This window comes from Kineosporia sp. NBRC 101731 (genome assembly GCF_030269305.1).
In the GTDB taxonomy this organism is placed as follows: Bacteria; Actinomycetota; Actinomycetes; order Actinomycetales; family Kineosporiaceae; genus Kineosporia.
The window spans coordinates 572852-688194 of sequence record NZ_BSTC01000002.1; the positions used below are offsets into that span (position 1 = coordinate 572852).

The following is a 115343-nucleotide window of genomic DNA, read 5'->3' on the forward strand; positions in this document are numbered from 1 at the left end:
GCCGTGCCGGCTGCCGCGCGGCTGGGTGTGGAGGTGCTGTCGGTGCACTGGAAGTCGCTGGGCCCGAACGGCACCGACTCGGCCCCGCACCACCGCCCGGCCGGCTACGCGATCGACATCGCGCACCGGGCCGGGGTGCAGGTGCTGGCCTGGTCACCGCCCATGGGACCGGCCGCTGAACTGGCCGCGGCCGGGGCCGACGCGCTGGTCGTCGACGACGTGGTGGGCGGGCTAGCCCTGGCTCGCAGTCTCGGTGGGAGTGCCGGCCGGGGCTGAGCCCGGCCCGGCCGGGGCGCCGGAGGTGATAACGGTCCCGGCGGCCTCGGCCTCGGTGCGCTCTACCTGGTCGGCCATGAACTTCACCTTGCGCATGTGCTTGGTCATGCTGCGGATCAGCAGCACGGTGGCCACCGCGATGAAGAACACGGCCAGGAAGCCGGCGAAACCCGGCGAGACGGTGTCCGCGTCGGGGGTGCGGATCGCGTCGGGCTGGGTCGAACTCGCCAGGCCCGAGACCGCCATCACGGCCGAAGAAAACACCGTCGCCACATCAGTTCCCTAGCTCGTCAGACCTTCGCACGATCGCGGATGCCGGCGAACAGGTCGTCCTCCGGCAGCTCCGTGTCAACCAGACTACGCGCAAGCTCGAAGTCGTCCGTCGGCCACACGTTGGCCTGCACATCGTTCGGGATGGCGAAGAACCAGCCGTCGGGGTCGATCTGCGTCGCGTGCGCCCGCAGGGCGGCGTCGCGGCGGTCCATCCAGCCGACGATGTTGACCCGGCTGGTGATCTTGCGCTCCGGAGGGCTGTCGGGGCTCTCGCGGCGCTTCATCCAGTCCAGGAACGGCGATTCCTTGCCCATCGCGATCAGCGCCTCGTGGAACGCCATCATCCGGGCGATGGAGAAGCCCACGTCGTAGTAGAGCTTCAGCGGGGTCCAGGGCTCGCCGCCGGCCTCGTAGCGGGTCGGGTCACCGGCCGCCTCGAAGGCCTCGACCGACACCTTGTGGGTCATGATGTGGTCGGGGTGCGGGTAACCACCCAGCTCGTTGTACGTGGTCATCACGTGCGGGCGGAACTCGCGCACCAGGCGCACCAGCGGGGCCGAGGCCACCTCCAGCGGCTGCAGCGCGAAGCAGCCCTCGGGCAGCGGTGGCAGCGGATCGCCCTCGGGCAGGCCCGAGTCGACGAAGCCGAGCCAGTGGTGCTTCACGCCGAGCGCGGCCGCGGCGGTCGCCATCTCCTTGCGGCGCAGCTCCGGCAGATCACGCTCCACCTCGGGGCTGCCCTGCAGTTTGGGGTTGAGCACGTCGCCGCGTTCGCCGCCGGTACAACTGACCACCAGGACGTCGACGCCCTCGTCCACGTAGCGGGCGAGCGTCGCCGCCCCCTTGCTGGACTCGTCGTCGGGATGCGCGTGCACCGCCATGAGCCTGAGCTGCTCGGCCATGCCGGGTCCTCCTGATAGTGAGTGTCGGTCGGTGCTCGGTCGATGTCGATCTGGATGCGGGCGCGTGTCGGTGACTCCCCCGCCGACACGGGCAACCCGATCGACGAGGACAATCATGTCGGACGCCGGGACATTCCCGGACCGCACCCCGGACGGCCCCGACCGCTGCGACCCAGCAGCGTGAAGTCGGCATGACGGCGGCGTGACGGCTCATGACGACCAGAGGAAGACCGTGACATCACCGGCCACCGACCCCTCCCCCGACGACGCCCTGGCCGAGCGGTACGGGCGACGCCGCACCCCCCGCCGGGGACTGGCGTCCGGGCTGCTGGCGGCGGCCGCCGTGCTCGCGGTCGCCTTCGTCTTCTGGTCCACGGTGCTCGACCGCGACCAGGTGACCTGGCAGGACCACAGCTTCTCGGTGACGTCGGCCTCCGAGGTAGTGATCACGTTCGACGTACAGCTGCACCGCGGCGCCGACCAGGCCGTCTGCACCCTGCACGCCCTGAACGCGCTGAAGTCCGAGGTCGGCCTGCGCGACATCGAGGTGCAGGGCGACGACGACAACCGGGTCCGGATGACCGTGACGGTTCCCACGAGCGAGGAGGCGACGGCCGGCGAGGTCGTCAGCTGCATCGCCCGGTGAACAGCCCGGTGAACAGCCCGGCGGCAGCCCGCTGACGACCCGACGGGGTCGCGGTTCCGCTGGGATCTGTGGGGATTCGGACCCTGTTCATCGCGCTGTTCCGTGAGACGGTACCGGTGACGGCGCAACGGACGAGGAACCGGTCGTCACCCTCCGCCGTTGCACCCTGCACTAATCGTCCGGGCTTTCTTGTTAAGCTCAAGGTTTCGTCCCGGACGCCGTCGCCGCAGAATGTGCGACCTCAATGCGACCAGATTTGGAGATGCCCCGTGAGCGAGACCGGTGCTGTTGTCGCATGGCTGACACAAGAAGCCTATGACCGGTTGAAGAACGAGCTCGAATATCTTTCGGGCGAGGGACGGGTCGACATCGCGAAGACGATCGAAGCCGCCCGGGCCGAGGGCGATCTGAAGGAGAACGGCGGCTACCACGCGGCCAAGGACCAGCAGGGCAAGATGGAGGCCCGCATCCGCCAGCTGCGCCAGCTGCTCGAGACCGCGCAGGTCGGCGAGGCCAAGGCAGGCAATGGCTCCGTGGCCTCCGGCAGCGTGGTCACGGTCGACCTGGCCGGTGAGGAGATGACCTTCCTGCTCGGCAGCCGCGAGGTCGCCGGCGACACCGACCTCGAGGTGTACAGCGAGAAGAGCCCGCTGGGAGCTGCGATCGCGGGTCACAAGGTCGGCGACACCGTCTCGTACAAGGCGCCGAACGGCCGCGATGTCGCGGTGAAGATTCTCGAGGCAAAGCCTTTCACCGGCTGACCTCGATCCCCGATTTCGCCAGGTACGACGGACGGCCGGTCTCTCGAAAGACCGGCCGTCCGGTATTGGGGCACCGAAAATCCCTCGGCGGAAAACTCACAGGTAGCCAAAGCGGGGATGGCGCGTTTTCCGGCGACCCGCCGATGACGGCACGGACGATGGCGACCCCCTGACCGGACGACCTGACCGCCGGACCGAGCCGGGCCCTCATCGTCCGGAACTGACCTTTCCGGGGCCGATGCCCCCTGGCCCCTCCCGACCCGAGGCTCAGGGCGTCCGTTCGCCGGGTATCTCGTCGGCATTGTTCCCGGTCTCCCGGTCCGGCACCTTGACGTCGTCCGCATCATCGTTCCTCGACCCGTCCGCCAGGGGCCCGACCTCGTCCTCACTCGGCTGGTCGTTCGGCTCGTCCGGATCACGCCCCGCCAGGTACTCGCCGATCACGTTCACCACGGCCACGAACGGCACGGCGAAGAGCGCACCGATGATGCCCGCCAGGAGCACCCCGGCCGCGATCGCGATGATCACGGCCAGCGGATGCACACGCACCGCCCGCCCGAGCAGGAACGGCTGCAGCACATGCGCTTCCAGCTGCTGCACGGCAATGACGATCACCAGCATGATCACGGCCTTCACGAAGCCGACCGCGACCAGGGCGACGAGCACCGCCGCCGCTCCTGACACCAGCGCGCCGACGATCGGTACGAAGGCGCCGATGAAGACCACCATGCCCAGGGGAATCGCCAGCGGCACGCCCAGGACGGCAGCACCGATACCCACCCCGGCGCCGTCGACGATCGCGACGATCACCGTCGCCCGCACGTAGGCCGTGAGCGTGGCCCAGGCCCGCACGCCCGAACCCCGCACCCGGTCGCGCGTGGTGGCGGGGAAGAGACCCACCACCCACGCCCACATGCGGTCACCTCCGGAGAGGAAGAAGTAGGTGGCGAACAGCACGATGAAGATGCCGGTGAACACGTGGCCCGCGGTGTTGGTGACTTCCAGGGCCCCGGACACGATGTCGCTGCCGCCGTTGCCCCGGATGCTCTGCTGCAACGACTTCACGTAGTGGTCGAGCTGGTCGTTGGTCAGGTTCAGCGGGCTGGAGGCCAGCTGATCCTGGAGCTCGGTCAGACCGTCGGCGGCGTCGTCCCGCAGATCGTCGAAACCGCTGACCGCCTGCTGGCCGATCAGGGTCATCAGGCCGGAGACGAACACGATGGCCAGGAGCACCGTCATCAGGGCCGCCGCCGGGTTGGGCAGCCCGACCTTGTCCTCGTCGCGGGACAGTGCCCGGTGCACCGGCTTGAGCAGCGCCGACAGCATCAGGGCCAGCAGCAGCGGCACGAAGATCACCTGGTACTGCGAGAAAATGCGCCAGAGCAGGTAGACCGTGCCCGCGATGAGCAACACCCGCCACGCCCAGGCCGCGCTCACCCGCAGGCCGTGCGGGAGTTCGTCCGGGCGCACCCGGGTCGGGTCGTCGTGCTCGATACTCACCCGTCCAATACTGCCCCGTGTGGGTGATTCGGCACCGCGACGCACCACGCGCCGTCGAGCGGCAGATGCGCTCCGTTCCTCAGGTCTGGTCGGCGTTGATCGGCGTTGGTCGGCATCGATCTGGTCGGCATCGATCTGGTCGGCGTTGATCGGACTGCCGGGGGCAGGTCAGCGTTGCCCGGATAGCGGTTCGAGCCCCGCCGCGGCCAGCCGTCGCACCGCCTCGGGCGTGGCCCGCCCGTGCAGCAGTCCGGCCGCGAAGAGCGCGTACCGTGCGTCGACCGCCAGTCCCGCCTTCTCGGGGACGGCCCACCCACCGGAGTGGTCGGCAACGATCGGTTGGAGGACGCCTGCCAGCTCGCCTGCGTTTGCGTGCCGCAGCACTCCCCCGCTGCCCACCACGAGCCCCACGTCGCGCAAGGGCCGCGGATCACCACCCGGCCGAGTCGCCCGGCCGTGACGGCGCACCGCCACCAGGACGGCGAGCCGGGCGAGCGTCACGTCCAGCTCGTGGGCGGGAGCTGATGCACCGCGGGGTCCTCCCTCCGCGGCCGGCCCAGATTCCCCTGCCGGTCCCGCCTCCCCAGCCAGGCCTGTCTCCCCGACCAGTCCCCTCCCCTCGACCAGTCCCACTTCCTGAGCCAGTCCCATCTCGTCGGCCGGCACTGCCCCCAAGGCCGGCCTCGCCTCGCCGACCACTTGCACCGCCCCAGTCGGTCCTGGCCCACCAGTCGGCGCTGACTCACCTTGCCGTCCCGACCCGCCGGCCGTGACGAGACCCGAGGCGTAATCCCCCAGCCGCTGGGCCTCTTCGTCATCGATCAGGCCTTCGGCGAGCGCCGCCCGGACCACGCCGAGCGCCCCCGAACGCACCCCCAGATCACCTTCGACGGTGCGCGCGGACAGCCAGTCGCCCGCGGCAGCCGTTCCGGAACCGGCCTGGTCCGCCGGGAGCACCGAGTAGACGTCGGTCGTGGCCCCGCCGACGTCTACCAACAGCAGGCCACGACCGTCCGCGAGCGCCTCTACACCGGTGAGCACAGCGTCGGGGGTCGGGGACCGCACCAACTGGCGGAAGGATCGTCCGTTAATTCGGGAGCCGTTACGCGACAATCCTTTCCCGCCGATCACATGATCGAGGAAGGCTTCCCGGATCGCCTCGCGGGCGGGGCCGGGGTCGAAGGTGCCGATGCTGGGCAGCACATTGGCCGTGACGGTCACCGAACGCCCACGGCGGCGCAGCTCGCCGGCTGCTTCCTCGGCGGCGTCGCGGTTGCACGCCAGCACCACGGGCACCGGAATCCGCGCGATGCCGATACGACGGGCGTTGTGCAGGACCACGTCGGCGTTGCCGCCGTCCGTGCCACCGGTGAGCACGATCAGGTCGGGCCGGGCCTGCCGCAACTCCCGCACGGTGTCGGGCGTGAGCCGGCCCGAACTCAGGTGCACGACCCGACCTCCGGCCGAGAGCGCCACCCGCTGACCGGCTTCCGCCGTGACCAGGCGCTCGTGCCCGACTACGGCCAACCGCAGCCCACCTCCGGCGCTGGAACAGGCGAGCAGGTCTGCCGCCCGCACATCATCCGCGCTGAACGACCCTTGAGAGGGCTCCACGCGCGCCGGGCCCTGCGGGCGCGCCACGTCTTGTAGGCGCGCCACGCCCTGCGCGCCCGCTACGCCTCGGGGGCCCGGCACACCTCGCGGGCCAGCCACGTCTTGCGGGCCAGCCACACCTCGCGGGTTCACCGGACCATCCGGAATGCTTTCCCCGACAGCACTTTGCGGGAACCATGCGGAACCCACACCAGCTTCCACGACGGCAGCGAGCTCGTCACGGGCCGCGGTAATGCCCGTCATCACGTCGGGCCGGGTGGTCGGATGCTGGGCTGTAGCCAGCAACCGCCCGGCGTCGACGTCGACCAGCACCGCCTTGGTGAACGTCGATCCGACGTCCACGCAGACCACCAGTTCCGGCATCGGCCTCCTGCCCGGTGCGGTGTCCACCAGCTGCTGGCGCGGGTGGACGACCACTCTCGTCCGTGATCATGCAGAATCTCGCTGGGGAGATATTGCCTGATCACGGACGAAAACGGGGTCGATCCCGGTCATCCCCGCGCCAGGCGTCATGACCGGCCGAACCTGCCTCAGCCCAGTGCCTGCTCCAGGTCGGCCACCAGGTCGGCCGCGTCTTCCAGGCCGACCGAGACGCGGATCAGGTCGTCGGGCACCTCGAGGGCAGACCCAGCGACCGAGGCGTGGGTCATCTGGCCGGGGTGCTCGATCAGCGACTCGACGCCGCCGAGCGACTCGGCCAGGGTGAACACCTCCGTCTTGCGGCAGACCTCGAGCGCGGCCTCCTTGCCGCCGGCAACCTGGAACGACACCATCCCGCCGTAACGGCGCATCTGCTCGGTGGCGGCTTTGTGGCCGGGGTGGTCGTTCAGCGCCGGGTAGAGCACGCGGGTGACCTTCGGGTGCTGGAGCAGCATCTCGACGATCTTCTCGGCATTGTCGCAATGCCGCTCCATGCGCACGGCGAGGGTCTTGAGGCCTCGCTGCACGAGCCAGGCGTCGAACGGGCCGGCTACGGCGCCCATCGAGTTCTGGTTGAAACCGATGCGCTCGGCGGCGTTGTCGCCCAGACCCGCGATGCCGGCCATCCACGGGGCGGACGCCCTCTCGGACACGATCGCCGCGCCACCCACGACGTCGGAGTGCCCGCCGCAGTACTTGGTGGTGGAGTGCACCACGATGTCGGCGCCCAGGCTCAGCGGCTGCTGCAGGTACGGCGTGGCGAAGGTGTTGTCGACGACCAGCAGGGCCCCCACTTCGTGCGCGACCTCGGCCAGGGCGGCGATGTCGGCGACGGACAGCAGCGGATTGGTCGGCGTCTCGACCCAGACCAGGCGGGTCTGACCCGGCTCGATGGCCGCGCGGACGGCGTCGACGTCGACCAGGGAGGCGGGCGTGTGCCGCACCCCCCACGGCTCGGCGACCCGGGCCACCAGGCGGTAGGTGCCGCCGTAGGCATCGTCGGGGATCACCAGATGGTCGCCCGGGCGCAGCAGCGAACGGAGCACCGCGTCTTCCGCGGCGAGGCCGGACGCGAAGGCAAAACCACGGGCCGAACCGTCCGGCGCCTCGAGTGCGGCCAGACAGTCTTCGAGGGCCGTGCGGGTGGGATTACCGGAGCGGGAGTACTCGTACCCCTGGCCCAGGCCCTGCCGTAGGCCGCCGACGCCGTCCTGGGCGTAGGTGGAGGTCTGGTAGATCGGGGTGACCACCGCACCGGTGGCCGGGTCCGCCTCGGAGCCCACGTGGATGGCACGGGTCGAGAACCCGGCCTCTGACCAGCGGGAATTTCCGGACGTCAGGTTCGGCTCGTTCACGTCGACCAAGCTACTACCGAGCGCCGACAGTTCCGTCCCTGAGCACACCCGGTGCCGGGAACGGATCGGGGCCGGACGTGGTTGAGGCATGAGGGTGCGGGACCGATCGTTCCGCCCGGAGCAAGCAGGAGGAGTTCGGCGATGATTTTCGGCAGCAGGCTGAAGAGCACGATGGTCGAGCGGGACAAGGCGCTGCCGGGCCGTGAGAGCCGCCCGTTCACCGTGCCTACCGCCCACGCTGTGCTCGGTACCCCGCTCGAGGGCCCGTGGCCCGAGGGCACACAGGTGGTCTACCTGGCCATGGGCTGTTTCTGGGGTGCGGAGAAGACGTTCTGGCAGACGCCGGGCGTCGTCACCACCGCCGTCGGCTATCAGGGTGGCTACACCAAGAACCCGACGTACGAAGAGACCTGCAGCAGCCAGACCGGGCACACCGAGGCCGTGCTGGTCGCCTACGACCCGGCCAAGGTGAGCCTGACCGACCTGCTCAAGACGTTCTGGGAGTCGCACGACCCGACCCAGGGCTTCCGTCAGGGCAACGACCTGGGCACGCAGTACCGCTCGGCGTTCTACTGGACCACCGACGAGCAGCGTGAGGCCTTCGAGTCGACCCGGGCGACGTACCAGGCCGCCCTCGACAAGGCCGGTTTCGGCGCCATCACCACCGAGGGCCGCTCGGCGCAGGACGCCGGCACCTTCTGGTACGCCGAGGACTACCACCAGCAGTACCTCTACAAGAACCCGAACGGGTACTGCCCCGACCACGGCACCGGCGTGGCCTGCCCGATCGGCGTGGGCGTGCTCTACGGCACCGGGGTCAAGGCCGAGTAATGATCCTGGCCGTGCCCGCTACGAAGCGGGCACGGCTGCGGGTCAGGCAGCTACGAAACTCTTGAGCCGACCGGCGATCACAGCCAGATCGTCGAGTTCGCCAGAAGCGATGGCCATGACCAGGTCGAAAGCATCGTCGTCGGTCGGCACGAGCTCCACACCGTTCTTGGCACAGAACACGTAGGTTCCCAGCCACGCCAGCCGCTTGTTGCCATCGACCAGCGGATGGTTGGACACCAGCGAGTGCAGGAGCGCCGCCGCCTTGGTCAGCAAGTCCGGATAGGCTTCCTGACCGAACATCCCGGCCCGGGGCCGGTTCACCGCAGCGTCCAACAGACCGATGTCCCGTACCTGAACCGGTCCGCCGACGGCGTACCGGGAGATCAGCAGGGCCTGCTCGACGCTCAGGTAGCGGATCATTCGCCGAGGCGGCGCAGCAGATCGGCGAACTTCGTCGCACCCGCAGCCGCAAGCTCTTCGGTCTGCGCGTCGTCGTCGGCCCGGAGCAGGTAGTCGCTGATGGCCGCCTGAGCCACCTGCTGCATGCTCCGGCCCTCTCGCTCAGCCCGACGCCGAAGGGCCTCGGACTGCACATCATCAAGACGCAGGGTCATTGCCATGCCTGACATGATACCAACCTGATACCACTCGCTCCGCTTCAATGACCGATGGAGCACGAGGCTTACCACCAGCCGTACCTCTACAAGAACCCGAACGGGTACTGCCCCGACCACGGCACCGGCGTGGCCTGCCCGATCGGCGTGGGCGTGCTCTACGGCACCGGGGTCAAGGCCGAGTAGCCGTCACGTGCGGGCGCCCTCCTGAGCGAACCAGCTCGGGAGGGCCTTCATGTCCTGGGCGACTCAACCAAAGGCGTGACGGGACAGGACGACGCCCAGCCGCCTGGAGCGACGACTCCGTCAGAATGCCGCAATGACCGAGACCGTGTTGCCCAGTTGGCTCCCCGACCTCGACGGAACGATCACCGGCGGTGAGTTGTTGCGCAAATGGCCGCTCTCGGAGGTCTGGCGGATCCGCCTGAACGGTGCAACTCAGCGCTCGGTCATAGCCAAGCGAGGCGCCGGTGAAGAAGCCGCCGAAGTGGCACGCTACCTCGATCTGGTCATTCCCCTTGGCCTTCCCGCGCCCCGGCTCCTGGCTCAAGGCGGGCCCGGCGTCTTCGTGCTGGAAGACCTCGGCGGCAACAATCTCGAAGACCGGCCGATCACGGAGGGCTTCGAGCAGGCTGTACGGGTTCTGGCCCGGATGCGGGCGACATCGGCTCGCCAGCTGGCCGAAGACCTCGATCTGGGTGCCGGGCTACGCCGGTCCACCGCCGATTTCCTGGCGTCGGCGGCCCGGGCCGACGCGGCGGTGCGCGCTCTGCGCCCCGACTTGGCCGGCGCGCTCGATGAGCCGGTCGAAGCCCTGCGCGATCGCTTGGAGCAACTGTCCGGCGCTCCGGAAACTCTGGTGCACGGAGACTTTCAGGCCAAGAACCTCCTGCGTACGTCGGGCAACGAGATCGTCCCCATCGACTGGTCCCATGCCTATGTGCATCCGCACCTCGGTGATCTCTACCTTCTGATCCGAGAAGGTCTCCAGCAGGACCGCGTCGACAGCACTCTGATGAGGGCTCTACCCGAACTCTTTGCCCGCGAGGCCGGCATCGACCTGCCCACGGTCAACGATCAGCTGATCACCGGCGGCCTGTGCTGGACCATGGACGCCCTGCGCTGGGTCGTGGAAACCGGTGTCCCGGAAGTCTCCGTGCCCCTCGAATGGATGGACGAGCTGGTGATCGATCTACGGGAGCTGGCCGGACGCCACCGAATGACCGCCACGTGAAGAGACTCAGGCTGCTCAAGCAGTCGTCCGAACGTCGCGTCAGCCTCAACTAGCTCCGGGCCCCACCGGAGACCGCGTCGATCTTGTCGGGCAGCTTGCGCTCGGGCTGAGTCCCGCCGAACGGAATCCAGGTCCAGGACAGCTTTCTGCGTCTGGCCCGGCCGTCGGCAGGCCGCATAGGTTCCTCGTATGTCCGCCGAGCGATTCATGCGCATCCGCAGCGCGCAGTTCCAGGCCATGTCCGAGCGGGTGCTGCAGGTCACCGCGCTCACCTCGCGCCTGAACGGGCTGCCCTTCGACGACGAGGCGGGCAAGGCTGCGCTCTTCGAGCAGATCCTGGGCCGGCCGCTGCCCGACCAGGTGACGATCTACCCGCCCTTCTTCACCGACCACGGCCTGCGCCTGGACCTGGCCGAACGCGTGTTCATCAACCAGAACTGCACGTTCCTCGACTATGCCGGTATCCGCCTGGCCGAGCGCGTCATGGTCGGACCCAAGGTCACCTTCATCACCGGTGGGCATCCGGTCGATCCGGTCGAGCGGCGCGAGTGGCTGACCGGCGCCCCCATCGACGTGGCGGAGAACGTCTGGATCGGAGCCGGGGCGACGATCCTGCCCGGTGTCAGCATCGGCCGCGACGCGGTGATCGCGGCCGGGGCGATCGTGGCCGACAACGTTCCGGCGGCGAGCCTGGTGGCCGGGCCCAAGGCCACCGAACTCCGCCGCTGGTCATAGCGACCGTCGGCTACGCCCGAAATGCGACGCCCTGAGGCCCATGCGATCTTGACGCCGTGTCTGACTGGCGATCACCCAAGGCCCGGCTGGAACTGACCTCACTTGGTGCCGGGGTCCTCGGCATCATCTCGGTCGTGGCGCTGCCACTCGGGCTCGTTGCGGCCTTTTCGCTGTGGCCCTCGACGTCGGACACCCTGGTCGGCCGGATCTTCGTCGCCGTCTGGATGATCGCCTGGGTGGGGTGCTGCCTCAACACCATCCGGATCGCGGTGCGACGCCGGGCCAGGGTCCGGATCTCTCCCTGGATCAACCCGAACCTGAGCACGCCCCTGTTCAGCATCCGTCCCATCGAAGACCGCGGGTAGCCTCCGGAGCATGTTCGCCCTGCGCCCCGACTTCGCCCGGACCCTCACCGACGCCGAGAACTCGTCCCCCGACGAGTCCGCCGGCTGGCTCGACCACCCGCCCGCGACGGCGGACCGGGTGAGCCACAGCATCCGGCTCCCCGGCGCCCTCGCGGACTACGGTCAGGCCCTTCTCGACTGGGAGGTCCACCGCGGCGCCGGTCTTCGGGTCACGGCGAGCGGCCCCGCGGCAGTCGGCGCGACCGTTGTGCTCGGCTACCGCATCGGCCCGGTGTGGGCCCTCATCCCCTGCCGGGTGACTGCCCTCGAGCAGACCGAGCAGGTCGTCGCCTTCACCTACGCCACGCTGCCCGGCCACCCCGAATCAGGGGCCGAGCGCTTCGGCTTCGTCGCGGACGACGACGGGGTCCGGTTCGAGGTGAGTGCGGTGAGCAGGCCCGCGTTCTGGGGCAGCCGCCTGGTTCCGGCCGTCTCCCGGCGGGTTCAGCGTCAGGTCACCGACCAGTACCTCGAGGCCGCACGCCGTCTCGCCCGCCCTTGACCTCAACCCCGCTTCAGCGCCCAGCCTGGAGCCATGACTCATCGCGAAGATCTGGACGCCATCACCCGCGTCGTCGCCACCGTCGAGCACGCCCAGCAGAACGAGCTTCCGGACGAGTTCGTCGGCCTGTTCCGGGATGATGCGATCTGGACCACCGGGCACGGTCGGCGATTGTTCGGACGGGACGAGATCGCCGACCTGACCCGTCGCTTCCTGCCCGGCTCGATGACGGAGACCACCCAGACCTACACCGTCGAGCACATCCTCTTCATCCGGCCCGACGTGGCCGCGGTGAAGGTGCGCCAGCAGTACGTGACGCTCCACGGCGAGCCGCTCGAGAACGAGCCGCTGGGCAGCCCGCTCTACGTGATGAGCAGGGAGAACGGCGAGTGGTGCATCGTCGCCGGGCAGAACACCCTGGTGGTGAAGGGCTGACCGCCCCACAACCCGGTAGGGGCCGTCCGGCGTACCGGACAGCCCCTACGACGACGAACCAGGATCAGGTCGCGGAGATCCAGCCCAGGCTCAGGGCACCGAGCAGGGCCAGGCCCAGCACGATGCGGTACCAGACGAAGACGTAGACGCTGTGCCGCTCCACGAACTTGAGCAGCCAGGCGATGATCGCGTACCCGACCACGAAGGCGATCAGCGTGGCGACGGTCATCTGGGCCGTGCTCACGCCGCTGTCCCCGGCGGTCACGTCCTTGAGGCTGAACAGGCCCGAGGCGACGACGGCGGGGATCGCCAGCAGGAACGAGTAGCGCACGGCGACGGACCGTTTGAGGCCGATGGCCAGACCGGCCGTGATCGTGCCGCCGGAGCGGGAGACGCCCGGGATCAGGGCCATGGCCTGGGCGAAGCCGAGGATGATGCCGTCCTTGATGGTCAGGCTCTCCTCGTCACGCACCTGCGGGCCGAACTTCTCGGCCAGGCCGAGCACGATGCCGAAGATCACCAGCATGCTGGAGACCAGCCAGAGGTTGCGCGCAGGCTCCTTGATCGCGTCCTCGAACAGGAGGCCGAGCACACCGATCGGGATGGTGCCGAGGATGACCAGCCAGGCCATGCGGTAGTCGAAGGTCTGCCGCACCTGGGCATCCACGAAACCACGGCACCAGGTGATGAACAGGTTCCAGAGGTCCTTGGCGAAGTAGATGACGACGGCCGCCTCGGTACCCAGCTGGGTAACTGCGGTGAAGGCCGCGCCGGCGTCCTTGTCGAAGAACACCTCGGCGACGATCCGCAGATGCCCCGAGGACGAGATCGGGAGGAACTCGGTCAGCCCCTGCACCAGACCGAGAACGATGACCTCAAGCCAGCTCACGGCGGTCAAAACCCCTTCGTTGCGGCGCCCGGCGGCCCGGCTTCGAGCCGGCTGCCACGGTCTGCCTACGCGAGACCCCCGGCGGCGGCGCCAGAGGACGATGTTTGCGCACCGCGTAACCGTCGAGGAACAAATCCCACGAGGGGCGGTGGCCAGGTGACCCTACACGGCTTGATACGCCGTGAGGCAATCTCGTCAATTCCCTGAAAATGCCCGCGAGACGGCGGGCATCGTGCAACGAATGCGACCTCTGAAGGGTTCCGGGACAGCTGGTACCGAACTGCACGCGCCCTCAGCGCTGTGGCCTACAAGGGGAATCACCTATCGAGCCGGGCAAAACGGATGAGCCGCCCAGGTTTCCCCGAACGGCCGTCCGCCGAATCTGTTGCTCAGCCGAACAACTCCGCGCGGCGGCGTTATCCGATCGGTGCCGGATCGTCATCCGCCCCGTCGGGGTTCGGGGAGCTTTTGCATGATCACGAACGAGGTGGAGGCCTACGGGGCCAGCTCCCCCAGGAGGCGCTGCACGTCCGCCTCGAGCTTTTCGGTGGCGACCCCGAGCTGCCCGAGCAGGCCTGTCCCGTTTTCGTGCTCGGCGAGGGCCAGCAGGATGTGCTCGGTGCCGACGTAGTTGTGCCCGAGTCGCAGGGCCGTGCGCAGGGTCAGCTCGAGCACCTTCTTCGCGGCCGCGTCGTAGGGAATGAGCGCCGGCACGTCGGCCGCCGGCTCCGGCAGAACGGCAGTGGCGGCCTCGATCAGCTGCGCACTCGTGACACCCTGCGCATCGAGGGCCTTCAGCGCCAGCGTGTCCGGAACAGCGGCCAGCCCCAGAAACAGATGGGCGAGCCCGATGTGATCACTGCTCGCGTCCCGGGCCGCGGTCTGTGACTGCACGACGGCGTCGCGGGCGCGCGGGGTGAACCGCTTGAACCCGGCGCTCATGTCCAGCGGCTCGACATCGGCCTTGACCACGAACCGTTTCTGGACGGCCTGTTTGCTCACGCCCATGCTCGTACCGATCTCGGTCCACGACGCCCCCGAGCGCCGGGCCTGGTCGACGAAGTGGCCGATCAGATGATCGGCCACCTCACCGAGGTAGTCGCCCACGACCACGGCGCCGGACAACTGCTCCAGCGGTTCGGTGTGGGCGCTCTTGATGGCCCGGATCAGATCATCCAGGCGCACGCTGTCGGTGGTCGTACGGGAATCCGTCATGCGTCAACCATAGGTTGACGATTCGAGGGCGTCAACCAATGGTTGACGCGCGTCAGGCCGCCCGGGAGAAGTTCGGCCGACCGTCGCGCTCCAGCAGTTCGTCGAGCTCGGCGTCGATCGGGTCAAGCTCGTCGAGACCCAGAAAATGAGGGACGAGGTGGATACCCGGAGCGGGCACGGCCACCCGGCGTCGGGGAATCGAGAGAGGCGTCACCGGCGCCGTCCGGTCCGACCCGACCGCAGGTCCCGGCATCACGGCCCCTGCCCCCTGGCCCCCGACCACGACGTCCACCCGCGGGCGTTCGGTGGTGACCGGCGTCCTCAATGCGTCGTTCGCCGTCGCCGTGGACCGCGACTGATGGATCGTGCCGATGTAGATGCCGGCCAGCAGCGCCACCCCGCCACCGATCTGGCCGGGGCCCGCCGGGTCACCCAGGATCGTGATGGCGATGACGGTCGCGACCAGGGTCTCCAAGTTGAGGAAGACACCGGCGATCTCGGGCGCCACCCCGGTCTGGCCGTAGGCGAAGAGGGTGAAGGGCATGACCGTGCCGACCACCGCGAGCGCGACCGCGGCGAGCAGTGCGCCACCGCCGAGCCCGTTCTGCCCGGGCACCGGGAGGTCTTCGGTGAACAGGGCGAAGGGCAGCACCGCGACGGCCGAGGCGAAGAACTGCGCGGTGGTGACGGCGAGAACGTCCTGCCCGGACAGCAGACGGGCCTGCAGGATGGTGAACACCGCGCCGATGGCCACCGAGCCCAGCACGATGGCGTCCCCTCCGAGCGAGGCACCTCCGCCACCCGCGCCGGCCACCACGACGATGCCGGTCAGCGACAGCGCGAAGCCGCCCCAGGCGACCGCACCCAGCTTGGCGCCGTTGAAGACCACCGCGAGCACGGCGACCAGGATCGGCACCGAGCCGAGCAGCAGCGCCGCGTGGGTGACGCTGGTGCGGTCGAGGCCCAGGTTCTGCAGCAGCACGCACGCGCCGTAGCCGAAGGCACCGTAGAGCCACAGCATGGGGCGCACCTGGCGCAGGCGGGGCCGGGCGATCACCACGATCAGCAGGCCGGCCAGCGCGAACCGGAACACGGTGAGCCAGGCCGGCCCGAATCCGGTGAACGCCGCCTTGCTCAACGGAACACTCGTGCCCCAGGAGAGACCCGCAAGGGTCAGGGCGGCCAGCGCCGAGGTGCGACGGTCGAGGCGACTGAGGAGGTGGCTGAGGCGAGGTGGGCGTACGGCGAACATGGTGGCTATTCTGCGGAGACGAAGTATATAAATCGGACACTGCCCGGAGTTACCAACTATTGTTTGGCGATGTGGCCATCGAACTTGATGAAATTGACGTCAAGCTGCTGACTCAGCTCCAGCAGGACGCCGACCGGACGAATCTCGAGCTGGCCGAGCTGGTGGGCCTGTCCCCCGCGGCCACCCTGCACCGGGTGCGCCGGCTCAAGGAGAGCGGGGCGATCCGGATCATCAGTGCCTCGGTCGACGCCGCGGCGGTCGGCTTCCCCCTCACCGTATTCATGTCTGTGACCACGGGGAACGCCCGCGCGACGGAACGGTTCGAGCGGGAGGTGCAGCTGCTGCCGCAGGTGGTCGCGGCCGAGACGGTGGCCGGCGAGATGGACTACTGGCTCACGGTGGTGGCCCGTGACGTGGAAGACCTGGAGCACACGCTCACCCGGATCGCGACGCACGGCGGCGGGCGGGTGGTGACCTATCTACGCCTGAAGCAGCTCAAACCCCCCACCCCTCTGCCCCTCCTGCCGAGCGCAGCGGCCCGGCAGAGACGCCGCAGTTAGCTCGCCGCCCGGTGGGCACCGGGGTAGGTGCCGAAGTACCAGGTGTTGCCCTCCGGATCGCGGGCCTCGAAATCCGTTGATCCGTAGTCGGTGACGTGCAGCTCGGTGGAGATGACGGCCCCGGCGCCCCGGGCGCGCTCGGCCAGCGCCTCGATCTGACCGTCGGGAACCACCACGTAGCAGCTGAAACCGCCCGTGGTGATGGCCTTGCCGTCGTCGCGGACCGACCCGAGCATCACCCCACCGCCGGGAGGCCAGGCCAGTTCGGCGTGATGCACCACGCCGTCCTGCTCATGGCAGACGGTTTCCTCGAAGCCGAAGGCCGTCACCAGGAATGCCATCAACCCCCGGGCGTCGCGGGCCCGGAACGTCGGCCAGACGCCGGGCGGTGGAGTGGTGGTCATGGATCCCCCCGGATCTCGGTACGAGCATCGTGACGCCCGCCACTTTGCCTCACGAGCGGTGCGCGTGGGCCGTACCGGCAAAAAGAAGTCGCGGGCCCGGTGGGACCCGCGACGTGTGGAACGAACTGCTGGAACGGACGATGGACGGGGGCGGCAGGGGGCCTCACCCGGCCTCAGCCGACGTTCATCCCACTGTCACGGTGCAGCGGGTGGGTGAGCTCGAGCCGGTTGGGGTCGAGCGAACGGGAGTCGGCGCCGAGCCAGGGGGCGAGGGCGACGGTGGCGAGCAGCAGGAACACAATCAAGAAGGTCATGGCATGTACCTTGCTCCTTCCTGGCCTTGCAACCCATAGCCAATTCGTGAAGACTGGCTACATGCCTCCCCTAAAGAAGCAGCCAATTCAGCAGCGTGGACGCGTCAGTGCACGAGAACTGATGCCAATGCTGACCGATTGGCGGTCTTCCGGCGAGGGCATTCCGGGCTATCGGGCCCTGGCCGACCGGCTGCGCCTGCTGGTACTCGACGGCCGATTGCCGGTCGACACGGTGCTGCCGTCCGAGCGCACGCTCGCCGAGGCGCTGGAGACCAGCCGGACCACCACCACCTCGGCCTACCGCCTGCTGCGGGAGTCCGGCTTCGCCGAGGGCAGCCAGGGCGCCGGCACCTGGACCACGCTGCCCCGTAGCGAGGGCCGCAGCGAGTCACCGATCTGGCCCGAGCACCTCAGCGGTGAGCCCGACCCCTCCGGCGCCCGCGGCGACTTCTCCTCGGCCGCCCTGGAGGCCCCGCCCGAGCTGTACCCGGCCTACCAGGCGGCGATCAGCGAACTGCCGCGGTTCCTGCCCGGCAACGGCTACGTCACCAGTGGCCTGCCGGTGCTGCGCGACCGCATCGCGCAGCGCTACACCGAGGCGGGCCTGCCCACCACGCCGGAGCAGATCCTGGTGACCAACGGCGCACTGCAAGCACTGCACCTGGTGCTCGGCCTGGTGATGGAACGCGGTGACCGGGTGCTGGTCGAGCACCCCACCTATCCGGCGGCGGCCCAGGCGATCCGCACCCGCGGCGGGCGCTGCGTGCCGTTGCCGGTCGAGGCCGGGTGGGACATCGAGCGGATGGCCACGCTGATCCGGCAGACCGGCGCCCATCTGGCCTACCTGATGCCCGATTTCCACAACCCCACCGGGCTCCTGATGGATGAGGCCCAGCGTCGCGAGCTGGGCGCGATGATCGCCGACACCGGGTGCCGCATCATCGTCGACGAGACCATGCGTGAGCTCGACCTGCGCACTGCCATTCCCGCCGCCCGCGCGGGCGTGCCCACCCCCCAGAATCTGCCGATGCCCCGGCCGCTGGCCGCGTTCGGGCCCGCTGAGCACGTGATCACGCTGGGTTCGGCCTCCAAGACGTTCTGGGGCGGCCTGCGGATCGGCTGGGTGCGCGCCTCCCAGCCGCTGATCCGGCGGCTCGGCCTGGCCCGCGGCAACGAGGACCTGAGCGGGCCCCTGCTGGAGCAGTTGGCCACGGCCCATTTGCTGGAAAACCTGCCCACGATCCGGCACCAGCGGCAGCGACTGGTCGCCGAGCGCGCCGTCGCCCTGCGCGACGCGCTGGCCATGCACCTGCCGGGCTGGAGCGTTCCGATGCCGCAGGGTGGGATCTCGCTGTGGTGCCACCTGCCCGAGCCGCGTAGCTCGCACGTGGCCGCCTCCGCCCGGGCCATGGGCGTCTGGCTCACTCCCGGGCCGAGATTCGGCCTGGACGGCGCCTTCGAGGCCCGCATCCGCCTGCCCTTCGCCCGGCCCACCCACGACCTGGTCGCGATGACCGAGGTACTGGCCCGGGCCTGGCACTCCCAGGGACGCGCGCACTCGCTGGACGACGACCTGACCACCGTCTGACGCGGCTTGAGCGGCCCGAGCGGAGTCCGAGCGCGGACCCGGGCCCTGATCACGGCGGGTCGGACCGCCGGCCAACAGCAACAGCAACAGCAACAGCAACAGCAACAGCAACAGCAACAGCAACAGCAACAGCAACAGCAACAAGGGTGGGAGCGGAGAGGTCGGCGTTGTGTACACCTGGTACATCCGGTAACGGATGTACCAGGTGTACACAACGCGTCAGCCCCGTCAGGCCACCGAACCGGAACGAACTCCCGGACGCGCCCGCGACGCACGTCGCAGTGTCCGCCTCGTTCATGATCATCTCGGCAAGACCTGCCCCATCCCTTCACAGGAGATTTCGTGACCACCTCTCTTCCCGGCTTCACTCCCGTCACCGACAACCGGCCGGACGACACCCCCTGGCCCGCGATGACCTGGCCGATCCCGGCGGAACTGTCCATCGAGTCCCACGCGGTGCGACTGACCCGGTTCACGGCTGACGACGCGGACGACCTGTTCGCCGCACTCGACCACGACGCGGTCTGGGCGCACGTGGCGGGGCGTTTCGAGAGCCCTGCGGCGCTGGCCACGGCGTTCGGGGCCCGGACGGGCCGGGGAGACGTGGCCTGGGTGGTGCGGCTGGCCGAAGCACTCAACGGACTGGAGGCCGGCACCGTGGTGGGCACCACCTCGTACCTCGACATCGTCCCGGGCTCGGCGCGGCTGGAGATCGGCTGGACCACGTACACCCCCGCGGTCTGGGGCAGCCGGGTCAACCCGAGCACCAAGCTGGGTCTGCTGCGCTACGCCTTCGATGAGCTGGGTGTGGGTCGGGTGCAGCTGAAGACCGATGCCCGCAATCACCGTTCACAGCGCGCGATCTCCCGGATGGGCGCGCAGTTCGAGGGCGTGCTGCGTCGCTACCAGCCGCGCGCCGACGGCACGATGCGTGACACCGTGATGTTCTCGATCATCGCCGAGGAGTGGCCCGCGGTGAGTTCCGGGCTGGAGAATCGTCTGAACTCGTAAAGCCCCGTCGAGCCGAGTCCCAGGAGACAAGCATGTGCCGGAACATCCGCACCCTGGCCAACTTCGAACCGCCCGCCACGAACGACGAGATCGCCGCGGCGGCGCTGCAGTACGTGCGCAAGGTGGCCGGCACCACGCAGCCGTCGAAGACCAATGAGGACGCGTTCGCCCGGGCCGTCGAGGCGATCACCCGGATCACCCACGAATTACTGGACGAGCTGGTCACCACGGCGCCACCGAAAGACCGGGAGGTCGAGGCGGCCAAGGCCAGGGCGCGCAACGAGGCCCGGTTCGGCCCGCGCTGAGGAACCCACCCGGGAAAACCGCCCACGGACCGCTGGCGAACTCGCTGACCGGCCGGGGACGCCGCACAGCCCGACCCGACCGCGAAAGCTGTACGGCGTCCTCAATCAGTGACCGCCGGGCTCCTATTCCCGATCACGCTCCCGGCGTAAATGCGGATCCACCGCCCCCACAGGGTGCCGGGCGACCGTTCACCGACGTACCTTCGTCGCGTGACGACCTCACCGGAGACCACGACCTCCTGGCCCGACCACCTGCCCACCACGCTGGGTACCCTGCGCGCCTCCGGGCATGTGCACCGCACCGTCAAGCAGGAGATCTCGGTCAACCTGCTCGAGCTCATGCGCGCGGGCAAACCGCGATTCCCCGGTGTGGTCGGTTTCGACGACACCGTGCTGCCCGACCTGGAGCGTGCCCTGCTGGCCGGCCACGACCTGGTGCTGCTGGGCGAGCGCGGCCAGGGCAAGACCCGGCTGATCCGCACGATCGTCGGGCTGCTCGACGAGTGGACGCCGGTCATCGAGGGTGCGGAGCTGAACGAGCACCCCTACGACCCGATCACCCCGGCCTCGATCCGCCGCGCCGCCGAGTTCGGCGACGACCTGCCGGTGGCCTGGGTCCACCGGGAGGCCCGCTACGCCGAGAAGCTGGCCACGCCCGACACCAGCGTCGGCGACCTGATCGGTGATGTCGACCCGATGAAGGTCGCCGAGGGCCGCACCCTGGGCGACCCGGAGACCATCCATTTCGGTCTGGTACCCCGCATGCACCGCGGCATCATGGCCGTCAACGAGCTGCCCGACCTGGCCGAGCGCATCCAGGTGGCGCTGCTGAACGTGCTCGAGGAGCGCGACGTGCAGGTGCGTGGCTACGTGCTGCGCCTGGACCTCGACCTGCTGCTGCTCGCCAGCGCCAACCCGGAGGACTACACCAACCGCGGGCGCATCATCACTCCGCTGAAAGACCGCTTCGGCGCCGAGATCCGCACGCACTACCCGGTCGATCTCGACCTCGAGATGACCCTGGTGCGGCAGGAGGCCCAGCTGGCTGCCGTGCTGCCCGACCACCTGGTCGAGGTGCTGGCCCGGTTCACCCGCGCGGTGCGCGAGTCCAACGCGGTCGACCAGAGATCCGGTGTCTCGGCCCGGTTCTCGATCGCCGCGGCCGAGACGGTCGCCGCCTCCGCCTTGCGCCGGGCCACCCTGAACGGCGAGGAGACCCCGGCGGTGGCGCGGGTGGGCGACACCGACGCGATCACCGGAACCCTGCGCGGCAAGGTCGAGTTCGAGGCCGACGGCGAAGGTCGCGAGATGGAACTCCTGGAGCACCTGCTGCGCCGCTCGGTCGCCGAGACCTGGCGCAACCGGCTGGCCGGGATCGACCTGACCGGCTTTGTCGCGGCGGTCGCCGAGGGCGAGGGCATCAGCACCGGTGAGGCCGTCGCCTCCACCGACCTGCTGGCCCAGCTCGGCACCGTTCCCGGCCTGGCCACCGTGCTGGAGCGCCTGGGCTTCGACGAGATCCCGGGCCCGGCCGAGGCCGCCAGCGCCATCGAGTTCACCCTGGAGGGGCTGCATCTCACGCGGCGCCTGGCGAAGGACTTCCTCGCCGACGGGCGCACCGTCTACGGCGGCGACGGCGCGTAACTAATGACGAAGGGGCTGGCATCCGGGGCAGGCCGAGAGCGGCGACCAGTTCGGCGAGGTGCTGGCCGAGCAGTACAACGGCGTGGTGGCCGGAGTACCGCACGAAGACGTCGGATCGGCCAAGGACGCCGGTGAGGTGGTGTTCGTACGCACCGACATCACGACCGACCTGCTCACCTCGGCCTACACCTTCACCCAGAACACCGGTGGGGTGGGCGGTTCGGCACGGGCCGGCAACCGGTTCGGCGCATCGGTATCACCGTTCGGTGTACTGGCCGGAGCGCCCGGCGAAGATGTCGGGACGGCGAAAGACGCCGGCGGAGTCTTCGTGCAGACGTTGCCCACCGCCTTCGGCGGCAACGGTTGTGCCTCGAAGCTCCTCACCCAGGGCAAGGGCAAGGCCCTCGGTGGCACCGCACGATCGGGCGATCACCTGGGCCGGTTCATCGGCACGCTGACCGGTGCCCCGGCCCGGGGCAGTCAGCGACTGGACAACCTGGCTGTCGGGGCTCCCGGGAAAGATGCCACCAAGGCCGCGAATACCGGGGTGGCCGTGGTCTGGAACGGCAAGGGGAAGGGCGTGCTGAAGACCTTCGGGTATTCGGGGGGCGCCATGAAGAACCAGGCCTACGGCAGCGTGTTCGGGGCACTGACGGTGGTGCCCCGGGTGCTGTCGTAGCAGCAGCATCCACGGGGAACGGTCTGGCCCGCGGATCGTCCCCGGTGATGCTGGATCGGGGGTGCAGGAGTTCAGCCCGGGGTTCCGAAGTTCTACCTGCGTGAGGTGTCAGCGGCGGGTAGGCCCGTTTTATTCCCGAAACGCGGGTGATCAGCCAAGAGCGATCAGGGGTGACCATCGGGCCGGGGAAGCACGTACGGTCGTACCGTGACTTCTCGGCGACGTGACCCCCGTTACCGGTACGGGCCGTGGCGGGGTGGGCCCGACCCGCTGGCCGCACCCTACGACGTGCGCAAGGCGCTGGACGCGGTCGGTGACCGGGTACTGAACGGCGAGAACGTCCGTGAGGCCCTGCGTGACCTGCTGCGGCGCGGTCTGCCCGACGAGAACGGGCGCCGGACCGGGCTGGACGACCTGCGGGCACGGGCCGAGCGCCGGCGTCGGGAGACGTCCCGGAGAGGGCGGCTCGACGGTGCCGTGACCCGGGCCCGGGCCCAGCTCGACCAGGCCCTGGCCGCGGAGAAGGAAGAGCTGGCGCTGCGCGACAGCGACGACGCGCGGTTTGCCGAGGCCCAGCTGGACGCCCTCCCCCGGTCGACGGCAGCTGCGGTGCAAGAGCTCTCGGAGTACCGCTGGGCGTCGCAGGAGGCCGGGCAGATCTACCGGCAGATCCTCGACGGCCTGCGCACCGACGTGATCGACCAGCAGTTCAACGGCATGCGCAATGCCCTGCAAGGGCTGGGGCCGGACGCCGACCCGCAGCAGCGGGCGGCGGCCATGGCCGCGATGAACGAGATGCTCGACGACCTGAACGGGCTGCTGGACAAGCACACTCGCGGCGAGGACACACCCGAGGACTTCCAGCAGTTCATGGCCAAGCACGGCCAGATGTTCCCCGACGATCCCCAGAACGTCGAGGAACTGATCGACTCCCTGGCCCGGCAGGCCGCCGCCGCCGAGCGCCTGATGAACGCGCTCAGCCCGCAGCAGCGCGAAGAGCTCCAGGGCCTCATGCAGCAGGCACTGGGAGACGCGGGCCTGCAGGACAAGATGGGGCAGCTGACCGACAACCTCCGCGCGCTGCGCCCCGGCGAGGGCTGGGGCGAGGGACGCGGCGAGGGCCGGCGCATGCGGGGCCAGGGCGAGATGGGCTACGGCGAGGCGGCGGGCGCGCTGCAGGAGCTGGCCGATCTGGACGACCTGATCGACCAGCTGGGCCAGGACCATCCCGGCGCCACGCTGGACGACATCGACGTGGAGACCGTGGAGCGCTCGCTCGGCGCCGGAGCGGCGGCCGACGTGCAGGCGCTGCAGGAGCTCGAGCGCGAGCTGGAACGGCAGGGCTGGCTGACCCGGGCCGACGGGGCGCTCACACTCTCGCCCAAGGCTCTGCGCCGCCTCGGGCAGACCGCGCTGCGCCAGGTGTTCGCGCATCTGGGGTCCGGCCGCCGGGGCGAGCACGACCTGCGCGACGCGGGTGCGGCCGGCGATGCCACCGGCGCCTCCCGGCGGTGGGAGTTCGGTGACGAACAGCCCCTCGACGTGGTGCGCTCCCTGACCAACGCGGTGCACCGCAGCGCGTCTTCGGGGTCGTCCGTGATCTCCCTGCAGGCCGAGGACTTCGAGGTGGTCGAGACCGAGCGCCGGGCCAGTGCGGCCGTGGCGCTGTGCGTGGACCTGTCCTACTCGATGATCTCCGAGGGCCGCTGGGGCCCGATGAAGGAGACGGCCCTGGCCCTGGCCCACCTGGTGGCCACGCGGTTCCCGCAGGACGCCCTGCAGATCGTCGGTTTCGGCCGTTACGCCGCGAAACTGACGGTGGAGCAGCTGGCCGGTATCGAACCCGACTACGTCCAGGGCACCAACCTGCAGCACGCCCTGTCGATCGCGGGCCGGCACCTGCGCCGCCATCCCGACGCCGAGCCGGTGGTGCTGGTGGTCACCGACGGCGAGCCGACCGCCCATCTCGAAGACGGTGTGGCCTACTTCGACTACCCACCCACCCAGACCACCATCAACCTGACCGTGGCCGAGGTCGACGCCCTGACCCGCTACGGCGCGGCCATCAACATGTTCATGCTGGGCGAGAACCCCGGCCTGCGCCGCTTCGTCGACGCCATCGCCCGGCGCAACGGTGGCCGGGTCTTCAGCCCCGGCCTGGACAATCTGGGCGAGTACGTGGTCAGCGACTATCTGAAGGCCCGCAAGGGCCGCCGCTAGCGCACCGAAAAGCGTCCCCTTGTCGCTCAAGGTCGGTCTCGAACGGGCCGATGACTGCCCGACGTCCGCACATCCTGACCCGACAGGGGATGCCCATGGCCGAGATCCTGGTGATCGACGACGACCCCGACATCCGCGACCTGCTCTTCGCAGCCCTGAGCGGAGCCGGTCACGCCGTGCGGGTCGCCGCTGACGGCTACGCCGGGATGGCGGCCGCAAGTGGCCTGACACCCGACCTGGTGGTGCTCGACTGGATGCTGCCCGAGCACAGCGGCCTGGAGATCTGCAAGGCCCTGCGCGCCGACCAGACCCTGGCCGACGTGCGGGTCCTCATGCTCTCGGCCCGGGGCACGGAGTCGGACATCGAGTTCGGCCACGCGGCCGGGGCCGACAGTTACATCGTGAAGCCCTTCAGCCCCCGCGCCCTGGTCTGGCGGGTGGAGTCGATGCTGGCCCAGGAGCACCAGGTCGTCGACGCGACCCCGGACGAGTAGGCGCTTCTTCCCTCCCAAACCATTCGTGATCATGCAAAATGTCCCCGGTGTTCTAGAACTGTCGAGCGGAGAGTTCTAGAACACCGGGGGCATTTTGCATGATCACGGAGGACTTTGCGGTTGCGGTTACTGACGGACGAGGGCCGCCGGGCGCAGGGCGGGGAGACTGACCGTGAAGGTGGCGCCCTCGTCGGCTGCGCTCTTCACAGCGATCGAGCCCTGGTGCCCGTCGACGATCTGCCGCACCACCGCCAGCCCCAGACCGGTGCCCTGGATCGCCTGCAGCCGGGCCTGTTCGGTGCGGAAGAAACGGGTGAAGAGCTGTTCCTGCTCCTCCACCGGGATCCCGATGCCGGTGTCGGCCACGCTGATATCCACGGTCGGCCGGTCGAGATCGGGCATCGAGGCCGTGACCGTCACCGTCCCGCCGGCTGAGGAGAACTTCACCGCGTTCGAGATCAGGTTCAGCAGTACACGTTCCAGCTGCGACCGATTACCCAGCAGACAGGGCAGGCCGGGGGCGATCTGCACCTCGAGCGCGACCCCCTGCGACTCCATCGCCGGGCCCAGCACGCCCTCGGCCTGGGCGACCAGCTCGGCCACGTCGACTTCCTCGTCCATCCGGGCGGCGATGCCGGAGTCCACGCGCGAGAGGGTCAGGAGATCCTCGACCAGGGTGAGCAGACGACGGGAGTTGCGATCGATCACCTGGATCATGCGCCGGTGCACCTCGTCGGCGTCACCGGCCAGCAGCATCTCCGCGTAGCCGGTGATGCTGGTCAGCGGCGTGCGCAGTTCGTGGCTCACGGTGGCGACGAATTCGCCCTTCAGCCGGTCGAGTTCGCGCAGTTCCTCCTCGACCTGCTTCTGCCGGGAGATATCGACATAGATCGCGCCGATCGCGAAGCGCCGACCGGTTCCGTCGACCACCGGGTAGCGGACGACCAGGTAGGTACGGTCCTCCCCGTCGACCGCCCAGGTCTCCTCGCCCTCCACCTTGTCGGCACCGTCCAGACAGGCTTGTTCCACGGAGGTCAGCTTGCGCCGGTCGTGGGTGATGGGACGGCCGGTGCCACCGGTGGGACGGAGGCGGTCGAACTCGGCGTTGGTGAGCAGAGTTCGACCGGTCGCGTCGCGTACACAGATCGCCGCCGGGGCGTGATCGACCACCCCGCGCAGGATCTCGGCGGTCTCGCGGCGTTCCTGCTCGATCGTCCGGGCCTGGGTGGCCAGGCGGCGCCCGGCCAGGGCGTGCTCGATGGCCGGGGCCAGGCGCACCAGGCGGTCCTTCAGCAGGTAGTCGGTAGCCCCCTGCCGCAGGGAATTGACGCAGGTGCCCTCGTCCATCACCCCGCTGACCACGATCAGGGGAATGTCGACCTGGAGGTCCTGCAACATGCGCAGTGCGTCCGGTGCCGTCATGGACGGCAGGGAGTAGTCGCAGAGCACGATGTCCGGCTGTTCGGCGAGACCGGCGATGAATTCCTCCGGGGTCTCGACGCGCGTCCAGGTCGGTTCGTATCCGGCTCGTTTCAGCTCGAGCAGGAGCAGCTCGGCGTCGTCGGGTCGATCCTCGACGATCAGCAGCCGCAGTGGCGATGGCATTGGTGTCTCCCGTGATGTTTTACCGATACCGCGCTTTCGTGCTCAGTGACCGCCACCGACGAGCACGACCCTCCGATCGCGGGGTGGAAGGTTGTAAACCAGCCAGTACCGACCGATGTCGAGCACCGTCGCGAAGTAGGGCTCGATCTCCACCGGCTTGACGATGTAGCTGTTGGCGCCCAGGCCGTAGCAGGTCTCCAGGTCGCTGTCCTCCGCCGATGACGTCATCATCACCACCGGCACCTCTGCGAGCACCGGGTTCGCGCGGATCTCCCGCAGCACATCGATCCCGGACAGCATCGGCATCTTGATGTCGCACAGCACCGCCCGGGGCAGGTCGTGCGGATCCCGCCCGGCCCAGGGACCGCGGCACAACAGCAGGTCCAGCGCCTCGACGCCGTCATTGGCAGCCTCGACCCGTCCTGGGAAACGCCCCTTGCGCAGAGCGTGCAGCGCCAGCTCCCGGTCGTGCGGACTGTCTTCCACCAGCAGCAGCCAGTCGCTCACCGCAGCTCACCTCCCGGCGCGGGAAGGGTGAAACCCATCGTCGCGCCCACCCCCGGCTCGCCCACGGCAGACAACTGACCGCCGTGCCGCTGCACGATGCGCTGGGAGAGGGCCAGGCCGATGCCGGTCCCGATGAACTCGTCGTTGTGGTGAAGCCGCTGGAACACCTGCCCGATCTTGTCCGCGTACCGCATGTCGAACCCCGCCCCGTTGTCCTTCACCAGATACATCACGGTGTCCGGAACCATCCGCGGATCCGGCCCGCCGCTGGGCTTCTCGTCCTCCTCGGCAACCTCGGCCCGCACCTCGACCCGGGCCGTGTCCTTCCTGCCGGTGTACTTGATGGCGTTGTCCAGCAGATTCATCCACACCTGCCGGATCAGCCGGCGATCCCCGTAGGCCGGCGGCAGCGGGGCCAGCACGAACTCGATCGAGCGGCCCTCACGGGCCGACTCCAGCGAGTTCCAGCACTCCTGGGCCAGCATCCCCATGTCGATCGGCTGCGACTGCATCTGCTGGCGCTGCATGCGCGAGAACGACAGCAGGGCATCGATGAGATTACCCATGTGCTCGGCATTATCGGTGATCTTGGTGAGATACTGCAGAGCCTCGGGCGACATCTGACCGCCGTACTCCTCCGCCATGATCCGGGCAAAACCGCTCATCGCCCGCAGAGGTGCCCGCAGGTCGTGGGAGACGCTGTAGGAGAACGCCTCCAATTCGGAATTGACCGCAGCCAGGTCGGCGTTCTTCTGCTCCAGCTGCACGGTGCGCTCGGCCACGCGCTCCTCCAGCAGCTCGGTCAGCTCCTGGCTGGCCTGCTCGGACGCCCGCTGCTCGGAGACGTCGTGGGTGACCTTGACGTATCCCTGGAGCCGACCCCGATCGTCGCGCATCGCCGAGATCGACGCGTGCGCCCAGAACACCGAGCCGTCACGTCGCACCCGCTTGCCCTCGACATGAATCTTCCCCAGGACCGCGGCATCGGCCAGGATCTGGGCCGGCACCCCGTGGGCCTGGTCGGCCGCGTCGAAGAACGAGGCGTAGGGCAGACCGATCGCCTCGTCGCTGCGGTACCCCTGCATCCGCTCGGCCGCGGCGCTCCAGCTGTGTACCTGGCCGCCGCGGTCGAGCATGATGATCGCGTAGTCCGAGGCCCCCTCGAGCAGACGGGCGAGCCGGTCCAGCTCGTTACGGCTGCGTTCGGCGAACTGCCAGCTGTCGGTGATGTCGGTCCAGATCATCAGTGCACCGAAAGTGCCGTCGTCCAGCTCGACCGGCTGGCCCGACAGCATCATCCGGCGCGGTTCCCCCTCCCGCAGCAGGCGAGCGCTCACCAGCTCCCGCGACAGTGTGGCACCCGCCAGAACCCTGGCCAGAGGTGCCAGTTCAACCGCTTCGTCGACCAGGGGACGCCCGTCGGGCCCGGTGCGCACGGGGCGCACCTGCTGCGCGAACCGTTCGACCCGATCGCCGACGGCGACCCCCAGGGCACCCAGCAGAGGGGTCGCGGCCGGATTGGCGAGCCGCACCACCCGGTGGGAGTCCACGACCATCATGGATGCCTCGGAATTACGCCACAACAGATCGATCAGTGAGTGCCCACCATTGGTCGGTGGAACGAAAGTCGTTGTTGCGGAGGAATCCAGGGGCAGCACCGGGTCGATCACGTCCCCACCCCCGGCTGTCTGGCGGCCATCCACCGAACGGTCTGATGCCCCGTGTCACCAGCCATGTCCGTTGGTCACCAGGCATGTTCGGTGACCGAGGGGATGGGACGTCCGGTGATTGCCTCGTCCACCGCGTCCAGCAGGGCGTGGGCGGCGAACGGTTTGGTCAGGTAGGCGGCACCGAGCTCGTGCCCCCGCAGGATGTCGCGTTCCCGCGCGGAGGCGGAAACGAAGATGGCCGGGATGTCCTCGTGCCCCCGGCGCAGCCGGGTGAGCAGGTCGAAGCCGTCCATGCCGGGCAGGCCGACGTCCAGGACGTAGGCGTCCGGCGCGCCGAACTGGTCCACGGAGTCGAGCGCCAGGTCGGCGTCGGGCATCGCGATGACGCGGTGCCCGACCATGACCAGTCGCATGGAGATCAGGTCACGCACATCCGGGTCGTCCTCGACCACCAGCAGTCGGGCCACGGTGCCTCCTCGTTCGCGGGGATGTTCCGGGGAAGTCGCTTGCCCTGTTCCATCGGCGCGAAGGGGGTACTTCCTTCAGTCCCGGGCCCGGTCACACTCGGATGCCCTATCCGGGTGAGCGCCCGGACGACGCAGTGGCGCGGCCCGCGGTTACGGTCACCACCTGCACAAACGCAGGTGGCGGCCCGCTCGGCGGGCCGCCACACAACTCCACCCGTTCGGCGGAACGACCTACTCAGCCGGCGTAGACGCCCAGCAGATCCAAACGGGTGAGCACGCCGGTCGGCTTGCCGTCCGCGACCACCATCACGGCATCGACCTGCTCCAGCGACTTCCTGACCACTTCGACGGGTTCTCCTGCGCCGACCAGGGGAAGCGGCGCGGACATGTGCTTCTCGACCGGGTCGGCGAGGTTCGCCCGGCCGGTGAACACGGCCTCGAGGAGATCGCGCTCGCTGACCGACCCGGCCACCTCACCCGCCATCACCGGCGGCTCGGCCTTCACCACGGGCATCTGCGAGACGCTGTACTCGCGCAGGATCTCGATGGCGTCGCGCACCGTCTCGGTGGGATGGGTGTGCACCAGGGCGGGCAGGTCACCGGCCTTCGCGTGGAGCACGTCGCCGACGGTCATGCCGCCGTCCTGGCTGAGGAAACCGTAGGAGGCCATCCACTGGTCGTTGAAGATCTTGCCGAGGTAACCGCGTCCACCATCGGGAAGCAGCACGACCAGCACGTCGTCCTTCGTCAGCTTCTCGGCGGCGCGCAGCGCGGCCACCACGGCCATGCCGCAGGAACCACCGACCAGCAGTCCCTCCTCCTTGGCCAGACGACGGGTCATGGCGAACGAGTCGGCGTCGGAGACCGCGATGATCTCGTCGGGGATCGACGGGTCGTAGGCGCTGGGCCAGAAGTCTTCTCCCACACCTTCGACCAAGTAGGGACGCCCGGTGCCCCCGGAGTAGACGGATCCCTCGGGGTCCGCCCCGATCACTTTCACGCGTCCTTCGGACGCTTCCTTGAGGAAGCGGCCGGTACCGGTGATCGTGCCACCGGTACCGACACCGGCGACGAAATGCGTCACCTTGCCGTCAGTGTCGTTCCAGATCTCCGGGCCGGTGGTGGCGAAGTGGCTCGCCGGTCCCTCGGGGTTGGCGTACTGGTTCGGTTTCCAGGCGCCGTCGATCTCCTTCACCAGCCGGTCCGAGACCGAGTAGTAGGAGTCCGGGTGGTCGGGTTCCACCGCGGTCGGGCAGACCACTACCTCGGCGCCGTAGGCGGCCAGCACGTCGCGCTTGTCCTTGCTGACCTTGTCCGGGCAGACGAACACACACTTGTAGCCCTTGCGCTGGGCCACGAGCGCCAGGCCGACCCCGGTGTTTCCGGAGGTGGGCTCGACGATCGTGCCGCCCGGGCGTAGCAGCCCGTCCCTCTCGGCGGCCTCGATCATCCTCAACGCGATGCGGTCCTTCACGGATCCGCCCGGGTTCAGGTACTCCACCTTGGCCAGCACGAGGGGTGCCACGTGCTCGGCGATCCGGCCCAGCCGGACCAGCGGAGTATTGCCCATCAGCTCAACGATCGATTCTGCGTACTTCACGGGCCCATCCAACCCCACGCAGCCGCAGGCGGCGAGGAACTACGGGTTTTGTGATGCCTCTCCGGTCGCGGCCACCACGGACTCGTCACCCGTCCGGGGTGCACGACGCCGCCGGAACGCCGCCCAGCGACCCCGCGGGCCACGCTCGGCTCCGGAGACCTCGATGCCGGACACCTCGGTACCGGCGGTGTCGACGGCCCGGACCGCGGCATGCGCGATGTCGTCGATCCCCTCACCGCGACGGTAGTCGGGCACCCGGTCCCGTTCGCCGGGCAGGTAGCCCAGAGCGGTCGCGACGCTCGGGAGGATCACGTCGGCCACCCGGGCGTAGCCGGTGGCCGAGGGGTGGAACCGGTCGCTCGCGAACATGTCGACCCGGTGGTTGCGGAACTCACCGGCCAGCAGGTCGGCCAGCGACACCGTCGCCCCGCCCGCCTCGACCGTGGCGATGGTCTGCGCGGCCGCCAGCTGGCGACTCAGCCGCTGCGCGATATACCTCAGTGGATGCGGGATTTCCTGGATGGTTCCGAGGTCGGGACAGGTGCCCACGACGACCTCGACGCCGGCGTCGCGCAACCGGCGCACGGACGCCTCGAGCGCGCGCACCGCCACCTGCGGCTTCACCCGGTGGGTCACGTCGTTCGCGCCGACCATGATCACCGCAACGTCGGGTTTGGCCCCCTCTTCGAGGGCGCGCACGGTCTGGCCCTCCAGCTCCCACGACTGACCGCCGACCCGTCCGTACATCCGCATCTCGACCGGGCGCCGGGCGATCGCCGCCAGTCCGGCCGAGATCACCGCCCCGGGCGTCTGGTAGCCGTGGTCGGCCCCCAGGCCCACCGAGGTCGAGTCACCGAGCATGACGAGCTGGACGGGTTCCCCGGGAAAGTCTCCGTAGCGCCCCTCACCGCCGGGACCGGCACTACCGAAGGGCTGGCCGATCACCTTGCGCGCGATCTGCACCTCGGTCAGCAGCAGCCCGTAGGCCGCCGCGCCCACCGCGCCGATACCCCCTCCGCCGAAGGCCGCCGCGGCTGCGATCCTCCGTGCCCTGTCGGCTCGACTCACGTGCGCTCCCATCGCCAGTGGGTAACCAGTACCCCATCCCGCAGTTGAACAGCGCAGGCGTGTTCAGGCAACACCGTAACCACGGCCCGGGAACCAGTTCTGGCTGCCACCCCACCTTCGTCGCCGGGACCCTCTGCGAGACACGCCTCGCCCATGTACTGCAGCAAGCGGACTTTGGGTTTTGATTCCCGAAACAGGTCACGAATCGGCCTACCCCGAACGAAATTCGGTCAGCGACCCACGTGACGAAGATCTAGTAGGTCATACCAGGGCGTGGACGGCGACGATCGCCTCGACCGCGCGGGCCCGGAAGAGATCGCTGCGCTCGCCCCCGCGCAGCAGGTCGTTGCCGAGCACCAGGGCCTGGTCGGCCAGGGCGTGGGCCTTCAGCACGGGCAGCTCGCGACGCGGTTCACCGTCGGCCTCGGCGGTCAGGTCGGCCATCTGCTGCAGCCCGGCGCGGACCTGGGTGAGCAGTTGCGCGGCCTCCTCGCCCTGCCGGGCGGCCAGGCGGGGGCCGACCACCCGCAGCCGGTCGGCCAGACGGTCGAGCCGTTTCACGGCCTCGTCGTGGGTGGGGCTCAGCGCTTCAGACATGGTGGAAGGTTCTCACTGCAGCTCGAACCCCCGCTGCCGCTCCCAGTCCGTGACCACCGCGCCGAACGCGGCGAGCTCGGCGTCGGCCGCTCGCAGGCACATGGCCACGACATCCTCACCGAAGGCGTTGCGGGCGAGGTCGGACCCGGCGAAAGCCTGACGGGCGGCCGTGAGGGTGGCCGGCAGCCGGGCCAGACCGGGGGCGCGGGGGTCACCGATCAGTGGTTGTTCCAGGGGCAGGCCCGCGCGGATGCCGTACAGGCCCCCGGCGAGCATGCCGGCCAGGGCCAGATAGGGGTTCACGTCGGCACCGGGCACCCGGTTCTGCACGCGCAGGCTCTCGCCCCGGCCAGTCACCCGCAGGGCGCCCGCCGTTCCGTTCTCACCCCAGGTGATCGTGCTGTTGCCGGGCCGGAACCGCTTGTACGAGTTCACCGTGGGCGCGTAGAGCAGGGTGAAGTCGCGCAGGGTGGCCAGCACCCCGGCGACGAAGCTGCGCAGGACCGCGCTGCGCCCGTCGGAGAAGTCCTGGTTGGCGGAGTCGGCGAAGACGAACGCACCGTCCAGGCCGCGCAGGCTCATCGAGATCCGGGCCCCGTTGCCGGGCCCTTCGTCGTAGCGCGCCATGAAGGTCAGGGCCTTGTCGTGGCGCCCGGCCAGCTCGGTCGCGGCGGTGCGGAACACGACGTGATGGTCGGCCGTGCGGATCAGGCCGTCGTGCCGGAAGGCGACGTCGTATTGCCCAGGCACGCCGGTGCCGTGTGACGTCTGCACCGTCAGCCCCGAGTTGTAGGCGGTCTGGCGCAGATCGCGCAGGAGCTCCTCGTCCACGTTGGTGCCGCCCAGGGCACTCCCGCCGGTGGCCCGGGGCAGACCGGACCAGTTCCGCCCGGCCGCCTCGGCGTAGCTCGTGCCGAACACGCCGAACTGCACGGAGATCGCGCCGGTGGGCACCACCCCGAGGTCGGCGGCATCCTGCACCTGGGCCGCGAGCACCTGCCGGGGAGCCGTGCGCACCGGCAGGCCGTCGGCGCGGAACAGGTCGCCCTGCACCATCACCGACCCGGCCAGCCAGGGTGCGGGCCGCAACGTCGACGGGTCGGGCCGCAGCACCAGGGCGCCGGGCGACACCGCCAGACCCGCCGACCCCAGGTTCAGGCCGTCGGTAAGGACCGACCCGGAGAAGTGCCGGGCGTGCACCCGCTCACCCTGCAACCGTCCGGCCGGGTCGGTCCACGTCACCACCACGGTGTCGACGTGTCCCGAACTCACCAGACGCTCGAACTCGTCCAGCTCCAACGGTGCGGCCATCGCGGAAGTCCCTTCCCCGGGTCGTCGAACGACGATGAGCTAACGACGATGAGCTCTCGTGATCATGCAATCCCCCACCTGTCCGGGTTCGGGAAAGGCTTGCCTGATCACGAACGGTTCGGTGGTGCCGTCAGGTAGCCGCGCTCGGTCAGCAGCGACCAGACCTGGTCGACCGCGTCCTCGACGGTGATGCCGGTGGTGTCGATGCGCAGTTCGGGATCGACCGGGATCTCATAGGGCGAGGAGATCCCGGTGAAATCAGCGATCTCGCCCCGCCGGGCCTTGGCGTACAGGCCCTTGCGGTCGCGGCGCTCGCACTCCTCGAGCGGGGTGGCGACGTGCACGAGCACGAAGTCACCGGCCTGCTGGACCTCGGTCCGCACCTGCGCACGCACTGCCTCGAACGGCGCGATCGGCGCGCAGACCGCCAGGCCGCCGTGCCGGGTGATCTCGGCGGCGACGTAGCCGATGCGCCGGATGTTCAGGTCGCGGTCGGCCCGGCTGAAGGTGAGCCCGGCCGAGAGCATGCGGCGTACCTCGTCACCGTCGAGCAGTGACACGGTGCGCGTGGTGTGGTCGAGCAGCCGTTCGGCCAGGGCCTTGGCCACCGTCGACTTGCCCGAGCCGGACAGGCCGGTGAAGAACAGGGTCAGGCCCCGGCGGTGGGGCGGGGGCACCGCGCGGGCGTACTCACGGGCAAAGGCCGGGTGCAGTTCGCCCTCCCGGCCGTTCGGGGTCTCCGGGATCTCCAGGGTTTCCGGGGTCAGCACGTCGGTGGCCCCGTAACCCCGGGCGACAGCCGTGAGCAGCGCCGCGTCGTCGGTGTGGGTGAGCCAGGGCACCGCGACCAGCACGGCCGTCTCACCCGACTCGGCGGCCACGTCCCGCACGGCCCGCCAGAGGCCGTCGGCCGGCAGCCGAAGCTTGCGACCGGCCCCGGCCACGGCGATCCAGAGCAGGTGGTGCCCGGTCTGCCGGGCCCGATCGCGCACCTCTTCCACGGCCGCTGCGGTGAGCAGCCCGGTGACCGGCACGGCCAGGACCGCGGCGCCCTCCGGGAAAGCGGCCCGTACCTGGGCGGGGGCCTGTCGGGCCGCCCGCGCCGGGCCGTGGGTGAACGGCTTCAACGGTGTGAACTCGGGCAGCGACACGTGCCCGGCGCCCACCGGTTCCGCACCCACCGGCTCCCCGGAACCCGGTCCTCCCGCCACCCGGCGCGTCAGGGTGGCCACCGGCGTCCCCTCGGCATCCTCGAGCGTGACCGCCGCACCGGCGTCCAGGCGCTCCCCCAGATCCGAGGGCACCTCCACGATGCCCGGAGCGACCGGTAAGGCACCGGTCAGCACGAGCTCGGCGATCTCCAGCAACGACTGCGGCGGGTGCCAGCTGAGGGCGGGGCTGTTTTCTTCGGGCACGGTCGCCAGCCTACGTTGTGACGACCGCGCAGACCCGGACAAAGATCGCCCCCGCCAGGAGGAGCCTGGCAGGGGCGATCTGCTTCGAAGCGCTGGTGATCAGTCGTCGCCGCGCAGGATCGCGAGAAGACGCAGGATCTCGACATAGAGCCAGACCAGCGTCACCAGGAGGCCGAAGGCGGCCGTCCAGGCGAACTCCTGGGGCAGTCCGTTGCGGATGCCCTGCTCGACGAAGTCGAAGTCGAGGATCAGGAAGAACGAGGCGAGGGCCACGCCGAAGCCGGCGATCAGCCAGCCCAGCGGGCTGTCGTACGCGTTGTTGCCGGTGATCACGCTGACCAGCAGGTTGATCACGGCGAACGCCATGTACCCGACGCCGGCGATCATCAGCACGCGGGTGAACTTGGGGGTGGCGCGCACGACGTTGAACTTGTACAACGCCAGCATCGAGACGAAGGCACCCAGGGTGCCCAGCACGGCCTGCATGACGATGCCGTCTTGGAACGAGTTGAAGACCAGGCTGATGCCGCCGACGAAGAGGCCCTCGGCCGCCGCATAGACGAACATCAGGGCCGGGCGGATCTTCTTGCTGAACGAGATCACCAGGCTCAGCACGAACCCGACGATCGCGCCACCGAAGGTCACCGGCAACAGGATCGGGTCACTCGGCTCGATCAGTGCGAACACGCCAGCGGCCGCCACGAGCAGCACGGCGAACAGTGATGCGGTGCGCACCACCACGTCGTCGATGGTCATGCGGTCGGTGTTACGCGACCTCGCCGACGGGCTCTCGTACATCCCCTGCAGGTCATCGGCGGTCGGCGTGCGCGTGTCGAACGTCGCGTAACCCCCACGGGCAAACTGCTCACTGCGCCCGAAGACAGGGTTTCTGCTTTCCATCGGTCCTCCGACCGTTTGTTCGCGTCTCCTTCTGCCCGTAGTTCCCACGTCCGGGCCCGGTCGACCTTGTGCGACCGTTGTGAATCTAATGTTCGCCCGGCCGGGGAAGTTCCCGGCCCGAAGATCTTTCTGTGAAGTTTTACCCCACACCCGCCGCGGACCCCCCGCCACACGCCGACCTGCCCGAATGTCCGGGAGATCAGGCCCATAGGTGCCCGGATGATCACCGTGCGCTCCACCGGTCCCACCAATGGGTGACAACGGTGCCAATAGATGCCCCAGTTACGCCTGTGATGGTTGTGTCATGACCGGCCTGTCCCCGATACCCTTCTCGTCCAGGCGATTGCACCGTGGGATGTCGGGGTTTTCGACCTCGCGGTGAGCAATCCTCCCGGAGCGATCAAGGCAGGAGCTAGGTGCAGTCCTTCGTGCTGAGCGACAGCCAACGCGAGGAGAACGAACAGGCCGAGCGCCCTTGGGTGACGTCTCCGGTCCTGTTCGGCGTCCTGGCCCTGCTCGCCCTGCTGGTGCCGGTCCAGGCGCTGGTGTCCGGCGGGGCCACCGGAGTTCTCCATGTGATCGTCGGTGCCGGCGCGATCGCGGCCGGGCTGGCGGGCGTCCTCAAATTCGCACCCACGCGTCGCCGCGGCTGGTACCTGCTGCTCGCCGGAGCCGCGATCTGGTTGCTCGGTGACCTGGTCGCCCTCATCGACGGCGGCACGACCACGGGCAGCCTCCCGGCCCTGTCCGACCTGATCTCGCTGTGCGCCTACCCCCTGCTGGCCGGCGGCACGCTGGACTTCTCCCGGGCCCGGGGCAGCAACCGCGACCACGGCGCCGTGATCGACGCCCTGGTGCTGACCACCAGCCTCGGCGTGGTGATCGGGGTCTTCCTGATCGCCCCGTTGGCCGAGAGCTCGTCGCTCCCCCTGGCGACCAAGACGATCGGCACCGCCTACCTGCTCGGCGACCTGTTCCTGCTCGGCGTGCTGGCCCGGATGTACTCGGTGCCCAGCGCCCGCTCGCTCTCCTACCTCTCACTGGCCTCGGGCATCGCGCTGATGCTGGTGTCGGACACCGGGTACCAGGTGTCGTCGCTGATCTTCTCCACCAGCCGGTCCAGCGGTCTGGTCGAGGCCGGCTGGCTGATCGGTTACCTCCTGATCGGCGCGGCCGCCTGTGCCGCCTCGATGCGCGAACTGGCCGATCCGGAACCGGCCGAGCCCGGCAACACCCTCAGCCGCCGTCGCCAGGCGGCGCTGGTGCTGGCGCTGATCCTGCCCGGCATGGTGCTGCTGGCCGACGGCTTCGCCAGTCAGGCCCGGCACTGGCCGATCATCACCGCCGGCATGCTGCTGGTCTGCCTGCTCATGCTGGTCCGCATCCTCTGGCTGATCTCGACGGTGCAGGACCAGTCGGTGCGGCTGGAAGGGCTGGTCCGCACCGACGGCCTGACCGGGGCCCCGAACCGGCGCACCTGGGACTACGAGGTCGCGCGCGCCACCGACATGGCCCGGGAGCACGGCACCTCGCTGTGCATCGCGATGATCGACCTGGACAAGTTCAAGTTGTTCAACGACTCCAAGGGACACCAGGCCGGCGACATGCTGCTGCGGGACTCGGTGGCCGCGTGGACCGCCCAGCTGCGCCCGCCGGCCCTGCTCGCGCGCTACGGCGGTGAGGAGTTCGCGCTACTGGCGCCCGGTTTCACCCCTCTGCAGCTGGCCACCGTGCTGGAACGGCTGCGCCAGGTGACGCCGCACGGCCAGACCTTCTCGGCCGGGGTGGCGCAGTGGGACCCATCGACCGACCCGGGCCGCGCCGTGGCCGCCGCCGACGAGGCGCTGTACGCGGCCAAACGGGCCGGCCGCGACCGGGTGGTGATCGCCGGTGACGAACCCCCCGCCGGACCGCCGACCGGGCCGATCTCGTTCACCTCGATCACCGTCAAGGCCGACCCGATCAAGCCCTACGACGAGTCCGGCCCGCCCGTGACCTCCCGCCGGGGCCGGCGCCGGGTGCACCGCATGCCGAGCTTCGAGATGGTCACCCAGCCGATCGTCGACCTGCGGGTGCAACAGGTCTGCGCGCACGAGGCGCTGGCCCGCTTCGACGCCCTGGGGACCTCCCTGCCGACCAGCGAGGTCTTCCGGCAGGCCTACCGCGAGGGATTCGGCGACCTGCTGGAACTGGCGGCGATCCAGGCCGCGCTCGACCTGCCCGGCCGACCGCCGGGCCACGGCCTGTACGTCAACGCCTCGGCCCGGGCGCTGATGACTGCCCGGATGCGGACCGGCCTGCCCGACGACCTGTCCGGGATCACGATCGAGCTCAGCGAGGACCCGGGCGACGTCGACATGAACGACCTCGTTCGTGTCATCAACGACCTGCGCGACCGGGGCGCCGGCATCGCCCTGGACGACGTCGGCGCCGGGGCCCAGGAGTTCGCCCGGCTGGCCATGCTGCAACCCGACATGGTGAAGATCGACCGCACGCTCGTGGTGGGCTGCGCGGTCGACCCGGGACGCACCGCGGTGGTGCGGGGCCTGGTCGTCTACGCCGAGATGATGGGCTCACTGATCTGCGCCGAGGGCGCCGAGACCGCCGCCGACCTGGACCATCTCGCCGCCCTCGGGGTGACGCACGCCCAGGGCAACCTGCTCGCCGAGCCGAAGAAGGGCTGGCAGACCCTGAAGCCCCCACCGGCCTTCGACTTCACGTCCGATCCGCCGACCTCCTTCGCGTCGGCGGCCAGCTTCGCACCCGGGACCACCTTCGAGCCGGCCACCGCCCTGGACCCGTCGACCACCTTCGAGCCGGAGGCCACCTTCGAGCCGGAGACCACCTTCGAGCCGGAGACCACCTGGACCTTCCGGCCGCCCGGCTACGACGACCCGGACGCGACCAGCCCGATGGTGATCCGCCGGGATCCCGAGGAGTAGGGCAGGTCCGCTCCACGCCGCCGGCTCCAGCCTGTACAACGCCAGGGAGAACGGCCGCGCCCGGGTCGGGCGGGCCGTCCCCATCGCCTAGCTCTTGACGAACACCGGCATGGTGTCCAGACCGGTGGTGATCTGCGCGGTACTGCCACCCTTGTACTTCTTCCCGGTGAAGTAGTCCTTCCAGGTGCTGCCCGGCGGGAACCAGACCGACGTGGTGGCACTCGTGCCGGCGGTGGTCACCGGGGCGACGAGAAGGTCCGGTCCGTAGAGGTACTCGGACCCGGCGGAGGCGTACGCCTCCTGCTCACCGGGGTAGGCCAGGTAGAGCGGACGGACGATCGGCGTACCGGTGCGGGTCGCCTCCTGCGCGGCCGCGTAGGTGTACGGCTGAAGCTTCTTGCGTAGTTTCAGGAACTTCTCGGCCGAGGCCTGCGCCGCCGGTCCGTACTGCCACGGGAGCCGGTCGCTGTGGTTGGAGTGCAGCCGGTCGATCGGCTGGAAGGTGCCGAGCTGCACCCAGCGGGCGTACAGGTCGTCGGGCAGCTTCGTGCTGCCCGGTTCCGAACCCGGCTCCTGCAGGCCGCCGGTGTGCCCGCCGATGTCGTGGCTGATCGCCGCCAGCCCGGTCGCCGCCGACTCACCCGGCGTGTAACCGACCTGTGCCTGCAGGGTTTCCCAGGTCGAGAGGGTGTCACCGGTGAAGTGCAGCGTGGTGCGCTTGTCGGCCCACGGCCCGGTCGCCACCGACGCCGGGTTCGAGTACCCACCCGCCTGCAAGGAGCCGTAGGCCCGGCTGAACGCGAAACCGTTGCGCTCGGCGTACTGCTGGTTGATCCAGGCATCCGGGGTCACCCCGGCCAGTGACGAGCTGGAGGCGTCGCAGCACCAGTCGAGCCACCAGAAGTCCACGCCCTGCTTCTCGATGTCGTCGTGCAGGTCGAGATAGGCCGCCAGCTGGTCAGGATCGCCCCAGTCGAAGCTGTAACAGTCCGCGCCGCCGTTGCAGCCGGTGCGCTTGAGCTTTCCCTTCGCCGTTGCCTGGGCGGCGGCGAACTTCGGGTCGCTGCCCAGGATGCTCGGGTGGATGTTCCAGGTGGTGTGCAGGCCCTGGGCGTGGAGCCAGTCGTTGAAACCCTTCGGGTCGGGGAACCTGGTCTCGTCGATCGACCACCCGTTCCACCGATCCGGCTTCTTGAAGTCGGTGTCCACCACCAGCACGTCCAGCGGCACCTTCTCCTTCTGGAAACGCCGGACGATCTCCTGGAACTGCGCCGCCGTACGGTCGTAGTACTCCGCGTACCAGACGCCGTAGGCCCATTTCGGCAGCGTCAGGGTCGGCCCGGTCAGCTTCGACAGGTCGCTCAGGCCGGTCGAGTAGTCCTGCCCGTACCCGAACACGTAGCCGTCCTGGTACCCGCCGGCATGAGAGGCGCGCTGCGTCACCTTTTTCGTGGCCGGGTTCCACAGGGCGGACGCGGTGTCGTCGAGCAGCGACCAGCCGTCCTGGTAGAGAAGGCCCGGGGTGGACTTGGCGTCGCCGTTCACCCCGTCGAGCCCGCGCCGATAGCCGCCCAGCGGGGCGTGGGGCACGAGAAGAGTTTCGCCGGTGGTGGTCAGGGCCACCGTGTCGATGTTCACGTGGCAGCTGTCCTCGGCCGGGCAGCCCAGTTTCACGGTGTTGGTGCCGGCGGCGAGGGTGACCGGGGCGGTCACGGTGCGCCAGTGGTCCCAGCCACTGGTCGCCTTCAGGTCAAGGGTGGACGCGGTGGCGCTCCCGACCTGGACGGCGACGGTTCGCGTCTGCACCGGCTGAGAACCTGCCTTGGCATTGGCGTACCGCAGCTGCAGCTGGTACTTCCCGGCCTTCGGCACCCCGTTCACGGTGATCGTGTCCGACGACTCGGCCCGTTCCATCCCGGCAACGAAACCCTTGCCGGAGTAGCCGTTGTGATCGTCCGCAATTTTTGCCCCGCCGGCGAGCACCCCGGTGTCCGCCTCGCAGACCGTGCCGAAGGAACAGGGCTGCGGAATCGGGACCGAAGGGGCCGGATAGGCCGCCCCGGTCTCGGTGAGGGCCAGGCTGTCGACGTTGACCTGGCCCGACTCGGCCGGTCCACGCACGATCGTCACCTCGTGGCGCCCCGCCGACAGAGTCACCGGCACGTTCACCACGGCCCAGGTGTCCCAGGAACCGGTGGGCGCCAGGGCGAACTGCTGCCCGGCGTCGCCGTCCACCACCGCACGCAGCGTGCGGCCGGTCACCTGCCCGTCGCCGCCCCGGTCGTTCGCGTACCGCACCGCCAGCTGGAAGGTTCCGCTGCTCGGGGCGTTCACCGAGAACCGCAGCGAACTGCCGGGCGCCTCGTACCCGGCAGCGAAACCACCACCGGTGTAGCCGCTGTGATCGGTAGCCCGGGCCAGTCCGTCGAGGGAGAGCGCCTCGGCCTCGCAGAGGGTGGCGAAGGCGCAGGCCACGGCCCCCTGCCCGGCCCAGGGCGCTGCCTGCACCGACTGCCGGCCGGCCGTCAGTCTCACCTGGAGGTTGTCGGCGGCGAAAGCCCCCGACCCGGTGCGATAACGCAAGGTCATCTCGCCGGTGTCGATGGTCAGCCAGCCGTTGCCCGTGCGGGTGGTGAAGCGGGGAGACGTGAATTTCGTGCGGCCGACGACGTTGAAAGTGCCTGCGTCGACGAACTTCGCGTCTCCCGCGAACTCGGTGCGGATCAGCGTGGGCGACAGCACCTGGAACCGGGCCGACCCCGAGGTCACCACGGACCGGTCGGGGGCCCGCTCAGCCGCTTGAGCTGTCTGAGCCGCTTGAGCCGAAGGGACGGGGGCGAGCAACACCGCTGTCAGGCCGAGAGCCAGCAGCAGCCGAGATCTTCCTTGACCGGGCATCCCGTCATTCTGCATGAATCACATGATTTCGGACAGACCCCCGTCCGACTGACCGGACGGAGACCTGTCCTGGTGCCTCAGCTCGGGAATTTGCCCTGGTAGACATGGTTCTTGCCGGTGCCGCCGGAAAGCTTGTCCGTGCCGCTCTCACCCGCGAGCCAGTCATTGCCGGCGTTGCCATACAGGCTGTCGTTGCCCGCACCGCCGTACAGCGTGTCGGGGCCCGCGCCACCGGCCAGGTAGTCGTTGCCGCTCTCGCCGGCCAGCAGGTCGCTGTCGGTGCCGCCGTAGATCTTGTCGTTGTCCGCGCCACCGATGACGTAGTCCTCGCCGGAGTCGCCGTTCAGCACATCGCTGCCCTTGCCGCCATAGACCATGTCGTCACCGCTACCGCCGTAGTAGGTGTCGTTGCCGCCACCCTCCCCCGCGAGGTAGTCGTCGCCGGAGTCGCCCCAGACCTTGTCGTTCCCGGCCAGCGGGTAGATGGTGTCGCTCCCGGCTCCGGCGCAGATCAGGTCGTTGCCGCCGTTGCCCTCGATGTAGTCGCCACCGCCGAGCGCGATGATCACGTCGTTCTTCGACGTGCCGATCAGATCGTCATTACCCGCCGTGCCGACGATGGTCGGCGCCTTGCCCCCGCACGAGAGGGCGGCCGTGGCCGGGCCGGCACCGGCCAGCGCCAGGCTGCCGAGAACGGCGGCGGTCATACTGAAGATCGCAAAACGCTTGCGCACGTTCACGAACTGCTCCTTGAGTTCCGGCCGGGCCAGGCATTGCCTAGGCCTCGGCGGTCGATCCGCCAGATACTTCGGCATCAGATGTGACGTTAAAGCCGTTTCGCCGGTATCGGGGCGAAAAGCCGCATCAGACAGTCAAGAGTTGGACCACAGTTCACCTGGCAGTGATCCGCGAGCCCGGATTCCCCAGCGCGTCCGCGATCTGACCGGCCGCCCGATCGCCGCCCGGTCGCCGCCGGATCCCAGTCGGTCATGGTGATCTGCGTCCGCTGATGCCGCCCCGGAGGCCCGGAGGATCTGCGTGATAGGACTGCAGACGTGAAAATCAGACCCGCCCAGTTCTCTTCGGACCTCGATGCGATCGTCGGTCTGAATCGCGAGTACCTGACCTGGGCGACCGGCCGGCTGCTGGAGGAGTTCCAGCAGGTCATGCCGGTTCCGGACGACGCCGAAGCGGCCGGGCAGCTGCGGAAGTTCGACGGCCCGGACGCGGCCCTCCTGGTGATCGAGCACGAGGACGACCTGATCGGCATGGGTGGGTTGCGCACGCTGGCACCCGGCGTCGTGGAGGTGAAGCGGATGTACGTGCGGCCGGGACACCAGGGGCAGTGCGTCGGCTCGGCCCTCTTCGATGCCCTGCTCGGGACCGCTGTCGACGAGCTCGGTGCCGCTACGCTCCGCCTGGACTCGTGCCGGTTCATGGCGCAGGCCCAGCGCCTTTACGAACGTCGGGGTTTCGTCGAGCGGGATCCCTACGAGGGCACCGAGATCCCCGGCGACCTGCAGAAGTACTGGCGCTTCTACGAGCGGGGCGACATCGCTCAGGGCTGATTCACAGGCAACCTCGGGGCGCCCCGGCGCGACTCCCCTCGTCAGCAACCAGTCGATCGAGGGGAACCTGAACCCAGATGAAGACCGGAAACCACAGGCTGCGGCGCATCGCGGTCGGCAGTGTGGTGGCGATCGCCGTCGCCGCGGGAGGCGCGACCGTCGCCGCCGTGGCTGCCAACCCGTCCACCACGGCCGCCACCACCACCCCGGTCAAGGGCGACGTCGTCACCCTGATCAACAAGAACACCACGTACTGCGCCGACGTCCAGGGCAGCTCGACGGCCAAGGGCGCCGTGGTCGTCAGCGCGACGTGTGACTCCTCGGACGCCTTCCAGCAGTGGACGGTCGACACCAGCGGCACCGAGCTGGGTTTCGTCAACAAGGGCAGCGGTCTGTGCCTGGCGGTCACCGACTCGACCGCGGGCAGCAGCCTGGTGACCACGACCTGCGCCCGGACGCAGGCGCAGTTCTACGCGATCAAGCCCTCCACCACGTACTTCCTGATCGACAACGACCAGTCCGAGCTCTGCCTGACCGACACCGGGTCCAAGACCCTGGCCCCGGGCAAGGCGCTGAGCCAGCAGACCTGCTCGACCACGGCCAGCACCGACAACTGGAGCTTCGGGACGGTTTCGGGCAGCACCCCGGTCACGACCACGACCACCAGCGCCGCCTCCAGCAGCACCGGCCTCAGCACCGGTGACATCTGGGTCTCGACCAGTGGCAGCGACTCCGCGGCCGGCACCAAGGCGGCTCCCTACGCGACGATCGCCAAGGCCCTCTCGAGCGTCAAGGCCGGGCAGACGATCGTGCTGCGCGGTGGCACCTACAAGCCCACCGCCACGCTCAAGCCGGCCACCAGCGGCACCTCGTCCCAGCGCATCATCATCGGCTCGTACACCGGTGAGAACGCGGTCATCGACGGCTCCAAGATCTCCTCGGACTCCTGGACCTGGAACCAGACCGCCAGCTACATGACCGTGCAGGACCTCGAGGTGAAGAACGCGCTCAACCACCCGGTGGTGTGCACCTCCTGCGCCGGCGTGATCTACCAGCGGCTGCGCGTGCACGACAACCAGGAGACCGGCATCGCCCTGCGCGGTGACGGCACCACGAACAACAAGATCCTCGACAACGACCTGTACCTGAACCACGACGACGCGACCAAGGGCCAGAACGCCGACGGGATCGCGATCAAGTTCGGCACCGGCACCGGGAACGTGGTCAAGGGCAACCGGATGTACAACAACGCCGACGACGGTATCGACCTCTGGCACTTCCTGTCCCCGGTGACCATCCAGGACAACTGGGCCTACGGCAACGGCGTGAACCGCTGGAACATCTCCGGCTGGGAGGGCAACGGCAACGGGTTCAAGCTCGGTGGCGACAACCTCTCCGCGAACCACATCGTGAAGAACAACGCGGCCTGGGACAACAACGCCAACGGCTTCACCGAGAACTCCAACACCGGCAGCCTGACCCTCACCCGCAACACCGCCTACGACAATGCCGCCGCGGGCTTCTACTTCAAGATCTCCACCTCGACGCTGACCGGCAACGTGTCGGTGGCCAACGCGACCACGGCCACGATCGGCACCGGTGTGAAGGTCTCCAGCAACTCGTGGCAGAGCGGCACCTGGAGCGCCTCCAGCTTCAAGTCCGTCAGCGCGACGACCGCCGTGGGTTCCCGCGACGCCGACGGCACGCTGCCCACGGTCACCTTCCTGGTGCCGTCCAGCTCCACCACACAGGGCTCGACGATGACCGAGTCCTGATCAGTGGTCCGGTGGCCGCCCGACAACGGCGGTCACCGGGCCCGTCCTCAGATGCCGAGCAACTGACGGGTGACCAGCACAGCGTTGTCCATCGGCTGGAGGTGACGGTTCACCTTCGCCATGACGCTGGCGCCCAGCCACAGTTCGTACAGCGACTCCGCGGTCGCCCGGGCCTCACCGCGCACGGTCAGCGACCCGTCTTCGATGCCGCCGGCGATGGCCTTCTCCACGCGGTCGATCACCTGGGATGTGCCGGACTTGAGGGCCAGGCGCATCGGCTCGGACATGTCCGCCACCTCGGCCCCCAGCTTCACGGCCAGACAGCGGCCCTGGCACTCGTCCAGGCTCTGGGTGTCACGCCAGTTGTCCCAGTAGGCCATGAGCCGGTCGGCCCAGGGGCGCCGGGTGTCGCCCAGGAGCTGGTCCATCTCGCGCAGGTAGTGCTCGAAGTAATACTCCACCACCGCCTCGCCGAACGCGTCCTTCGAGCTGAAATAGTGGTAAAAGGAGCCTTTCGGCACGCCCACACTGCCGAGCAGCTCGTTGATGCCCACTCCGGCATAGCCTTTGTTGGCGAAGATCTTCTCGGCGGAATCGAGCAGGGCGACGCGGGTGCCCTGGTCGGCACGCTTCGGTGACATAGCAGTCAGCCTACCTCTTGATTAGACCGGTCGTCTCTATTCGTCGACCCCCTCGACGATGGGCACCCGGTAGTCGGCCCCGGCCTGACGGTGCGGCAACGCCGCCTGGTAGGCCGGGCTCTCGTACCAGCGCAGAGCGTCTTCCCGGGTGGGGAAGCGGTGGACGAGCACCCCGTCCAGAGGCTCGCCCTCCAGGGTGTGGATCGCCCCGTAACCGATGACCGGGGTGATCGGATGCCCGGCCCGGGCCGGCCGGGCCGAGGCCGCGTAGGCCTCCAGCTCGGCCGGATCCGTCACCCGCTCACGGAGCATGATCACGTAGGCACTCATGCCGACTGCGCAGCCAGAGCCTTGATCAGTACGTCGGCAGCCTCGGCCGAGGAGCCCGGGTTCTGCCCGGTGATCAGCAGGCCGTCCTGGAGCACGTACGACGCCCAGTCCTCGCCCTTGGAGTAGATGCCACCCTGCTCGACCAGCACGTCTTCCACCAGGAAGGGGACGACGTCGGTGAGGCCCACGCCCTCTTCCTCGGAGTTGGCGAACCCGGTGACCTTCTTGCCGGCCACGACCGGGGTGCCCTCCTCGTTCACGACGTGCCGCAGCACGCCGGGGGCGTGGCAGACCAGGGCGGTCGGCTTGCCCGAGCGCAGGAAGTCCTGGATCAGGGTGATCGAGTCCCGGTCCTCGGCGAGGTCCCAGAGCGGGCCGTGGCCGCCGGGGTAGAAGACGGCGTCGAAGTCGGCCGCCTTCACGGTGGACAGCACCTGCGTGGAGGCCAGGGCCGCGGTCGCCTCGGGGTCGAGCTCGAAGCGGCGGGTCAGGTCGGTCTGGAACGACGGCTCGTTGCTCTTGGGGTCGAGCGGCGGCTGACCGCCCAGGGGTGATGCGAGCGTGATTTCCACGCCGGCCTCCTTCAGGCCGTAGTACGGCGCGGCCAGCTCCTCCAGCCAGAAGCCGGTCTTGAGGCCGGTGTCGCCGAGCTGGTCGTGGGAAGTCAGAACGAGCAGGACCTTCATGGTGGACGCGCCTCACAAGTCAGTTTTTCGGATGTGGGTCAGGCGGTTTCGCATCCCGGAGAGATGTCCGAACCGGTCTGCGTTCCCGTCTGACCAGAACACTAGACGACCGGTCTACTTCTGTCTACTGTGACGGCATGACAACCACCCACCCGGTCGCCATCACCCCTGCGACCCCACCTCGTACGGCCGGTCCGGACGCCTGGAAGCGGCCCGCATTCGGTGCGCTGGTGGTGGCCTGGGGCGCGAACATGTTCGCCTCCCTGCTGCAGACCTATCGGGGCGACCTCAGCCAGGTGCAGGTGACCACCCTGTTCGGCGCCTACGCGCTCGGCCTGATCCCGGCCCTGCTGGTCATGGCCAAGGCCTCCGACCGGCTCGGCAGGCGCGCGGTACTCAGCGCCGGTCTGGTCCTGTCCGCGACCGGGACCCTGCTGATCCTCGCTTCCGGTAATGCCTTCGGCGGCATCCTGGCCGGGCGCATCCTGGTCGGGATCAGCGCGGGGGCGGCTCTGGCCCCGGCCACGGCCTGGATCAAGGAGCTCTCCGAGGCCGGCGGACTCGCCGCGTCCGGGGCCCGGCGCGCGGCAACGGCCCTGACCGGCGGATTCGCACTCGGCCCGCTGGCCTCCGGCATCATCGTCCAGTGGCTGCCCGCACCCCGGCCCACGGCCTACCTGCTCCACGTCGCCCTGGTCCTGGTGGCCCTGTTCCTGATGGGCTCCGCTCCGGAAACCCCTGTCCGCACGAATGTTCCGGATGATGTGGCCGGGCCCGGCCTGTATGAGGTACTGACCGGCCGGCTCTTCCTGACCGCCGTCGCGTCCACTGCTCCCTGGGTGTTCGGGGCCGCCACCACCTCCCTGGCCGCACTGCCCGTCCTCGTGCCGCTGGGCGCCTACGGCGCGGTCGGCAGTGGCGCGATCGCCGCCCTGACGCTGGGCACCGGCATCCTGGCCCAGCCCCTGGCCCAGCGTCTGGCCCTGAGTTCACCGGCCCGGCCGTTCCGCGCAGGCCTGGCCGCCGTGATCGTGGGCATGCTGGTGGCCGCGCTGACCGCCGCCACGGGATGGGTTCCGCTCCTGGGCATCACGGCCGTCATCCTGGGCTCCGCCTACGGGCTGCTCCTGGTCAGCGGTCTGAAAATGGTTCAGGCCCTGGCCCCGGCACAGCACGCCGCGATGACGACGGCCGTCTTCTACGCCCTCACCTACGTCGGTTTCGCCGCGCCGGTGGTCATTCCCGTCCTGTCCGCCGCCTGGAGCCCCACGATCGTGCTCGTGGGCGTATCGGCCCTCGGACTGATCAGCCTGGCAACCACTTTCATGGCCTGGCCGCGTCGTCGATAGTTATCAGCGGGAACGAGACCGACCAGCGCCGCCGGACCACCGACTCGGTCCGGCGGCGCACTGCGTCCGCTCCAGCGCCTTTGACATTCCGGGCCGCCGGGAGACGTCAACTTCCGATCCTGGTGGCCGCGGTGATGGCGATGCTGATGTCAGGAGCCAGCAGCACCCAGGACAAGTGCCTGAGCTCGAGCTTCGCCGGAAGCGTGTACCCCACGCAGTGCAGCGGCAGCATTCATCGCCGGTGGCAGCGGGTGAGCAATGGTGAGTTGCGCCATGCCGGAACCCATCTCTGCCTGAGTGCGAACGCTGCGAACGTCTACACGACGGGATGCAGCCACCGGCATGACGGCAAAACCGTGATGTGGTGCCGTCGCCGGAGCGAGGGCACCACATCACGGAGGTGTTCTGGTCGTGCGCGGGGATCAGGCGCCGAGGAATTTCACCAGGGCGGAGTTCACCTCGTCGGCGTGCGTCCACAGCAGGCCGTGGGGCGCACCCTCGATCTCGACGTACTCGGCATCCGGCATCAGGGCGGAGAACCGGCGTCCGGTGACATCGATGGGCAGGATGCGGTCTTCGGTGCCGTGCAGGATGAGAGTGGGCCTGGCCGCGTCCTTCACCGCCTGCACGTCCTTGCGGAAGTCTTCCAGCCAGGACGGGACGACCGCGTAGGCCGCGACCGGAGCACTCCTGGTGGCGGTGTTCCAGCTGGCCCGCACGACCTCGTCGCTGATCCGGGTGCCGAGGTTCTCGTCCAGGTTGTAGAAGTTCTGGTAGAAACCCGTGAACCAGGCGTAGCGGTCGGCCCGGGCCGCGGCCACGATGCCGTCGAAGTTCTCCGGCGGCACACCCTCGGGGTTGTCGTCGGTGCGCAGCACGAACGGCTCCAGAGAGGCGAGGAAGGCCATCTTGGACACCCGGCCGGCGCCGTAGGTGCTCACGTAGCGGGCAATTTCACCGGTTCCCATGGAGAAGCCGACCAGGATCGCGTTCTGCAGATCCAGTTCGGTCATCAGGGTGTTGAGGTCGGCGGCGAAGGTGTCGTAGTCGTAACCGGCCGCCGTCTTGGAGGACTGGCCGAAACCGCGGCGGTCGTAGGTGATGACCCGGTAGCCGGACTCCAGCAGGACCGCCGTCTGCTTCTCCCAGCTGTTCCCGTCCAGCGGGTAGCCGTGGATCAGGACCACGGGCTGCCCCTCGCCCTGGTCCTCGTAGTGCAGTTCGATGTCGGTCGAGTTCTGCGTGCCCACTGTGATCGTGCCCATGATCGTTCCTCATCCGTGGTGAAGTCGCACCGTGCGGTCCCGGTCGGTCCCGCTGAAAGAAAACTACTAGACGACCGGTCTACTTTCAAGTGAGCGGGCGAGGCCGCGAGATCGCGCTGGCGGTGAAGGCCATCCAGGCGCTCAGCAGCACGGAACAGGGCCAGGCGATCATCGCGGCGGAGAAGTTCGCCACCGAGTCGGTGGCCGGGGCCTTCCAGGACAATCTGGTGCAGGAGTACGAGGGGGTCGCACTGGGCGACGTGTCGGCGAAGGGCCGCCGGGCGATCCTGGCGTTCGTCGAGCGGATGGTCGGCAACGTCAAGGAGGGCCAGGCGAAGATCAAGATGGCCGAGATCCGCAAGCACCTGGACGAGACCTACTTCGCGTGGATCGGTGGAACCGATGACGACGCGGTCTTCTACGTGCGGGTTCAGTCTCCGGTGATCTGGATCGAGTTCGACTGTGAAGGGCCGGGCCCGCTGGGCAAGGGCGTGACCGGTTCCAGTCGTAACCACGTGCACTCGGACGTGCGAACCCCCAACGGCAATGACCACGGCAAGTCTCTGCTGGCACTGCACCTCGCGCTCGACCACTGATCCAGCCGCCGGGAGCGACGGGTGGGCGTCACCGCCCCGGGGCGTCCACCGTCCGGCCCGGCCGGAACTGACCACCGTGTCCGGGCCCCGCGCCCGTTCCGCATCATCGCTGGACACGTGCCCAGGGAAGACCCATGGTGCCCCCGACGGGATTCGAACCCGTACTGAAGCGCTTTTAAGGCGCCTGCCTCTGCCGTTGGGCTACGAGGGCGTACGGACACAGGTTATTAGGTCCACCATCCTCGATGTGCAGGGACTGCCGAGCATCACGTCATCCCGGGCAGGCTTACGCTCAGGAGCATGGGACATCTCGTGGACCGCCGCCCGGTCGTGCGTGTGCGTGGGGCCGGAGGGCCCGGGGCCACCGCGACCACCCGCCCCGACTCGCTCGCGGTGGAGGCGCCGCTGACCATCAAGGCCGGCGACACCACCATCGCCACCACCATGCGCACCCCCGGTCACGACCTGGAGCTGGCCCTGGGCTGGCTGGTCGCCGAGGGGGTGGCGCACGCCAGTGCCGACATCACCGAGCTGACCTCGTGCGACACCGACACCGTGCAGGTGCGCCTGGCTCCCGGGGTGCCCGTGCCGCAGGCCCGTCTGGGCGCCACGTCCAGCGCCTGTGGCGTGTGCGGCAGCGACTCGATCGCCGAGGTGCTCAACCGGCGCCCCCGGCTCTCGATGAAGGACGTCGTCGAGCCTCTGGTGGACGCCGGCACCCTGGTCTCGTTGCCCGGCAGGCTGCGCGAGGCGCAGCGCGCCTTCGACCGCACCGGTGGGCTGCACGCGGCCGGGCTCTTCACGCCCGAGGGTGAGCTGCTGTGTGTGCGGGAGGATGTGGGCCGGCACAACGCTGTGGACAAGGTGGTGGGCTGGGCCCTGACACACGGTCTGCTGCCGGCGTCGAACACCGTGCTGCAGGTCAGCGGGCGGGCCTCCTTCGAGCTCACGCAGAAGGCGACGATGGCCGGGATTCCCCTGCTGTCAGCGGTCTCCGCACCGTCCACGCTGGCGGTGGACCTGGCGGAAGAGGCCGGCCTGACGCTGGCCGGGTTCGTGCGGGGCGACTCGATGAACCTCTACGCGCACCCGGAGCGGGTGCGCGTAGAGGTCGCGGTCAGCGCTTAGACCAGGCCAGGCCCCAGGCCATCCCGTCGAGGATGTCGTGCTCGGAGGTGACCTGCTGTCCGATCCGGCCGGTGGCGCCCATCCGTTCGACGATGCGCCGCCAGACCAGGGCCCCGGCGCCGATCACGTCGACCCGGCCCGGGTGCATGAAGGGCAGCTGTGCCCGCTGCTCCCGCGGCATCTCGATCAGCTCGGTGCAGGCCTTCTCGACCTGGTCGAGGCTGAGCGTGGCGCCGTGGATGGCGGCCGGGTCGTAGGCGGGCAGACCCAGGGCGTGCGCGGTCACCGTGGTGATCGAGCCGGCCACCCCGACCAGCGTGCGGGCGTCTTCCAGGGCCACCTTCCCGGCGACCTGGGTCAGGGCGGCGTCGATGTCGGCGGTGGCGGCGGCCACCTCGGAGGCGGTCGGTGGATCGCTGCGCAGGTGCCGCTCGGTCAGCCGCACACAGCCGATGTTCACCGAGATCGCGCTGTCGACGGTCTTCTCCCCGAGGACGAACTCGGTCGAGCCGCCGCCCAGGTCGACCACCAGGAACGGCGCGTCGTGGCCGCCGGGCAGACCGCCGGTGGCCCCGGTGAACGACAGCTCGGCCTCCTCGGCGCCGGGGATGACCTCCGGCTCCACCCCGAGCGCCTCCCGGACCCCGTCGACGAAGATCTTGCGGTTGCGCGCGTCCCGGGTGGCCGAGGTGGCGACGAACCGGATCGAGTGCACCTCGTGCTGGTGGCACAGGTCGGCGTACCGGCGGGCGGCGGCCAGGGTGCGTTCCATCGCCTCCGGGGCGATCTCTCCGGTCTTGTCCACCTCCTGGCCCAGTCGCACGATCTCCATCCGGCGCTCGATGTCGACGAGCTCGCCGCGACTGCGGCTCACGTCGGCGATCAGGAGCCGGATCGAGTTGGTGCCGCAGTCGATTGCTGCAACGCGGGTCATTGTTCCTCCACCACTGAGCAGGGCCCTCTTTCCCACCAGCACGGCAGAGCGTCGAGAACTTCGTCCCCCAGCGGATTCACGCCCCGGCCGGCCGCGAGCGCGTGCGCGGCGTAGACGTGCAGGCACTTGACCCGGTCGGGCATGCCGCCGGCGCTGACGCCGGCGATCTCGGGCACCGGGGCGAGCTGGGCCCGCCGCTGGAGGTAGTCCTCGTGCGCCCGACGCTGGGCGTCTGCCAGATCCGGATCCTCGGCGATCCGGGCTGTCATCTCCTTCATCAGACCGGAGGCCTCCAGGGTGCCGATCGCACCGGCGGCCTTCGGGCAGGTCAGGTAGTACATCGTCGGGAACGGCGTGCCGTCGTCCAGCCGCGGGAAGGTCTGCACCACGTCGGGCTGGCCGCAGGGGCAGCGGGCGCCGACGGCGACCACGTTCCGGGCGGGCCGGCCGAGCTGACGGTGCACGGCCGCGAGATCTTCCGCGGTGGCCGGGGTCGGACCCGGGTTCCGCTGTGCGTCGGCGCCGCTCACGGCACCTCGGTGGCGGCCTGGGCCTCGCCCTGCGACCCGGCGGTCTGGGCCGACAGCCAGACGCTGGTGAACCAGGACCGGTTCCCCACGGGCACGTCGGCCTCGCCGGTGCTGCTCGGGCTGACACTGGGGCTGGGCGTGGGATCGGAGACCGCGTAACCGGTCTCCCCCGGCATCACGTAGTTGAGCCGGGAGCGGGCCTGGGCTCGCACGTAGTCGTCGTCCTTCCAGCGTTCCTTCTGCTTCTGCAGATCGGAGACGTCTTCCTGGGCCTGGCTGACCTCTGCCCGCACCGACTCGATCTCCGAGCGCTGCACCAGCCACTTCTGGAAGTAGGGCAGGATCGCAAGTGCGAGCGCGGCCATCACTGCACCGAGAACCCATACCGGGCGCCCGGTTCCGAAGCCGAAGCCGCGTCCGCGGGAACCTCGGCCGGCCGATCCGGCACGGGGCCGGGCCGATCCCGGCCGGGTGCTCGTGGGGCGCAGTCCGCCGGAGCGGGAGGCCGTCACCCGGGGCGCGCGCTTCTTGGTCGGGGTGTGTGAGATCGGGGAGCGCTGTGCCCTCGCGGCGGCGGCCTGTTTCTTCTTCGCCGCGGCCGCACGCTCGGCGGCAGTCACCGGTGAGGTGGGTCGCTTCACCGGTCGCTGGGCCGAGGCCCTCTGGGCGGCGCTCTTCTGAGCCGCGGCCTTCTGGGCGGCGCTCTTCTGGCCGGCACTTCGCTGGGCAGGGGTCTTCGAGGCGATGGTCTTCTTCGTGGCGGCCTTCTGGGCCGCCGGAACACCGGGGCCGGCCGCCCGCGCGCGGGGTGCGCGTGGTGCACCGGAGGGATCAGGGATCCCTCCGGAACCGGGCGCGGGCGGACGGCGTGGGCTCATCGGTGGGCGAACCGGGGGAACGCGCCGGCGCCGGCGTACACCGCGGCGTCGTCGAGCTCTTCCTCGATGCGGAGCAGCTGGTTGTACTTGGCCACCCGGTCCGAGCGGGCCGGGGCGCCGGTCTTGATCTGGCCACAGTCGACGGCGACGGCCAGGTCGGCGATCGTCGTGTCCTCGGTCTCGCCGGAACGGTGGCTCATCATGCAGCGGTAACCGTTGCGGTGGGCCAGGGCGACGGCGTCGAACGTCTCCGTCAGGGTGCCGATCTGGTTCACCTTGACCAGCAGCGCGTTGGCGGCGCCGGTCTCGATGCCCTGCTGCAGGCGGGCCGGGTTGGTGACGAACAGGTCGTCGCCGACGATCTGCACCTTGGAACCGACGGCGGTGGTGAGGGCCGTCCAGCCCTCCCAGTCGCTCTCGTCCAGCGGGTCCTCGATGGAGACCAGCGGGTAGTCGTTGACCAGGCTGGTGTAGAACTCAATCATCTCGGCGGAGGTGCGCTTGCCACCCTCGAACGAGTAGACGCCCTCGCTGTGGAACTCGGAGGCGGCCACGTCGAGCGCCAGGCCCAGGTCGGTGCCCAGCACGTAGCCGGCCTTGTCGACCGCGGTGGCGATGAGCTCCAGGGCCTCCTTGGTGCCGGCGACGCTCGGGGCGAAGCCACCCTCGTCGCCCAGACCGGTGCTCAGGCCCTGGGCCTTCAGCACGGACTTGAGCGAGTGGTAGACCTCGGCACCCATCCGCAGGGCCTCCTTGAAGGAGGGCGCACCGAACGGGGCGATCATGAATTCCTGCACGTCCACGCCGCTGTCGGCGTGGGCGCCACCGTTGACGATGTTCATCATCGGCACCGGGAGGATGTGCGCGTTCGGGCCACCGAGGTAGCGGAACAGCGGCAGTTCGGCCGACTCGGCCGCAGCCTTGGCCACAGCCAGGGAGGCGCCGAGGATGGCGTTCGCACCCAGGGTCGCCTTGTTGTCGGTACCGTCCAGGTCGAGCATCGCCTGGTCGATCATGCGCTGGTCGCTGGCCTCGAAGCCGAGGAGGGCGGGCTGGATCTGGTCGAGCACGGCGTTGACCGCGTTCTCGACGCCCTTGCCCAGGTAGCGCTTCTTGTCGCCGTCACGGCGCTCGACCGCCTCGAAAGCGCCCGTGGAGGCGCCGGAGGGGACCGCCGCGCGGGCGATGGTGCCGTCGTCCAGAGCCACCTCGACCTCGACGGTGGGGTTGCCCCGTGAATCGAGAATCTCTCGGGCTCCGACGGCCTCGATGCTTGCCATGCTTGCTGCTCCTGCTCGTCAGACCGGTTTCAGTGGAGTTTCTGTGGACCGTTACGTCTACGCAACTACGTAACCGAGCCTATCGTCCGGCCTGTGGCCCACCCCTCACCTGGGGGCAGGTGTCCGGGGGCCGAAGGTCCTGCTAATGCCTGACTCCCCACAAGTGGGATTCAGTCGAGTCCCAGTAATGCCCGCAGGTGCCGGGGCGGTGGCGCCCCGTGTGCCAGTAACTCGTCGTGCACCTGCCGTTTCGACCAGTCCGGGTTCTCCGCGTGAATCCGACCGGCCAGGTCGCGGATCTCGCGGTGCCCCACGTAGTAGGTGGACAACTGGGTGGAGGTGAGCAGCGCCCGTCGCCACTTGCCCGCCGCCTCACCCTCCTCCTGGTGGCCGCGAGCTGTCATCAGCAGCATCGCCTCGTCCTCGGTCATGCCGTGCGCGTGCACCCGCACGTCGAGGATCGCGTTGATCGCGCTGCGCAACGCCATCTTCAGCGTCATCAGCCGCAGCCACATGTCGTCGTCGTTGTTGCCGGAACCCAGGCCGAACGAGGCGATGAGCTCCTCGGCGTAGACCGCCCAGCCCTCGATGAACGTGCCGCTGCGGATCGCACTACGCACCGGCGTGGTGCCGCGGTACCGGTTGCCGTGCGCCAGTTGCAGCGCATGCCCCGGAATCGCCTCGTGCACCGCAAGATTGCGCAGCATGTGGCCGTTGTACTCGCGGTAGAAAGCGTCGGTGCGGGCCTGGTCCCACTCGGCGGGGGTGGGCGCCACGGCGAAGAACGTGGGGAGCGTGCCGTCGGCCGCCCCGGGCTCCAGCGGCCCGGGCGGGTCGCAGTAGGCCACGGCGATGCCGGCCCGCGACGGCGGCATCTCGATCACGTGGATCGGCGCCGGGGGCACGGTGACCAGATCGAGCTCCCGCACCCGGGCGGCCAGCAGAACCAGTGCCTGCTCACAGAGCGGGCGGATGGACGTGGGGGTCACCGGTGCGCTCGCGGCCGCCTGGTCGAGCACCTCCCGCACGAGCGTCTCCGACATCGGCCGGCCGCTGATCCGGCAGGCCAGCTCGGCAATGTCCTCCTCGATCGCCTGGAGGTCGCTCTCGGCCCGGGTGAGCAGGGCGTCGGGACCGGTCTCGGTGTCGAGGGTGTACCAGAGCCGGGCCGCGTAGTTGAGCTCGCCCAGACGCGGGTCGCCGTCGCTGACCGGCAGCTGCGCCTCCAGCCAGCGGGCGTGGTCGCGCAGGGCCTCCACCGCCGCGTCGCGCACCTCGCGAACCCCGGAGGCGAGGGACTCGTCTTGTGCCAGCAGTGGTTCCAGGTCTTCGGTCAGCAGCGGCACGGTACCCCGGGCCTGGCCGATGGCGGTCTGCACCGCGGGCCGGGGCATGTCGCGCAGCACGTCACGGGCCTGGGCCAGCCGCTGCGGCACCTGGCCCAGCCGGGCCGCCAGCGCCCGCAGCCGCTCGGGCGCCGGGCCCTCGCGGCTGATCAGCGGATACAGCCCGTCGGCGGGCAGGTGCAGGAGGGGGTCGTTCTCGAAACGGCGCAGCTCCGTCTGTTCCCACAGGGTGCCGCTCACCCGGGTCCGGAGGATCTCCAGGTCGACCCGGTCGCCCGGGGTGAGGGCGGTGTCGTCGACGTCGTCCAGCGCGGACATCGCGTCGACCAGCATCGAGGCCCGCCGGATCGTGGCCTCGACGGTGAGTTCGGTGGTCAGTTCGTCGTAACGGTGATCGCCCAGCTCGGTGGCCTCTTCGGGTGCGGCCTCGAGCAGGGCGTCCAGCACCTTCGTGGCGGCGTCACGGAATCTCGCGGTCACGATCGGGTCATCGTCCTGCTGCTCGCGCATGCACCCCATCGTGCCGCACGATCAGGCCAAGAACCCGCTCAGAGCAGGATTTACCAGCGGTTGCCGGTGATTCGCTCATAGACGTCGACGTAGAGGGCGCGGGTCTTCTCCACGATCTGCGCGGGGATCTCGGGGCCGGGATAGGTCTTGTCCCAGCCACTGGCCAGCGACCAGTCTCGGACAAACTGCTTGTCCCACGACTGCTGCGGGCCGCCCGGGGCCCAGGTGTTGGCCGGCCAGAACCGCGAGGAGTCGGGAGTCAGCACCTCGTCGCCGAGCACCAGCTCACCGGCGGCGTCGATCCCGAACTCCAGCTTGGTGTCGGCGATGATCACACCGCTGCGGGCGGCGATCTGCGCGCCCCGGGTGTAGACGGCCAGCGTCAGCTCCCGCAGCCGGTCGCTGAGGTCGGCGCCCTGCTGGGCCACCACCTCGTCGAAGGTCATGAACTCGTCGTGACCCTCGGTGGCCTTCGTGGTCGGTGTGAACACCGGCGCGGGCAGCTTCGACGCCTCCACCAGGCCCTCGGGCAGCGCGAGACCGGAGATGGCACCGTCGCGGCGGTACTCCTGCAGGCCGAGGCCGGCCAGGTAGCCGCGGGCGATGCATTCCACGGGCACCATGGTCAGTTTCTTGCAGCGCACGGCCCGGCCGGCCCACTCCGGCGGCACGTCGGTGCCGGAGATGATGTGGTTCGGGACAACGTCTTTGATCTGCTCGAACCACCACAGCGAGAGCTGCGTGAGAATCGCGCCCTTGTCCGGGATCGGCGTCGGCAGGATCACGTCGTAGACCGACATCCGGTCGGAGGCGACCAGGATGATGTCGTCGCCGTCGGCGTAGACCTCACGCACCTTGCCGGAGTGGAGCAACTGCGGGCTCATCTAGAACTGCCTTTCCTCATCGCGCAGAGGAGCCCAACTTACTGTGACGGCGGGACCAGCCGGCCCAGAGCCGCCCGCAGCGTGGCCTCGGCGTCCTGCCCCGACACCCGGGCCAGCACCACCAACCGCAACAGGGCCTCCGCCAGCTCGTCGCCTTCGGCCGCCTTCTCCACGGCCTCGTCCAGGTCGGCCCCGGCCCGGGACAGCCGGCCGATCATCTTCTGCGCCTTGGCGAGGGCCGGCAGCGTGGCCGGGATGCCCTCGAAGCCCTGGCGGCCGGCTTTCTCCGCCGCCTTCAGAACCTCCCACGACGCCTCGGCATCCTGCGCCGAACCAGCCGATTCGTCACCGAACACGTGGGGATGGCGCCGGATCAGCTTGGCCACGATCCCGGCGGCGACCTCGTCGATGCCGAAGCCCGCCTCCTCCTCCGCCATCCGGGCGTGGAACACCACCTGCAGCAACAGGTCGCCGAGCTCTTCCTGCACGTGGGCGGGGTCACCGGCCTCGACCGCCTCGATCACCTCGTGCGTCTCCTCCAGCAGGAACGGCAGCAGCGAGGTGTGCGTCTGCTCGCCGTCCCAGGGGCAGCCCCCGGGTGAGCGCAGCGTGTCCATCACCGCGACCAGGTCCAGGAGCCGCGAGCCAGGCACGTCATACGAGCCGGTCAGCACCTCCACCTCGGGCGGCGGCTGCGACCCGGGCACAACGGCACGGCGCGACAGGTGCTCGGCCAGGGCGTCGGTCAGGCCGGGGTCGCCGTCCTCGCTCCCCCACCACACCAGCTCCTGCCCGGCGCAGGCGTCTTCCACCAGCCGGCCGGCACGCTCGGCCACCGGCACCGTGGCGACGTCTTCCGGCGTCACCCCGGCCGCGGCCAGAGCCTCCAGCCAGGCGGGATCCGGGTCGACGGCCAGCACCGCACCGGCCGACCGAAGCCGGTCCCAGGCAGCGAAACTCAGCAGTCCGGGCGCGGTGCGTGGGCTGGTCAGCAGGATGGTGACGCGCCCCGCGTCCAGCGGGGCCTGATCGTCGCGACCCACTACGGCGCAGGCGTCTGCGTCGGAGCGTCTGTCGGTGCAGCGGCGTCCGGGCTCTCGGTCGGGGCCGTCTGCTCGGTGGGTGCGGTCGGCTCAGAGCCCTCCGTGGGCGCCGGGGCGGTTGCCGCCGGCGTCGCGGTGCTCTTCAGCCAGTTCGGCTGCGCCTGGGTGATGGTGAACGTGGTGTAGTCGATGCCGTTGCCGTAGCGCGGGTTGATGTGGACGCCCGCCTTCTTCAGCTTCTGCTCGATGGTCGAGTAGGTCGCCGTGATCTCCGCGGTGCTGCGGTCGGTCTGCAGGGCGGTGTTGGAGAGGTTGGCCTTCCACACCTCCAGCCCGGCCTCGCTCAGGTCGGCCTCCTTCACCGTGCCGGACGAGGCGAAGTCGAGCTTGGCGTCCTCGTCGGACACCCCGCGCCCGAGATCGGACGCGGCCTGGCTCAGGTACGGCTCCAGGATCAGCAGATTCAGGATCTGGGCCTGGGTGATGCCGGCATCCTGCCCGACCAGCGGCACGATGTCGCTGAACCCGTCCTGCACATCCCCGACAGCGATACGGCGTTCACCGATCACCGCGGCGGCACCCGCCTGACTGCCGGAACAGCCGGAGAGAGTCACGGCAAGAACGGCGGCCGCTCCGGCCACAAGAGCGCCCATACGGCGCGGCGTCGCGATCACGCACGAAATGCTATCGCCCGGGCACGACGCGTGGGCAGCTAAGGTCACCCCAACCTCCTGCGTGATCATGCAAATCCCCCAGCCTTCGGCCGGGAGGTGCCCCCACTCCCCGGAGCTCCTGAACTCCCGGCGTCACAGTTCTAGAACTCCGGGGAGGTTTTGCATGATCACGAACAAAAAATGGGGAGGGGAGGGGAGGGGACGGACGGGCGGGCGGGCACCTTGGGTGCCCACCCGCGTCCTCAATTCGCTGTCAGCTATCTGCTCGCGGCCGACGCCGCCGCCTTCACCGACGCCATCAGCACCGACTCGATGAACTCCCGCGCCCAGGAGAGCACCGCGACGTCACGCAGCGGCCGGCCGCCGATGCGCGCCGTGGTCGGGGCGGGCACCAGCACCGTCTTCGTGGCGGGCTTGTCCTGCGTGCCCGGGTAGAGACGGTGCAGCCGCATGCGGGCCGAGTCGGGCAGGTCGATCGGGCCGAACCGGATCGCCTTGCCCATCGTGGCGATCTCGGTGAGCCCGGCCTGACGGGCCAGGATGCGCAGCCGGGCGACCTCGAGCAGGTTCGTCACCACGTCGGGGATCGGGCCGTAGCGGTCGACCAGCTCGGCCTTCACCGCGTCCAGCGCCTCGTCCGAACCGACCTCGGCCAGCTTGCGGTAGGCCTCCAGACGCAGGCGCTCGTCGGGCAGGTAGGTGGTGGGCAGGTGTGCGTCCACCGGGAGATCGATCTTGACCTCCTGGTGCTCCTGCTCGTTGTCGCCGCGGTACTCCGCGACCGCCTCGCCGACCAGCCGGATGTACAGGTCGAACCCGACACCCGCGATGTGCCCGGACTGCTCGCCGCCGAGCAGGTTGCCCGCGCCGCGGATCTCCAGGTCTTTCATCGCCACGCGCATGCCGGCACCCAGGTCGGTGTTCGCCGCGATCGTCTGGAGCCGGTCGAGAGCCGTTTCGGTGAGCGGCTTCTCGGGCGGGTAGAGGAAGTAGGCGTAGGCCCGCTCGCGACCCCGGCCGACCCGGCCCCGCAGCTGGTGCAGCTGCGAGAGACCCATCATGTCGGCCCGCTCCAGGATCAGCGTGTTGGCGTTCGAGATGTCCAGGCCGGTCTCGATGATGGTCGTGCAGACCAGCACGTCGAACCGCTTCTCCCAGAAGTCGACCATCACCTGCTCGAGGGCGTGCTCGCCCATCTTGCCGTGGGCGGTGGCGATCCGGGCCTCGGGCACCAGCTCGTGCAGCCGCGCGGCGGTGCGGTCGATCGACTCCACCCGGTTGTGGATGAAGAAGACCTGCCCCTCCCGCAACAACTCCCGCCGGATCGCCGCGGAGATCTGCCGCTCGTCGTAGCCCCCCACGAAGGTCAGCACCGGGTGCCGCTCTTCCGGAGGTGTGGCCAGCGTGGACATCTCGCGGATACCGGTGACCGCGAGCTCCAGGGTGCGCGGGATCGGGGTGGCGCTCATGGCCAGCACGTCGACGTTGGTGCGCAGCTGCTTCAGGCGCTCCTTGTGCTCCACGCCGAACCGCTGTTCCTCGTCGACCACCACGAGACCCAGATCCTTGAACTGGATCTCACCGGTGAGCAGGCGGTGGGTACCGATGACGACATCGACCGAGCCGTCTTTAATACCCTCCTTCACCGCCTTGGCCTCGGAGTCGGTGGAGAAGCGGGACAGGCCCCTCACGTTGACCGGGAAGTTGACGTACCGCTCGACGAACGTGTCGAGGTGCTGCTGCACGAGCAGGGTGGTCGGCACCAGCACGGCCACCTGCTTGCCGTCCTGCACCGCCTTGAACGCCGCCCGCACCGCGATCTCGGTCTTGCCGTACCCCACGTCGCCACAGATCAGCCGGTCCATCGGGACCGTCTTCTCCATGTCCTTCTTGACCTCTTCGATGGTGACCAGCTGGTCGGGCGTCTCCACGTAGGCGAACGCGTCTTCCAGCTCCCGCTGCCACGGCGTGTCCGGCCCGAAGGCATGGCCGCTCGTCGCCATGCGCGCCGAGTAGAGCTGGATCAGCTCACCGGCGATCTGCTTGACCGCCTTGCGGGCGCGGCCCTTGGTCTTGGCCCAGTCGGTGCCGCCGAGCTTGTTCAGCGTCGGCTGCTCGCCACCCACGTACCGGGTGACCTGGTCGAGCGCATCGGTCGGCACGAACAGCCGGTCGCCCGGTTGCCCACGCTTGCCCGGCGCGTACTCGATCACCAGGTACTCGCGGGTGGCCCCGCCGACGGTGCGCTGCACCAGCTCGACGAACCTGCCCACGCCGTGCTGCTCGTGCACCACGTTGTCACCGGTGCTGAGCTGCATCGGGTCGACCACGTTCTTGCGGCGCGCCGGCATCCGGCGCATGTCCTTGGTGGTCGAGCCGGGGGCGGTGCTGCCGGTCAGGTCGGTCTCGGTGAGCACCGCGAACTTCAGCGCGGGAGCGATGAACCCCTGCGGCAGACGGCCGGTGCCGACCGCCGCCACCGACGGCGCCGGGGGCTGCGAGAGGTCGTCCACGGTCACCGCGGCCAGGTCGGCCTCGGTCAGCATCTCCACGACGCGCCGGGCCAGGCCACTGCCCTCGGTGATCACCGCGACCCGCCAGCCGTCGTGCAGCCAGCCACCGATGTCGGCGATGGTGCGCTCGCGGTCACCGCGGTACGGCTCCGGGGCCACCACCTCGGGCACGAACACGACTGCACCCTCGTCGCCCTCGTCGTGCGCGGCCTGACCGGTCTCGTCCAGACCGAACGGCGAGATGGTCCACCAGGGCAGGCCCTGCTTGAGGGCGTGCGCGCGCACGTCGGCCAGCGCCCAGAACGAGCCCGTGCCCAGCACCGGCTCCAGATCGATCGGCACGGCGCTGCCCGCGGCCGCGCTCAGCCAGCTCGCCTGGAGGAATTCCTCGCTGGTGGCAACCAGGTCGTGGGCCCGCGCGCGGATCCGCTCCGGGTCGGCCAGCACCACGTGGGTGTGGGCCGGCAGCACGTCGAGCACCGACTCCATCGCGTCGACGAGCACCGGGGTCAGCGACTCCATCCCCTCGACCGCCACCCCGGCCGCGACCTTGCCCAGCAGGTCGGCCACGCCGGGCAGGCGCTCGGCCAGCTCGGCCGCGCGCGCCCGGACATCTTCGGTCAGCAGCAGCTCGCGGCACGGCGGTGCCCACAGACCGGTCTCGGCGACGTGCAGACTGCGCTGGTCGGCGACCGCGAAGTAGCGGATCTCCTCCACGTCGTCGCCCCAGAACTCCACCCGCAGGGGGTGCTCCTCGGTGGGCGGGAAGACGTCGAGGATGCCGCCGCGCACGGCGAACTCGCCGCGGCGCTCGACCAGGTCGGTGCGGGAGTACGCGGCGGCGGCCAGGCGCTCGACCACCTCGGTCAGCTCGGCCTCCTGCCCCGCGTGCAGGGCGACCGGCTCGAGGTCGCCCAGACCCCGCACGACGGGCTGGAGCACCGCGCGCACGGGGGCCACGACCACCTGCACCGGGCCGTGCTCGTCGGTCTCGGGGTGGGCCAGACGGCGCAGCACGGCGATGCGCCGGCCGACCGTGTCGCTGCGCGGGCTCAGGCGCTCGTGCGGGAGCGTCTCCCAGGCGCCGAACTCGGCGACGGCGTGCTCGGGCAGAAAACAGCGCAGCGCGGCGGCGAGGTCCTCGGCCTCGCGGCCGGTGGCGGTCACCGCCAGGACGGGTCGCCCGCCGCCGCCCGGGGCGGGGCCGGCCAGCGCGGCGATCAGAGGGGCGCGCAGACCGGCCGGGCCGGTGAGGTCGAGCAAGGGCTCGCCGCCCTCGCGGGCGATCCGCAGAACGTCGCTCACGGCACGGTCGGCGGTGAGCAGGTCGAGGATTCCGGTGAGGCTCATGGCTCCGGGGGGTTGGCACTAGGGTTTTGCGAACAGCGTCGTCGCGTCTTGGCGAACAGCACAACGCGCCGGGCTGCACGGGCAGTCCGGGGCGTTGTCAGCTTACGGCGAATTCTCCGGCGCCGCCGGAGCCGAGCGCCCGAGCCACCCCGGGTGATTTCCGCAGGCCGGGAGCCGGTCGGCCGGTTGCTACCCCGATCTGAGCGACAGTTGAGGGGCAGATTCGGGAGTTCGGCACAGCACTCAGACGGCCATCAGAATTTCTGGACCCTGGCGCAATTGCGGCCGACTCATAAAATGATCCGGATCGGAAACGCACCCGGCACGGGGCCGGGCATTACGGCGGGTCGAATCCCCTCGCGGGAAAGAGACGCTGGGCATCTGTGGAGGGGGCACGTGCACGATCCCGCGTACGAGAGATCACTGAAGGTCGTCTACGATCGGATCGCACACAATTTCAGCCGCGCCGAACCACGGAAGCGCGCCTGGAACTATCTCGTCGATCTACCCAGGGCACATACCGCCGGTCTCCGGCGGGGCGAGACGGTCGGTCATTATTCCGGGGAAATTCGTGCCGACGGTGTGCAGAGATTGCTCACCTCGGCCCGTTGGGACGAGTTCTCCGTCCGGGAGGAACTGCGCGCCATTGCGATTCAGGCGGGCGGCCGCACCGGCGGCACCCTGTTCCTCACCGAGATCGCCTTCCCCAAAAAGGGCCGCAACGCGGTGGCGGTCGAACGTCAGTACAGCCACGACACCCAGCGCGTGGAGAACTGCCAGATCGGTCTGCTGCTCTTCTATCTGACCGCCGACCGGCAGGCATTCCTGATCGACTCCGAGCTGTATCTGCCGCCCGCGTGGGTGAGCGATCCGCAACGCCGGGAGCAGGCCCAGATCCCGCCCGAAGTGGTTTACCGCAGCAAGTCCGCGATCGCGGCGGAGATGATTCGCCGGGCCTGGGAAAGTTCCATCCGCCCGGTCTGGGTGGCCTGCAATCTCGTGTGCACCGAGAAGACCATCCTTCATCGCCTGCTACGGCGTTACGGGGTTCAGCACCTGGTGGCGGGCAGTGCCGGCGAGATGCAGGCCGGTGGCGTCGGACGGGCGATCACCGACGAGTCCGGCCAGCCCAACGGCACCACCCCGATGCCACCGGGGCACGAGATGCTCCAGTTACGCAACACGGTGCTGCACCGCTTCTCCACCCGCAGCTCCGACCCCTCGCGCATCGAGATGTCGTACCTGATGCTCTCGGGCACCAGCCGCAACGCCCGGGCCCGGTCGTACTACACGGCCTACCTGCGCCCCCACGCAGGCCTGGCCGAGGTGGTACCCATCGTGCAGCTGATCGAGGGAGCCGCCGCGCACTGCCGGGCGGTCAAGCAGAAGACCGGGCTGGGCCACTACGAGGTGCGCAGCTGGCGGGGCTGGTACCGGCACGTCACGCTCGCCTCGGCCGCCCAGATGGCGCTCGAGCTGGCCCGGCACGACAACTCGGCCGATCTGCGACCGCAGTACGTGGACCTGCGCGACGTGGCCTACGCGGCAGGGGGTAAGGGTCAGGCGGTCTGAATTCGAGATGAAGGACGCCGTTGAGCCCCGGTCCCCCGGGTCACCGACGGTCCGCCCGGGTCGGGGACAGTTTGCATGATCACGGCAGTGGAGGGGCCCCTGAGGGGGCGCCCCTTCTCCTGGTCGTGATCATGCCATCCCCCAACCTCAGCTCAGCGGGCGTTGACGCGCCTCTGGGAGGCTCGACGACGTCCTCAATTCTGGTGTCAGCCCGCCCGTAGGGGCGTGTGGGCCGGGTCGACCTGCTCGCCCTCACGCACCGGGCCGGGCGCAGTGCCGTCGCCGAAGGGACGGCCGCCGAGCTGCTCGCGGTGGTGCGGTGTGAGCCAGTTGTCCAGGGCCGGGCCGGACGGCACGATCTTCGTCGGGTTGATGTCCTCGTGCACCACGTAGTAGTGCTTCTTGATCTGGTCGAAGTCGATCGTGTCACCGAAACCCGGCGTCTGGAACAGGTCTCGCGCGTAGCCCCAGAGAGCCGGGAACTCGATCAGCTTCTGCCGGTTGCACTTGAAGTGCCCGTGGTAGACCGGGTCGAAGCGGGCCAGCGTGGTGAACAGCCGCACGTCGGCCTCGGTGATCGTGTCTCCGACCAGGTAGCGCTGGTTCGTCAGGCGCTCCTCCAGCCAGTCCATCGCGTCGAACAGGCGCTGGTAGGCCCGCTCGTACGACGTCTGGCTACCGGCGAAACCGCAGCGGTAGACCCCGTTGTTGACATCCTTGAACACCTTCAGCGCGACCTCGTCGATCTCGGCCCGCAGGTGCTCGGGGTAGAGCTGGGGCGCTCCCTCGCGGTGGTACTGCGTCCACTCGGTGGAGAGGTCGAGGGTGATCTGCGGGTAGTCGTTGGTGACCACCTGCCCGGTCGGCACGTCGACGATCGCGGGAACGGTGATGCCCCGCGGGTAGTCGGGGAACCGGGCGAAGTAGGCGTCCTGGATGCGGGGGATGCCCAGCACCGGGTCGACACCACCCTCGTCGAGGTCGAAGGTCCAGCTGCGCGCGTCGTGGGTGGGACCGCAGACGCCCATCGAGATCGCGTCCTCCAGGCCCAGGAGCCGGCGCACGATGATCGCCCGGTTGGCCCATGGGCAGGCCCGCGCCACCACGAGGCGGTAGCGCCCCGGTTCGACCGGGTAGCCCTCGGCGCCGTCGCGGGTGATCCGGGTGGTGATGTAGTTGGTGTCGCGCGTGAATTCCTGCCCGGAGGTCACGTAGGCACCGGCCGTCGAGGTGGACGCGTTCGAGTCGTTGCTCACGCAACTATTCTGCATCAGCCCTGGCCCGCCCGCGACCCTTGGAGTTTCGTAACAGTCCCTTCACCCCACTGTTCAATATCTTCTCTACTTTCTATAGTGTCCCGATGGACTTTGATCCGCTCATGGCTGCGGCCGCCTTCGGCATCGGCATCGTGGTGGGCCTCACCGGTATGGGCGGCGGCGCACTGATGACGCCGGTGCTCGTGCTGTTCTTCGGGGTCACGCCGATGGCCGCGGTCTCCAGCGACCTGGTGGCGGCCGCGGTGATGAAGCCCGTGGGCTCGTGGGTCCATCTGCGCCGCGGCACGGTGAACCTGTCACTGGTCGGCTGGCTGTGTCTCGGCTCGGTACCGGCGGCCTTCGGCGGCGTGCTGGTGGCCCGGGCGTTCGGCAGCGGCGAGTCGGTGCAGCACGGCATCAAGATCGCGCTCGGGGTGGCCCTGATCATCGCCGCGGCCGGGCTGGGGGTGCGGGCCTATCAGCGGTTGCTGGAGCGGGCCGCGCGGCGCGACGGCCGGGCCGCTCCCCTGCCCGCCGAACGGCCCGACGTGGTCGCGCGGCCCGTGCCCACGGTGATCATCGGGGCTCTGGGCGGGCTGATCGTCGGTATCACCTCGGTGGGTTCCGGATCGCTCATCATCATCGCGCTGATGGCTCTCTACCCCACGCTCAAGGCCAGTCAGCTCGTCGGCACCGACCTGCTGCAGGCCGTGCCGCTGGTCTTCTCGGCGGCGATCGGGCACATCCTGTTCGGTGACTTCCAGCTCGACCTCACGCTGGCCCTGATCGTCGGCAGCGTGCCCGGCGCCTGGCTGGGCGCGCAGCTGTCCACCCGTCTGCCCGGTGGCCTGGTGCGCCGGGCCTTGGCCTTCGTGCTGCTCGCCTCCGCGCTGAAGATGTTCGGCGTCGGCAACGCCGAGACCGGGATCGCCCTGGCCTCGTTCCTGGTGATCGCTCCCGTGGCCTGGATGCTGCTGCGCCGCCGTCACGGTTTCCCGGCCCTGCCCCAGCCGGGTGAGGACGACGAGGAGGAGCAGACCGCACCGGATCCGGCCGGTCCGGCCGATCCGGTGCGGTCCGCCCCCGCTCGCTAACGCGCCTGGTAGTGCGCCGCCACCGCCGCCGCCGACAGGGCGGTCGGATAGACGGCCACCTCGTCGACGCGTCCGGCGAAGAACCGGCTGCTCGGTGCGGACGGCCAGCTGTTCAGGTTGTCCCCGCCGACGCGCCAGTACCCGTCGTACGACTGGTTCGTCGTGGTGGTGTTCTGCCCCTGCAACTCACCGTCGACGTACAGCCGCATCCCGTTCGCACCCTGGGTCCCGACGACGTGGTGCCAGCCGTCGTCGTTCAGCGGGGCGGTGCTGGTGAGCGTGGCGAAGCTGCCGGTGTACACGCCGAACGTGATCCGGCCGTTGTCGGTCATGTACAGATGTTTGTCGTACTGGCTGCTGACAGCCGGGTTACCGCTGAAGTCGAGCCCACCGCGGTTGTTGCCGAACCCGACGATCCGGCCACCCGATCCGGTGGTGGTGCGCACCCAGGCCTCCACCGTGAAGGTCGACGGTGAGGGGCGGGTGACCTCGCTCGACACATACCCGGTGCTGCGGTCGAAGGTGACCGCCGGGTTGCCCGCCACCGCACCGGACTGACCGTGCGTCACGCCGCCGGCGAAGGTGCCCGCGTCGAGCTGCGCCGAGCTGTCCGCCGCCACCGGCCCTGCCGACTGCCCGAGCCGCCAGTACAGCGAGGGCGAGTCGGCCTCCACCGCGGACTGGTAGGGCGGGACGGTGGTCGCCACCGTGACCGCGGTCGAGGTGGCCCGGGGGCTCGCCCCGGTGCCGTTGGCCTGGGCGACGTCCACCGCATAGGTGTGGCTGCTGCCGTTCGCCAGACCCGTGTCCTCGAAGGAGGCGACCGGCCGGCGCCAGAACAGTGAGTGCACGTCCTGCGTCGCGATCGGTGTGGTGCCGTTGTCGCGGTACAGCCGCACGACCAGATCGGTATCGTCCAGGTCGAGCGGTGACTGGACGAAGACCGAGATCCGGCCCCCTCCCCGGGCCACCGCCACCGGCACGGCCGGGCGGGCCGGCCCGGCGACCGGGCTCGCCGTCGGAGAGAACCGGGTGAAGCCCTGCTGGGCTACGTTGTTCACGGTGGTGAACTCGCCGCCGACGAAGATCTGGGTGCCGTCGGTGGCCAGCACCCGCGGGCCCAGACCGGCCCCGGTGCCGCCGTTCGTGTTCGGGTACCAGCTACCTACCGCCCCGGTCCCGGTCGACCGGGCGAGCAGGTGCCGCGACAATCCGTTCGACCACCCGATCTCGGGGAAAGCATCAGGATCGAAGGCGGTGTCGGCGCTGCAGTCGTGCGCGTGGGATCCGGTGTAGAGAAGACCGTTCAGCACGGCGATCCCCTGGGTGGCGCCGAGACAGCGGCTCACCCACTTCAGCGAGCCGTCCGACTGGTTCGCCGCGAACGTCCCGTCGAAACAACCACCCCCGGAGCCCTCGGCCCCGAAATAGACCGAGTCCGCGTCCACCGTGACCGCTTTGATCTGCACCGAGCAGGCGCTGCTGGCCGTGGGAATCACCGAGCCGGCCCCGAACGGCTCCAGTGTGCCGTCGGTCGCGTTCAGCGCCCCGGCCCGGTCGTACGTCACGTCGCCGTCCAGGCTGTCGAAAGCGCCTGCCACGTAGAGCTTGTCTTCTGCGGCCGAGAGATCGAGGCCGTAGACCACACCGTCGGCCGAAGCGTTGAACGCCGTGACCGTCGCTCCGGTCGTGGTGTTGACCCGGGCCAGCCGCAGCCGGGAGACGTTGTTCACCCGACCGAACCCACCGCCCAGGTAGACGGACGAGCTGCCGGCCGAGACGGCGTAGACCCGGTAGTCGGCAACCGGGGCCCAGCTGGTGAGACTGCCGGTGGAGGTACTGAAAGCGGCCACCCGGCTGCGGCCCGTACCGGCGGCCGAGGTGAAATCGCCGGCGACGTAGAGCGTGGAACCGTCCGGGCTGACGTCGAGCGAACGCACCAGACCGTTCAGGTTCGCGTTGAACGAGGTCACCAGGGCGCCGGTCGCGGCGTTGAAGGCAGCCAGGTAGTTGCGGGTGGTCTCATTCGTGCCGGAGGCCGCCCCCGGTGGCCTCACCCGGGTGAAGTCTCCTGCGACATAGACATTTCCGTTGGCGGCGGCAATGGCGCGCACCACCCCGTTGGTTTGCCAGCTCGGCGCGGCCGACCCCGGTACAGAACCCTGTACCGCGTGCGCGGGGCCGGCCGGGACGAGAGCGACGGAGACCGAGGACAGAAGTCCCACGGCGAACAATGACAGGCGTCTGAATCCGTTCATCGACGAACCCCCAGTTCACCTACGGCCGGCGTCTTCACCCGGCCACATGCACGAAAGGTAGCTCTCGGCGAACGAACCCGGACACGCTTTGAGGTTTTTGGTCAGACGGCGCTGAGCTGCCGGAACGTGCGCACGAGCAGCCGGAGATCGAAGAGGACGTTGAGCAGTGCCAGGATCCCGTAGACGGCGAGGAAGACCTTGGGGGCGCCGAGCAACAGGAAGGCGAGGCAGAGCGTGCCGTAGTCGACGGGCAGGAGCAGCAGTCCGCGCATCAGCGAGTCACCGGTCTCGGCCGGGCGCCCGCCGGCCTGGGCCCGCAGCAGCTGGTCACGCAGCATCGAACCGAAAGCCAGTGCCACATAGGCAGTCAGGAAGACCAGCGGAAGCAGCAACATCCAGCCGGAGAGGTCCGGGACGAATCGGTAGACGCTGATGGCCACGGCCGAGTGCAAGAGACAGGACTTCACGGCGTCCACCACATGGTCGAGCCATTCCCCGACCGGCGAACCGCCACCACGCAACCGGGCGAGCTGACCGTCCGCGGAGTCAAACGCGAAACCGGCCAGTAATGCGAAAGAAACCAGTACCCCTAGCCACCAGGACGGTTCGACCAGCATCACGGCGACCACACCCACCAACGAGAGAGCCGCACTGATCGCCGTCAGACGGTTCGGCGTCCAGCCCCGCACGAACGAGGCCGCCGCCAGGTATCCCCCCAGCCGACGGTTCACGAATCGCAGGTAGGCGGGCGTCTGAGCCTTGGGCTTCTGGGCGAACCGCAGCCGCGAGACGGCCTCGGCGTAGGTGAGGACGGGAGCCGGAGGATCGGCGGAGACGACCATGAGAGCACTCCTGAGGCGAACGTGACACCGCCCGGTGTCACTGAAAAGCGGGTGAACGGCGTCAAACACACAAAGGGCCTAGATCATGAACTAATGGTTGACAGGACACGAATCCTTGATCTTCCCTGAGGGGGAGCCGCCCGGGAGGACGCGGAAGTCGCCATTGACGGGGGTGACGCAACCTCAAGGTACGACAAAGTTAGGGAAAAGTACTCCAAACGGTCATTCGGGCGTTTACAGTCAATCCACAGCTCAGCGTCGGGCGCTCACCGCAGATCGCCAGATCGTCGAAAAAGGAGCAGTCACCGCGTAGAGCGGTGCCGGACAACGTCTTTGGGGATGAGATGACTCTGCGGGTCGGCTATGCGCCGGGTGTCTACGACATGTTTCACATCGGACACCTCAACATCCTCCGGCACGCCGCGGCCCGCTGCGACCGCCTGATCGTCGGCGTGGTGTCCGACGAGATGGCCTTCCGGGCCAAGGGCCGGATGCCCGTCGTCCCGCTGATCGAGCGGCTGGAGATCGTCCGCAGCATCGCCTGCGTCGACGAGGCCGTGGCCGAGGTCAAACCCGAAAAGCTCGACACCTGGCAGGATGTCAGATTCGACATCCTGTTCAAGGGCGATGACTGGCGGGGCACCCCGAAGGGCGACAAGCTCGAGCGGGACTTCGCCTCGGTGGGTGTGGAGATCGTCTACTTCCCTTACACGGTGCACACTTCCAGCAGCATGCTGCGGAAGGCACTGGAAAAGATGCTGAGCCCGGCCACGGCGTCCGCAGCGGCGGAGAGCTGATCGCGGGTGACCACCACGCACTCCTCGTCCGGCAGTCAGACCGTGACGGTGGGCCAGGTTCTGCACGCCCTGCGCCGCCGGGTCGGCATCTTGCTGCTGTGCACGGTGGCCGGCGGTCTACTGGCCGCCGCCTGGTCCACCACGGCTTCACCCAGCTATTCGGCCGGTTCCGTCGTCAAACTCGCCTCGCTCCCGGATAATCCGCTCACCACCAGCGCGGGGGCGGTGCGGGCGGTGAACCCCGCGACCGAGGCCGAAGTGGTGACCTCCAGTTCGGTCGCCGCCGGCGCCGCCGACCTGATGAAGAGCGACCTGTCGGCGGCCGATCTGATCTCCCGGGTGAAGGTCACCAACCCGGCCGACAGTCAGGTGCTCCGCATCGCCTTCACCGCGACCTCCCCCGAGCGGGCCGCTCAGGGAGCCAACGCCTTCGCCCAGGCATACCTGAACTACCGGGCCGACGCCATCGAGGCCCAGATCAACGCGCTGGACAAGGAACTCAGCCGGCAGATCGACGATCTGACGCAGCAGCAGGAAGAGGCCCAGAACCGCGCCATCACCAGCACGAACGAGGTCACCCGGGCCAATGCCAAGGCCCGCGTGACCTCACTGAGCAGCGTGCTGCAGCAACTACGGGGCCAACGGGCCCAGCTCGGCGGCGCCTCCCGGCAGGCCGGTGAACAGGTCGGCTCAGCCCAGCCCCCGTCCGCCGCCTCCGGCATCGGCCGCCCCGTGCTGCTCGTCGCCGGCCTGGCCATCGGCCTGGTCGGTGGCCTGGTACTGGCCCTGCTGCGTGACCGCACCGATCAGCGGGTGCGCGACCGCGAGCAGGTCGAGTCCGAGCTCGGTCCGGTCATCATCACCGAGATCGCCACCCGACGGGGAAAGTCGTCCCCGGGAACCGAGACCGAGGCATTGCGACGACTCGGGGCCGTGGTGGCCGCTCCGCTCAACGCGGCCCGGATGAGCCCGGTCCTGGTCATGCCGGTGCGGGGCAACGACTCCTCCGACCTGGTCGCGAAGCTGACCGAGGCCGTCGGCACCCACACCCGCACCGTGCTGCTGTGCGCGGCCGACGCCGTCGCCCTGAACGGGAGCGCGCTGGAGTTCTCGCCGAACCGGCGAGGTCTGGTGCGTTCTTTCGGTGCGGAGGACGCGGTCAAGGCCGGTACCGATCTCACCTCCCTGGCCGGCGATGCCGACGTGGTGCTGGTGGACGGCATCAATGTCACCGACCCGAGCACCGCGCTCATGCTCGCACCGTCCTGCTCGGCCGTCCTGCTGGTGATCCGGCGCAAGGTCACCCGCCTGCCGGAGATCACCGCCACCGTGCGCGAACTGCGTCACGCCGGGGCCCAGGTACACGGTGTGATCCTTTTGCCGTCCCGCCCGGCCCGCCGGGCCGGTCATCCGGTCGGAGCGCATGTACGGCCGATGCCCCTGCACGAATCCGGCCGGGTCGCAGACCGTAGGACCAGCATCGAGTCTTCGGTTGGGCCCTCGGTCAAGCCTTCTGATGAGCCTTCGGTTCGGCCCTCCGCCGGGCCTTCCGGTCAACCCTCGGTTCGGCCCTCGACTGAGCGCTCAACTGAGTCCTCGACCGGGCTCTCGGTTGAGCCCGCCGCCGAGCCCTCGACCGGGCCCTCGGTTGAGTCCGTTGATTCCGCGCCGGTTCCGAGCCGCACCGGCTGGCCGACCCGAACCGTCTCGGCGCCACGTAACGGCATCGGCCGCTCCGGCAAACCCCACGGCGAACACAGCACCGGGGTGCCCCCGGTGACCCGGCCGCAGCCGATCATCGGCGATGCGCCCGGCCCCGGCGACCCGAAGAAGCAACCGTCCCGTGGAGGTTCGTGATGCGCGTACTCATGGTCTGTTCCAGTGGTGGGCATCTCAGTCAGCTGCACGTGCTGGAAGACTGGTGGGGTCAGCACGACACCCACTGGGTCACGTTCGACACCGAGCACGCCCGGTCGCTGCTGGCCGGTCGTCCGACGATCTGGGCCCACCACCCCACCACCCGCAACATCCCGAACCTGCTGCGCAATTTCGGTCTGGCGGTGAAGACCATGCTGCGCCAGCGCCCCGACGTGGTGGTGAGCACCGGTGCGGGTGTGGCCCTGCCGTTCTTCCTGATGGCCCGGCTCCTTCGGGTGCCCACCGCATACCTCGAGGTCTACGACCGCATCACCTCACCCACCCTCACCGGACGGCTCTGCGCACCGTTGAGCAACGTCTTCATGGTGCAGTGGCCGGAGCAGACCGCCCTCTATCCGCGCGGAGTGGTGGTCGGCCGGGTCTTCTGATGCGACGACCCTGCAGCTACCCCGGGCCACGCACGGATCATGCCCGGCCCACCCGCGACCTTGTTCCAGAGCCTCATGACATGACAGCCGAGCGTTGTGTACACCTGGTACACCCGGTACCAGGTGTACACAGCGCAGACCTGCCAGCTCCCGCTCCGGATACCCACGGCGCCCAAAGGTCGGCGAATATTCGCGGCGTCCGCAGCTGGGTCTGTCCTGCCGAAGGAACGGCGATCGAACACCTCAGGAGTGAGCCATGAGCACGGATTCGAGCGCACGACCCCGCGAGTTCGAAGCCAGCTACGGGGCAGATATTTTCGTGACGGTCGGCACCGATCACCACCCGTTCGACCGGCTCGTCGCCTGGGCCGACGCCTGGGCCCGCGATCACCCCCGGGCCCGGGTGACTGTGCAGTACGGCCACGGCACTGCCCCGGACACCGCTCAGGGCGTGGTTTCCCTACCCGCGGCCGGTGTCCGGGCCCGCATGGCCGCGGCCGATGTGGTGATCACCCAGGGTGGGCCGGGCGGCATCATCGACTGCCGGGCGACGGGACGGCTCCCGATCGTCGTGCCCCGGCGTCACGACCTCGGCGAGCACGTCGACGACCACCAGGTCGCCTTCGCCACGCACATGGCCGAGGTCGGCCGTATTGCCCTGGCTACCGACGAGGCGACGTTCCGGCAGCTCATGACCCGGGCACTCACCGATCCCGGCGCCTTCCGGGTCGAGCCGGAGAGCTCCCCCACCGCCTCCACCGTGGCCGCGATCGACGCGGAGATCAACCGCATCGCCCGCCGCCGGAGGCGCTGAACAGTCGGAGACGCTGCACAGCCGGAAGTGCTGCACAGCCAGAAGCGCTGCACAGCCAGAAGCGCTGCACAGCTGGCCCGTTCCCCGTCAGCGATTCACGGCCGAGCCCCGGATGCGGTGGTCGTCGTCCGGATGCGGTGGCCGGTTGAGGCTACGGTCACCACCGCACTACCCCCGCCGGAACGGTATGGCCGCCCGCATCGGGGCCATGTCCAGCCGGTGGGTGTTTTTCACCACCAGGAGAACGAAGGCGAGGACACCTACCAGGCAACAGGTCACGGCCGCCCAAGCGCTGCCGTCGGTCAGCGTCCGGTAGACCAGTCCGGTCGGCAGGAACGCCAGCGCTGACATCAGCATCGCCGGGTAGACCCGCCGCCACGTGCGTTCCAGGCCCACGGCGTACCGCACCTCGAGCATCACCAGCAGCGCGTCGGCCACCCAGGTGACCGACCAGGCCACGGCCGCGCCGTTCATCCCCCAGATCGGCACCAGCAGGAAGTTCATCGCCAGGTTGCCGCCCAGGGCCAGTACCCGGTTCGCCATCTGCAGACCGCTGCGGCCACTCATCAGCAGGATGGTCTGGTTGTTGCCTGCCGACATCACCAGCAGCATGGCGACCGACAGCATCGTCAGAGCCGTTGCGCCGTCGTCGAACCCGGGCCCGAACACCGAGAGCACAGCCGGTGAGTACAGGGCGAGCACCAGGTAGAGCGGCCACGACAGCAGCACGGTCCACTGCGTCACGACCGACGAGAGCCGCGCCGCCCCGGGCAGATCGCCCAGGGCCAGCAGCCGGCTGATCTCCGGGGCCATCGCGACCCGCATGGCTCCCTCGGCCAGGGTGCCGGTCAGGATGAACCGGCTGGCCGCCGCGTAGATACCGGCATCGCGCGGGGAGGCCAGGGCGGCGACCACGAGCACGTCCGACCAGACGATCGCGGCCTCCAGAGCCGCCGTGACCGCCCGGGGACCGCTGAACCGCCAGAACTCGGAGGCCACCTCGCGCACCGGACGCGACGGGACCGCATCTGGATGGGCCCGCTCGATCGCCCGGGTACGGCGGGCCACCAGCACCACCGCGATCGCCAGACCCACCACGAACGGCAGGTTCCAGGTCAGGATGGCCGCGCTCAGCCCCAGTCCGGCGACCAGTGCGATCCCGGCCAGGACCGGCCGCAGGCCAGGCACGATCACGTTCTGCACAGCCGCGTAGCCGAGGATGTTGCCGGCCCCCCGCAACCCCGCGGCCAGCACCATCCCGGGCCCGGCCACGATCACGAAGGGCGCGCTGAACCGGAACAGGGTGTCCAGGTCGTCGCCCGCCCCGATCACGTCGGCCAGCCACGGCGCCAGCAGGTACAGCGCCACCGCCATCAGCACCCCGGCGGCCAGCGACGGCACCACGCCCACCCACAGCGTGGTGCGGATGTCGCGGGGCCGTTGCAGAGCCCGGTGCCGCGCCACGGCCCAGACCAGCCCGGTGTCGGCGCCCAGCTTGCCGATCGTCGTGATGACGGTGAGAACGGCCACCACGACGAAGAACTCACCGGATGCAGACGGGCCGAAGCCCCGCCCGATCACCACGTTGAGCAGGAGGCCGGTCACCGCGGCAATGCCGGAGCCGGCCAGGGCGATGGCGCCGTTGCGGGCCGCGCCGCCGAGATCGGCTCCCGGGCGCGAGGTATCGGTTGTCATGCCATGACCTCCGGAGGCCGGATCCGGCGCAGCACCAGGGCCGCCACGAGCATCATCACGCTGAGCTGGGGACCGTCGTAGCCGTAGTAGACGATCGTCAGCAGGGCCACCACCAGGCTGACGTGCAGCCACAGGTGGCTGCTGTGCTGCCACCGCACGGAGACCAGGGCCAGCCAGGCGAACCAGCCGACGAAGAGGAAGAGACCGACGAACCCGAAGCTGAACATCACGTTCCAGATCTGCCCCTGGGTGCCGACGGAGATGTCGAGCGTGGCGGAGGGCCGGGGTGCGCCGTTGCCGATGAGCGGCGAGGCGAGCGTGCCGTTGAACGCCTCCGCGTAGATGGTGCTGCGGCTCTCGTTCGTCGCGCTGTATTCCAGACGCTGCGACAGGCTGGAGAACAGTCCCACCGCATGGGCCGCACCGGCCACCACCACCCCACCGGCCAGCACCCCACCCAGGGGCACCAGGCGTCCGTGAAAAGCGAACCGGACCACCGCGTACAGCAGGCCCACCACCACCGCGATGTACAGACCGCGGTTCAGCGTGGCGAAGGCGGGCACGATACCCAGTGCGAGCACCAGGATCGTCGCCAACCGCACCCGTCGCCCGGCCAGGGAGACCAGCGCGAGCATGCACGGCACCAGCAGCGCCACATTGCAGCCCCAGCCGTTGGTGTAGGCGAAGGGCGCACTGGGCCGGGTGAAGGGCTGCGGAGCCCCCCATGGTTGCTGCACCTCGGCGAACCGCGGCCGTACCAGCGCCCCCACGTACTCGTTACTCGCGATCGAGCCCGGCAGTACCAGGGAGGTCGGGGTGGTGAGCCGGACCTCGGGCAGCAGCACCCCGAGCCAGCCGCCGAGCACCACGAACGCGAAGAAGGCCAGCAACACGGTGAGGGCCCGCCGGTCGCTGAACCGCTGCCTGCCCAGGTTGTAGACGTAGACGAACACCATGGTGGCGCCCAGATAGTTCGTCATCCGGACGCCGTAGCCCACCACCCGGAAGATGTTGTCCAGAGCCAGAACCGCCACTGCGGCCCAGATCACGAAGAAGATCCAGAAGGCGGAACCGACCGGCAGAGAGACGTTTCCACGAGCCCAGAGCAGTACGAGCATCGGTACCGCACAGATCATCGGGGCGAACGAGGCCAGACCCAGCACCCACAGCAGGGGGAACCCGGCGAAGAGCAGCACCACCGGCCAGGCCGGAAGTTCGGCCTGACGGGTGACCGGCCTCGTCAGGGTCTCAGACACCCCGGCCGAACCGGCGGCCGAGACCGATGACCTGATCGGGGGTGACCAGGTGGGACGTCACCAGCAGCGAGGCCAGGGCCTGGCGGTTGGTGGGATGGTTGCGCAGGGCCCGGGCGGCCAGCCCGAGGGCCTTGCGGCGCTTTCCGAGAGCCGCGTTGGCGAAGGCCAGCTGCCCCTGTACCCGGCCGAGACCGCGCCGCTCACCGGCGAATTCGGGGAAGCGCCGCAGCAGCCAGGTGAGTGCCTGATCGATCATCTCCCAGCGACTGGTGAAGAACGAGCCGTTGTGCCAGTTCACCCGCACCAGGGTGTCGCGCACGCAGACCACCGGGCCGGTCCTGGCCGCCCGCAGCAGCCAGTCGTAGTCCTCGGCGTAACCGCCCGGGATCTCCTCCTCGACCAGACCGAACCCGTCCACCACCGCGGACCGCCGGGCCAGGTAGGTCGAGGGATGCACCTCCATCCGGCGGTCGCGCAGGAAGTCGCGGAAGGTGAGCACCTCGTCCTGTGCCTGACGGGGTATGTCGCGGCCGGAGAAATGGATGACGATGCCGGTGGCCACCAGACTGGCCTGCGGGTAACGGTCGAGCAGGTCGAGCTGGGCCTTCAGTTTGCCCGGCAGCCACTCGTCGTCGTCGTCGCAGGCGGCCACGACGGAGTGGGACGCCTTGAGATATCCGGTGTTACGGGTGCCCGCCAGGCCCGGTGTGCGCTCGTTGCGCAGCACCCGCAGGGTGCGGCCCGGCCCGGTGGGAACCTCGGGCCGGTGGATCTGCTCCTGGTCGAACACCACGATGCACTCGATCGGCCCGTCGAACTCCTGCGCCAGCACGGCCTGTACGGCCCGGGCCAGGAGTTCCGGCCGGTCTTTGGTCGGGACGATCACGCTGACGCCGGTCACTTCGACCGGAACCGGCTCTGCCATAACGCCTTCAGTCAAACTCACGACACCTGTCCCCTAGTGCTCAGACCCCGTGGCATCGTCGCGAGACGGGTCGACCGACCAGACCGTGCTACTCACCGTGCATCCCCGGATCATGTTAGGTGACCTTTGTGGCCTTGTACCGGATACTGTGAATTAAGTTAGATTTTGCCCGAATGTGTACAAGTCATCCCAGGAGACCTCCGTGACGCTGGCCGACTGGCTCCAGACCTGCCGCCGCGACCTGCGCGCGAACGCCGGCTACCCGAAGAGTCAGCTGTTGCTGCTCCTCTTCCGCACGGCGCAGTACGTGCGCACCGGCCCACGCCCCGTCCGGGCCACGTATCCCCTGGTCGGCACGGTGTACAAGGTCTTCTCCGAGTGGTTCCTGGGCATCGAGCTGCCGGCCAGTACGCCGGTGGGCCCGGGCCTGCGGCTGCGGCACGGCGTCGGCACGGTGGTGAACCCGGCCGCGTCGATCGGCGCCGATGTGATGTTGCGGCACGGTGTCACGATCGGCAATCGGCGCGACGCCACCGACTGCCCGGTGCTCGAAGACGGCGTGGAGGTGGGCGCCGGCGCCGTACTGATCGGGGCGATCCGGATCGGGGCCCACAGCCAGATTGCGGCGGGCACGGTGGTGCTCAAAGACGTTCCGCCGGAGTCGGTCGTGCACCCGGCCACCGAAGTGGTCATCCGGCCCCGCAAGTTCGACTGACAGGGCCAAGTTCGACTGATACGCAAGTCCCGCTGACAGCAGTCAGGTCCGCTGATACACCCGCACGTAGTCGATGTCGTACGTAGCCGGAAAACGGGTTTCGGCCGTGGGATCTCCGGGCCAGCTACCTCCGACCGCCAGATTAACCCGCAGGTAGAACGGTTTGTCGAAGGTCGAGGCCAGCCAGCCGGTGGTGTCTTCGGTGCGCTCGTAGACCGGTAGATCGTCGATGTACCAGACGATCCGGTCGGGCGACCAGTCGACGGTGTAGGTGTGCATACCCTCGCCGGGCTCCTGACCGGCCGGGAAACTGTGCTCCTGGCCCTGCTTCTTGTGCGTGCCGACGTAGTCGTACCAGATGGTCTGATGCGCCTTGTCGAACTGGGACTCACCCGGACCACTGCCGATGGCCTCCAGCACGTCGATCTCACCGGTGCCGCCCTCGGTCGGCCGGGCCCAGAACGCCGGCCACATACCTTTCGAGACACCCTTCTGGACGGGGAGTTCGGCCCGGATCTCGAACCGGGCGTAGGTCCACTCGTGCAGCCCCTTGGTGGACAGGTGAGCGGAGCTGTAGTCCCGCCCCCGCGGGAAGCGCTCGTCCCGGCCCTTGCCACACTCCAGCGGCTCGTTCTCACGAAGAGCCGTGAGACGCAGCCGGCCGTCGGCCACCGAGACGTTCTCCGGCCGGTCCATCAGGCAGGAGACCTGACCACCGCCGTCGCCGTAGGTGGACTCGTGCTCGACCACCCAGTTCGCCGGATCGACTGCGCCGCCCTCGAACTCGTCCGCCCAGACCAGACCCCAACCGTCGCGCGAAAGCCGCGCAGACTCGTCCTCCATCGTGCCCATGGTCTCGCTGCGGAGAAGCACGACCGCCAGCCCGATGACCACCACCACGGAAACCACCGCCAGCAATCGTTTCACCACGCATCACCCCAGAACAGGATAGACGTGAAGAGACGCGCACAGTGGGCGGAACCGGCAATGGTGCCGATCCCGCCCACCCGGTGCCGACGAAGGTCAGCGCTGGTACACGCGCACGTAGTCGACCACGTAGTTCGCGGGGAAGATGGTGCTGGCGTCGGGCGTTCCGGGCCAGTTACCACCCACGGCCAGGTTCAGCCGGATGTAGAACGGCTTGTTGAAGGCCTGGTCGATCCACGAGGTGTTCGTCTTGTTCCGCGTGACGGTGAGCTTGCCGTCCACGTAGAACCGGATCTCACCGGGCTCCCACTCCACCGCGTAGGTGTGATAGCCGTCACCGAGATGCCCACTGGTCAGGGCATACTCGTAACCGACCTGGGGATGCGTGCCGACGTAGTCGTAGTGCAGCGTCTGGTAGACCTTGTTGCTGGTCGTACCGCCGTTGCCACTGCCGATGGCCTCGAGGATGTCGAGTTCACCGGTGCCGCCGTCGGTCGGGCGAAGCCAGAACGCCGGCCACAGACCCTTCGACTTCCCCGGGGTGAGGGGCAGTTTCGCCCGCATCTCGAAACGGCCGTACTTCCACTCCTTGAGCCCCTTGGTGCTGATGTGCCCGGAGCTGTAGGACCGGCCGTTCGGGAAGCGGGTATCGCTGTTCCCGCACTTCAGCGGCGTGCTCTCGCGCCGCGCGCTCAGCGTGAGCGTGCCGCCCGACACCTTGAGGTTCTCCGGACGGTCCATCAGGCAGGGCAGTTCCTTGTTGCCCTCGCCGTAGGTGGAGTAGTCCTCGGCCTTCCAGACGGCGGGGTCGAGGCTGCTGCCGTCGAACTCGTCGGCCCAGACCTTGCGCCATCCGGCCGGCACCGCCGGAGCGGTCGTGGTGGTGGACGTCGTGGGCGGCTTCGTGGTGGTCGTGGTCGAACTGACCGGAGGCTTCGTGGGGCTCGGCGGCCTGGTGGGGCTGACCGGCGGTTTCGTGACCGGGATGGTGGACGCCGGCGGCTTGGTGGGTGCCGGCGGAACGGTCACGACCGGGCCGCCCGCGGTGCTGTCGTCCAGCACGATGTCGTCCACGACGATGCCCACGTTGGCCGGGACCTGGTTGCCCACCACGTTCAGGTCGAGGCTCGACCCGTCGGTGACGGCCCGGTACTTCGTGGTGAGCGGATGCCAGGCGGTGTCGGTGAGCCAGAGCGTGGACCGCTTCTGCCCGCGTAACGTGCGCCCGTCGTACTCCATGATGCGCAGTGCCACGGACACCCCGGGCCGCGTCGCCCGCACCCAGGCGCGGGCCTCGTACCAGGCACCCTGGTCCGACGACTCGACGCTGTTGGTCTTGTCGTTCAGCGCGATCGTGCGCCGGCCCGGTCCGGGGTGCGAGATCTGCGCCCCCTGACCGCTACGCCCCTTGACCAGCTCCAGGCGGGCACCGGAGCTGGCGAACCAGCCCGACAACCCGTCGTCGAAGGTGGAGTTGGCGACGACGTTCCCGGTACCGGAGGCCGAGGTGGTGGCCACGACGGCCAGCGCCACCGCCACCACGCCGGCCGCAGCCACCGCGACCAGGGGTTTGCGACGCAGCCCCCTCCTCCGCCGGGGTGCGTCGCCGGTGACGCCCCCCGATTGCCTTCTCCTTCCCGCCGGAGGCCGGGCCTCCGTCGAAGAACGTTGAACCATTGTTCGAATCTCCCGTGTGTCGCCGTTCGAATGTCGGCTGCACCCGGCCGGCTGATTTCCCCGTGCCGACCGGGACGGCTTTTCTTACCGAGAATGAATGTGCAGCCGCAAGGCATTCAGCGACGCCCGGGAAACGTTCGGACGGATTTTGGGTCGACTTAGCAGTTTTTTGCCCGGATCACTCGGGAAAGCCGGTCAGTTTCACGTCGTCGAGCACGACGCTCTTGGCTCCGGAATTGGCGGACGAGCGGTTCAGGGAGACGAAAACCTGCCCGTCAACAGTGACATCAGAATCTGTCACGGTCGAATTCCAGGTATTCGGTTCCGGGCTCTGGTCGGACCAGATACGGAACCGGATCGTTGATCCCTGGGCCTGTATCCGGAGCCATTGTTTGCCGGTGCCGACGGTCTGGGCATTGGCGGCCGAGGCCAGCGTCGTGGAGACCTCGTTGACCGACTTGAGAACGTACACAGTGCCCGTGGTCGGCGACAGTTGCAGACCATAACCATTCTTCGGGCGGTACGAATTCTGCCAGCCGCCCGAGCCTCTCAGGAAGACGGAGAGGAACGAGCCCGCCGTGGCCTGCTGCCAGGTGAACGACGTCAGCAGTTCGGCGTCCCCGGCCGCGGCCGGGCCGGACAGCTGGGCCCGCACGTAGGCCCCGGAGACGTCGTCGAAGGTGAGCACACCGGCGTCGTCGGCGACCGTGGCACTCCCGTTGCTGCCGGAGGTGGCCCAGTCGGCCGGCCAGTCGGTGGCACCGCTGAAGTCGTTCTCGTACAACACGTCCCCGGTGGCCGGGCCGGGTGGTTCCTCGACCACGCTGACGGGGGTGGAGGCGGAGCGGTTACCCGTCGCGTCGATGGCCCGCACCCAGTAGCGAGCTGTTCCCGCGCCGTCCGGATCGGTCCAGGTGGTGCCCGTCACCGTCGCGACCACCCGGTCGTCCCGCAGCACCTCGTACCCCGAGGGCGATCCGCCGGACGCCGACCAGGCGAGCTGCACCCCGGAGGGGGTGAGTCCGTTCGTCAGTCCGGTCGGCGGGTCGGGGGCCGTGGTGTCGCGGGCGCAGAGCTTGCCGAACCCGCCGAGCCACTGCTGGGTGGTGCCGGTGTACGACCCGGCGGTGAAGTCGCCGCCGAACCACAGACATCCGTCCGGGCCGTTCTCCAGGGCCCAGGGCCCCATGTCGTTGCGGGCCGACAGGCTGGAGACGTAGAACTGCGGGATGAACGCCCCGGTCTGCTCGTCCCAGGCCCCGATGAACCGGATGCTGTTGACATCGGTGGCGGCCGTGATCGGGCTGCTGTAACTGGTGGTTCCGGAATAGGTGAAGTTCAGGCAGTGGCAGGCGCCGTAGATCACGCCGTCCTTCTCCGCCAGGGCCTGGAAGTCGCCACCGTTGCGGGTGATGTTGCCGCTGATGAAGTTGTAGGCGTCGCGGCCGTACTTGCTCAGGATGTGTTGCGAGCCGCCCTGCCAGACGTCCTGGCCGACCTCGAGGATCGTCTGCTGATAGGTGCTGGTGCCGGAGCCCGCGGCCACCACCGACGGCGACAGCCCGGGCACGTTGGCGGCGCCGTCCTCGGTCGAGACCACGCCCTGCATCGGTGACGGGGAGAAGTTGACGTTGTTGAAATTACCCACCAGATAGACCCGGTCGCCCTGCTCGGAGGCGTCCAGCTCGAACACCGTGCCGTCCACGTGCGGCTTCCAGGCGCCGTCGGGCGTGCCGTCGGTCAGGTTGGTGCGGGCCATGCTGCGCAGCGTCAGCGGCGCGTCCATGGTCGTGCCGCCTGCCACCCGGTTGAACCGGCCACCCAGGTAGAGCCAGTCGCCCTGGACGTCGATGGAACGCACGTTCGGCGTGTCGGTGCCCTCGTAGGCGGCGTAGGCCCGCCAGCCGGCCACGGGTGCCCCGGTGTCCGGATCGAGGGCGGCCACGCCCTCGGTCTGCGCGACCCCGTTGACGTTCGTGAACTCACCGCCCACGAACAGTTTCGTTCCGTCGGGACTGGCCGCGAGCGACCAGGCGGTGGCGTCCAGGGTGGGCCGGAAGTCTTCTCGCCACTCCCCCGTGTCCACGTCGAAGGCCGCCAGGTAGGACTGCTCGATCTGCTCCCCGTCCGCCCCGTGCTTCACGTAGCGGAATTTTCCTGCCACGTAAGCGGTGTCACCGATGAAGGCGAAGTCCTCCACCTCGGTGACCTCGCCGGCAGCGCCCCCGGTGGCGAGACCGGTCACGCCCCAGGGCGTGTCGTCCGAGGTGCGGTTCGCCAGCAGTGGACGCACGGTCTCGCCATCGGTTCCCGGGTCACCGATCGCGGTGTATGCCGGGGAGGTGAGCCGGGGCCGCAGGAACACCTGGGTGAACGGGAGTGCCGCCCGTTCACTGGCATACATCCACAGATAGCTCGTGGAGTTGTTCACCCCGCTGATGTTCGAGCCGAACGCGAACCCGGAGCGGTAGTTGTGCGCCTGGAGCGAGGTCGTGGTCAGGCGCAGGTAGTTCTGGTCGGTGCCCCAGCTCTGGCTGTTGGCAGCGGTGTAGCTGGTGGTACCGACCCGGATCGAGTTCAGCAGCACCCCGCCGCCGATCGCCCAGGTCCAGTCGGCCCGGCTCCTGGCCAGCAGGCGCATCTCCTGCCAGGTCGTGCCGGTGGTGTTGGTGGCGCGGCGCACCCGCACGCCGTCGGTGAGGGCGTCCACCCGGGTTCCGCCCAGCAGCCCCTGCACGGTGTCACCGGGCAACGTGGCCACGGCGAAAGCACCCGTGCCGGTGGGGGTGTTACGGAGGTTCGCGACGCTGCCCTGACCGTTCGGCAGCCACTGCCAGCCGTCCCGGCCCCGGCCGATCAGCACCCAGCCACCACCGTCCGTCGTCTGGTCGCAGTAGAACTGCTGCGGCGCAACGAGTTCAGGTGTCTGGAGCCAGTAGGTGCCGTCGGCGGACGCCGGGTCGTTCTGCTTGATCTCCCAACAGGAGGCGGCCGCCCGGCCGGAACTCGTGCCGTCCCGGGGCACGGCGACGGCGTGCGCCGGAGAGACGGCGACGAAGGCGAGAGCCGTGGCCGCGACCCCGGCGATGACCAGACTGCTGATGGTGCGTCTGAACCCCATGCTCTGCCCCCGTTGCCGCGATACCGGCGGATGGAAGTGGCTCCGCGGAGTCAGAGTAGGAGGACAAAGTCGGGCGTGGAGTACAAACCATCAAATTTAACTTCAGAGTGCATTAACCTCGTTTTTCACCCCTGCTCACCTGGGCCCGGACGCGCGAGAGGCGCCCCCGCCGGATGCGGGGACGCCTCTCACGGAACGGTGCTGCGTCAGTCGGCCGAGGTGATCATCCCCGCGCCGACCGTGCGGTTGGTGTTCTCGTCGATCAGGATGAACCCACCGGTCTCCCGGTTACGGGAGTACTCGTCGCACAGCAGCGGCTGCGTGGTGCGCAGGCGGATCCGGCCGATGTCGTTCAGGTTCAGCTCCGTCGCGGCCGAGTCGCGGTGCAGGGTGTTGACGTCGAGGCGGTACTCGAGGTCTTTCACCACGGCCCGGGCGCTGCGGGAGGTGTGCTTGATGGCCAGCTTCCGGCCCGGCCGCAGCGCGTCGTCCGCCATCCAGCAGACCATCGCGTCGATGTTCTGCGCGGCCTTGGGCGCGTTCTGCGGGCGGCAGATCATGTCGCCCCGCGAGATGTCGATCTCGTCGTTCAGCCGCACCGTGACGGCCATCGGCGGAAACGCCTCGGCCACCGGCCCGTCGGCGGTCTCGACCGCGGCGATCGTGCTGGTGAAACCGGACGGCAGCACCATGATCTCGTCGCCGGCCTTGAGCGTGCCGCTGGCCACCGTACCCGCGTAACCGCGGTAGTCGGGGTACTGGCTCGACTGCGGGCGGATCACGTACTGCACCGGGAACCGCACGTCGATCAGGTTGCGATCGCTGGAGACGTGCACGTGCTCCAGGTGGTGCAGCAGCGACGGCCCTTCGTACCAGGGCATGTTCGCCGAGCGGGTGACGATGTTGTCACCCTTGAGCGCCGACAGCGGGATCACCGTCAGGTCGGCGACGTTGAGCTTGTCGGCGAAACGGGTGAACTCTTCGCTGATCTCGTCGTAGACCTCCTGGGAGTAGTCCACGAGGTCCATCTTGTTCACGGCGAGCACCAGGTGCGGAACCCGCAGCAGAGTGGCGAGGAACGCGTGCCGGCGGCTCTGCTCGACCAGGCCCTTGCGCGCGTCCACCAGAATGATGGCCAGGTCGGCGGTGGAGGCACCGGTGACCATGTTCCGGGTGTACTGGATGTGCCCCGGGGTGTCGGCGATGATGAACTTCCGCCGCGGCGTGGCGAAGTACCGGTAGGCCACGTCGATCGTGATGCCCTGCTCCCGCTCGGCCCGCAGGCCGTCGGTGAGCAGCGCCAGGTTCACGTAGTCGTCGCCCTTGGCCGTACTGGCCGCCTCGACCGCGCTGAGCTGGTCCTCGAAGATCGACTTGGAGTCGAACAGCAGCCGCCCGATGAGGGTGCTCTTGCCGTCGTCCACCGATCCGGCAGTGGCGAACCGCAACATGTCCATGGTCGGCGGCATCAGAAGTACCCCTCACGCTTGCGGTCTTCCATCGCGGCCTCGCTGAACTTGTCGTCGCCGCGAGTGGCGCCGCGCTCGGTGATCCGGGTGGACGCGACCTCGTCGATGATCTTGTCGAGCGTATCCGCATCGCTGCGGACGGCGGCGGTCAGGCTGGCGTCACCGACGGTGCGGTAGCGAACGGTCTCGGTGAAGACCTCCTCACCGGCCTTCGGTTGGCACACCTCGTGCACGCCGTAGAGCATGCCGCCCCGGTCGAACACCTCGCGCTGGTGCGAGAAGTAGATCGACGGCAGGGCGATCTGCTCGTGCTTCACGTACTGCCAGATGTCCAGCTCGGTCCAGTTGGACAGCGGGAAGACCCGGATGTTCTCGCCCATCTGGATCCGGCCGTTGTAGGTGTTCCAGAGCTCGGGACGCTGGTTCTTGGGGTCCCACTGGCCGAACTCGTCGCGGAACGAGAACACCCGCTCCTTGGCCCGGGCCTTGTCCTCGTCGCGCCGAGCACCACCGAAAGCAGCGGTGAACCGGTACTTCTCGAGAGCGTCCAGGAGCACCGGGGTCTGAATGCGGTTCCGGGTGCCGTCCGGCGGCTCGCTGACCAGGCCGCGGTCGAGGGCCTCGGGCACGCTGGCCACGATCAGCTGCACGCCGAGCTCGGCCACGCGCAGGTCGCGGAAGTCGAGGACCTCCTGGAAGTTGTGGCCGGTGTCGACGTGCATCACCGGGAACGGGATGCGGGCCGGGAAGAACGCCTTCTCCGCCAGGCGGAGCATGACGATCGAGTCCTTGCCACCACTGAACAGGAGGACGGGGCGCTCGAGCTCGGCCACCACCTCCCGGATGATGTGGATGGACTCGGCTTCCAGCGTCTGCAGCTGAGTGAGCCGGTACTCCGACGCGCTCATCGGGCGATCACCTCAGGAATGTGGCGGGCAACGGTGGCCAGAATCTTCTCAGCGAACTCTGTGCGGCACACAAGGAGGTCGGGAAGCTGCGGGTCGGGCCGGTTGTAGACCAGCGGCGAGCCGTCGATCCGGCTGGTGTGCAGGCCCGCGGCCCGGGCCACGGCCACCGGCGCGGCGCTGTCCCACTCGAACTGCCCACCCGCATGCAGATAGGCGTCGGCCTCACCGGTCCACACGCTGGAACACTTCACCCCGGCCGAACCCATCGGCACCAGTTCCGCGCCGAGCTCCTGCGCCACCGCGGTGACGAAGGCCGGCGGGCGGGATCGGCTCACGGCCAGACGGATCGGGCCCTCTTCACGCGGAGGCAGTACCGGCGGTTCGTCGGTGCCGTAGGTCACGTCGCGGGCGGGCAGGGCGATGGCCCCGGAGGCCAGCTCACCCTTCTCCCAGAACGCCACGTGCACGGCCCAGTCGGTGCGCGGCCGCTCGGAGAATTCCCGGGTGCCGTCCAGCGGGTCGATGATCCAGACCCGTTCCGCGCTCAGGCGGGCGGCCGAGTCGGCGGCCTCCTCGCTGAGCACCGCGTCGCCGGGCCGGTGTTCCGCCAGCAGCGCGGCGAGTACCGCCTGGGCGCGCGCGTCACCGGCGTCTTTCAGCGCCTTACCCTCTGCCGCACCGGTTCGCTCCTCAAGCAGGGCGAGGCCGGCCGCATGAGCCAGATGGCGGGCAAGACGCGCGTCGTCCCCGCTGGGCTCGATCGTCATCGCAGTTCCCTTCGCAGCACAGCTGAGCGGGCATTCTCTCAGTAAGCGCCAGCTCCACGAACCACTGCACGTACGGTGCGCCACAGGATCGTGACGTCCAGGGCGATCGACCAGTTGTCGGTGTACCGCAGGTCGAGGCGCAGCGACTCCTCCCAGTTCAGGTCGCTGCGGCCGCTGACCTGCCAGAGACCGGTGAGGCCGGGCTTCACCTTCAGCCGGCGCACCGCGTCGTCGCTGTACGCGGCCACCTCCTCGGGCAGCGGCGGACGCGGCCCGACCAGGGACATGTCTCCCCGCACCACGTTCAGCAACTGCGGCAGCTCGTCCAGGGAGAGCCGGCGCAGCAGGCCGCCGACCCGGGTGACCCGTGGGTCCTTGCGCAGTTTGAACAGGACGCCGTTGCCCTCGCTGAGGTTCAGCAACGCGGCCCGGCGCCGGTCGGCGTCCACCACCATCGAGCGGAACTTGAGCATCAGGAACTCGCGGCCCCCGGCTCCGACCCGGGTCTGCCGGTAGAGCACCGGCCCCGGGCTGGTGACCTTGATCGCCACCGCGATCAGCAGCAGCAGCGGCAGGGCGAGCAGGGTGAGCAGCAGGGCGCCCACCCGGTCGAAGACCACCTTGCCCATCATCCGGCCACCGTTGGCCGAAGGACGTTCCAGATGCAGCAACGACAGGCCGGCGATCGGCCGGATGGACAACCGCGGGCCGGCCACCTCGATGATGCCCGGCGAGACGATCAGCTCGACCCCACGCTCCTCCAGGGCCCAGGACAGACGCCGCAGCGCCTGCCCCGACAGGTCCGGGTGGGACACGACCGCGACCACGTGGGCCCCGGTGGCCTCCACCGCGTCGAGCACCCGCTCCGGATCCCCGACCACCGGGACGTCGTTCACGTGCGAGACCTCGACCCCGACGAACGGCACACAGGCGCCGACCGGTACCAGACCGTGCTGCGGCTCGTTGTCGAGCTTCTCGATGACCGACACCACCACGTCGGCGCGACCGACCACGAGCACCCGCTGCAACGCCAGGCCGCGATCGCGCAACCGGTAGATCCAGCCCCGCAGCTGACGCCGGAAGGCGAGTGTCAGCAGAAGGGTCACCGGGATGGCCAGGAACACATAGCCGCGGGCGACCTCGCTGCGCAGCGCGTAGGAGACCACCGCGATCAGGCAGAACATCATCAGACCGGCCTGGTTGATCCGGCGGTACTCCTCCGGGCCGGTGCCCAGGAACCGGCGCTCATAACCCCGCTGCGCGGTGATGATGGCGATCCAGAGCATCGGCAGCAGCAGGGTGAAGGCGATGTAGGTCGGGTCGGGCTCGCCGAACCGCACCACGGACGCCGCCACGCCTCCCAGCAGCGAGGCCAGGCCGTCCGAGGCCACCGCCATCCGCTGGTAGCGACGCATCATCGCCCCGGGTTCGGCACTGCCCGCGCCGATGTGCCGGCCGGTCTTGTGGACCTGTTGCCGGGGGACCGTGCCGGAACTGGGCGGACCACTGGGGCGAGCGACCACATCGTCCAGCTGGGTCAGCTGGTCAACGTTGCCTCCGGGCTCCATGACTGCCATTCACGCCTCCCTCAGACTTAACAATCGCTTGATACAAAACCGACACAGGCGAATGTCGAACCACGAGATCAGCGGCGATCTGTCCGGCTTAAGTGAATATAGTGTGGTTGGTTCCCTTTCATCTGGCAGTTGCTCACAGTTCACCCATGAAAGACGCCCTGTACAACATCAACTCCGCAGTTAAGGCAGCGAGCTACCGACTGCCACTCTTCGTGTTGTAAATCCCCTGAATCCGGGCAAAGTCCGCCCGGCCGAGCTCCTCGACCGCATCCGCGGCCTCACCGATCATGAGGAGCAGATCTTCACGCTGAGCAGCAGGGACATCACGTAGAACGTAGTCGGCGGGATCCATCCGGCCGGGCGGACGATCAATACCGAGACGTACGCGGCCGTAGCCTTTACTTCCCGTTGACTTACTGATCGAGCGCAGGCCGTTGTGACCGCCCTCGCCCCCGCCCCACTTCAGGCGCACCTCGCTGAAGGGGATGTCGAGCTCGTCGTGCACGACCAGAAGCCGGGTCACCGGCAGCTTGAAGAACTGCAGCAGGCCCGCCACGGGCCCGCCCGACTCGTTCATGTACGTGCTCGGCTTGGCCACGATCATCCGGGCTCCCGGCCGGCCTCCGGTCGGTGCCCAGCGCCCGTCATGGACCTGGGCCCGCGACCGGTGGGTGGCGAAGCGGCCCCCCATCCGGGCGACCAGCTCGTCGGCCACCCGGTGCCCGACGTTGTGCCGGTTCCGGGCGTACTTGTCCCCCGGATTCCCGAGACCGACGACCAGCCAGGGCAGGTCGCTGATCTCGGTGGTGGGGTCGGGGGTGGGTTCGGCAGGCATCACGGCTCCGTCGGGTGGGTGGGGTCGAACGCCAACTATGGACGCGTATGAGCGTTCGGTGGGGCACGGTTCAGTTACGTGGGGGCCGGGGGACGCCCTGATGTGCCCCCACTTCCCCGGCCGAAGCCGAGGGATCGCCCCGATCACGGACCAGGATCCGCCCGTGCCCGGCATTGCGGCGCTCCGGGACCACTCGGGTCGTACCCGCCGAGGCCACCCCGGTCGGCAGGCTCTCGACTGCGCCCCGGATCAGATCTTTCGCCGCGACAGGCCCTCGTGCGGTGACCACGAAGGTGGGCCACCTCCCCGTTCGTGACCAGGTAAACCTTCCCCGGGGACGTGGGGTCACCTCCCGGCTCTCCAGGGGCTGGGGGATTGCCTGATCACGGCCGAAGGCGGGCCGGCGAACGTGGGTGGCCACCGGACCAGACGCGCCTCAGGGCCGGCACCCGCGTGGGGGCCGGCCCTGAGGTCGGGTGTTGCTGGGGGGCTACACGGAGAATCAGCCCTCGGCGGCGACGGCGTCGGCCTCGGCGGCCTCGGCCTCGGTGCCGACCGCGCGGGTGGAGTCGGTGACGGCGATGACGATGGCGTCCGGGTCACCGATGAGGGTGGCACCCTCGGGCAGCGGGATCTGGCCGGCGTGGATCTGGGTGCCGACCTCGGTGCCCTCGATGCTGAACTCGATACCGTCCGGGATCGCGGTGGCCTCGACCTCGAGGCTCAGCGAGTTGAGCTCGGCCTGGGCGCGGCCGCCCGGCGCCGGGTCACCGGTGAAGTGCAGCGCGACGTCGACGGTGACCTTCTCGCCCTGACGGACGATCAGCAGGTCGACGTGCTCGATGGAGCCCTTCAGGGCGTGACGCTGCACGTCCTTCGGGATGGCGAGCTGGCTCTTGCCGTCGATGTCGATGGTGAGCAGGGCGTTCGCGTTCTTGAGCGCGAGCATCGTCGCGTGCCCGGGCAGGGCGACGTGAACCGGGTCGGTACCGTGCCCGTAGAGCACGGCCGGAACCTGGTGGTCGCGGCGCAGCCGACGCGCAGCGCCCTTGCCGAAGTCGTTACGCGGCGTAGCGCTGAGCTTTACCTCGGACACAACAGATCTCCTCAATCACGGGCGCGACCGAGGCCGCGCACAGAAGTCAGACTGCTTCAACGATATGAATGGCGGCACACCCGGCGGAGTCACAGGCGCGCCATGCACGTAGTGATGTCCGCGTCGATCACGGTTGCGCTTGATGTTGGGCTGCAACCCTCGCCGAGGTAACCGGACCACTGTACATGACCGGCCGGGGCCCAGATTCGCCCATACACCTGACCCCACCTCCTCTTTCTCGACGATCTTGCGCCCCACCGCCCCGGAATGCGGGTGAAACCCTCCGGGGCGACCACCGACCGGGGACAGCACCGGTACACACCCCACGACAACAACCCGCCACAACCCCGCGACAACCCCGCGACAACCCCGGCCACAACCCGCCGTGATCATGCAAAATCTCCCCGGAGTTCTAGAACTGTCGCGGTGAGAGTTCTAGAACGCCGGGGAGATTTTGCATGATCACGAACAGGGGTAGGGGTAGGGGTACTCCATAGCCCCGCGGGCCGTGCCCGGCCGGGCCTGGCCGAGCCGAGCCTGTTTTGGTCTGGCCCGGTGGGATTACTCGGTGGGGGCTTCGGGGTCGGAGGTCAGGGCGGCCTCGGCGGCGCGGGCCGAGGGGGTTCCGGCCCGGCGGCGCGCGACCCAGCCCTCGCTGTTGTGCTGACGACCGCGGGCCACGGCGAGGGCGCCGGGAGGCACGTCTTCGGTGATCGACGAGCCGGCGGCGGTGTAGGCGCCGTCGCCCACGGTGACCGGGGCGACGAGGGTGGTGTCGCTGCCGATCCGGACGTGGGCGCCGACGGTGGTGTGGTGCTTCTGTACGCCGTCGTAGTTGGCGAAGATCGTCGCGGCGCCGATGTTGGCGCCCTCACCGATCGTGGCGTCACCGGCGTAGGTCAGGTGGGGCACCTTGGCGCCCGCGCCGATCGTGGTGTTCTTGGTCTCGACGAAGGCGCCGATCTTGCCGTCCGGACCGAGCACGGTGCCCGGGCGCAGATAACTGAACGGGCCGACCCCGGCGCCGGCCTCGATCTTCGCGCCGGTGCCGTGCGTACGGACGACGGACGCACCTTCGCCGACCGCGCAGTTGGAGAGCGTGGTGTCGGGGCCGACGGTGGCCCCGGTCGCGACCGTGGTGCCGGCGTGCAGCTGGGTGCCGGGCAGCAGGGTGACGTCGGCGGCCAGGTGCACGTCGACGTCCACCCAGGTGGTGGCCGGGTCGACCACGGTGACGCCACCACGCATGTGACCGACGAGCAGGCGGCGGTTCAGCTCGGCGCCGAGGGTGGCGAGCTGAACCCGGTCGTTGACGCCCTCGACCTGCCAGAGGTCGTGGGTGACGACAGCGCGCACCCGCCGGCCGTCGGCGTGGGCGATGCCCAGCACGTCGGTCAGATACATCTCGTTCTGGTCGTTGTCCGAGCCGATCCGGCCGAGCGCGTCGACCAGCACCTTGGCGTCGAAGGCGTAGATGCCGGAATTGATCTCCCGGATCGCGGCCTGCTCCGGGGTGGCGTCACGCTGCTCGACGATGCCGGTGACCGCGCCGGAGGCGTCGCGCAGCACCCGGCCGTAGCCGGTGGGGTCGCCGACCTCGGCGGTCAGTACGGTCACCGCGGCCTGCTCGGCCCGGTGGGCCTCGACCAGGGCGGCCAGCGTCTCGCCGGAGAGCAGGGGAACGTCGGCGTAGGTGACGACGACCACGCCGTCCACCCCGTCAACCCCGTCCAGCCCCGACAGCGCGCGCAGACCGGCGGCGACGGCACTGCCGGTGCCGGGCACCTCGTCCTGGTCGGCGATCACGGCGGCCGGGGCGATCTCGGCCACGTGCCCGGCAACCTGCTCACGCTGGTGCCGCACCACCACCACGAGATGCTCCGGCCGAAGGCTCCAGGCAGCGGCCAGCGCGTGCCCGACGAGGGACCGGCCACCGATGCGGTGCAGCACCTTGGGGGTACGCGAGCGCATCCGCTTGCCCTCACCGGCGGCCAGAACCACGACCGCTGCCGGCTGCTGTGTACTCACGGACGAACACCCTCCAGAGCGCGAATGCCAGAAGCTCCCCCCACCTGATTCGAACAGGTACCTCAAGGCTCCAAAGGCCTGTGTGCTGCCGTTACACCAGGGGGGAAGGTCGCTCGCCGGGCTCGGCGCCCACGAGGACCGGGGGCCAGTCTGCCAACTCCGGGGCCTCTTCGTCGCATCGGCACCCTTCGCGCCCCCGGAATTGCCCGAATCGTTGCCTGGGCGACAAGGGGCAGAACACTCCAGAACTTCCTTGCGTGCCCTCTGCCCAGGCCTCGGATTCTCGGGTTACGCTTTCGTAGGTTACCGACCGTAGGTTGCTCGTCGCAGGTCAGCGCGGTCCCGATCCGGATTGACCAGGATCGGTCAGCAGGATTGACGGCCGGCAGATTTTGGCCGGCACGGTCCGGCAGACACGGGCCCCGGGCAAGCAGCGTCCGGCCCGTGATCTGGCGGCACGACCCGGAAGAGGGGAATCCCCGTGAGTTCACCGGCAGCCGCAGCGCCCGTCCCCCCGGCGCCCACGAGTGGGACGCCCACCGAGACGACGTCCCCAGGCACCTCGTCCCCAGGCACCTCGTCCCCAGGCACCTCGTCCCCAGGCACCTCGTCCCCAGGCACCTCGTCCCCAGGCACCTCGTCCTCCAGGACAACGCCACCAGTCACCTCGTCCTCAAACACCACCCAGGTGACCTCCCGCACCAGCCAGCCGGCCCAGGCACCCCGGGGCGAACCGCACGTCGACCCCCACCCGAAGCGCCGGGGCGAGCAGACGGCACTGTTCATCTTCATCGCGGTGCCGTTCGTGGCGCTGGTCGCGGCGATCCCGATGGCCTGGGGGCGCCTGCTGAACTGGCACGACCTGGTGATCGCCCTCGTCCTCTACCTGATCTCCGGGCTGGGGATCACGGTCGGCTTCCACCGGTTCTTCACCCACGGCTCGTTCCGCGCCAACCGCCCGCTGACCATCGCGCTGGCCGTGGCCGGCTCCCTGGCGGTCGAGGGCCCGGTGCTGAGGTGGGTCTCCGACCACCGGCGCCACCACGCCTTCAGTGATCGCGAGGGCGACCCGCATTCGCCCTGGCGTTACGGCGAGACCGTGCCCGCCCTGATGAAGGGCCTCTGGTACGCCCACATGGGCTGGCTGTTCGACCCGGAGAACACCAACCCCAAGCGCTACGCCCCCGACCTGCTGCGCGATCGCGGCGTGATGTTCGTGTCCCGTGCGTTCGGCCCCCTGGTGATCCTCTCGCTGGGTCTGCCCGCGCTGCTGGGGTTCGCCATCACGGGCACCTGGCAGGGAGCGGCCACGGCCTTCTTCTGGGGATCGCTGGTACGGGTGGGGCTGCTGCACCACGTCACCTGGTCGATCAACTCGATCTGTCATGCCTTGGGAGAGCGCCCCTTCAAGAGCCGCGACCGCTCGGGCAACGTCTGGTGGCTGGCCCTGTTGTCGTTCGGGGAGTCCTGGCACAACCTGCACCACGCCGACCCGACCTGCGCCCGGCACGGCGTGCTGCGGGGCCAGATCGACTCCAGCGCCCGGGTGATCTGGTTCTTCGAGAAGTTCGGCTGGGCGACCAACGTGCGCTGGCCGGACACCACGCGCCTCGCGTCACGGCGCGCGTAGCAGAGCCGGGGTGGTTTGGGCATGGGCGGGCGACCTCTACACCGATCGCGCGAGTTGGGCATGATAGCCCGGTGAGTACAGGCCCCCATTCCCCGACGCCCGACCGTCCGCGCGCGTCCCGGGCCGGTGGCCGCGCCCGGATGACAGGGGCCCAGCGGCGCGAGCAACTGCTGGCCATCGGAAGGCAATTGTTCGCCGAGAAGGGCTTCGAGGGCACCAGTGTCGAGGAGATCGCCGCCACCGCGGGGGTCTCCAAACCAGTGGTGTACGAGCACTTCGGCGGCAAGGACGGGCTCTACGCGGCGGTGGTGGAGCTGGAGACCCGCAAGCTGCTCGAGGCGATGACCGAGGCCCTCACCCAGCCGAACCCACCCCGGCAGGTTCTCGAGATCGCCGCGATGACCCTGCTCACCTACATCGAGACCGAGACCGACGGTTTTCGCATCCTGGTGCGGGACTCGCCGATCACCAAGCAGGAGGGCGGCTTCGCCAGCCTGCTGAGCGACGTGGCCGGTCATGTCGAGTACATCCTGGGCGAGCAGTTCGCGGCCCGCGGCTTCGATCCGCAGATGGCCCCGCTGTACGCCCAGATGCTGGTCGGCATGATCGCCATGACCGGCCAGTTCTGGCTCGACCACCGCACACCGGAAAAGGCCGTGGTAGCCGCCCATGTCGTTAACCTGGCCTGGAACGGCCTGACCGCACTGGAGACCAAGCCCCGGCTGCGCGCCCGCCGATCCATGAAGCCGGAGGTCGAAAAGCCCCGTGGATGAGGTAGACCGGATCGTCGCAGCCTGGAACCGCGAGCGACCCGATCTGGATGTCACCCCGCTGGAAGTGCTTTCCCGGGTCAGTCGACTGTCGCGCCTGCTGGACAAGGCCCGTTCGGCCGCCTTCGCCCGGCACGATCTCGAAACCTGGGAATTCGACGTACTTTCGGCGCTCCGACGGAACGGCGATCCATACCGCCTCTCCCCCGGCCAACTCGTCGCCCTGACCATGGTCACCAGCGGCACGATGACCAACCGCATCGACCGGCTGGCGGGCCGGGGCCTGGTGCGCCGGCTCCCCGACCCGGCCGACGGTCGCGGGGTGATGGTGCAGCTGGAGGAGAGCGGCCGGGCCGTGACGGATGCCGCGCTGTCCGACCTGCTCGAGGTCGAGCGCTCGGTCCTCGCCGTGCTCACCAACGGTGAGCACGATCAGCTGGCGCACCTGCTGCGCGATCTTCTGACGGCCTTCGACCCGAACTGAGAATTCGAGCCGAAGATCCACACCGGGCCGGTCCCCCCGACCCGGGCAGGAGAGCCTTACGGCTCTGTTACCGAGCCCCGTTCCCACTCACCCCCCTATCGGCAAAACGGACATTTGGTACCCGTTCGGGCGCCCGGGTGCTTCCGTTTGGTCAAAGATGGTGCCCGTTTTAGCTCAACCCCTTGTGGAGAACCTGTGCCTGAGGTTTACATCACAGACACATGCACCGGGCCGGTTCGGCCACGGACGGGCGGAGGCGGGCAATGGAGCTCTATGCCTATGAACGACGGCGATGGCTGGTCGATCAGGCACGGCAGGTGGGACGGATCGATGTTGCCGAGGTGGCACGCGAGCTGACAGTGGCCAAGGAGACGGTCAGGCGCGATCTGACGGCTCTGGAGGCCGAAGGACTGCTGCGGCGCGTGCACGGCGGGGCGATCCCGGTGGAGCGCCTCGGGTTCGAGGGCACCCTGGCTCTGCGTAACACCTCCCGCACCGACGAAAAGGGTCGCATCGCCGACCACGCCATCGGTCTGGTGGGCACCGCCGAATCCATATACCTTGACGAGGGCTCCACCACACAGGCTTTCGCGGAGCGCCTGACCCCCCGGCGACCACTCACCGTGGTCACCAACTCGCTACCGATCGCTCTGGTCATGGCTCCCCGCGACCAGGTCTCTGTGGTACTCATCGGGGGCCGGGTACGGGGGAAAACCCTGGGAACCATCGACCACTGGGCGCTTCGCATGCTGGAGGACTTCGTCTTCGACCTCAGCGTGCTGGGCACCAACGGACTCACCCTGGAACGGGGCGCGACCTGCCCTGATGCCGCCGTGGCGGCGATCAAGGCCCGGGCCGTAAGTGCCAGCCGGCGCACTCTCCTGGTCACCGATTCGTCAAAATTGGGGTCCGACTCGTCCTACCGTTTTGCACAGGCAAGGGATTTCTCGACTATCGTCACCGACCGCTCGGCCAATGAGGGTCAGATCCGGCGACTGCGCGCCATCGGCGTAGAAGCGGTGATGGTGTGACACCTCACGGCAGCCCCGCAGGCAAGGATCCGACGACCGAAAGACGCACGATGAGCAACGGCCCGACTGCACCTAGTTCTGACAACCTTGTCATCACCATAAGTAGTTAATACGTAACTTCTCGCCTCAATATGGTCCCGCACAGTCAAGGAGGATTCGTGACCCGGACGAACAACAGCTGGAGGATCGGTGTGACGGCAGGGGCCGTCGCCACCGTTCTCATCACCACCGCGTGCTCAGGCGCCGGTGGTGGCGGTGGAGCCGGCAGTGACGGGAAGGGCGGATCCATCAATGTCCTGATGGTCGCCAACCCGCAGATGACCGACATCCAGGATCTGACCGCCGACACCTTCACCAAGGAAACGGGCATCAAGGTGAACTTCACCGTGCTGCCCGAGAACGAGCTGCGTGACAAGGTCACCCAGGACGTCGCGAGCAAGGCCGGCCAGTACGACCTGGCCACCGTGGGTGCCTACGAGACGCAGCTGTGGCAGAAGAACGACTGGCTGCACGAACTCAGCTCGTACGCCGACGCGGACAGCGAGTACGACTCGGCCGACCTGCTCAAGCCGGTCGCCGAGAGCCTCACCGGAGAAGACGGAAAGCTCTACGCCCTGCCGTTCTACGGTGAGTCCTCCTTCCTGATGTACCGCAAGGACATCTTCAAGGAGAAGAACCTGACGATGCCGGAGAAGCCGACCTGGAACGAGGTCGCCGACCTGGCGGCGAAGCTGGACGGCGCCGAGCCCGGCATGAAGGGCATCTGCCTGCGTGGCCTTCCGGGCTGGGGCGAGATGTTCGCGCCGCTGACCACCGTGGTGAACACCTTCGGCGGCACCTGGTTCGACAAGGACTGGAACGCGAAGGTGAACGCCCCGGAGTTCACCGAGGCGGTCAACTTCTACACCAAGCTGATCAAGGAGCACGGTGAGGCGGGCGCGGCCCAGGCCGGGTTCACCGAGTGCCTGAACGCCCTGAGCCAGGGCAAGGTCGCCATGTGGTACGACGCCACCTCGGCGGCGGGTTCGCTGGAGGACGAGGCGAGCAGCAAGGTCGTGGGCAAGATCGGTTACGCCTACGCCCCGGTCAACAAGACCGAATACAGCGGCTGGCTCTGGTCGTGGAACTGGGCCATGCCCAAGACCACCAAGAACGCCGACGCCGCCGCCAAGTTCGCCCTGTGGGCCACCAGCAAGAAGTACGAGCAGACCGTCGGCGAGAAGCTGGGCTGGGCCCGGGTTCCCAACGGCAAGCGCGCCAGCACCTACGAGATCCCCGAGTACAAGGAAGCTTCCGGTGACTTCGGTCAGCTGACCCTGGAGTCGATCGAGCACGCCGACCCGACCAACCCGGGTCTGCAGCCCCGACCGACCGTCGGCATCCAGTACGTCACCATCCCCGAGTTCGCCGACCTGGGCACCAAGGTGTCGCAGTCGATCAGCGGGGTGCTGGCCGGCCAGGGATCGGTGAAGGACGCGCTGGACGACGGCCAGAAGCAGGCCGAGGAAATCGCCCAGGAATACAAGTAAAACCGACGTCTCAACCCTGAGGAGTGGCAATGGCTACCGTTGCCGAAACACATCAGGAAGAGAACGCCGCCCCACCGGTTCGCCGGCCCACCGGGATCTCCCGCAGATCCCGGTGGGTCCGGCGGGCCCCGCTGCTGCCGGCGCTCATCTTCACCATCGTCATCACCCAGGTGCCGTTCCTCATCACCATGGGTATCTCATCCTTGCAGTGGAACCCGCAGAAGCCCGGTGACAAGAGCTTCCTGGGCCTCGGTGACTACACCTCGTTCGTCGGGTTCGACAACTACAAGACCGTTTTCACCGACGAACGACTGCGCAGCGCGGTCATCAACACGATCACCCTGACCGTGGGCACCGTGGCCATCAGCCTGCTGCTCGGCCTCGGCCTGGCCGTGCTGCTCGACCGCAAGTTCCCGGGCCGCGGTCTGGCCCGGACCCTGCTGATCGCACCGTTCCTGATCATGCCCGTGGCGTCTGCCCTGTTGTGGAAGCACGCTCTCTACAACCCGACGTACGGCCTGTTCAACGGCACGATCAACGCCGTCTGGAAGCTGTTCGGTGCCGACCACGGCCCGACCATCGACTTCGTGTCCAGCTACCCGATGCCTTCGGTCATCGCGGCGCTGGTCTGGCAGTGGACGCCGTTCATGATGCTGATCCTGCTGGCCGGGCTACAGGCCCAGCCGACGGACATCCTGGAGGCGGCCCGCGTGGACGGCGCAGGAGGGGTCAAGATCTTCCGCTACATCACGCTTCCGCACATGCGGCAGTACATCGAACTGTCGACGCTGCTCGGCGCGATCTACATCGTGCAGCAGTTCGACGCAGTCTTCTCGATCACGCAGGGCGGCCCGGGCAGCGCGACCACCAACCTGCCCTACGAGATCTACCTGACCACGTTCTCGAAGCTCGAGTACGGCGAGGCCTCCGCGGCCGGCGTCGTCACCGTGATCGGCACGATCGTCGTGGCCACCTTCGCTCTGCGGGTCGTGAGCTCGCTCTTCCGGGAGGAGCACAGCTGATGAGCGCACAGACGACCGAAACACCCAAGTCCGGAACCATCTTGAACCGGCGTAAGAAGAAGCCGGCCCAGGGCGAGGGCGACCTCGCCGAGACCGGTGGCTTCGTCTGGACGACGACGGCCTGGGTACTCACCCTGATCTTCTTCGCCCCCGTGGCCTGGATGTTCCTCACCTCGTTCCACAGCGAGGCGGACGCCGCGACCAACCCGCCGACCCTGCTCGCCGGGTTCACGCTCGACAACTACTCCGCGCTGTTCGACCGCGGGGTCGGGCCGTTCCTGATCAACTCGGCCACTGCCAGCATCGTCTCCACGCTGCTGGTGCTGGCGCTGGCGATCCCGGCGGCCTACGCACTGTCGATCAAGCCGGTGGAGAAGTGGACGGACGTGATGTTCTTCTTCCTCTCCACCAAGTTCCTGCCCTCGATCGCCGCACTGCTGCCGATCTACCTGCTGGTCCAGAAAATCGGTGGCCTGGACAACATCTGGATCCTGGTCGTCCTCTACACCGCGATGAACCTGCCGATCGCGATCTGGATGCTGCAGTCGTTCCTGGCCGAGGTGCCCAAGGAGATCATGGAGGCCGCCGAGGTCGACGGCGCCGGCACGCTCCGGGTGATCTGGAGCGTGATCGTCCCGATCATCACCCCGGGTATCGCGGCCACCAGCCTGATCTGCTTCATCTTCAGCTGGAACGAGTTCCTGCTGGCGAAGAGCCTGACCGCGGTCGCGGCTTCGACGTCGCCGGTGTTCCTCGTCGGCTTCATCACCAGTGAGGGTCTGTTCCTCGCGAAGCTCTGCGCAGCAGCCACTCTGGTGTCGCTGCCCGTGCTCATCGCCGGTTTCGCGGCGCAGGACAAGCTGGTGCGGGGCCTGTCACTGGGCGCCGTCAAGTAATCCCCCGTGATCATGCAATCCCCCTCCGGGAGGTGGGAGCACCACCTCCCGGCCGAAGGCTGGGGATTGCATGATCACGACCAGGTTTCAGCCGGCTAGTTCGGCCGCTTCCAGCCAGGCCTCTTCGAGCGCGTCCTTCTCCGCCGTCACCTCGCGCAGTTCTGCGTCGAGCTTGCTGATCGCGGCGTGGTCGGTGGCCTTCTCGGCCATCTGCGCGTGCAGTTTCTCTTCCCGCGAGGCGAGTTTCGAGATCTGCCGTTCGATCCGGGCCATCTCCTTGCGGGCGGCACGGGTATCGGCGGCCGTCGCCACCGGGGTGGTCGCCTCCGAGATGGAGGACGTCGACGAGCTCGCCTCGGTCTGTTCCTGCTGGGCCCGCAGTTTCAGGTATTCCTCGACCCCACCCGGCAGGTCCCGGATCTGACCGTCACCGAGCAGAGCCACCTGCCTGTCGCAGATACGCTCCAGCAGGTACCGGTCGTGGGAGACCACGATCAGCGTGCCGGGCCACTCGTCGAGCGTGTCCTCGATGGCGGCCAGGGTGTCGGTGTCCAGGTCGTTCGTCGGCTCGTCGAGCAGCAGCACGTTCGGCTCACTCATCAGCAGGCGCAGCAGTTGCAGACGCCGCCGCTCACCACCCGACAGGTCGCTGACCCGGGTCCAGATCTTGTCCTTCGTGAAACCCAGGCGTTCGAGCAACTGGCCCGCGGTGACGTCTTTGCCACCGATCCGGACCGTGCCCTTGACCTTCTCGACAGCCTCCTGCACCTTCTGGTCGGCCACCGCGTCGAGCTCGCGCACGTCCTGACTGAGAATGACCGCCTGAACCGTCTTTCCGCGCTTCACCCGGCCGGCGGTGGGCACCGGGGCACCCGGACCGCCCAGCATCATCTTCATCAGCGTGGTCTTGCCCGAGCCGTTGACCCCGACCACACCGATCCGGTCTCCCGGGCCGAGCCGCCAGGTGACGTGCTCCAGAAGGGTTTTCGCCTCGTCGCCGGATCCGACCGTGACCGTGACGTCTTCCAGGTCGACCACGTCCTTGCCCAGGCGGGCCGTGGCCATCTTCGCCAGGTTCATCTGGTCGCGCGGCGGCGGTTCGTCGGCGATCAGCGACTCGGCCGCGTCGATGCGGAACTGTGGCTTGCTGGTGCGGGCCGGCGGGCCCCGGCGCAGCCAGGCCAGCTCTTTCCGCAGGGTGTTCTGGCGGCGCTCCTCGGTCACGGCCGCCACCCGGGCGCGCTCGGCGCGGGTCAGCACGTAGGCCGCGTAACCGCCCTCGTAGCTGTCCACCACACCGTCGTGGACCTCCCAGATGCTGCCGCAGACCGCGTCGAGGAACCACCGGTCGTGGGTGACCACGAGCAGGCCACCGCGCCCGGCGGGCCAGCGCTGGTTCAGGTGCTGCGCCAGCCAGGCCACGCCCTCGACGTCGAGGTGGTTGGTGGGCTCGTCGAGCATCACCAGGTCGTCGTCGCTGATCAGCAGCGCGGCCAGACCGACCCGGCGCCGCTGGCCCCCGGAGAGCCGGCCGAACGTCGCGTCGAGCCCTCCGACCAGGGGTGCTTCCAGGCCACCGAGCAGACCGCCGAGCACGTCGCGGACCTTGGCGTCGCCGGCCCACTCGTGCGGGGCCATGTCACCCATGACCGCCTGTCGCACCGTCATGTCCGGGTCGAGGCGGTCTTCCTGCCAGAGCGCGCCGAGGCGCACCTCCCGGCCGGTGGTGACCCGGCCGCCGTCCGGTTCCTGCAGACGGGCGAGCACCCGGAGCAGGGTGGACTTGCCCTCGCCGTTCCGGCCGACCACACCGATCCGGTCACCGTCGTCGAGACCGAGGCTTACCGCGTCCAAAAGCGTTCTGGAGCCGTGCACAACTGTGACGGACTCCGCGTTGAGAAGGTGGGCCACTGGGCTTAACCACGCACCGATTCGACGAGACGGGCACCGGGCACCGGACCGTGTGCGCGTCGCACGTCGGCCGCTGCTCCGGACGCGGTCAGGGCGACCGCGAGATCAAGGGCTTGACTGGAGTCGCGGGCCAGGAACACCGTGGTCGGGCCGGAGCCGGACACGATGCCACCGAGCGCGCCGACCTTGCGGCCGATCTCCAGCGCGCGGTCCAGCTGGGGGGCCATCGCCAGGGCGGCGGGCTCCAGCTCGTTGTGCAGACGGGAGCCCAGGGCCGCGGCGTCACCGGCCCGCAGCGCGGCCATCAGGGCGTCGTCGATCTCGGGCCTGGGCGTGGGCTGCGGAGCCTCACCGGCCTCGCGCATCCGGTCGATCTTTCCGTAGACCCCGGGCGTGGACAGGCCGCCCTCGGCGAGCGCGATCACCCAGGTGTACTCGCCGCGGGCCAGCACGGGGGTGAGCAGCTCACCCCGGCCACTGCCGATCGCGGTGCCGCCGAGCAGGGAGAAGGGCACGTCCGAGCCGAGCTGCGCGGCCAGGTCGAACAGCTGCTCACGGTCGAGACCGGCGTGCCAGAGCGCGTCGCAGGCGACCAGGGCGGCCGCGGCGTCGGCCGAGCCACCGGCCATGCCACCTGCCACCGGGATGCCCTTGCGCAGGGAGAACGCCACGTCGGCCGATTCCAGGCCGATGTGCGCGGCCAGCAGCTTTGCTGCCTTCACGGCCAGGTTCGAGTCGTCGGTGGGCACCTCGTCGGCCTGGATGCCGTCCACCGTGATCGAGACCCCCGAGCCGGGCTCGGTGGCCCGCGCGGTCAGATCGTCGAACAGCGCCACGGCGTGGAACACCGTGGCGAGCTCGTGAAAGCCGTCTTCCCGGACCGGGCCCACCCGCAACTCAAGATTGATCTTGGCGGGCGCGCGCACGATCACCGTTCCCGTCGCCGCCATGCGCCCACTCTATGCAATCCGCGGCGCCCCTCCGAACGAGGCAGCCGCGTCCCCCCAGATCCACTCCGTGATCATGCAAAACCTCCCCAGTGTTCTAGAACTGTGACGCTGAGAGTTCTAGAGCTCCGGGGAGTGGGGCACCTCCCGGCCGAAGGCTGGGGGATTTGCATGATCACGAACAAGGGGTTGAGTTACCCGGCCAGGTGGCTCCAGCGGTCGTCGAGCTCCGCCCACGTGCCCTGCGCCACCGCCCGGCCGTTGATCATGACGACCACCCGGTCGGCACGTTCCAGGGCCGCCCGCTTCGACGTCGAGCCCACCACCGTCACGCCGTGCTCGCGCAGGGCATTCCAGAGGTCTAGCTCGGTGCCGACGTCGAGGGCCGAGGACACGTCGTCGGCCACCAGCAGTTCGGTGCGCGGGGCCAGCGCCCGGGCCAGGGCCAGGCGCTGCAGCTGACCACCGGACAGGCGGGAGCCCTTGTGCCCGATCATCAGCCCGAGTCCGGAACCGGACTCGGCCAGGTCGCGCTCCAGCTGGGCCGCGGCCACGGCGGTGTGCAGGTCCACGTCGTGCCCGAGCGAGATGTTGTCGGCGATCGTGCCCGACAGCACGCGCGGCACCTGGCCGACATAGCCCACCTGGTTCGGGCGCAGGAACCGCTCCGGCTCGGTGACCTCCGTACCGTTCCAGGCCAGGGACCCCGAGTGATGGACGATCCCGGCCAGGGCCCGCAGCAGTGACGACTTGCCCGCCCCGACCGGTCCGACCACCAGCACCAGCTCACCGCGCCGCACCGTGAGGTCCACGTCGCGGGCACCGAGCATGCCGTCCTCGTGCACGGCGGTGAAACCGGTCAGGGTCAGCTCGCGCAGCGGCTCGCGGCCGGGCAGCACCGGCGCCGGGGCGGTGCCGGCCGCCACATCCACTTCGGGCAGCTCGGCCGAGTAGTTGCCCTCACCGATCATCGCGTGGGTGCGCCGGGTCCAGACCCGGGCCGAGGGCAGCTGCGACACGAACGAGGCCGTGGTCCAGGCGAACCACCGCGCCGAGCCCAGCGTGGAGACCGCGATCAGCACGGCCGCCGAGCTGAGACCACCGTTCAGGTACAGCGCCCAGGCCCCGATCGGCAGCAGGCCGGCGGTCAGCGCCGGGGTGGACCGCGACCAGACCTGGATCATGATCTCCTCGCGCTGCCGCTCGCTGCGCACCTGGTCGAGCCCGGCCAGGTGCGACAGCACGGGCTGGGTGGCGCCACTCAGCTTCACCGTGCGGGCCGCCGACAGCGACGACACCAGCGCGGTGGCGAAGGAGGCCCGGGCCGCGACCGTGCGGGCCGCCGCCTTCTCCAGCTTCGGGCCGAACCCGGTGGCCACGATCCCCGACAGCACCATCGTGGCCGCGAAGAACAGGGCGGGCACGATCGAGCCGGAGATCGCCGTCATGGTGACCATGACGACCACGGCGGTGACGTTGTCCACCACGTTGTCGGCGAGCTGCACGACCCGCTCGGTGTCGCCGGACTGCGCGATTACCGCGGCGGGGGTGTGATTGCTGACCCGCCGGTCACCGGTCTGGCCGTGCGTGAGCCGCAGGTTGATGCGCAGCGTCTGACGCACCCACCACTCCGGGAACCAGCGGTCGGTGAACCACGGCAGCGGGGCGGTGAGGAGCAGCGCGGTGACGATGCCGGCCGACGGCCAGAACAGGCTGCCCGATCCGTCCACCAGGTCGGCCCACAGCCACGGCAGCACCGAGCCGTCCAGCCCGAGCAGGATCAGCACCATGAAGACGCCGACCGCGGCGACCCCGTACCGGGCGTCGTTGCGCACCAGCTGGAAGATCTCGCGCACGGTGGAACCACCGGTGGCCTCGACGACCTTCGGCGGTTCGGCCCGGCCCGGCGGCTCCGACGCCACCGGCACCGGTGGGACCGGGGCCGGTGGGACCGGGGCCGGTGGGACCGGGGCCACCACGACGTCCTCCAGCAGTTCGCCCTCGACCGACCGCTGCTGCGGGAGGTGAGTACTGACACCGGCCAGCGCCGGCGAGCGCAGCTGGCCGCTCTCGACCAGCCGGGCGAACCGCTGCGACTGGGCCAGTGGACCGGCCTCGAGCACGCGGCCGCTGTCGAGCACCACCACCTCGTCGCAGTCCGCCACCGACGACAGCCGGTGCGCGATCACGATGCCGATGCGCCCCTCCAGCAGCCGGGCCGAGGCGCGTTGAACCTGGTGCTCGGTGACCGGGTCCATCCGCGCGGTGGCTTCGTCGAGGATCACCAGGTGCGGGTCACGCACCAGGATCCGGCCGAACGCGACCAGCTGCTCCTGCCCCGCCGAGAGCACGTAGCCGCCCTCACCGAGCCGGGTGTCCAGACCGTCGGGCAGGCCCTCCACCCAGGCGCCGAGCCCGAGTTCGTCCATCACCCGGCCGGCCGAGCCGGTCAGCTCCGGGTCGAACAGGGCAATGTTCTCGGCCAGGGTTCCGGCCAGGATCTCGGTGCGCTGCGGCACCACGGCCACCCAGCGGCGCAGCAGTTCCAGATCGACCTGGTTCAGGTCGGCTCCCCCCAGGTCGACCGTGCCGTCGGGCACGTCGACCGAGCGGGTGAGCACCTTGGCCAGCGTGGACTTGCCCGAACCGGTGCGCCCGATCAGCGCGTACGAGCGGCCGGGCACGAAGGTCAGCGAGACGTCGTGCAGCACGGCGCCCCGATCCGACTCCCCCGGGTAGGCGAAAGTCAGGTTCCGGATGCACAGTTCACCCTCGGTCGGAGCCTCACCGCCGGTCGGCTCGACCTGCGAGGCCGACAGCATCTGCACCCGGCCCCAGGCCCCGAGCCCTTGCTGCAGGTGCGGCACCATCCGGCTGATGTGGTCGACCGTCGCCCCGAAAGCCAGCGCCAGAAGCCAGGTCGAAGTCAGCCGGGCGGCGTCGAGGTGCCCTGCCTGCAGGGCCCAGATACCGCCCACCACGACCACCGCGATCGAGGAGCGCACAATGGTGGACGCGACAACTGACAGTTTCGCGCTCAGTCGCCACACGACCCGTCCCCGGCTCAGGACCTGGCTCGACCGGTCGGCGAAAAGCCGTACCACGTAGGGCCGCGCCAGCGTGGTGCGGACGTCGTCCTGGCCGTGGATCGACTCTTCCATCACCGCGGCCAGATCCGACCATGCCTCCTCCTCGCTCATCCGGGCCGGATTGATGCGCCGGATCGGGCGGGACAGGCCCTTCACCGTGAGGGCGACCACCAGCAGCATGCCGACACCGGCCGGCCACCAGACGAACAACGCCGTGATGACGGAAACCGTTGCCACCGCGAGCTGTTGAAAGATGCGCAGACCGCTGTTCCGGATCTCGCTGCCGACCTGGTAGATGTCCTGGTCAATACGGTCGAGCAACTCACCGACCGGCGTGCCCTCCAGCGCCGGCAACGGCTGGGAGAAGGCGACCGCACACAGACGGCGGCGCAGGTCGGCCGACCAGTCGGCGGTCAGCCGGGCGGCGACGATGTTCACGGCCAGATCGCCCAGCACGTAGAGCGAGAGACCGGCGGCCAACAGGACGAACAACGACCAGGAGCGCTCGAGCAGCACCGGTCCGGCCAGCGCCGCGGCGGCGGCCTGGCCCGCGCCCCCGAACGCCACGAGCACCATCACCAGGGCGCATTGTCGTGGCGAGGTCTGCCAGAGGTCTCGGAGCAGGCGCATGGCAGAAAAATCCTTCGGGAGGCGGGGGCGGCCTCCCCACATTGCCGTCAGATGCGCCCTGAACTCAATGTATTTTCCTAGCCGCGGACCGACCGCCGGGTGATTTCAGTGACCGGCACCGCGTTCGGGTGCACCGTCAGGGCGCGTCTGACGTGGGAGCGAGGAGATTCGCTGCTCCAGATCGATACTGATCGCGCTCATCGAGGCCACGGTGATGGTCGGCGTTCCCGTGCTCCCGTTGTCCGTCATGCGGGTGAACCTATGACCCCGGAACGGGCCGCGCCTCCCGGCGACACGGACATCCCGGCGGCCCACCGCGAAAATCCGCCGTACAGACCGTTCGGGCCGCCGGAACGGCCGAGTCGTCACCCCTTCCGGCGGGCAGCCGCCAGCGCGGAGAACTCCTGCACGGTGAGGCGCTCACCCCGGGTCTTCGGGTCGATACCGGCCTGGCGCAGAGCCGCCTCGGCGGCGTCGGCCGATCCGGCCCAGCCCGCCAGGGCCGCACGCAGGGTCTTGCGGCGCTGGGCGAAGGCGGCGTCGACGCAGGCGAACACCTCTTCCCGGGTGGCGCTCGTCTCCGGGTGCGGGCGGGCCGTGAACTGCACCAGCCCTGACTCCACGTTCGGCACCGGCCAGAACACCTGCCGCGGCACCGCCCCGGCCCGTCGCACATCGGCGTACCAGGCGGCCTTCACCGAGGGCACGCCGTAGGTCTTGTCGCCAGGACGGGCCGCGAGCCGGTCGGCGACCTCGGCCTGCACCATCACCAGGCCACTGGCGAGGGTCGAGACCCGCTCCAGCAGGGTCAGCAGCACCGGTACCGCCACGTTGTACGGCAGGTTCGCCACCACGGCGGTGGGTGTGCGGCCCCCGACCTCCAGCTGCTGCGCCTGCACCAGCAGCGCGTCGGAGAGCACGACGCTGAACCGCTCCGCCGCCTCCGGGGCCCGGGTGGCGATCGTGGCCGGCAACTCGGCCGCCAGCTTGGGGTCGATCTCCACCGCGACCACGTGGGCACCCGTCTCCAGCAGCGCCAGCGTCAGCGAGCCGAGCCCGGGACCGATCTCGGTGACCAGGTCGCCCGCACCCACACCGGCGAGCCGGGCGATGCGGCGCACGGTGTTGGCGTCGACCACGAAGTTCTGCCCGAGCTGTTTGGTCGGGCGGACGTCGAGCCGTCCGGCCAGCTGACGGATGTCGGCGGGGCCGAGCAGAGACATAGACACAACGGGCGACCCTAACAGCCCCCTGTTCGTGATCATGCAAAGTGTCCCCGGAGTTCTAGAACTGTACCGCCGAGAGTTCTAGAACGCCGGGGAAGGTTTCCATGATCACGAGCAGGGACGCGCAGCACACGGCGAAGGGGCCGGCCCACCATCGGTGGACCGGCCCCTTCGGTCGTTCTGGTTACAGGTTCTTGCCGCAGACCGGCCACTGACCGGCCCCGGACTGCTGGTAGAGCAGCTTCGCCCGGTAGGTCTGCTCCGAGGAGCTGGCGTCGGCCGGGTTGCCCGAGCCACCCATCGCGGCCCAGGTGCTGGTGCTGAACTGGTAGAGCCCGTAGTAGCCAGCCGGGTTCACGGCCTTCGGGTTGCCGCCGGACTCGCACTCGGCCAGCGCGGCCCAGTTCAGCGAGTCGACGCCGCCACCGACACTGCCGCCGGAGGAGCTACCGCCCGACGAGCTGGACGACGCGGCGGGCTTCTCCTTGGTACCGACCTGCACCACCTCGGTCACCGGCTTGCGGGTCACCTTGGTGTCGACGAGCTTGCGCTTGGTGATCTTCCCGTCGGTGCGGGTGATCTGCCAGACGGCCTTCTGCACGCCGTCCTTGCCCTGCGTGACGACCTTCGACTCGCCCTCGTAGAGCTTGCTCGTCGAGGTCTTCTTCGTCGCGTGGTCGATCGCCGAGGTCTTGGTGACCTTCTTCTGGGTGACGCGGGCGATCTTCACCGTCAGGCCGTCGCGCAGCGGGGTGCTGGGCACCTGGCTCAGCTTGTCCAGGCCGCCGACCTTCACCTTCTCGTCGGTGAGGAGCTCGGAGACCGTCACGGCGGTGGTGGTGATCTTGTCCTTGTCGCCGTCAGCCACCAGCGTGACCGACTTCGGTGTGCTGAGCGACATCGTCATCCCGGCCCGGTCGATGCGGGACGAGCGCGAGGCGGAGAGCTCGGCGCCGTCGCTGCGCACCCCGAGGGCCAGCAACGCCTTGTCCACCGAGAGCTCGGTGGTCCAGAAGGTGCGCTCGGTGCCGTCGACCGTGAGGTTCAGGGGCCTGGCGTAACGGACGACCACGGTGTCGCCCTCACCGATCGAGGTGTCGACGGCGGGGGCGACCAGGTCACGATCGCCGACGGAGATGTCCTCGTCGGCGAGGAAGTCCGAGACGCTGGAGGCGAAGGAGTGGACCTCGGTCGTCTGACCGTCCACGGAGAGGGTGATCGTCTTGTTCGCCTGGGAGTACCAGACGCTGCCGCCGACGGCTACGGCGAGGACTGCTGCCTGCGCGATGAAGCGCGCGGGTCTGCTGTGGACGAGCGAGCGCACGATGCTCCAAGCCTTGTTCTCCCCGGGCACGGCACGGCGGAAATCATCGCCGACGGTGACCGCCTGCGTCCTCGGACCACCCTTGCGAGGGCCTCGGGATTCCGCCGGGAGGGAACCGACCCCGGCTGTCGACCGCATACCGTAATCGAACCGAGACCGAATCCCAAGCCGAACCACAGCCTCCGGACCGGGGAACGCATCCGGTCAGACCGGATCAACGCAGGTCAGGATGGCTCCTACGAGTCCGGTCGGTTGCCGAAAATTGCTGGCCTTCAACCGTTTCGATACCCCCCAAAATTGTGACACCGCGAAGTGTCGAAAACTCCACCGTAGGGCGGTACGGGTGGGGTATCGCGGCAGTGCGGGAGGGGGGTGACAACGTGTCATCGGAGGCCTTGAACCGGGCTCCGATCACCCCGTGTCACCTAGCTACTCACCAGCCACTCACTAGCTCCTCACTAGCTACCAGGGGCCGTAGACCGCCTCGCTGGTCGCCGAAAGCGCCGCGCACATCTCGTCCAGGCCGAGCCCGAGTTCCGCCGCCATGGCCCGCACCGTCAGCGGCACCAGGTAACTCGCGTTGGTGCGGCCCCGGTACGGCATCGGGGTCAGGTAGGGCGCATCGGTCTCGACCATCACCCGCTCCAGAGGCACCACGGCGAGCGCTTCCCTCAGGGGGGCGGCATTCTTGAAGGTCACGGTGCCGGCGAACGACAGGTACCAGCCGCGATCGGCGGCCAGTCGGGCCATCTCGGCGTCGCCGGAATAGCAGTGGAACACCGTCTTCTCCGGCGCCCCCTCGGAGTCGAGCACCCGGATCACGTCGTCGTGGGCGTCGCGATCGTGGATCTGTAGCGCTTTGCCCAGCCGCTTGGCCAGGTCGATGTGCCGGCGGAACGAGTCCTCCTGGGCAGCCTTCCCGGCGTCGTCGGTGACCCAGTAGTGATCAAGCCCGGTCTCTCCGATCACCCGGATCCGGGGGTGCTCGGCAAGCTTCTCGATCTCTTCGAAAGCACCGTCGAGTTCTTGTGCCGCAGCATGTTTCGATGCCTCGGTGGGATGCAGAGCGACGCCACCGAGCAGCTCCGGGAACCGGTCCACGGCCTGCACGGTCCAGCGCGCGGCCGGAAGGTCGCAGCCAATCTGCACCATTCGCGTCACGTTGACCGAGACTGCCTGTGCGATCAGGGTTTTCACAGCCTCGTCGGCGGCCAGCGAACCCACGCCGGTTCCTCGTACGTGGTCGAGGTGTGTGTGGTTGTCCACCACGGGCAACGGGAGCGCCTCGGGCAGCGGTACGGGTCCGTCGTCCTTCTTCTTACTCATCAAACTCACCATGGAGGCCTCCCGGCCCTAACGGGCCGGGAGGTGCCCCCAGCCGGGGGCCGGCAGCGTCCTCCATTTGCTCCTTACTTGTCCTTGTCGGCCAGGCGGGCGAGCTCTTCCTCGATGACCGACTCGTCGAGCTTGCGGAAGATCGGCGAGGGCGCCGGGACCGGGGTGCCCGGCACGATCGGCGCCGACTCCCAGGCCGCCACCGTCTCGCCGAGCGTGTAGTTGCCCATCAGCACCGGATAGCCCGGGCCACCGTCGAGGTCGTCGACCTCGCGGATCTCGGGCAGCGGCGAGACCGTGCCGGTGCCACCGAAGGCCTCGAACACCAGCTGCGAGCTGTGCGGCAGGAACGGGGACAGCAGCACCCGGCAGTCGTTGATCGCCTGCGCGGCCACGTGCAGCACCGTCTTCATGCGCTCGAAGTCGGTCTTCTTCAGCTTCCAGGGCTCGGTGTCGGAGAGGTACTTGTTGACCTCGCCCACCACGCGCATCGCCTCGGCCAGGGCAGCCTTCTGCTTGTGCGAGGCGAGCAGCTCGCCGACCGCGCCGAAACCGGCCTTCGTGGTCTCGAGAACGGCCAGATCGATCGACTGGAGCTCACCGGCCTCCGGGATCTCGCCCAGGTTCTTGTTGATGAGCGACGCCGTGCGGTTGACCAGGTTGCCCCAGCCCGCGACCAGCTCGTCGTTGGTGCGGCGGACGAACTCGGCCCAGGTGAAGTCGGTGTCCTGGTTCTCCGGCCCGGCCGCGCAGATGAAGTAGCGCAGCGCGTCGGGCTGGTAGCGGCTCAGTATGTCGCGCACGTAGATGACCACGCCGCGGCTGGAGGAGAACTGCTTGCCCTCCATCGTCAGGAACTCGCTGCTGACGACCTCGGTGGGCAGGTTCAGCTCACCGTACGGACCCGGCTGACCGCCCTTGGCGCCCTTACCCGCATAGGCCAGCAGCTCGGCCGGCCAGATCTGCGAGTGGAAGGTGATGTTGTCCTTCCCCATGAAGTAGTTGGAGACGGCTTCGGAGTCGTTCCACCACTTGCGCCACTGCTCCGGGTCGTCGGTGCGGCGGGCCCACTCGATCGAGGCCGAGAGGTAACCGACCACCGCGTCGAACCAGACGTAGAGACGCTTGTGCGAGTTCTCCTCCCAGCCGGGGAGGGGAACCGGGATGCCCCAGTCGATGTCCCGCGTCATCGCCCGCGGCTTCAGGTCGTCCAGCAGGTTCAGCGAGAACTTGAGGACGTTCGGGCGCCAGTCGGTGCGCGTGCGCAGCCACTCGCCGAGGGCGTCGGCGAGCGCGGGCAGGTCGAGGAAGAAGTGCGTGGTCTCGACGAACTTCGGGGTCTCGCCGTTGACCTTGCTCTTGGGGTTGATCAGGTCGGCCGGGTCGAGCTGGTTGCCGCAGTTGTCGCACTGGTCGCCGCGGGCGTTCTCGTAGCCACAGATCGGGCAGGTGCCCTCGATGTAGCGGTCGGGCAGGGTGCGGCCGGTGGACGGTGAGACCGCCCCGGTCGTGGTCTGCTCGATCATGTAGCCGTTGGCGTAGTCGGTGCGGAACAGCTCCTGGGCCACGGTGTAGTGGTTGACCGTGGTGGTGCGGGTGAACAGGTCGTAGGACAGGCCGAGGGCGTGCAGGTCTTCGACGATCATGCGGTTGTAGCGGTCGGCCAGCTCGCGCGGCGACACGCCTTCCTGTTCCGCCTGCACCAGGATCGGCGTGCCGTGCTCGTCGGTGCCGCTCACCATGAGCACGTCGTGACCGGCCATTCGCATGTAGCGGCTGTAGACGTCGGAGGGCACGCCGAAGCCGGCGACATGGCCGATGTGACGAGGGCCGTTGGCATAAGGCCAAGCGACCGCGGTGAGGATCCTGGTCATACCCCGAATCTTTCCACGTCTCGCAACTCGTCATGACGCTCGGGCTCCGGACAGCGCTGCCTGTAGGCGGCGGGCCTCGGCGCGGACCCGGCTGGTGCTGCGCCGCCCGGCCACATCGTCCAGGCCGGGGACCTCGCCGGTGGCTCCGCAGGACTGGGCCGCCTCCACGGCCAGAGCGAGCAGGTCGGCGAACCGGGCCAGTGGTTCGGCCTGGGCCCGGGGCAGGCAGAGCGGCAGAGCCGCGGCCAGGATCGGCCACAGCGTGGCCCAGCCTCCGGCCTGGCCCACCCCGCGCAGGGTCTCCACCACCCGGTTCAGCTTGACGTTGCGGCCGGCGACGAGCCGGCCGAGGGTTTCGCCGAACGCCACCGGATCGAGCTCACCGCGGCCGATCGTGGTGATGAGCGCCTCGGAGGTACCGGCCCGGTCCTCGGCCTCGGGCAGGTCCAGCCCGTAGCCGTACAGCAGCAGGGTGGCCGGGCCGATCGGGCCGGCCACTTCCGCGTGGGCACGCAGGACGTCTCCGCCCCCGCGTTTCAGGCCGGGAACCTCCCGCACCAGGTGGGCCGCCATGACGTCACGGTCGAAGGGCAGGATCGTGGGCCAGTAGGTCAGCCATGAGCAGGGGCGTTGGTAGCCCACCGGTCCCGGCATGGCCAATCGCCAGAGGTGATTCCACGGTTCCGGCAGGTCGAGCACGGGGGCCGGGGTGAGCGTGACCACCGGGCTGGACGTCATCGTCGGTACCTGGGGCTCTCGGCCGTACAGATAGGCGTACGGCGGCTGGTCGACCGGACGGAACCAGTTCTCCAGACGCACCTTCGCCCCCGCCGACCCCAGCCCGATCAGGCGCTCGGCGGCCTCCGGGCCCGCGACCCGCCGGACCACCTCCAGCACGCGGCCCCGGTCGCCGGGGCGCACCCGCAGCCAGGCCTGACCCAGATCGTCCGGCCACGGCCGGCACCCGGCCTCCTCGAGCAGTTGCAGGCGACGTACCAGTTCATCGGCCTCGAGCACGCCGTCGACCGTGGTCGGCGTGGCCAGCAGGACGGGGACGGGCGCCCACCACATTCCGGAGGCGGCCTCGCTGATCCGGCGGAACAGGATCACCTCGGCCTTCACCGAACCCACCGGTCGGGCGGGCCGGTCTTCGGGCGCCCCGAGCTGGGGGTTGAACACGGTGCCCAGGAGCTCGGGCCCCAGGGACCTGGTGCGCGGGAGTGCGGGTTCCAGGGACCTGGCGCCCGGGAGTTCGGGTTCCAGGCGCTCGGCACGGGCCCGCGCGGAGCGGACACAGTCCCAGATCGAGCCCAGGTCAGGCTCGGAGTGCGACGACCGGTGCCCGTACGAGCGGGGTGGCGGCCCCTCGGGCAACCAGGTGAGCCTGCTCAGCAACGGCTGCAGGGCCTCGTGCAGCCGCTCGGGACAGCTCCACGAGAACCGCACCAGGGCATCGAGAAGTACTTCCATATCCCGGAATTCGTTCTGGCCCCACGAGTTCTGCTGGTGCTCGTAGACGGTCAGCTTCTCGACCGTCTCCTCCGGGCCGGTGATCGGCACCAGCGCCGCCACGGGCTGCGGCCCGGGAAGTTCCGCCACGAACCCCGGCCCGGGCGCCTCGACCCCGAGCCGGCCGGCGGCCCGGGCACGCAGGTCCGGGGCGAGCGCCTCGGCGGCGAGAGCCAGTTCGGCCCGCGCCGGCCCGGTCAGATCGCTCAGGAAGGGGTCGAGCAGATCGAGCACGCGCTTCTGCAGCGCCGGATCGGGATGCCCGAGCCCCGCGGCCATGGCGAGCATCAGCGGCTCCCGCCCGGCCGAGGCTTTCATGGCCGAGCGTAGCCAGGTCAGCTGCCCCCGGAAGAGACCCTTGTCGGGCCGCACCATGATCGCCGTCGTGGTCGCGGCCAGTACGGGGCCGGGAAGCCGGCCGGCCTCGTCGAGGGCTCGCAAGCGCTGCTGGGCCACGGTGGCCACGTTCGCCGGGGCCCCCGCGACCAGACTGAGATACTGACCGGTGCGGGCGGCGATCTCGTCTGCGGTGGGAGCGATCTCGTCGTGCAGCAGCATCAGGCCGTGCAGATCGATCTTGCGGTCGGTGGTCTGCAGCGCCCCGATGCAGGCGTCGAGCAGGTCGGCCCGCGGGATCAGCCCTTCCGTGGCCAGCTGGGTCAGGGCCTGCCGCAGGCCGGAATGGTCGAGCCGGCGGCCGGCGTCGCGTACCGCCAGCGCTCTCAACGCCAGGACCGACCAGGCCGGGCGGGCCCGCACATCGGCGAGCACTCTCTGCGGGTCGGTCAGCCAGAGCAGCGAGAAGACCGCCGGAGTGGGCGGTTCGCCGGGGCAGCGCCGGGCGAGTTCGAGGGCCAGGTGGAA

100 protein-coding genes and 2 tRNA genes (2 of these 102 running past the window's edge) are annotated in these 115343 nt (G+C 69.1%); 38 read left to right on the forward strand and 64 right to left on the reverse strand.

Going from position 1 to position 115343, the window contains the following annotated elements:
* Positions 1-276: the end of a glycerophosphodiester phosphodiesterase gene (locus QSK05_RS09750; RefSeq protein ID WP_285596262.1), read on the forward strand. It extends 540 nt beyond the left edge of the window; 276 of the gene's 816 nt are visible here — the last part of the coding sequence; the start codon falls outside the window, past its left edge; its stop codon occupies positions 274-276.
* On the opposite strand, the gene QSK05_RS09755 is transcribed toward QSK05_RS09750, so the two are convergent.
* Positions 232-540 carry a hypothetical protein gene (locus QSK05_RS09755; protein WP_285596264.1) on the reverse strand — a complete coding sequence of 103 codons (309 nt, stop codon included), beginning with the start codon at positions 538-540 and terminating at the stop codon, positions 232-234. The two genes, QSK05_RS09750 and QSK05_RS09755, sit on opposite strands and share 45 nt — an antisense overlap.
* Positions 541-566: 26 nt before the next feature.
* Positions 567-1451 carry a mycothiol conjugate amidase Mca gene (gene mca, locus QSK05_RS09760; RefSeq protein ID WP_285596267.1) on the reverse strand — a complete coding sequence of 295 codons (885 nt, stop codon included), beginning with the start codon at positions 1449-1451 and terminating at the stop codon, positions 567-569.
* A gap of 232 nt (positions 1452-1683) precedes the next feature.
* On the opposite strand from mca, the gene QSK05_RS09765 reads away from it, so the two are divergent.
* Positions 1684-2097 (forward strand): DUF4307 domain-containing protein, encoded by a 414-nt coding sequence (locus QSK05_RS09765; RefSeq protein WP_285596268.1) that lies wholly within the window; start codon positions 1684-1686, stop codon positions 2095-2097.
* 269 nt (positions 2098-2366) lie between these two features.
* Positions 2367-2858 carry a transcription elongation factor GreA gene (gene greA / locus QSK05_RS09770; protein WP_285596270.1) on the forward strand — a complete coding sequence of 164 codons (492 nt, stop codon included), beginning with the start codon at positions 2367-2369 and terminating at the stop codon, positions 2856-2858.
* Positions 2859-3125: 267 nt separating this feature from the next.
* Here the strand turns inward: greA and QSK05_RS09775 are convergent, their stop codons facing one another.
* The 3 genes from QSK05_RS09775 to QSK05_RS09785 form a co-directional block, all read right to left on the reverse strand.
* On the reverse strand, positions 3126-4358 hold the full coding sequence (locus tag QSK05_RS09775; RefSeq protein ID WP_285596272.1) for an AI-2E family transporter: 1233 nt from the start codon (positions 4356-4358) through the stop codon (positions 3126-3128).
* A gap of 168 nt (positions 4359-4526) precedes the next feature.
* A complete protein-coding gene (locus QSK05_RS09780; RefSeq protein ID WP_285596274.1) occupies positions 4527-6335 on the reverse strand; it encodes a glutamate mutase L in 1809 nt (602 codons plus the stop codon).
* Between the two features lie 167 nt (positions 6336-6502).
* Positions 6503-7747 (reverse strand): cystathionine gamma-synthase, encoded by a 1245-nt coding sequence (locus tag QSK05_RS09785; protein ID WP_285596276.1) that lies wholly within the window; start codon positions 7745-7747, stop codon positions 6503-6505.
* A gap of 141 nt (positions 7748-7888) precedes the next feature.
* On the opposite strand from QSK05_RS09785, the gene msrA reads away from it, so the two are divergent.
* The gene (gene msrA, locus QSK05_RS09790) at positions 7889-8578 is read left to right on the forward strand and encodes a peptide-methionine (S)-S-oxide reductase MsrA (protein WP_285596279.1); all 690 of its coding nucleotides are present in this window, start codon (positions 7889-7891) and stop codon (positions 8576-8578) included.
* Positions 8579-8620: 42 nt separating this feature from the next.
* Here the strand turns inward: msrA and QSK05_RS09795 are convergent, their stop codons facing one another.
* On the reverse strand, positions 8621-8998 hold the full coding sequence (locus QSK05_RS09795) for a type II toxin-antitoxin system death-on-curing family toxin (protein ID WP_285596282.1): 378 nt from the start codon (positions 8996-8998) through the stop codon (positions 8621-8623).
* A complete protein-coding gene (locus tag QSK05_RS09800; protein ID WP_232809344.1) occupies positions 8995-9198 on the reverse strand; it encodes a DNA-binding protein in 204 nt (67 codons plus the stop codon). The genes QSK05_RS09795 and QSK05_RS09800 overlap by 4 nt, the downstream gene beginning before the upstream one ends.
* A gap of 48 nt (positions 9199-9246) precedes the next feature.
* Here QSK05_RS09800 and QSK05_RS09805 point away from each other — a divergent pair, with 48 nt between their 5' ends.
* The 6 genes from QSK05_RS09805 to QSK05_RS09830 all read left to right on the forward strand — a co-directional run bounded on the left by QSK05_RS09805 (position 9247) and on the right by QSK05_RS09830 (position 12502).
* Positions 9247-9378, forward strand: a complete 132-nt coding sequence (locus QSK05_RS09805; protein ID WP_285596289.1) for a hypothetical protein — start codon at positions 9247-9249, stop codon at positions 9376-9378.
* A gap of 133 nt (positions 9379-9511) precedes the next feature.
* Complete coding sequence (locus QSK05_RS09810; RefSeq protein WP_285596292.1) at positions 9512-10426, forward strand: phosphotransferase; 915 nt, start codon at positions 9512-9514, stop codon at positions 10424-10426.
* Positions 10427-10615: 189 nt separating this feature from the next.
* A complete protein-coding gene (locus QSK05_RS09815) occupies positions 10616-11161 on the forward strand; it encodes a DapH/DapD/GlmU-related protein (protein WP_285596293.1) in 546 nt (181 codons plus the stop codon).
* A 56-nt stretch (positions 11162-11217) separates the two neighbouring features.
* Positions 11218-11526 carry a hypothetical protein gene (locus QSK05_RS09820; RefSeq protein WP_285596297.1) on the forward strand — a complete coding sequence of 103 codons (309 nt, stop codon included), beginning with the start codon at positions 11218-11220 and terminating at the stop codon, positions 11524-11526.
* A 10-nt stretch (positions 11527-11536) separates the two neighbouring features.
* On the forward strand, positions 11537-12067 hold the full coding sequence (locus QSK05_RS09825) for a DUF1990 domain-containing protein (protein WP_285596299.1): 531 nt from the start codon (positions 11537-11539) through the stop codon (positions 12065-12067).
* 33 nt (positions 12068-12100) lie between these two features.
* Positions 12101-12502, forward strand: a complete 402-nt coding sequence (locus tag QSK05_RS09830; RefSeq protein ID WP_285596300.1) for an SgcJ/EcaC family oxidoreductase — start codon at positions 12101-12103, stop codon at positions 12500-12502.
* Positions 12503-12566: 64 nt separating this feature from the next.
* Here the strand turns inward: QSK05_RS09830 and QSK05_RS09835 are convergent, their stop codons facing one another.
* The 3 genes from QSK05_RS09835 to QSK05_RS09845 form a co-directional block, all read right to left on the reverse strand.
* Positions 12567-13391: an undecaprenyl-diphosphate phosphatase gene (locus tag QSK05_RS09835; RefSeq protein WP_285596301.1), complete on the reverse strand. Its 825-nt coding sequence runs from the start codon at positions 13389-13391 to the stop codon at positions 12567-12569.
* 495 nt (positions 13392-13886) lie between these two features.
* Entirely contained in the window at positions 13887-14606 is a 720-nt protein-coding gene (locus tag QSK05_RS09840; RefSeq protein WP_285596303.1) for a Clp protease N-terminal domain-containing protein, read from the reverse strand.
* 52 nt (positions 14607-14658) lie between these two features.
* The gene (locus tag QSK05_RS09845) at positions 14659-15858 is read right to left on the reverse strand and encodes a DMT family transporter (RefSeq protein WP_285596305.1); all 1200 of its coding nucleotides are present in this window, start codon (positions 15856-15858) and stop codon (positions 14659-14661) included.
* A 71-nt stretch (positions 15859-15929) separates the two neighbouring features.
* Between QSK05_RS09845 and QSK05_RS09850 the strand changes: the two genes are divergently transcribed.
* Positions 15930-16418 carry an Lrp/AsnC family transcriptional regulator gene (locus tag QSK05_RS09850; protein WP_285596308.1) on the forward strand — a complete coding sequence of 163 codons (489 nt, stop codon included), beginning with the start codon at positions 15930-15932 and terminating at the stop codon, positions 16416-16418.
* Here the strand turns inward: QSK05_RS09850 and QSK05_RS09855 are convergent.
* Positions 16415-16822, reverse strand: a complete 408-nt coding sequence (locus QSK05_RS09855) for a VOC family protein (protein WP_285596310.1) — start codon at positions 16820-16822, stop codon at positions 16415-16417. The two genes, QSK05_RS09850 and QSK05_RS09855, sit on opposite strands and share 4 nt — an antisense overlap.
* Before the next feature lie 173 nt (positions 16823-16995).
* Entirely contained in the window at positions 16996-17136 is a 141-nt protein-coding gene (locus tag QSK05_RS09860) for a hypothetical protein (RefSeq protein ID WP_285596312.1), read from the reverse strand.
* A 61-nt stretch (positions 17137-17197) separates the two neighbouring features.
* Between QSK05_RS09860 and yczR the strand changes: the two genes are divergently transcribed.
* The 7 genes from yczR to QSK05_RS09895 all read left to right on the forward strand — a co-directional run bounded on the left by yczR (position 17198) and on the right by QSK05_RS09895 (position 25077).
* Complete coding sequence (gene yczR, locus QSK05_RS09865; protein WP_502879739.1) at positions 17198-18724, forward strand: MocR-like transcription factor YczR; 1527 nt, start codon at positions 17198-17200, stop codon at positions 18722-18724.
* Between the two features lie 342 nt (positions 18725-19066).
* On the forward strand, positions 19067-19735 hold the full coding sequence (locus tag QSK05_RS09870) for a GNAT family N-acetyltransferase (protein ID WP_285596317.1): 669 nt from the start codon (positions 19067-19069) through the stop codon (positions 19733-19735).
* Positions 19736-19767: 32 nt separating this feature from the next.
* Positions 19768-20040, forward strand: coding sequence for a DUF2277 domain-containing protein (locus QSK05_RS09875; RefSeq protein ID WP_285596320.1), 273 nt, complete (start codon positions 19768-19770; stop codon positions 20038-20040).
* Positions 20041-20190: 150 nt separating this feature from the next.
* Entirely contained in the window at positions 20191-21684 is a 1494-nt protein-coding gene (locus tag QSK05_RS09880; RefSeq protein WP_502879740.1) for a magnesium chelatase, read from the forward strand.
* A gap of 58 nt (positions 21685-21742) precedes the next feature.
* Positions 21743-22363 carry a hypothetical protein gene (locus QSK05_RS09885; RefSeq protein ID WP_285596325.1) on the forward strand — a complete coding sequence of 207 codons (621 nt, stop codon included), beginning with the start codon at positions 21743-21745 and terminating at the stop codon, positions 22361-22363.
* 207 nt (positions 22364-22570) lie between these two features.
* Positions 22571-24583, forward strand: coding sequence for a vWA domain-containing protein (locus QSK05_RS09890; RefSeq protein WP_285596327.1), 2013 nt, complete (start codon positions 22571-22573; stop codon positions 24581-24583).
* Between the two features lie 95 nt (positions 24584-24678).
* Complete coding sequence (locus QSK05_RS09895; RefSeq protein ID WP_285596329.1) at positions 24679-25077, forward strand: response regulator transcription factor; 399 nt, start codon at positions 24679-24681, stop codon at positions 25075-25077.
* 126 nt (positions 25078-25203) lie between these two features.
* On the opposite strand, the gene QSK05_RS09900 is transcribed toward QSK05_RS09895, so the two are convergent.
* From QSK05_RS09900 to QSK05_RS09945, 10 genes are all read right to left on the reverse strand, one after another.
* On the reverse strand, positions 25204-26682 hold the full coding sequence (locus QSK05_RS09900) for a hybrid sensor histidine kinase/response regulator (protein WP_285596331.1): 1479 nt from the start codon (positions 26680-26682) through the stop codon (positions 25204-25206).
* A gap of 42 nt (positions 26683-26724) precedes the next feature.
* Positions 26725-27189, reverse strand: coding sequence for a response regulator (locus tag QSK05_RS09905; protein ID WP_285596332.1), 465 nt, complete (start codon positions 27187-27189; stop codon positions 26725-26727).
* Positions 27186-28859 carry a sensor histidine kinase gene (locus QSK05_RS09910; RefSeq protein WP_285596333.1) on the reverse strand — a complete coding sequence of 558 codons (1674 nt, stop codon included), beginning with the start codon at positions 28857-28859 and terminating at the stop codon, positions 27186-27188. Before QSK05_RS09910 ends, QSK05_RS09905 begins: the two co-directional genes overlap by 4 nt.
* Positions 28860-28933: 74 nt before the next feature.
* Positions 28934-29326, reverse strand: a complete 393-nt coding sequence (locus QSK05_RS09915; protein WP_231485350.1) for a response regulator transcription factor — start codon at positions 29324-29326, stop codon at positions 28934-28936.
* 235 nt (positions 29327-29561) lie between these two features.
* The gene (locus tag QSK05_RS09920; RefSeq protein ID WP_285596335.1) at positions 29562-30926 is read right to left on the reverse strand and encodes a cystathionine beta-synthase; all 1365 of its coding nucleotides are present in this window, start codon (positions 30924-30926) and stop codon (positions 29562-29564) included.
* Positions 30927-30965: 39 nt separating this feature from the next.
* On the reverse strand, positions 30966-31994 hold the full coding sequence (locus tag QSK05_RS09925) for an SGNH/GDSL hydrolase family protein (protein WP_285596337.1): 1029 nt from the start codon (positions 31992-31994) through the stop codon (positions 30966-30968).
* A gap of 261 nt (positions 31995-32255) precedes the next feature.
* Positions 32256-32591, reverse strand: a complete 336-nt coding sequence (locus QSK05_RS09930) for a hypothetical protein (RefSeq protein WP_285596339.1) — start codon at positions 32589-32591, stop codon at positions 32256-32258.
* 12 nt (positions 32592-32603) lie between these two features.
* Positions 32604-33902, reverse strand: coding sequence for a glutamine synthetase family protein (locus QSK05_RS09935; RefSeq protein WP_285596342.1), 1299 nt, complete (start codon positions 33900-33902; stop codon positions 32604-32606).
* Positions 33903-34009: 107 nt separating this feature from the next.
* The gene (gene cysC / locus QSK05_RS09940) at positions 34010-35317 is read right to left on the reverse strand and encodes an adenylyl-sulfate kinase (protein ID WP_285596344.1); all 1308 of its coding nucleotides are present in this window, start codon (positions 35315-35317) and stop codon (positions 34010-34012) included.
* Between the two features lie 99 nt (positions 35318-35416).
* Positions 35417-36217 (reverse strand): Bax inhibitor-1/YccA family protein, encoded by an 801-nt coding sequence (locus tag QSK05_RS09945; RefSeq protein ID WP_285596346.1) that lies wholly within the window; start codon positions 36215-36217, stop codon positions 35417-35419.
* Between the two features lie 416 nt (positions 36218-36633).
* On the opposite strand from QSK05_RS09945, the gene QSK05_RS09950 reads away from it, so the two are divergent.
* The gene (locus QSK05_RS09950) at positions 36634-39159 is read left to right on the forward strand and encodes a bifunctional diguanylate cyclase/phosphodiesterase (RefSeq protein ID WP_285596348.1); all 2526 of its coding nucleotides are present in this window, start codon (positions 36634-36636) and stop codon (positions 39157-39159) included.
* An 87-nt stretch (positions 39160-39246) separates the two neighbouring features.
* On the opposite strand, the gene QSK05_RS09955 is transcribed toward QSK05_RS09950, so the two are convergent.
* Entirely contained in the window at positions 39247-42072 is a 2826-nt protein-coding gene (locus QSK05_RS09955; protein WP_285596350.1) for a TIM-barrel domain-containing protein, read from the reverse strand.
* A 62-nt stretch (positions 42073-42134) separates the two neighbouring features.
* Positions 42135-42797, reverse strand: coding sequence for a calcium-binding protein (locus QSK05_RS09960; RefSeq protein WP_285596351.1), 663 nt, complete (start codon positions 42795-42797; stop codon positions 42135-42137).
* 315 nt (positions 42798-43112) lie between these two features.
* Between QSK05_RS09960 and QSK05_RS09965 the strand changes: the two genes are divergently transcribed.
* Both QSK05_RS09965 and QSK05_RS09970 read left to right on the forward strand, forming a co-directional pair.
* Positions 43113-43625: a GNAT family N-acetyltransferase gene (locus tag QSK05_RS09965; RefSeq protein ID WP_285596353.1), complete on the forward strand. Its 513-nt coding sequence runs from the start codon at positions 43113-43115 to the stop codon at positions 43623-43625.
* Positions 43626-43702: 77 nt separating this feature from the next.
* Entirely contained in the window at positions 43703-45400 is a 1698-nt protein-coding gene (locus QSK05_RS09970) for a right-handed parallel beta-helix repeat-containing protein (protein WP_285596355.1), read from the forward strand.
* Between the two features lie 47 nt (positions 45401-45447).
* Here QSK05_RS09970 and QSK05_RS09975 read toward each other — a convergent pair whose 3' ends face one another.
* From QSK05_RS09975 to QSK05_RS09985, 3 genes are read right to left on the reverse strand one after another with little or no spacing between them, the layout of a single operon-like run.
* Positions 45448-46041, reverse strand: coding sequence for a TetR/AcrR family transcriptional regulator (locus QSK05_RS09975; RefSeq protein ID WP_285596357.1), 594 nt, complete (start codon positions 46039-46041; stop codon positions 45448-45450).
* A gap of 36 nt (positions 46042-46077) precedes the next feature.
* Positions 46078-46371, reverse strand: coding sequence for a DUF1330 domain-containing protein (locus QSK05_RS09980; protein ID WP_285596359.1), 294 nt, complete (start codon positions 46369-46371; stop codon positions 46078-46080).
* Positions 46368-47057, reverse strand: a complete 690-nt coding sequence (locus tag QSK05_RS09985) for a type 1 glutamine amidotransferase domain-containing protein (RefSeq protein WP_285596362.1) — start codon at positions 47055-47057, stop codon at positions 46368-46370. The genes QSK05_RS09980 and QSK05_RS09985 overlap by 4 nt, the downstream gene beginning before the upstream one ends.
* A 137-nt stretch (positions 47058-47194) precedes the next feature.
* Between QSK05_RS09985 and QSK05_RS09990 the strand changes: the two genes are divergently transcribed.
* Positions 47195-48406, forward strand: coding sequence for an MFS transporter (locus QSK05_RS09990; RefSeq protein WP_285596364.1), 1212 nt, complete (start codon positions 47195-47197; stop codon positions 48404-48406).
* A gap of 422 nt (positions 48407-48828) precedes the next feature.
* On the opposite strand, the gene QSK05_RS09995 is transcribed toward QSK05_RS09990, so the two are convergent.
* Entirely contained in the window at positions 48829-49671 is an 843-nt protein-coding gene (locus QSK05_RS09995) for an alpha/beta fold hydrolase (RefSeq protein WP_285596365.1), read from the reverse strand.
* 89 nt (positions 49672-49760) lie between these two features.
* On the opposite strand from QSK05_RS09995, the gene QSK05_RS10000 reads away from it, so the two are divergent.
* Positions 49761-50267 carry a DUF3500 domain-containing protein gene (locus QSK05_RS10000; RefSeq protein ID WP_285596367.1) on the forward strand — a complete coding sequence of 169 codons (507 nt, stop codon included), beginning with the start codon at positions 49761-49763 and terminating at the stop codon, positions 50265-50267.
* A gap of 135 nt (positions 50268-50402) precedes the next feature.
* Here QSK05_RS10000 and QSK05_RS10005 read toward each other — a convergent pair.
* Positions 50403-50478: transfer RNA gene (locus QSK05_RS10005), tRNA-Leu, on the reverse strand.
* A gap of 89 nt (positions 50479-50567) precedes the next feature.
* On the opposite strand from QSK05_RS10005, the gene fdhD reads away from it, so the two are divergent.
* Positions 50568-51395, forward strand: a complete 828-nt coding sequence (gene fdhD / locus QSK05_RS10010) for a formate dehydrogenase accessory sulfurtransferase FdhD (protein ID WP_285596369.1) — start codon at positions 50568-50570, stop codon at positions 51393-51395.
* On the opposite strand, the gene QSK05_RS10015 is transcribed toward fdhD, so the two are convergent.
* The 9 genes from QSK05_RS10015 to mfd all read right to left on the reverse strand — a co-directional run bounded on the left by QSK05_RS10015 (position 51385) and on the right by mfd (position 63337).
* Positions 51385-52329 carry a Ppx/GppA phosphatase family protein gene (locus QSK05_RS10015; protein ID WP_285596371.1) on the reverse strand — a complete coding sequence of 315 codons (945 nt, stop codon included), beginning with the start codon at positions 52327-52329 and terminating at the stop codon, positions 51385-51387. The genes fdhD and QSK05_RS10015 overlap by 11 nt on opposite strands.
* Positions 52326-52859, reverse strand: a complete 534-nt coding sequence (locus QSK05_RS10020) for a DUF501 domain-containing protein (protein WP_285596373.1) — start codon at positions 52857-52859, stop codon at positions 52326-52328. Before QSK05_RS10020 ends, QSK05_RS10015 begins: the two co-directional genes overlap by 4 nt.
* A complete protein-coding gene (locus tag QSK05_RS10025; RefSeq protein WP_285596375.1) occupies positions 52856-53737 on the reverse strand; it encodes an FtsB family cell division protein in 882 nt (293 codons plus the stop codon). Before QSK05_RS10025 ends, QSK05_RS10020 begins: the two co-directional genes overlap by 4 nt.
* Complete coding sequence (gene eno / locus QSK05_RS10030; RefSeq protein ID WP_285596377.1) at positions 53734-55017, reverse strand: phosphopyruvate hydratase; 1284 nt, start codon at positions 55015-55017, stop codon at positions 53734-53736. Before eno ends, QSK05_RS10025 begins: the two co-directional genes overlap by 4 nt.
* Positions 55018-55187: 170 nt before the next feature.
* Positions 55188-56873, reverse strand: coding sequence for a DUF885 domain-containing protein (locus QSK05_RS10035; protein WP_285596380.1), 1686 nt, complete (start codon positions 56871-56873; stop codon positions 55188-55190).
* 50 nt (positions 56874-56923) lie between these two features.
* Positions 56924-57757: a phosphoribosylaminoimidazolesuccinocarboxamide synthase gene (locus QSK05_RS10040; RefSeq protein WP_285596382.1), complete on the reverse strand. Its 834-nt coding sequence runs from the start codon at positions 57755-57757 to the stop codon at positions 56924-56926.
* Positions 57758-57795: 38 nt separating this feature from the next.
* Positions 57796-58800, reverse strand: coding sequence for a nucleoside triphosphate pyrophosphohydrolase (mazG, locus tag QSK05_RS10045; RefSeq protein ID WP_285596385.1), 1005 nt, complete (start codon positions 58798-58800; stop codon positions 57796-57798).
* Positions 58800-59474: a SurA N-terminal domain-containing protein gene (locus QSK05_RS10050; RefSeq protein WP_285596387.1), complete on the reverse strand. Its 675-nt coding sequence runs from the start codon at positions 59472-59474 to the stop codon at positions 58800-58802. The genes mazG and QSK05_RS10050 overlap by 1 nt, the downstream gene beginning before the upstream one ends.
* 257 nt (positions 59475-59731) lie before the next feature.
* Positions 59732-63337: a transcription-repair coupling factor gene (gene mfd, locus QSK05_RS10055; protein WP_285596389.1), complete on the reverse strand. Its 3606-nt coding sequence runs from the start codon at positions 63335-63337 to the stop codon at positions 59732-59734.
* Positions 63338-63733: 396 nt separating this feature from the next.
* On the opposite strand from mfd, the gene QSK05_RS10060 reads away from it, so the two are divergent.
* Positions 63734-64909, forward strand: coding sequence for an IS701 family transposase (locus tag QSK05_RS10060; RefSeq protein WP_285596391.1), 1176 nt, complete (start codon positions 63734-63736; stop codon positions 64907-64909).
* Between the two features lie 206 nt (positions 64910-65115).
* On the opposite strand, the gene QSK05_RS10065 is transcribed toward QSK05_RS10060, so the two are convergent.
* Entirely contained in the window at positions 65116-66180 is a 1065-nt protein-coding gene (locus tag QSK05_RS10065) for a glutathione S-transferase family protein (RefSeq protein WP_502879741.1), read from the reverse strand.
* Positions 66181-66269: 89 nt separating this feature from the next.
* On the opposite strand from QSK05_RS10065, the gene QSK05_RS10070 reads away from it, so the two are divergent.
* On the forward strand, positions 66270-67259 hold the full coding sequence (locus QSK05_RS10070) for a sulfite exporter TauE/SafE family protein (protein WP_285596395.1): 990 nt from the start codon (positions 66270-66272) through the stop codon (positions 67257-67259).
* On the opposite strand, the gene QSK05_RS10075 is transcribed toward QSK05_RS10070, so the two are convergent.
* Together QSK05_RS10075 and QSK05_RS10080 are read right to left on the reverse strand one after the other, a co-directional pair.
* Positions 67256-69517 carry a LamG-like jellyroll fold domain-containing protein gene (locus tag QSK05_RS10075; RefSeq protein ID WP_285596397.1) on the reverse strand — a complete coding sequence of 754 codons (2262 nt, stop codon included), beginning with the start codon at positions 69515-69517 and terminating at the stop codon, positions 67256-67258. The genes QSK05_RS10070 and QSK05_RS10075 overlap by 4 nt on opposite strands.
* A 101-nt stretch (positions 69518-69618) precedes the next feature.
* Positions 69619-70359 carry a CDP-alcohol phosphatidyltransferase family protein gene (locus QSK05_RS10080; RefSeq protein ID WP_285596399.1) on the reverse strand — a complete coding sequence of 247 codons (741 nt, stop codon included), beginning with the start codon at positions 70357-70359 and terminating at the stop codon, positions 69619-69621.
* 344 nt (positions 70360-70703) lie between these two features.
* Between QSK05_RS10080 and QSK05_RS10085 the strand changes: the two genes are divergently transcribed.
* The 4 genes from QSK05_RS10085 to QSK05_RS10100 all read left to right on the forward strand — a co-directional run bounded on the left by QSK05_RS10085 (position 70704) and on the right by QSK05_RS10100 (position 74276).
* Positions 70704-71156, forward strand: coding sequence for an FAD synthase family protein (locus QSK05_RS10085; protein WP_285596401.1), 453 nt, complete (start codon positions 70704-70706; stop codon positions 71154-71156).
* A gap of 6 nt (positions 71157-71162) precedes the next feature.
* Positions 71163-73013, forward strand: a complete 1851-nt coding sequence (locus tag QSK05_RS10090) for a hypothetical protein (RefSeq protein WP_285596403.1) — start codon at positions 71163-71165, stop codon at positions 73011-73013.
* Complete coding sequence (gene pssD, locus QSK05_RS10095) at positions 73013-73462, forward strand: PssD/Cps14F family polysaccharide biosynthesis glycosyltransferase (RefSeq protein WP_285596405.1); 450 nt, start codon at positions 73013-73015, stop codon at positions 73460-73462. The genes QSK05_RS10090 and pssD overlap by 1 nt, the downstream gene beginning before the upstream one ends.
* A 256-nt stretch (positions 73463-73718) precedes the next feature.
* On the forward strand, positions 73719-74276 hold the full coding sequence (locus QSK05_RS10100; RefSeq protein WP_285596407.1) for a glycosyltransferase: 558 nt from the start codon (positions 73719-73721) through the stop codon (positions 74274-74276).
* Between the two features lie 168 nt (positions 74277-74444).
* On the opposite strand, the gene QSK05_RS10105 is transcribed toward QSK05_RS10100, so the two are convergent.
* From QSK05_RS10105 to QSK05_RS10115, 3 genes are read right to left on the reverse strand one after another with little or no spacing between them, the layout of a single operon-like run.
* Positions 74445-75971 (reverse strand): flippase, encoded by a 1527-nt coding sequence (locus QSK05_RS10105; protein WP_285596409.1) that lies wholly within the window; start codon positions 75969-75971, stop codon positions 74445-74447.
* On the reverse strand, positions 75968-77227 hold the full coding sequence (locus tag QSK05_RS10110) for a hypothetical protein (RefSeq protein ID WP_285596411.1): 1260 nt from the start codon (positions 77225-77227) through the stop codon (positions 75968-75970). The genes QSK05_RS10105 and QSK05_RS10110 overlap by 4 nt, the downstream gene beginning before the upstream one ends.
* Positions 77220-78152 (reverse strand): glycosyltransferase family 2 protein, encoded by a 933-nt coding sequence (locus tag QSK05_RS10115; RefSeq protein ID WP_285596413.1) that lies wholly within the window; start codon positions 78150-78152, stop codon positions 77220-77222. Before QSK05_RS10115 ends, QSK05_RS10110 begins: the two co-directional genes overlap by 8 nt.
* A 202-nt stretch (positions 78153-78354) precedes the next feature.
* On the opposite strand from QSK05_RS10115, the gene QSK05_RS10120 reads away from it, so the two are divergent.
* Complete coding sequence (locus tag QSK05_RS10120) at positions 78355-78867, forward strand: serine acetyltransferase (RefSeq protein WP_285596415.1); 513 nt, start codon at positions 78355-78357, stop codon at positions 78865-78867.
* 42 nt (positions 78868-78909) lie between these two features.
* Here the strand turns inward: QSK05_RS10120 and QSK05_RS10125 are convergent, their stop codons facing one another.
* The 11 genes from QSK05_RS10125 to QSK05_RS10175 form a co-directional block, all read right to left on the reverse strand.
* Positions 78910-79794: a glycoside hydrolase family 16 protein gene (locus QSK05_RS10125; RefSeq protein ID WP_285596418.1), complete on the reverse strand. Its 885-nt coding sequence runs from the start codon at positions 79792-79794 to the stop codon at positions 78910-78912.
* Positions 79795-79890: 96 nt separating this feature from the next.
* Positions 79891-81351 carry a glycoside hydrolase family 16 protein gene (locus QSK05_RS10130; protein WP_285596420.1) on the reverse strand — a complete coding sequence of 487 codons (1461 nt, stop codon included), beginning with the start codon at positions 81349-81351 and terminating at the stop codon, positions 79891-79893.
* A 298-nt stretch (positions 81352-81649) separates the two neighbouring features.
* Positions 81650-84592, reverse strand: a complete 2943-nt coding sequence (locus tag QSK05_RS10135) for a fibrinogen-like YCDxxxxGGGW domain-containing protein (protein ID WP_285596422.1) — start codon at positions 84590-84592, stop codon at positions 81650-81652.
* A 206-nt stretch (positions 84593-84798) separates the two neighbouring features.
* A complete protein-coding gene (cysN, locus tag QSK05_RS10140) occupies positions 84799-86061 on the reverse strand; it encodes a sulfate adenylyltransferase subunit CysN (RefSeq protein WP_285596424.1) in 1263 nt (420 codons plus the stop codon).
* Positions 86061-86969: a sulfate adenylyltransferase subunit CysD gene (gene cysD / locus QSK05_RS10145; protein ID WP_285596427.1), complete on the reverse strand. Its 909-nt coding sequence runs from the start codon at positions 86967-86969 to the stop codon at positions 86061-86063. The genes cysN and cysD overlap by 1 nt, the downstream gene beginning before the upstream one ends.
* Complete coding sequence (locus QSK05_RS10150; protein ID WP_285596431.1) at positions 86966-87736, reverse strand: 3'(2'),5'-bisphosphate nucleotidase CysQ; 771 nt, start codon at positions 87734-87736, stop codon at positions 86966-86968. The genes cysD and QSK05_RS10150 overlap by 4 nt, the downstream gene beginning before the upstream one ends.
* Before the next feature lie 38 nt (positions 87737-87774).
* The gene (locus QSK05_RS10155; RefSeq protein WP_285596432.1) at positions 87775-89313 is read right to left on the reverse strand and encodes a sugar transferase; all 1539 of its coding nucleotides are present in this window, start codon (positions 89311-89313) and stop codon (positions 87775-87777) included.
* Positions 89314-89506: 193 nt separating this feature from the next.
* A complete protein-coding gene (gene pth, locus QSK05_RS10160) occupies positions 89507-90148 on the reverse strand; it encodes an aminoacyl-tRNA hydrolase (protein ID WP_285596434.1) in 642 nt (213 codons plus the stop codon).
* A 502-nt stretch (positions 90149-90650) separates the two neighbouring features.
* On the reverse strand, positions 90651-91244 hold the full coding sequence (locus tag QSK05_RS10165) for a 50S ribosomal protein L25/general stress protein Ctc (protein ID WP_285596436.1): 594 nt from the start codon (positions 91242-91244) through the stop codon (positions 90651-90653).
* 561 nt (positions 91245-91805) lie between these two features.
* Positions 91806-93272, reverse strand: coding sequence for a bifunctional UDP-N-acetylglucosamine diphosphorylase/glucosamine-1-phosphate N-acetyltransferase GlmU (gene glmU / locus QSK05_RS10170; RefSeq protein ID WP_285596438.1), 1467 nt, complete (start codon positions 93270-93272; stop codon positions 91806-91808).
* A 34-nt stretch (positions 93273-93306) separates the two neighbouring features.
* Positions 93307-93378 (reverse strand) — tRNA-Gln (locus QSK05_RS10175).
* Positions 93379-93960: 582 nt separating this feature from the next.
* Here QSK05_RS10175 and QSK05_RS10180 point away from each other — a divergent pair.
* From QSK05_RS10180 to QSK05_RS10210, 7 genes are all read left to right on the forward strand, one after another.
* The gene (locus QSK05_RS10180; RefSeq protein ID WP_285596440.1) at positions 93961-94902 is read left to right on the forward strand and encodes an acyl-CoA desaturase; all 942 of its coding nucleotides are present in this window, start codon (positions 93961-93963) and stop codon (positions 94900-94902) included.
* A gap of 140 nt (positions 94903-95042) precedes the next feature.
* Positions 95043-95675 (forward strand): TetR/AcrR family transcriptional regulator, encoded by a 633-nt coding sequence (locus QSK05_RS10185; protein WP_352300754.1) that lies wholly within the window; start codon positions 95043-95045, stop codon positions 95673-95675.
* Complete coding sequence (locus tag QSK05_RS10190) at positions 95668-96156, forward strand: MarR family winged helix-turn-helix transcriptional regulator (protein ID WP_285596444.1); 489 nt, start codon at positions 95668-95670, stop codon at positions 96154-96156. Before QSK05_RS10185 ends, QSK05_RS10190 begins: the two co-directional genes overlap by 8 nt.
* Before the next feature lie 263 nt (positions 96157-96419).
* Entirely contained in the window at positions 96420-97187 is a 768-nt protein-coding gene (locus QSK05_RS10195; protein WP_285596446.1) for a DeoR/GlpR family DNA-binding transcription regulator, read from the forward strand.
* A gap of 131 nt (positions 97188-97318) precedes the next feature.
* A complete protein-coding gene (locus QSK05_RS10200) occupies positions 97319-98716 on the forward strand; it encodes an ABC transporter substrate-binding protein (RefSeq protein ID WP_502879742.1) in 1398 nt (465 codons plus the stop codon).
* 29 nt (positions 98717-98745) lie between these two features.
* The gene (locus QSK05_RS10205) at positions 98746-99738 is read left to right on the forward strand and encodes a carbohydrate ABC transporter permease (protein WP_285596450.1); all 993 of its coding nucleotides are present in this window, start codon (positions 98746-98748) and stop codon (positions 99736-99738) included.
* A complete protein-coding gene (locus tag QSK05_RS10210) occupies positions 99738-100634 on the forward strand; it encodes a carbohydrate ABC transporter permease (RefSeq protein ID WP_285596452.1) in 897 nt (298 codons plus the stop codon). Before QSK05_RS10205 ends, QSK05_RS10210 begins: the two co-directional genes overlap by 1 nt.
* Before the next feature lie 87 nt (positions 100635-100721).
* Here QSK05_RS10210 and QSK05_RS10215 read toward each other — a convergent pair whose 3' ends face one another.
* From QSK05_RS10215 to QSK05_RS10255, 9 genes are all read right to left on the reverse strand, one after another.
* On the reverse strand, positions 100722-102545 hold the full coding sequence (locus QSK05_RS10215) for an ABC-F family ATP-binding cassette domain-containing protein (RefSeq protein WP_352300657.1): 1824 nt from the start codon (positions 102543-102545) through the stop codon (positions 100722-100724).
* A 5-nt stretch (positions 102546-102550) separates the two neighbouring features.
* Positions 102551-103495 (reverse strand): 4-(cytidine 5'-diphospho)-2-C-methyl-D-erythritol kinase, encoded by a 945-nt coding sequence (locus QSK05_RS10220; protein ID WP_285596456.1) that lies wholly within the window; start codon positions 103493-103495, stop codon positions 102551-102553.
* Positions 103496-103686: 191 nt separating this feature from the next.
* Positions 103687-107211 (reverse strand): ABC transporter ATP-binding protein, encoded by a 3525-nt coding sequence (locus tag QSK05_RS10225; protein ID WP_285596458.1) that lies wholly within the window; start codon positions 107209-107211, stop codon positions 103687-103689.
* Positions 107212-107316: 105 nt separating this feature from the next.
* Positions 107317-107460 carry a hypothetical protein gene (locus tag QSK05_RS10230; protein ID WP_285596459.1) on the reverse strand — a complete coding sequence of 48 codons (144 nt, stop codon included), beginning with the start codon at positions 107458-107460 and terminating at the stop codon, positions 107317-107319.
* A gap of 116 nt (positions 107461-107576) precedes the next feature.
* Positions 107577-108434, reverse strand: a complete 858-nt coding sequence (gene rsmA / locus QSK05_RS10235; protein ID WP_285596502.1) for a 16S rRNA (adenine(1518)-N(6)/adenine(1519)-N(6))-dimethyltransferase RsmA — start codon at positions 108432-108434, stop codon at positions 107577-107579.
* Positions 108435-108621: 187 nt separating this feature from the next.
* Positions 108622-109791 (reverse strand): resuscitation-promoting factor, encoded by a 1170-nt coding sequence (locus QSK05_RS10240; protein ID WP_285596461.1) that lies wholly within the window; start codon positions 109789-109791, stop codon positions 108622-108624.
* 432 nt (positions 109792-110223) lie between these two features.
* Positions 110224-111087: a TatD family hydrolase gene (locus QSK05_RS10245; protein ID WP_285596463.1), complete on the reverse strand. Its 864-nt coding sequence runs from the start codon at positions 111085-111087 to the stop codon at positions 110224-110226.
* Between the two features lie 83 nt (positions 111088-111170).
* The gene (gene metG / locus QSK05_RS10250) at positions 111171-112970 is read right to left on the reverse strand and encodes a methionine--tRNA ligase (protein ID WP_285596466.1); all 1800 of its coding nucleotides are present in this window, start codon (positions 112968-112970) and stop codon (positions 111171-111173) included.
* A gap of 30 nt (positions 112971-113000) precedes the next feature.
* Positions 113001-115343: the 3' portion of a DUF6493 family protein gene (locus QSK05_RS10255; protein WP_285596468.1), read on the reverse strand. 468 nt of this gene lie beyond the right edge of the window; 2343 of the gene's 2811 nt are visible here — the last part of the coding sequence; its start codon lies beyond the right edge, outside the window; the stop codon is at positions 113001-113003.

Bases quoted from the DNA above. Each gene is read 5' to 3' on its own strand.
- mca (WP_285596267.1), bottom strand. From the start codon at position 1,451: ATGGCCGAGCAGCTCAGGCTCATGGCGGTGCACGCGCATCCCGACGAC.
- QSK05_RS09780 (WP_285596274.1), bottom strand. From the start codon at position 6,335: ATGCCGGAACTGGTGGTCTGCGTGGACGTCGGATCGACGTTCACCAAG.
- msrA (WP_285596279.1), top strand. From the start codon at position 7,889: ATGATTTTCGGCAGCAGGCTGAAGAGCACGATGGTCGAGCGGGACAAG.
- QSK05_RS09795 (WP_285596282.1), bottom strand. From the start codon at position 8,998: ATGATCCGCTACCTGAGCGTCGAGCAGGCCCTGCTGATCTCCCGGTAC.
- QSK05_RS09800 (WP_232809344.1), bottom strand. From the start codon at position 9,198: ATGGCAATGACCCTGCGTCTTGATGATGTGCAGTCCGAGGCCCTTCGG.
- QSK05_RS09805 (WP_285596289.1), top strand. From the start codon at position 9,247: ATGGAGCACGAGGCTTACCACCAGCCGTACCTCTACAAGAACCCGAAC.
- QSK05_RS09810 (WP_285596292.1), top strand. From the start codon at position 9,512: ATGACCGAGACCGTGTTGCCCAGTTGGCTCCCCGACCTCGACGGAACG.
- QSK05_RS09815 (WP_285596293.1), top strand. From the start codon at position 10,616: ATGTCCGCCGAGCGATTCATGCGCATCCGCAGCGCGCAGTTCCAGGCC.
- QSK05_RS09825 (WP_285596299.1), top strand. From the start codon at position 11,537: ATGTTCGCCCTGCGCCCCGACTTCGCCCGGACCCTCACCGACGCCGAG.
- QSK05_RS09830 (WP_285596300.1), top strand. From the start codon at position 12,101: ATGACTCATCGCGAAGATCTGGACGCCATCACCCGCGTCGTCGCCACC.
- QSK05_RS09840 (WP_285596303.1), bottom strand. From the start codon at position 14,606: ATGACGGATTCCCGTACGACCACCGACAGCGTGCGCCTGGATGATCTG.
- QSK05_RS09845 (WP_285596305.1), bottom strand. From the start codon at position 15,858: ATGTTCGCCGTACGCCCACCTCGCCTCAGCCACCTCCTCAGTCGCCTC.
- QSK05_RS09855 (WP_285596310.1), bottom strand. From the start codon at position 16,822: ATGACCACCACTCCACCGCCCGGCGTCTGGCCGACGTTCCGGGCCCGC.
- QSK05_RS09860 (WP_285596312.1), bottom strand. From the start codon at position 17,136: ATGACCTTCTTGATTGTGTTCCTGCTGCTCGCCACCGTCGCCCTCGCC.
- yczR (WP_502879739.1), top strand. From the start codon at position 17,198: ATGCCTCCCCTAAAGAAGCAGCCAATTCAGCAGCGTGGACGCGTCAGT.
- QSK05_RS09875 (WP_285596320.1), top strand. From the start codon at position 19,768: ATGTGCCGGAACATCCGCACCCTGGCCAACTTCGAACCGCCCGCCACG.
- QSK05_RS09880 (WP_502879740.1), top strand. From the start codon at position 20,191: ATGCGGATCCACCGCCCCCACAGGGTGCCGGGCGACCGTTCACCGACG.
- QSK05_RS09895 (WP_285596329.1), top strand. From the start codon at position 24,679: ATGGCCGAGATCCTGGTGATCGACGACGACCCCGACATCCGCGACCTG.
- QSK05_RS09900 (WP_285596331.1), bottom strand. From the start codon at position 26,682: ATGCCATCGCCACTGCGGCTGCTGATCGTCGAGGATCGACCCGACGAC.
- QSK05_RS09930 (WP_285596339.1), bottom strand. From the start codon at position 32,591: ATGTCTGAAGCGCTGAGCCCCACCCACGACGAGGCCGTGAAACGGCTC.
- QSK05_RS09935 (WP_285596342.1), bottom strand. From the start codon at position 33,902: ATGGCCGCACCGTTGGAGCTGGACGAGTTCGAGCGTCTGGTGAGTTCG.
- QSK05_RS09945 (WP_285596346.1), bottom strand. From the start codon at position 36,217: ATGGAAAGCAGAAACCCTGTCTTCGGGCGCAGTGAGCAGTTTGCCCGT.
- QSK05_RS09955 (WP_285596350.1), bottom strand. From the start codon at position 42,072: ATGCAGAATGACGGGATGCCCGGTCAAGGAAGATCTCGGCTGCTGCTG.
- QSK05_RS09970 (WP_285596355.1), top strand. From the start codon at position 43,703: ATGAAGACCGGAAACCACAGGCTGCGGCGCATCGCGGTCGGCAGTGTG.
- QSK05_RS09975 (WP_285596357.1), bottom strand. From the start codon at position 46,041: ATGTCACCGAAGCGTGCCGACCAGGGCACCCGCGTCGCCCTGCTCGAT.
- QSK05_RS09980 (WP_285596359.1), bottom strand. From the start codon at position 46,371: ATGAGTGCCTACGTGATCATGCTCCGTGAGCGGGTGACGGATCCGGCC.
- QSK05_RS09985 (WP_285596362.1), bottom strand. From the start codon at position 47,057: ATGAAGGTCCTGCTCGTTCTGACTTCCCACGACCAGCTCGGCGACACC.
- QSK05_RS09990 (WP_285596364.1), top strand. From the start codon at position 47,195: ATGACAACCACCCACCCGGTCGCCATCACCCCTGCGACCCCACCTCGT.
- QSK05_RS09995 (WP_285596365.1), bottom strand. From the start codon at position 49,671: ATGGGCACGATCACAGTGGGCACGCAGAACTCGACCGACATCGAACTG.
- fdhD (WP_285596369.1), top strand. From the start codon at position 50,568: ATGGGACATCTCGTGGACCGCCGCCCGGTCGTGCGTGTGCGTGGGGCC.
- QSK05_RS10015 (WP_285596371.1), bottom strand. From the start codon at position 52,329: ATGACCCGCGTTGCAGCAATCGACTGCGGCACCAACTCGATCCGGCTC.
- QSK05_RS10025 (WP_285596375.1), bottom strand. From the start codon at position 53,737: ATGAGCCCACGCCGTCCGCCCGCGCCCGGTTCCGGAGGGATCCCTGAT.
- eno (WP_285596377.1), bottom strand. From the start codon at position 55,017: ATGGCAAGCATCGAGGCCGTCGGAGCCCGAGAGATTCTCGATTCACGG.
- QSK05_RS10035 (WP_285596380.1), bottom strand. From the start codon at position 56,873: ATGCGCGAGCAGCAGGACGATGACCCGATCGTGACCGCGAGATTCCGT.
- QSK05_RS10040 (WP_285596382.1), bottom strand. From the start codon at position 57,757: ATGAGCCCGCAGTTGCTCCACTCCGGCAAGGTGCGTGAGGTCTACGCC.
- mfd (WP_285596389.1), bottom strand. From the start codon at position 63,337: ATGAGCCTCACCGGAATCCTCGACCTGCTCACCGCCGACCGTGCCGTG.
- QSK05_RS10065 (WP_502879741.1), bottom strand. From the start codon at position 66,180: ATGCAGAATAGTTGCGTGAGCAACGACTCGAACGCGTCCACCTCGACG.
- QSK05_RS10070 (WP_285596395.1), top strand. From the start codon at position 66,270: ATGGACTTTGATCCGCTCATGGCTGCGGCCGCCTTCGGCATCGGCATC.
- QSK05_RS10075 (WP_285596397.1), bottom strand. From the start codon at position 69,517: ATGAACGGATTCAGACGCCTGTCATTGTTCGCCGTGGGACTTCTGTCC.
- QSK05_RS10080 (WP_285596399.1), bottom strand. From the start codon at position 70,359: ATGGTCGTCTCCGCCGATCCTCCGGCTCCCGTCCTCACCTACGCCGAG.
- QSK05_RS10085 (WP_285596401.1), top strand. From the start codon at position 70,704: ATGACTCTGCGGGTCGGCTATGCGCCGGGTGTCTACGACATGTTTCAC.
- pssD (WP_285596405.1), top strand. From the start codon at position 73,013: ATGCGCGTACTCATGGTCTGTTCCAGTGGTGGGCATCTCAGTCAGCTG.
- QSK05_RS10100 (WP_285596407.1), top strand. From the start codon at position 73,719: ATGAGCACGGATTCGAGCGCACGACCCCGCGAGTTCGAAGCCAGCTAC.
- QSK05_RS10105 (WP_285596409.1), bottom strand. From the start codon at position 75,971: ATGACAACCGATACCTCGCGCCCGGGAGCCGATCTCGGCGGCGCGGCC.
- QSK05_RS10115 (WP_285596413.1), bottom strand. From the start codon at position 78,152: ATGGCAGAGCCGGTTCCGGTCGAAGTGACCGGCGTCAGCGTGATCGTC.
- QSK05_RS10135 (WP_285596422.1), bottom strand. From the start codon at position 84,592: ATGGGGTTCAGACGCACCATCAGCAGTCTGGTCATCGCCGGGGTCGCG.
- cysN (WP_285596424.1), bottom strand. From the start codon at position 86,061: ATGCCGCCGACCATGGACATGTTGCGGTTCGCCACTGCCGGATCGGTG.
- cysD (WP_285596427.1), bottom strand. From the start codon at position 86,969: ATGAGCGCGTCGGAGTACCGGCTCACTCAGCTGCAGACGCTGGAAGCC.
- QSK05_RS10150 (WP_285596431.1), bottom strand. From the start codon at position 87,736: ATGACGATCGAGCCCAGCGGGGACGACGCGCGTCTTGCCCGCCATCTG.
- QSK05_RS10155 (WP_285596432.1), bottom strand. From the start codon at position 89,313: ATGGCAGTCATGGAGCCCGGAGGCAACGTTGACCAGCTGACCCAGCTG.
- pth (WP_285596434.1), bottom strand. From the start codon at position 90,148: ATGCCTGCCGAACCCACCCCCGACCCCACCACCGAGATCAGCGACCTG.
- QSK05_RS10185 (WP_352300754.1), top strand. From the start codon at position 95,043: ATGACAGGGGCCCAGCGGCGCGAGCAACTGCTGGCCATCGGAAGGCAA.
- QSK05_RS10195 (WP_285596446.1), top strand. From the start codon at position 96,420: ATGGAGCTCTATGCCTATGAACGACGGCGATGGCTGGTCGATCAGGCA.
- QSK05_RS10200 (WP_502879742.1), top strand. From the start codon at position 97,319: ATGGTCCCGCACAGTCAAGGAGGATTCGTGACCCGGACGAACAACAGC.
- QSK05_RS10205 (WP_285596450.1), top strand. From the start codon at position 98,746: ATGGCTACCGTTGCCGAAACACATCAGGAAGAGAACGCCGCCCCACCG.
- QSK05_RS10210 (WP_285596452.1), top strand. From the start codon at position 99,738: ATGAGCGCACAGACGACCGAAACACCCAAGTCCGGAACCATCTTGAAC.
- QSK05_RS10220 (WP_285596456.1), bottom strand. From the start codon at position 103,495: ATGGCGGCGACGGGAACGGTGATCGTGCGCGCGCCCGCCAAGATCAAT.
- QSK05_RS10225 (WP_285596458.1), bottom strand. From the start codon at position 107,211: ATGCGCCTGCTCCGAGACCTCTGGCAGACCTCGCCACGACAATGCGCC.
- QSK05_RS10230 (WP_285596459.1), bottom strand. From the start codon at position 107,460: ATGACGGACAACGGGAGCACGGGAACGCCGACCATCACCGTGGCCTCG.
- rsmA (WP_285596502.1), bottom strand. From the start codon at position 108,434: ATGTCTCTGCTCGGCCCCGCCGACATCCGTCAGCTGGCCGGACGGCTC.
- QSK05_RS10245 (WP_285596463.1), bottom strand. From the start codon at position 111,087: ATGAGTAAGAAGAAGGACGACGGACCCGTACCGCTGCCCGAGGCGCTC.
- metG (WP_285596466.1), bottom strand. From the start codon at position 112,970: ATGACCAGGATCCTCACCGCGGTCGCTTGGCCTTATGCCAACGGCCCT.